At 47.3% G+C, this 115,343-nt stretch carries 98 protein-coding genes and 4 pseudogenes (2 of these 102 cut by a window edge); 17 read left to right on the top strand and 85 right to left on the bottom strand.

All coding sequences use genetic code 11. The features are described from left to right. The 9 genes and pseudogenes from ABIA61_RS02995 to ABIA61_RS02955 form a co-directional block, all read right to left on the bottom strand. A protein-coding gene (locus ABIA61_RS02995) for an IucA/IucC family protein (protein WP_283655821.1) crosses the window boundary here: on the bottom strand, nt 1-604 show its start. 1,286 nt of this gene lie to the left of the window's left edge; the window shows 604 of its 1,890 coding nt (coding positions 1-604); the start codon lies at nt 602-604; its stop codon lies beyond the left edge, outside the window. Further along, on the bottom strand, nt 595-2,556 hold the full coding sequence (locus ABIA61_RS02990; protein ID WP_283655820.1) for an IucA/IucC family protein: 1,962 nt from the start codon (nt 2,554-2,556) through the stop codon (nt 595-597). Before ABIA61_RS02990 ends, ABIA61_RS02995 begins: the two co-directional genes overlap by 10 nt. Before the next feature lie 25 nt (nt 2,557-2,581). Next, the gene (locus ABIA61_RS02985) at nt 2,582-4,051 is read right to left on the bottom strand and encodes an MDR family MFS transporter (RefSeq protein WP_404519091.1); all 1,470 of its coding nucleotides are present in this window, start codon (nt 4,049-4,051) and stop codon (nt 2,582-2,584) included. 12 nt (nt 4,052-4,063) lie between these two features. Beyond that, entirely contained in the window at nt 4,064-5,467 is a 1,404-nt protein-coding gene (locus ABIA61_RS02980; RefSeq protein WP_404580407.1) for a diaminobutyrate--2-oxoglutarate transaminase, read from the bottom strand. 176 nt (nt 5,468-5,643) lie between these two features. Next, nucleotides 5,644-5,745, bottom strand: a pseudogene (locus ABIA61_RS02975) (GTP cyclohydrolase FolE2); the annotation flags it as partial. After that, on the bottom strand, nt 5,705-5,974 hold the full coding sequence (locus tag ABIA61_RS02970) for a hypothetical protein (protein WP_283655818.1): 270 nt from the start codon (nt 5,972-5,974) through the stop codon (nt 5,705-5,707). The pseudogene ABIA61_RS02975 and the gene ABIA61_RS02970, both read right to left, overlap by 41 nt. Nucleotides 5,975-6,112: 138 nt before the next feature. After that, nucleotides 6,113-6,457, bottom strand: coding sequence for a cupin domain-containing protein (locus ABIA61_RS02965; protein WP_283655817.1), 345 nt, complete (start codon nt 6,455-6,457; stop codon nt 6,113-6,115). 37 nt (nt 6,458-6,494) lie between these two features. Further along, on the bottom strand, nt 6,495-6,830 hold the full coding sequence (locus ABIA61_RS02960; protein ID WP_283655816.1) for a YolD-like family protein: 336 nt from the start codon (nt 6,828-6,830) through the stop codon (nt 6,495-6,497). A 12-nt stretch (nt 6,831-6,842) separates the two neighbouring features. Beyond that, the gene (locus ABIA61_RS02955; RefSeq protein ID WP_014281351.1) at nt 6,843-7,037 is read right to left on the bottom strand and encodes a hypothetical protein; all 195 of its coding nucleotides are present in this window, start codon (nt 7,035-7,037) and stop codon (nt 6,843-6,845) included. Between the two features lie 339 nt (nt 7,038-7,376). On the opposite strand from ABIA61_RS02955, the gene ABIA61_RS02950 reads away from it, so the two are divergent. Then, complete coding sequence (locus ABIA61_RS02950) at nt 7,377-8,252, top strand: hypothetical protein (protein ID WP_404580267.1); 876 nt, start codon at nt 7,377-7,379, stop codon at nt 8,250-8,252. 275 nt (nt 8,253-8,527) lie between these two features. Here the strand turns inward: ABIA61_RS02950 and ABIA61_RS02945 are convergent, their stop codons facing one another. From ABIA61_RS02945 to ABIA61_RS02935, 3 genes are all read right to left on the bottom strand, one after another. Next, a complete protein-coding gene (locus ABIA61_RS02945) occupies nt 8,528-9,016 on the bottom strand; it encodes a hypothetical protein (protein ID WP_404519304.1) in 489 nt (162 codons plus the stop codon). 157 nt (nt 9,017-9,173) lie between these two features. Continuing rightward, a complete protein-coding gene (locus ABIA61_RS02940) occupies nt 9,174-9,536 on the bottom strand; it encodes a response regulator (protein ID WP_283655814.1) in 363 nt (120 codons plus the stop codon). A gap of 442 nt (nt 9,537-9,978) precedes the next feature. Further along, nucleotides 9,979-10,263 carry a hypothetical protein gene (locus ABIA61_RS02935; protein ID WP_283655813.1) on the bottom strand — a complete coding sequence of 95 codons (285 nt, stop codon included), beginning with the start codon at nt 10,261-10,263 and terminating at the stop codon, nt 9,979-9,981. Nucleotides 10,264-10,501: 238 nt separating this feature from the next. Between ABIA61_RS02935 and ABIA61_RS02930 the strand changes: the two genes are divergently transcribed. Continuing rightward, nucleotides 10,502-10,753 carry a helix-turn-helix domain-containing protein gene (locus ABIA61_RS02930; protein ID WP_283655812.1) on the top strand — a complete coding sequence of 84 codons (252 nt, stop codon included), beginning with the start codon at nt 10,502-10,504 and terminating at the stop codon, nt 10,751-10,753. Nucleotides 10,754-11,173: 420 nt separating this feature from the next. Here ABIA61_RS02930 and ABIA61_RS02925 read toward each other — a convergent pair whose 3' ends face one another. The 7 genes from ABIA61_RS02925 to ABIA61_RS02895 form a co-directional block, all read right to left on the bottom strand. Beyond that, nucleotides 11,174-12,169 carry a metal ABC transporter substrate-binding protein gene (locus ABIA61_RS02925; RefSeq protein ID WP_283655811.1) on the bottom strand — a complete coding sequence of 332 codons (996 nt, stop codon included), beginning with the start codon at nt 12,167-12,169 and terminating at the stop codon, nt 11,174-11,176. Nucleotides 12,170-12,219: 50 nt separating this feature from the next. After that, nucleotides 12,220-13,068 carry a metal ABC transporter permease gene (locus ABIA61_RS02920; protein WP_014281343.1) on the bottom strand — a complete coding sequence of 283 codons (849 nt, stop codon included), beginning with the start codon at nt 13,066-13,068 and terminating at the stop codon, nt 12,220-12,222. After that, nucleotides 13,014-13,721 (bottom strand): metal ABC transporter ATP-binding protein, encoded by a 708-nt coding sequence (locus ABIA61_RS02915; RefSeq protein WP_025685519.1) that lies wholly within the window; start codon nt 13,719-13,721, stop codon nt 13,014-13,016. Before ABIA61_RS02915 ends, ABIA61_RS02920 begins: the two co-directional genes overlap by 55 nt. A gap of 216 nt (nt 13,722-13,937) precedes the next feature. Further along, nucleotides 13,938-14,957, bottom strand: coding sequence for an ABC transporter substrate-binding protein (locus tag ABIA61_RS02910; RefSeq protein WP_283655810.1), 1,020 nt, complete (start codon nt 14,955-14,957; stop codon nt 13,938-13,940). Nucleotides 14,958-15,017: 60 nt separating this feature from the next. Continuing rightward, nucleotides 15,018-15,806 carry an ABC transporter ATP-binding protein gene (locus tag ABIA61_RS02905; RefSeq protein ID WP_283655809.1) on the bottom strand — a complete coding sequence of 263 codons (789 nt, stop codon included), beginning with the start codon at nt 15,804-15,806 and terminating at the stop codon, nt 15,018-15,020. Further along, nucleotides 15,803-16,915 (bottom strand): FecCD family ABC transporter permease, encoded by a 1,113-nt coding sequence (locus ABIA61_RS02900; protein ID WP_283655808.1) that lies wholly within the window; start codon nt 16,913-16,915, stop codon nt 15,803-15,805. Before ABIA61_RS02900 ends, ABIA61_RS02905 begins: the two co-directional genes overlap by 4 nt. Continuing rightward, complete coding sequence (locus ABIA61_RS02895) at nt 16,912-17,976, bottom strand: CobW family GTP-binding protein (protein WP_283655807.1); 1,065 nt, start codon at nt 17,974-17,976, stop codon at nt 16,912-16,914. The genes ABIA61_RS02900 and ABIA61_RS02895 overlap by 4 nt, the downstream gene beginning before the upstream one ends. 257 nt (nt 17,977-18,233) lie before the next feature. On the opposite strand from ABIA61_RS02895, the gene ABIA61_RS02890 reads away from it, so the two are divergent. Genes ABIA61_RS02890 through ABIA61_RS02880 form a run of 3 tightly spaced genes read left to right on the top strand, consistent with a single transcriptional unit; the run spans nt 18,234 to nt 21,349 of the window. Further along, on the top strand, nt 18,234-19,235 hold the full coding sequence (locus ABIA61_RS02890; RefSeq protein WP_283655806.1) for a permease: 1,002 nt from the start codon (nt 18,234-18,236) through the stop codon (nt 19,233-19,235). 8 nt (nt 19,236-19,243) lie between these two features. Next, complete coding sequence (locus tag ABIA61_RS02885; protein ID WP_283655805.1) at nt 19,244-20,221, top strand: TIGR03943 family putative permease subunit; 978 nt, start codon at nt 19,244-19,246, stop codon at nt 20,219-20,221. 18 nt (nt 20,222-20,239) lie between these two features. After that, on the top strand, nt 20,240-21,349 hold the full coding sequence (locus ABIA61_RS02880) for a CobW family GTP-binding protein (RefSeq protein WP_283655804.1): 1,110 nt from the start codon (nt 20,240-20,242) through the stop codon (nt 21,347-21,349). Between the two features lie 112 nt (nt 21,350-21,461). Here the strand turns inward: ABIA61_RS02880 and ABIA61_RS02875 are convergent, their stop codons facing one another. The 13 genes from ABIA61_RS02875 to ABIA61_RS02815 form a co-directional block, all read right to left on the bottom strand. Continuing rightward, the gene (locus ABIA61_RS02875) at nt 21,462-21,704 is read right to left on the bottom strand and encodes a type B 50S ribosomal protein L31 (RefSeq protein WP_014281334.1); all 243 of its coding nucleotides are present in this window, start codon (nt 21,702-21,704) and stop codon (nt 21,462-21,464) included. Between the two features lie 22 nt (nt 21,705-21,726). Further along, nucleotides 21,727-22,194: a hypothetical protein gene (locus tag ABIA61_RS02870; RefSeq protein ID WP_283655803.1), complete on the bottom strand. Its 468-nt coding sequence runs from the start codon at nt 22,192-22,194 to the stop codon at nt 21,727-21,729. A 93-nt stretch (nt 22,195-22,287) separates the two neighbouring features. Beyond that, entirely contained in the window at nt 22,288-22,437 is a 150-nt protein-coding gene (gene rpmG / locus ABIA61_RS02865; RefSeq protein WP_007430271.1) for a 50S ribosomal protein L33, read from the bottom strand. 68 nt (nt 22,438-22,505) lie between these two features. Beyond that, the gene (locus ABIA61_RS02860) at nt 22,506-23,075 is read right to left on the bottom strand and encodes a hypothetical protein (protein WP_283655802.1); all 570 of its coding nucleotides are present in this window, start codon (nt 23,073-23,075) and stop codon (nt 22,506-22,508) included. An 80-nt stretch (nt 23,076-23,155) separates the two neighbouring features. Then, a complete protein-coding gene (locus ABIA61_RS02855) occupies nt 23,156-24,538 on the bottom strand; it encodes an MFS transporter (RefSeq protein ID WP_404580266.1) in 1,383 nt (460 codons plus the stop codon). A 92-nt stretch (nt 24,539-24,630) separates the two neighbouring features. Further along, nucleotides 24,631-25,098, bottom strand: a complete 468-nt coding sequence (locus ABIA61_RS02850; protein WP_283655800.1) for a MarR family winged helix-turn-helix transcriptional regulator — start codon at nt 25,096-25,098, stop codon at nt 24,631-24,633. A 236-nt stretch (nt 25,099-25,334) separates the two neighbouring features. Then, nucleotides 25,335-28,346 (bottom strand): GAP1-N2 domain-containing protein, encoded by a 3,012-nt coding sequence (locus ABIA61_RS02845; RefSeq protein ID WP_404580265.1) that lies wholly within the window; start codon nt 28,344-28,346, stop codon nt 25,335-25,337. Next, a complete protein-coding gene (locus ABIA61_RS02840) occupies nt 28,343-29,608 on the bottom strand; it encodes a TRAFAC clade GTPase domain-containing protein (protein ID WP_283655798.1) in 1,266 nt (421 codons plus the stop codon). Before ABIA61_RS02840 ends, ABIA61_RS02845 begins: the two co-directional genes overlap by 4 nt. 16 nt (nt 29,609-29,624) lie before the next feature. Further along, complete coding sequence (locus tag ABIA61_RS02835; protein WP_283655797.1) at nt 29,625-30,278, bottom strand: beta-mannanase; 654 nt, start codon at nt 30,276-30,278, stop codon at nt 29,625-29,627. A gap of 18 nt (nt 30,279-30,296) precedes the next feature. Next, complete coding sequence (locus ABIA61_RS02830; protein ID WP_283655796.1) at nt 30,297-31,586, bottom strand: vWA domain-containing protein; 1,290 nt, start codon at nt 31,584-31,586, stop codon at nt 30,297-30,299. Between the two features lie 70 nt (nt 31,587-31,656). Next, nucleotides 31,657-34,023, bottom strand: a complete 2,367-nt coding sequence (locus ABIA61_RS02825; RefSeq protein WP_283655795.1) for a transcription initiation factor TFIID — start codon at nt 34,021-34,023, stop codon at nt 31,657-31,659. Between the two features lie 3 nt (nt 34,024-34,026). Further along, a complete protein-coding gene (locus ABIA61_RS02820) occupies nt 34,027-37,416 on the bottom strand; it encodes a tubulin-like doman-containing protein (RefSeq protein ID WP_283655794.1) in 3,390 nt (1,129 codons plus the stop codon). A 24-nt stretch (nt 37,417-37,440) separates the two neighbouring features. Continuing rightward, complete coding sequence (locus ABIA61_RS02815; RefSeq protein WP_283655793.1) at nt 37,441-39,246, bottom strand: vWA domain-containing protein; 1,806 nt, start codon at nt 39,244-39,246, stop codon at nt 37,441-37,443. Nucleotides 39,247-39,691: 445 nt separating this feature from the next. On the opposite strand from ABIA61_RS02815, the gene ABIA61_RS02810 reads away from it, so the two are divergent. Both ABIA61_RS02810 and ABIA61_RS02805 read left to right on the top strand, forming a co-directional pair. Further along, nucleotides 39,692-40,609 carry a hypothetical protein gene (locus ABIA61_RS02810; protein WP_283655792.1) on the top strand — a complete coding sequence of 306 codons (918 nt, stop codon included), beginning with the start codon at nt 39,692-39,694 and terminating at the stop codon, nt 40,607-40,609. A gap of 172 nt (nt 40,610-40,781) precedes the next feature. After that, nucleotides 40,782-40,943, top strand: coding sequence for a hypothetical protein (locus tag ABIA61_RS02805; protein ID WP_283655791.1), 162 nt, complete (start codon nt 40,782-40,784; stop codon nt 40,941-40,943). Nucleotides 40,944-41,139: 196 nt separating this feature from the next. Here the strand turns inward: ABIA61_RS02805 and ABIA61_RS02800 are convergent, their stop codons facing one another. Then, nucleotides 41,140-43,890 (bottom strand): PHB depolymerase family esterase, encoded by a 2,751-nt coding sequence (locus tag ABIA61_RS02800; RefSeq protein ID WP_283655790.1) that lies wholly within the window; start codon nt 43,888-43,890, stop codon nt 41,140-41,142. Nucleotides 43,891-44,187: 297 nt separating this feature from the next. On the opposite strand from ABIA61_RS02800, the gene ABIA61_RS02795 reads away from it, so the two are divergent. Beyond that, entirely contained in the window at nt 44,188-44,400 is a 213-nt protein-coding gene (locus tag ABIA61_RS02795; protein WP_283655789.1) for a hypothetical protein, read from the top strand. 115 nt (nt 44,401-44,515) lie between these two features. On the opposite strand, the gene ABIA61_RS02790 is transcribed toward ABIA61_RS02795, so the two are convergent. The 3 genes from ABIA61_RS02790 to ABIA61_RS02780 all read right to left on the bottom strand — a co-directional run bounded on the left by ABIA61_RS02790 (nt 44,516) and on the right by ABIA61_RS02780 (nt 47,046). Beyond that, nucleotides 44,516-44,854 (bottom strand): hypothetical protein, encoded by a 339-nt coding sequence (locus ABIA61_RS02790; protein ID WP_283655788.1) that lies wholly within the window; start codon nt 44,852-44,854, stop codon nt 44,516-44,518. Nucleotides 44,855-44,984: 130 nt separating this feature from the next. Then, the gene (locus ABIA61_RS02785; protein WP_283655787.1) at nt 44,985-46,121 is read right to left on the bottom strand and encodes a bifunctional cystathionine gamma-lyase/homocysteine desulfhydrase; all 1,137 of its coding nucleotides are present in this window, start codon (nt 46,119-46,121) and stop codon (nt 44,985-44,987) included. Between the two features lies 1 nt (nt 46,122). Further along, nucleotides 46,123-47,046, bottom strand: a complete 924-nt coding sequence (locus tag ABIA61_RS02780; RefSeq protein WP_283655786.1) for a PLP-dependent cysteine synthase family protein — start codon at nt 47,044-47,046, stop codon at nt 46,123-46,125. A 252-nt stretch (nt 47,047-47,298) separates the two neighbouring features. Between ABIA61_RS02780 and ABIA61_RS02775 the strand changes: the two genes are divergently transcribed. Next, entirely contained in the window at nt 47,299-47,661 is a 363-nt protein-coding gene (locus tag ABIA61_RS02775) for a hypothetical protein (RefSeq protein WP_283655785.1), read from the top strand. 113 nt (nt 47,662-47,774) lie between these two features. Here ABIA61_RS02775 and ABIA61_RS02770 read toward each other — a convergent pair whose 3' ends face one another. The 29 genes and pseudogenes from ABIA61_RS02770 to ABIA61_RS02630 form a co-directional block, all read right to left on the bottom strand. Then, a complete protein-coding gene (locus ABIA61_RS02770; protein ID WP_283655784.1) occupies nt 47,775-48,074 on the bottom strand; it encodes a DUF6509 family protein in 300 nt (99 codons plus the stop codon). Beyond that, a complete protein-coding gene (locus ABIA61_RS02765) occupies nt 48,068-50,035 on the bottom strand; it encodes an ATP-dependent DNA helicase (protein WP_283655783.1) in 1,968 nt (655 codons plus the stop codon). Before ABIA61_RS02765 ends, ABIA61_RS02770 begins: the two co-directional genes overlap by 7 nt. Nucleotides 50,036-50,440: 405 nt before the next feature. Further along, a pseudogene (locus ABIA61_RS02760) lies at nt 50,441-50,839 on the bottom strand (RDD family protein); the annotation flags it as partial. A 365-nt stretch (nt 50,840-51,204) separates the two neighbouring features. Beyond that, complete coding sequence (locus ABIA61_RS02755) at nt 51,205-52,326, bottom strand: glycoside hydrolase family 88 protein (protein ID WP_283655782.1); 1,122 nt, start codon at nt 52,324-52,326, stop codon at nt 51,205-51,207. Nucleotides 52,327-52,381: 55 nt separating this feature from the next. After that, the gene (locus ABIA61_RS02750; RefSeq protein WP_283655781.1) at nt 52,382-54,304 is read right to left on the bottom strand and encodes a glycosyl hydrolase; all 1,923 of its coding nucleotides are present in this window, start codon (nt 54,302-54,304) and stop codon (nt 52,382-52,384) included. Nucleotides 54,305-54,320: 16 nt separating this feature from the next. Further along, nucleotides 54,321-56,243 (bottom strand): heparinase II/III family protein, encoded by a 1,923-nt coding sequence (locus tag ABIA61_RS02745; RefSeq protein WP_283657856.1) that lies wholly within the window; start codon nt 56,241-56,243, stop codon nt 54,321-54,323. A 207-nt stretch (nt 56,244-56,450) separates the two neighbouring features. Beyond that, entirely contained in the window at nt 56,451-57,443 is a 993-nt protein-coding gene (locus tag ABIA61_RS02740) for a cation diffusion facilitator family transporter (RefSeq protein ID WP_283655780.1), read from the bottom strand. Nucleotides 57,444-57,678: 235 nt separating this feature from the next. Further along, nucleotides 57,679-57,948 (bottom strand): 30S ribosomal protein S14, encoded by a 270-nt coding sequence (gene rpsN, locus ABIA61_RS02735; protein WP_404519138.1) that lies wholly within the window; start codon nt 57,946-57,948, stop codon nt 57,679-57,681. A 262-nt stretch (nt 57,949-58,210) separates the two neighbouring features. Beyond that, nucleotides 58,211-59,179, bottom strand: a complete 969-nt coding sequence (locus tag ABIA61_RS02730) for an ABC transporter ATP-binding protein (protein WP_283655779.1) — start codon at nt 59,177-59,179, stop codon at nt 58,211-58,213. Beyond that, nucleotides 59,172-60,155: an ABC transporter ATP-binding protein gene (locus ABIA61_RS02725; RefSeq protein ID WP_283655778.1), complete on the bottom strand. Its 984-nt coding sequence runs from the start codon at nt 60,153-60,155 to the stop codon at nt 59,172-59,174. The genes ABIA61_RS02730 and ABIA61_RS02725 overlap by 8 nt, the downstream gene beginning before the upstream one ends. Nucleotides 60,156-60,168: 13 nt before the next feature. Then, complete coding sequence (gene opp4C / locus ABIA61_RS02720; protein ID WP_283657855.1) at nt 60,169-61,095, bottom strand: oligopeptide ABC transporter permease; 927 nt, start codon at nt 61,093-61,095, stop codon at nt 60,169-60,171. Between the two features lie 15 nt (nt 61,096-61,110). Further along, the gene (locus ABIA61_RS02715; protein ID WP_044645538.1) at nt 61,111-62,064 is read right to left on the bottom strand and encodes an ABC transporter permease; all 954 of its coding nucleotides are present in this window, start codon (nt 62,062-62,064) and stop codon (nt 61,111-61,113) included. An 84-nt stretch (nt 62,065-62,148) separates the two neighbouring features. Beyond that, entirely contained in the window at nt 62,149-63,870 is a 1,722-nt protein-coding gene (locus tag ABIA61_RS02710) for an ABC transporter substrate-binding protein (protein ID WP_404519140.1), read from the bottom strand. A 223-nt stretch (nt 63,871-64,093) separates the two neighbouring features. Then, nucleotides 64,094-65,400: pseudogene (locus tag ABIA61_RS02705) on the bottom strand (aminotransferase class I/II-fold pyridoxal phosphate-dependent enzyme). Between the two features lie 31 nt (nt 65,401-65,431). Continuing rightward, nucleotides 65,432-66,085 carry a carbohydrate ABC transporter permease gene (locus ABIA61_RS02700; protein WP_404580264.1) on the bottom strand — a complete coding sequence of 218 codons (654 nt, stop codon included), beginning with the start codon at nt 66,083-66,085 and terminating at the stop codon, nt 65,432-65,434. Between the two features lie 236 nt (nt 66,086-66,321). Beyond that, nucleotides 66,322-67,257: a winged helix-turn-helix domain-containing protein gene (locus tag ABIA61_RS02695; protein WP_404519143.1), complete on the bottom strand. Its 936-nt coding sequence runs from the start codon at nt 67,255-67,257 to the stop codon at nt 66,322-66,324. A 235-nt stretch (nt 67,258-67,492) separates the two neighbouring features. Beyond that, nucleotides 67,493-68,902 carry a discoidin domain-containing protein gene (locus ABIA61_RS02690; protein WP_404519145.1) on the bottom strand — a complete coding sequence of 470 codons (1,410 nt, stop codon included), beginning with the start codon at nt 68,900-68,902 and terminating at the stop codon, nt 67,493-67,495. Nucleotides 68,903-68,936: 34 nt separating this feature from the next. After that, the gene (locus tag ABIA61_RS02685) at nt 68,937-70,343 is read right to left on the bottom strand and encodes a discoidin domain-containing protein (protein ID WP_404519146.1); all 1,407 of its coding nucleotides are present in this window, start codon (nt 70,341-70,343) and stop codon (nt 68,937-68,939) included. A 372-nt stretch (nt 70,344-70,715) separates the two neighbouring features. Then, nucleotides 70,716-71,651 (bottom strand): dockerin, encoded by a 936-nt coding sequence (locus tag ABIA61_RS02680; protein WP_404519148.1) that lies wholly within the window; start codon nt 71,649-71,651, stop codon nt 70,716-70,718. 246 nt (nt 71,652-71,897) lie between these two features. Then, entirely contained in the window at nt 71,898-73,055 is a 1,158-nt protein-coding gene (locus ABIA61_RS02675; protein ID WP_283655768.1) for an amidohydrolase, read from the bottom strand. Between the two features lie 56 nt (nt 73,056-73,111). Further along, nucleotides 73,112-74,128 carry an LLM class flavin-dependent oxidoreductase gene (locus tag ABIA61_RS02670; protein ID WP_283655767.1) on the bottom strand — a complete coding sequence of 339 codons (1,017 nt, stop codon included), beginning with the start codon at nt 74,126-74,128 and terminating at the stop codon, nt 73,112-73,114. A 15-nt stretch (nt 74,129-74,143) separates the two neighbouring features. After that, the gene (locus ABIA61_RS02665; protein ID WP_283655766.1) at nt 74,144-74,896 is read right to left on the bottom strand and encodes an amino acid ABC transporter ATP-binding protein; all 753 of its coding nucleotides are present in this window, start codon (nt 74,894-74,896) and stop codon (nt 74,144-74,146) included. Further along, on the bottom strand, nt 74,893-75,603 hold the full coding sequence (locus ABIA61_RS02660) for an amino acid ABC transporter permease (protein WP_283655765.1): 711 nt from the start codon (nt 75,601-75,603) through the stop codon (nt 74,893-74,895). Before ABIA61_RS02660 ends, ABIA61_RS02665 begins: the two co-directional genes overlap by 4 nt. Further along, complete coding sequence (locus ABIA61_RS02655) at nt 75,600-76,376, bottom strand: amino acid ABC transporter permease (protein WP_283655764.1); 777 nt, start codon at nt 76,374-76,376, stop codon at nt 75,600-75,602. The genes ABIA61_RS02660 and ABIA61_RS02655 overlap by 4 nt, the downstream gene beginning before the upstream one ends. Nucleotides 76,377-76,452: 76 nt before the next feature. Then, the gene (locus tag ABIA61_RS02650) at nt 76,453-77,313 is read right to left on the bottom strand and encodes a transporter substrate-binding domain-containing protein (protein ID WP_044645549.1); all 861 of its coding nucleotides are present in this window, start codon (nt 77,311-77,313) and stop codon (nt 76,453-76,455) included. A 249-nt stretch (nt 77,314-77,562) separates the two neighbouring features. Further along, complete coding sequence (locus ABIA61_RS02645; protein ID WP_283655763.1) at nt 77,563-78,450, bottom strand: LysR family transcriptional regulator; 888 nt, start codon at nt 78,448-78,450, stop codon at nt 77,563-77,565. A gap of 112 nt (nt 78,451-78,562) precedes the next feature. After that, nucleotides 78,563-79,090: an NADPH-dependent FMN reductase gene (gene ssuE / locus ABIA61_RS02640; RefSeq protein WP_283655762.1), complete on the bottom strand. Its 528-nt coding sequence runs from the start codon at nt 79,088-79,090 to the stop codon at nt 78,563-78,565. A gap of 17 nt (nt 79,091-79,107) precedes the next feature. Beyond that, nucleotides 79,108-80,448 (bottom strand): LLM class flavin-dependent oxidoreductase, encoded by a 1,341-nt coding sequence (locus ABIA61_RS02635; RefSeq protein ID WP_404519150.1) that lies wholly within the window; start codon nt 80,446-80,448, stop codon nt 79,108-79,110. Between the two features lie 132 nt (nt 80,449-80,580). After that, nucleotides 80,581-80,850 (bottom strand): glutaredoxin family protein, encoded by a 270-nt coding sequence (locus tag ABIA61_RS02630; RefSeq protein WP_044645553.1) that lies wholly within the window; start codon nt 80,848-80,850, stop codon nt 80,581-80,583. A gap of 417 nt (nt 80,851-81,267) precedes the next feature. On the opposite strand from ABIA61_RS02630, the gene ABIA61_RS02625 reads away from it, so the two are divergent. Continuing rightward, nucleotides 81,268-82,137 carry a DUF421 domain-containing protein gene (locus ABIA61_RS02625; protein ID WP_283655760.1) on the top strand — a complete coding sequence of 290 codons (870 nt, stop codon included), beginning with the start codon at nt 81,268-81,270 and terminating at the stop codon, nt 82,135-82,137. Between the two features lie 111 nt (nt 82,138-82,248). On the opposite strand, the gene ABIA61_RS02620 is transcribed toward ABIA61_RS02625, so the two are convergent. Beyond that, nucleotides 82,249-82,578 carry an antibiotic biosynthesis monooxygenase family protein gene (locus ABIA61_RS02620; protein WP_283655759.1) on the bottom strand — a complete coding sequence of 110 codons (330 nt, stop codon included), beginning with the start codon at nt 82,576-82,578 and terminating at the stop codon, nt 82,249-82,251. A 155-nt stretch (nt 82,579-82,733) separates the two neighbouring features. Between ABIA61_RS02620 and ABIA61_RS02615 the strand changes: the two genes are divergently transcribed. Then, entirely contained in the window at nt 82,734-83,600 is an 867-nt protein-coding gene (locus ABIA61_RS02615) for a LysR family transcriptional regulator (protein ID WP_283655758.1), read from the top strand. Nucleotides 83,601-83,650: 50 nt separating this feature from the next. Here ABIA61_RS02615 and ABIA61_RS02610 read toward each other — a convergent pair whose 3' ends face one another. After that, entirely contained in the window at nt 83,651-84,844 is a 1,194-nt protein-coding gene (locus ABIA61_RS02610) for a GTP-binding protein (protein ID WP_404580263.1), read from the bottom strand. A 195-nt stretch (nt 84,845-85,039) separates the two neighbouring features. Between ABIA61_RS02610 and ABIA61_RS02605 the strand changes: the two are divergent. Continuing rightward, a pseudogene (locus ABIA61_RS02605) lies at nt 85,040-85,543 on the top strand (multidrug resistance efflux transporter family protein); the annotation flags it as partial. A 226-nt stretch (nt 85,544-85,769) separates the two neighbouring features. On the opposite strand, the gene ABIA61_RS02600 reads toward ABIA61_RS02605, so the two are convergent. From ABIA61_RS02600 to ABIA61_RS02575, 6 genes are all read right to left on the bottom strand, one after another. Next, on the bottom strand, nt 85,770-86,744 hold the full coding sequence (locus ABIA61_RS02600) for an aldo/keto reductase (RefSeq protein WP_283655757.1): 975 nt from the start codon (nt 86,742-86,744) through the stop codon (nt 85,770-85,772). 334 nt (nt 86,745-87,078) lie between these two features. Next, nucleotides 87,079-89,754: a YhgE/Pip family protein gene (locus tag ABIA61_RS02595; protein ID WP_404580262.1), complete on the bottom strand. Its 2,676-nt coding sequence runs from the start codon at nt 89,752-89,754 to the stop codon at nt 87,079-87,081. A gap of 262 nt (nt 89,755-90,016) precedes the next feature. Continuing rightward, nucleotides 90,017-90,625 carry a DUF2062 domain-containing protein gene (locus ABIA61_RS02590; protein ID WP_404580261.1) on the bottom strand — a complete coding sequence of 203 codons (609 nt, stop codon included), beginning with the start codon at nt 90,623-90,625 and terminating at the stop codon, nt 90,017-90,019. 134 nt (nt 90,626-90,759) lie between these two features. Continuing rightward, nucleotides 90,760-93,213, bottom strand: coding sequence for a glycogen/starch/alpha-glucan phosphorylase (locus ABIA61_RS02585; RefSeq protein WP_404580260.1), 2,454 nt, complete (start codon nt 93,211-93,213; stop codon nt 90,760-90,762). Between the two features lie 46 nt (nt 93,214-93,259). Continuing rightward, nucleotides 93,260-94,363, bottom strand: coding sequence for a glucose-1-phosphate adenylyltransferase subunit GlgD (gene glgD / locus ABIA61_RS02580; RefSeq protein WP_404519160.1), 1,104 nt, complete (start codon nt 94,361-94,363; stop codon nt 93,260-93,262). A 23-nt stretch (nt 94,364-94,386) separates the two neighbouring features. Next, nucleotides 94,387-95,532 carry a glucose-1-phosphate adenylyltransferase gene (locus tag ABIA61_RS02575; RefSeq protein WP_283655752.1) on the bottom strand — a complete coding sequence of 382 codons (1,146 nt, stop codon included), beginning with the start codon at nt 95,530-95,532 and terminating at the stop codon, nt 94,387-94,389. 255 nt (nt 95,533-95,787) lie between these two features. On the opposite strand from ABIA61_RS02575, the gene ABIA61_RS02570 reads away from it, so the two are divergent. After that, nucleotides 95,788-95,925: a hypothetical protein gene (locus ABIA61_RS02570; protein WP_200893397.1), complete on the top strand. Its 138-nt coding sequence runs from the start codon at nt 95,788-95,790 to the stop codon at nt 95,923-95,925. Nucleotides 95,926-96,039: 114 nt separating this feature from the next. On the opposite strand, the gene ABIA61_RS02565 is transcribed toward ABIA61_RS02570, so the two are convergent. After that, on the bottom strand, nt 96,040-96,852 hold the full coding sequence (locus ABIA61_RS02565; protein WP_283655751.1) for a DUF3891 family protein: 813 nt from the start codon (nt 96,850-96,852) through the stop codon (nt 96,040-96,042). A 359-nt stretch (nt 96,853-97,211) separates the two neighbouring features. Between ABIA61_RS02565 and ABIA61_RS02560 the strand changes: the two genes are divergently transcribed. Next, the gene (locus tag ABIA61_RS02560; protein ID WP_283655750.1) at nt 97,212-98,102 is read left to right on the top strand and encodes a hypothetical protein; all 891 of its coding nucleotides are present in this window, start codon (nt 97,212-97,214) and stop codon (nt 98,100-98,102) included. Nucleotides 98,103-98,291: 189 nt separating this feature from the next. Here the strand turns inward: ABIA61_RS02560 and ABIA61_RS02555 are convergent, their stop codons facing one another. The 4 genes from ABIA61_RS02555 to ABIA61_RS02540 all read right to left on the bottom strand — a co-directional run bounded on the left by ABIA61_RS02555 (nt 98,292) and on the right by ABIA61_RS02540 (nt 102,954). Further along, nucleotides 98,292-99,149 (bottom strand): DNA-binding protein, encoded by an 858-nt coding sequence (locus tag ABIA61_RS02555; RefSeq protein ID WP_283657840.1) that lies wholly within the window; start codon nt 99,147-99,149, stop codon nt 98,292-98,294. A gap of 216 nt (nt 99,150-99,365) precedes the next feature. Then, nucleotides 99,366-99,812, bottom strand: a complete 447-nt coding sequence (locus tag ABIA61_RS02550) for a GNAT family N-acetyltransferase (protein ID WP_404519164.1) — start codon at nt 99,810-99,812, stop codon at nt 99,366-99,368. A gap of 131 nt (nt 99,813-99,943) precedes the next feature. Then, the gene (locus ABIA61_RS02545) at nt 99,944-101,443 is read right to left on the bottom strand and encodes a UxaA family hydrolase (RefSeq protein WP_404580259.1); all 1,500 of its coding nucleotides are present in this window, start codon (nt 101,441-101,443) and stop codon (nt 99,944-99,946) included. Between the two features lie 17 nt (nt 101,444-101,460). After that, complete coding sequence (locus ABIA61_RS02540; protein ID WP_404580258.1) at nt 101,461-102,954, bottom strand: tagaturonate reductase; 1,494 nt, start codon at nt 102,952-102,954, stop codon at nt 101,461-101,463. 273 nt (nt 102,955-103,227) lie between these two features. Between ABIA61_RS02540 and poxB the strand changes: the two genes are divergently transcribed. Then, nucleotides 103,228-104,952, top strand: a complete 1,725-nt coding sequence (poxB, locus tag ABIA61_RS02535; protein WP_404580257.1) for a ubiquinone-dependent pyruvate dehydrogenase — start codon at nt 103,228-103,230, stop codon at nt 104,950-104,952. 101 nt (nt 104,953-105,053) lie between these two features. Here the strand turns inward: poxB and ABIA61_RS02530 are convergent, their stop codons facing one another. The 3 genes from ABIA61_RS02530 to uxaC form a co-directional block, all read right to left on the bottom strand. Then, nucleotides 105,054-106,058, bottom strand: coding sequence for a LacI family DNA-binding transcriptional regulator (locus ABIA61_RS02530; protein ID WP_044645572.1), 1,005 nt, complete (start codon nt 106,056-106,058; stop codon nt 105,054-105,056). Nucleotides 106,059-106,144: 86 nt separating this feature from the next. Continuing rightward, entirely contained in the window at nt 106,145-107,545 is a 1,401-nt protein-coding gene (locus ABIA61_RS02525) for an MFS transporter (protein ID WP_283655743.1), read from the bottom strand. A 149-nt stretch (nt 107,546-107,694) separates the two neighbouring features. Then, nucleotides 107,695-109,119, bottom strand: a complete 1,425-nt coding sequence (gene uxaC / locus ABIA61_RS02520; protein WP_404580256.1) for a glucuronate isomerase — start codon at nt 109,117-109,119, stop codon at nt 107,695-107,697. Nucleotides 109,120-109,733: 614 nt separating this feature from the next. Here uxaC and alsS point away from each other — a divergent pair. Together alsS and budA are read left to right on the top strand one after the other, a co-directional pair. Further along, nucleotides 109,734-111,431: an acetolactate synthase AlsS gene (gene alsS / locus ABIA61_RS02515; protein ID WP_283655741.1), complete on the top strand. Its 1,698-nt coding sequence runs from the start codon at nt 109,734-109,736 to the stop codon at nt 111,429-111,431. 161 nt (nt 111,432-111,592) lie between these two features. Further along, the gene (gene budA, locus ABIA61_RS02510) at nt 111,593-112,339 is read left to right on the top strand and encodes an acetolactate decarboxylase (protein WP_404580255.1); all 747 of its coding nucleotides are present in this window, start codon (nt 111,593-111,595) and stop codon (nt 112,337-112,339) included. A 226-nt stretch (nt 112,340-112,565) separates the two neighbouring features. Here the strand turns inward: budA and ABIA61_RS02505 are convergent, their stop codons facing one another. The 4 genes from ABIA61_RS02505 to ABIA61_RS02490 all read right to left on the bottom strand — a co-directional run. After that, entirely contained in the window at nt 112,566-113,009 is a 444-nt protein-coding gene (locus tag ABIA61_RS02505; RefSeq protein ID WP_404580254.1) for a TIR domain-containing protein, read from the bottom strand. Between the two features lie 65 nt (nt 113,010-113,074). Continuing rightward, entirely contained in the window at nt 113,075-114,301 is a 1,227-nt protein-coding gene (locus ABIA61_RS02500; protein WP_404580253.1) for a TRAFs-binding domain-containing protein, read from the bottom strand. 26 nt (nt 114,302-114,327) lie between these two features. Then, nucleotides 114,328-114,861, bottom strand: coding sequence for a TIR domain-containing protein (locus tag ABIA61_RS02495; protein WP_404580252.1), 534 nt, complete (start codon nt 114,859-114,861; stop codon nt 114,328-114,330). A 21-nt stretch (nt 114,862-114,882) separates the two neighbouring features. Next, a protein-coding gene (locus ABIA61_RS02490) for a hypothetical protein (RefSeq protein ID WP_404580251.1) crosses the window boundary here: on the bottom strand, nt 114,883-115,343 show its final stretch. The gene runs 898 nt beyond the window's last position; the window shows 461 of its 1,359 coding nt (coding positions 899-1,359); the start codon falls outside the window, past its right edge; the stop codon is at nt 114,883-114,885.

The raw sequence follows: 115,343 nt of genomic DNA, 5'->3' as shown, positions 1-115,343 counted from the left end.
TATCTGCCAGCGTAAAGCCGATTCTGGATTTGTAGCATGGATGGTAGGGATGTCCATCCCCCAAATTGCCTTCCAGTTCATCATATCGACGCTGGTCATCCGCCAGAAATGGCGCGGTAAAAGAGCTTTGCGCCTGTACATCCTTTAGTAAGGTCTGCTCCAATTCCTCGATAAAGCGCTGAAGCCGTTCACCCTGCTGTGCGGCACTGAGGACCTCATTTGCAAAATCCGTCAGCGTAGCTGTCGTCTCGCTTCCGTCTGTCCCGACCCGTATGACCGGCACAGGAACGAGCCGAATGCGCCCAAAGCTGTTCATCCGTTTTCCGACAGAACGATATTGGACGGCGCGACCTGTAATGTCTTTGCCGAACAATATAAAATGTGGGTCGCCGTTATTCAAGGAATCGCTATGCGTGTCATAGGGCAAAATTTCTTCATACAGCAATGCCTGAATCAGTTGCCGGATGATACGCTGCTCCACCTGCGTAAAGGTATCCGAGCGGAGCGCCTGAATAAAGCGTTGAGTGGTCGAAGCGTTGCTGGCGGGAGCTGTAGAAAGGCTGCTTGTAGAAAAATTATGGTCCGAAATATTAGTTACAGACATGAAGTCACCTCACGAAAATGAATTGGATTAGGGATCGGGATAAACGAAGGCGCATCCCCTCTGGATTGAAAGCAGCTTGTGAAATTGGCTTTGGCAGGCAGTGTAGGTGCGGTCAATAAATCCTGGATATAGGCAGCTAGACGGGGGCAAGAACCAGCATCTTGTTTCCGTAATTGCTCCAGCACCTTGCGAACCACCCTCCAATACTCCTGCTCACCGTGCTGCTCATGAACCGCAAGGGCATGAATCAATGCCCCCAAATGGTTAACGAAGAAATAATAACGGGTACGCATCCACGGCTCTTCTGCACCGTATAATACGGGACTGTCCTCAGCAATCAATGAACTGATCCACCCGGCTGCCTCGGCCTGTTCACGCACAATACTTACGCCCTCCAAATCCCGTACATAGTAGCATTCCGGCCATCCGTCCTGTAGGGACAGAAGCGAATTTTGTACATGGGCCTCGAATGCGATACCCTTCACCGCAAGCAAACGCAGCATGGGCACCATGGATACGTGCAGATACCGTTCCAGCCAAGTTAACAGGTCAGGCCGTTTTCCGTTTTTGCCCGGGGCATTGTCCCGAATCACTCCAATAAGCCGCGGCTCCTGTTCACCCGGCAACGGCTCCAGCAAGGAAGCCAGTACATAGGTGGATTCAGGGTTCAAATCCATCGGACGATAAAGAACCGTAAACTGGTCAGACAGCTGCTCCAGCTCTTGAGCCGTCGCTGCTCCTCGTTCTGTTGCCGCCGGGCTATACTCATGTCCTGCGTCATACTTTGCATCACTGGTGGTGACCTGTGAAAGCCCTGCACCCTTAGTAAACTCAGGACTCTCTGTCCGTTTCGCATCCTCATTCGGCTGGAAGCATACGCGGCTGTATCCCGTTTCTGTCAGCACCTTGAAGGACTCGGATTGGATATGGGACGACCAGTCGGCTGAAAGCTCATGAATGACCTTCGCAGCATCCAAAGTACGCCGAGCCTGCTCCTGTGTATTGTCACGCACAAGATTGGTAATCCGCACATGCAGCGGTAGCTTATAGCCGTTTCCGGTTTTCAAATCCCATACTGTTCGTATCGAAGAAGTCGGATAAACGACAGGGCCTAGCGCACCCAAAGGAATCAACACCCGCTGACGTATCAAACCTTGAATACAGGATTGACGCAACACCTGCTCGGCCTGCCATGGATGCATCGGCAAAATACGATACCGCGCCAGCTCCTCTCCCCATTGACGCCGAGCATGGAGCCGCACAGACGGGTCAATGGCATCCCTGCGATGCTCTTCACCAATCCATTCCTCCTGCACGTTATCCTCATGAACCGCGAAATAATACAGCGGAAACGCCGCGCCCATCTCGGGACTGTATAACGGAAGCTCATAATCAGCAAATCCTTCCGTGCTTTTCGGAAAAGGATGAAAAGGGTGTCCGATCAGCAAAGACTGCTCTGAGCGTACATACGTCAGGTGGGCTTCTGTACTTGAGGAAGACTTTGGCTTGCTCTCGCCTGTGATCTTCGTATGGTGATCCATAAAGAGCGTCATTTTGTGCATGCTGTTACGAATACGCTGCTTCATCTTTTGCTGTTCCGCTTCCCTTTGCTCGGGCTTGGCGTGATAGCTCATCTCGTCCAGCAGCCTTTGTATAACTCCATCCATCTCCAGGGGCCTGTACGTCCCTCCTTCTTCCACCTCGTACCAAGCACTCCCATACATATGTTGGCCAGTTGCAGAGAAATGGTGTAGAGTTCCCATGATTTTCAGCCCGATTTGGGGCAGAATCACCCTTATTTCCGATGCTTCCGTGTTCATTCTCGGGTCAAATTGTTGTGTTTCCCGCAGATAGCTGTTGACCAAGGCCCGCAGTGTCGCTTGCTCCGCCCAGATCCTGCTTTTGGACAGCTCTCCAGCGATAGTGGGAACCTCCGTTGATTGTATCAGCATGTATACTCTTTCTCTCCCTTCCTGTTCAAACCTTAGGTGCAGCCGCAGAAGCTTTCGCTTCTGGGGTATCACTGGATGTACGACGCGCTCCATTTTTACGAAGGAAGTCAGGCGTCTTCAGGAAAAAAGCGGCGGGAATCGTGAGTAAAATCAATATACTCATCCCGATAAAACCCTCCCTGATCGCTTGCAGCGTTCCTGTTTCCACCGAATAGCCCCCCGCCAGAAGCTGAGCCTTGCGAACTTCAAAATAAATCGAAATCACAACCATTCCAAGCGAAGAGGTCAGTCTGCGCATCACATTGTTCATTGCCGAGCCTTGGGCTACCAGCTCATCGGGAATCGCATTCAGCCCGGCCGTTGTGGCAGGCATATTCGACAGACCCAGCCCAATTCCCCGCAGCATCATGAGGACGAAGATCATCCACAGCGGTGAATTCATCTGGAGCATACCGAGCATCGCCGTAGCGGCACATGTGATGATAAGTCCCGTGCTGATCATTCCTTTTGGCCCCTTGCGATCTAATTGCTTGCCTGCTATCGTGACAAACCACCCTGTACATATAGCGGAAGGCAAAAACACAAGTCCTGTCATCATGGCGTCATAGCCATACACATATTGAACCAGCATCGGAACCAGAAAAATGCTGCCGAACATCGCAATCGCCTGTACACTCGCCACGATGACGCTCAAGCTGTAGGTCGGTATTTTGAAAATGTGCACATTCAGCAATGGCTGTTCCTTCACCAGCTCCATTCGCACAAACAGAACCAGTAAAGCCGCGCCTGCAAGGAACAGTAGAATATGTAGCGGGGCAATCAGATCCGCAGCGGTCGTTGTTCTGCCCAGCGCAAACAGAATCAACCCCACACCCAACGTGACCGTTATAAATCCGCTGCTGTCAAAGGTGCGCGACGGATTGCTACATGCAGCTGTTAAATAACGCATCCCCAGCAGCAATCCCAGCAGTCCGGTTGGCACATTTATGAGGAAAAGCACCTGCCAGCTGCTTAGAGATAGCACGATTCCTCCCACCGTAGGTCCGAGCATCGGAGCCGCCATAATCGCAATCCCCCAGATTCCCGTAACCTTACCGCGTTCCTCCTTGGGAAAGGCTTCAAAAATCAGCGCCAGCGATAACGGAATCATCAGTCCGCCTGCCATCCCTTGCAGTCCCCGACAGAGGATGACAGCGGTAAGCCCCCACGATAACGAGCCGAGCAGGGAACCTGTGACAAAGAGCGCAAGTCCGCTCAGATATACTTTCTTTTTTCCAAAACGATCTGCCAGATATCCGGTTAAAGGCATCGTCATACCCATCGTGATTAGAAAAATAGTGATGAGCCAGCTCGCCGTAGCAGCGTTCGTATGAAATACTTTAATGAAGGACGGAATCGCCGGGTTGAGCGAACTGTTATTCAGCAAAACCGTAAAGGTGCCGAGCATCACCGTGATGACGACTTTCCACCGCTCGGGCACAGCACGTATGTTCATCCCTCGGCCTGCTTAACCATGACCGTGCTGCAACCCGACATAGGCCACATGCACCGCTTCATTAAAAATGAGGAAAATGTCGTCGATTTGGCGCTCCGTCACAATCAGCGGCGGTAAAAAGCGCATCACGGCGGAATGCCTTCCCCCCACCTCCAAAATCAGTCCACGTTTCAGGCATTCCTGCTGTATTCGAGAGGCCAACTGCTTATGGGCCGGATGATGTCCTAACTGATCTACAGGCTGTCGTTCATCCACAATTTCCACCCCGATCATAAGCCCCCGGCCGCGTACATCTCCGATGCAGCCTGTTTGGTACTTTAAGGCGTTCAGACGTCCCATTAATTGTTCGCCTCTGGCTGCAGCATGGTCGGGTATACGGTGCTCCTTGATATATTTCAGCGTGGCAAGCCCGGCAGCCATGGCCATTTGATTGCCACGAAAAGTACCAATATGCGCGCCGGGATTCCATACATCCAGCGCTTCGTTGTAAATCACAACCGACAGCGGCAGACTGCCGCCGATCGCTTTGGACAAGACCAGCACATCGGGAATAATGTCCGCATGTTCAAAAGCAAACAGCTTCCCCGTTCGTCCAAGCCCGGTCTGCACTTCATCAATGATCAGCGGGATATCCCGTTCCCTGGTGATACGGCGAATTTCCCGAAGCCACTCCACAGACGCAGGAATAGAGCCGCCTTCCCCCTGAACCACCTCCAGAATAAAAGCACATGGCGTAAGGATCCCGCTCTCGGGATCATCCAGCAGATTTTCGATATAACGACTGCTAAGCGCCTGCGTCTGCTCTCCACCTACTCCGAATGGGCACCGATACGCATAGGGATAGGGCATAAAATGAACATCCGGTATCAAGCCCTGTACTCGCTCTTTTTGCCCCAAAGTACCGCTGAGACTCATCGTAGCGTGGGTTGATCCATGATAACCTCCCTGAAAGGAAAAAATGCTTCGGCGGCCCGTAGCCGTTTTGACCAGCTTGATCGCAGCTTCCACCGCATCTCCCCCGGTCGGGCCACAAAATTGAATTTTCGCCTGACGGGCAAATTCAGGAGGCAGACTGGCGAACAGTTCTTCTACAAATTGCTCCTTCACCGGAGTAGTCAAATCGAGCGTATGCAACGGACGCTTGTGATTCAGCAGCTCCCTGATCGCCTCAATGACCACCGGATGATTATGACCGAGTGCTAAAGTTCCGGCCCCGGCCAGGCAATCGTAATAAATTTTTCCATCCATATCCTTGACATGGATGCCCTCTGCTTCGGCGATGGCAATGGGGATACGACGGGGGTAGGATCTGGCATTGGATTCCCGTGCAGCCTGACTCTCCAGATAACGGGTGTTTTGCGAGATAGCAGTAGTAGCTTTTGGCAACTCTATCGCTCCTTTGATATTGATAATCATTTTCAATTAATTCACCTCCTTATTATATGGAATAAATATCCTGTTTCCATGGACATTTCAGACCGGAATTTGGACAAAAACTGTTTTTAATTCCTAAAATAGAATAAAAAACCACAATGAAAATCGTCATTTCGACCATTTTCACTGTAGTTCTTTGGTATTTCTTCCTGACAGAATCAGGAGCGCGGTTTTTCATATGAGATTTTCGCTATAGCATCGTGCAGATGGATAGATTCTTCATTTCGGCACTCCACCGCGAAGGCACGAACGGCCTCCAGTCAGTCCGGATTTATGGTGAATCCGCCGCGTTGCATCTAATGGGTAGTCCACGTCCACGATAAAATCGAGTGATTCCTTCGGAATACCCAGCTTTCGACCAAGTGGAGTACCCAGTATGTTGGATAGCCAAACGGGTGAAATCGAACCCAACGGTTTATGGACCCGAAGCTCCTTCGCCATATTCGTTCCCAGCTCTATCATCGTCGGGCTCTGTTGCCTTTCATCCATCAAAAGGGCTTTTGAACCCAACCAAATGGATAAAATGTCGTAGCCCCTTGCTCGCATGAATATGTGTAGCCAAAGTTAGCATTTCTTCGGTACTAATGAATACTTGTCAAACTTCGCTTGATTAGGTCTGCCGAAATATTATTTTTCAGTCAGGACCCGATCACCGCTGCTCGCAGGCTGAGAGATCACCAAAAACTCAACATCCTCATTCGTTTCGTTAAACATTTGATGAGGGACCAAAGGAGGAACCTCACAGCCTTCCTGAGACCATAATTCGATTCGTTCACCATCCACTTCAAGTATGGCTGTACCTGATAAAATAAAGAAGAATTGGCGTGCATGATGGTGATAATGTCTGACCTCGTGTGTATTCCCGGGCATACGCTCATGAATAATACTCAAATCCTTATTTTTCACCAAACGCCAACCATCACATTGGTCTCCCCATATATAATGTTCGGCATTGTTTTTACTTATTTTCAACTGAACCCCTCCTTTTACCATTACTGATTCATAATGCTCATATATCTGCCTTTATAATTTCCTCCAGCTTAATCCAGCTAAAATCCTCTTCCCCACGGGACAGCTTCACTTCCCGCCGACTCGTGTTAATCACCGTCACAAACCCGCACAGCTCCTCGTCATCAAATGGATTGAATACCCGCAGCGTAATGGGCTTCCGCTCGTTATAGGAAACGATGATCGCCTGCTCAATCTGCTGCATTTCCTGATCGTCCAGTGTCGGCTTGCCGCGTCTCCCCTGCTCCTTCATCAGTCGCAAATATGCATCCCGATGCTCAGGCAAGATCATGCGAGAGCTTTCCCATATGCCGTTCCCTTCAAGCTTTTTCCCCATCGTAAACGCCTCCTATGCTGTTCTGGTTACCGGATGCCATGCCAGTACCTGATCTAATCGAAAAACGCGTGGCTGGCCTGTCTGTAAACAGGTGGCCCGTATCAAACCATTCCGCACACGATGCACCTCAATGCGCCGCTGAGACAGCTTGCCCTTCCGGTCCATATACACGATTTCCACGATCTGTCCCACGTATTTTTCCAGCATGCTCCTTCACTCCTTATCAGAACGTTTGTTTGTATTATATGCGAACATGCGTTTGATTATCAATGTTAAATAATCCCCTAAGAGAATGTGATGCTCTCAGGGGATTATTTAACACGCTTTGACATCAAAAAGTGGATCTTCCCAATCGTAATTCCAGCCCATATGCAATAGAACATCATAGCATTGAAGCCTATATCCTGGAACGTAGAATATTCCAAACTCCAATATATATGGGTTTTATAAACATTTATTTATAAATATAGGCATTAATGTTTAGACAATACTTTTCATTTTTTGTAGTCTTGGTAAGAAAATAAAATTTAAAGGAGTATAATGATTATGAAATTTGTAAAGCTAACTTTATTCACGATGGTTTGGATGATGGTTCTCTTTTTTAGTACTAGCCACAGCATATATGCCGCGGCTACGGGGGATGTCCTTAATAAACCGGAAGAAGGATGGTCTCGTTATGAAGCGAATACGCCCGAGATCACCTATCTTGGTGGTAATTGGTTTCGTGATAATACCGGCCCAATAACCTGGACTTCTCCCTGGCAAAAATCTGGAACAAGTCTAAAGTTTAATTTTAAAGGTACTAAATTAAGATTAATTTCTACCACTTGGTGGTCTGGTTCTAGCAGCATTGATGTCATTATAGATGGTGTTAAGGTTGATAACTTTTCTTTGACTGGAAGTGACGTAGCAGCCCGTAAAATCATGTACGAAAAATTAAACTTGCCTCAGGGAGAACACTCTGTTGAATTTGTAAATAATACACCCAACTATTTATTTATATATGCAATTGATACTGATGGGTCGTTACTTCCCTTTAAACCTGTCGAGGTAGCGCCAACTCCTGAACCTTCTGAACCTTCTGAACCTTCTGAACCTTCTGAACCTTCTGAACCTTCTGAACCTTCTGAACCTTCTGAACCGTCAGTGCCCTCTGAACCGTCCGAACCCTCACAGCCGAGTGGTGACCGTGCAATTCTGGTTGTGACTATGGATAACGGGCTTGAAAAAGAATTTGATATAAGCAAGAAGGAACTAGCCTCTTTCATTCAGTGGTATGACGCTAAAGATGCCGGACGGGGTGCTTCTTTCTTCGCCATTGATAGACATACCAATAACAAGGGCCCTTTCAACAACCGCAAAGACTATGTAATATTCAATAAAATTTTGACATTCGAAGTAAACGAATATTCACCTAAATAATAACGAATCACAGCACGTCCACAACTAATTCAATATTTAAACACTCCCTCGAAGTTGGACAGTTCTTAACATTGGAAAAGTGGCAAGCCTCCAAGTGATAAGGGGCTTGCCATTTAACGTTCCGATTGACAGGTGCATTGACCCACAATCGAGTAGATTGACTAGAATGTCTTTCCTCCAAATGAGGCTTACTGAAAATGGCGAAGAGGGCAGAATGATTGTCGCAAAGCGGCAACGGCTCCTTACTTCTCCAGAATTAAACCGCTGGTGCGGGATTAAAATTCGTAGGTGGACAGCTTGATATCCTCTTTATTCAAGCTTTTCAATGGATAGGCTTGGCCATTCCAATAAGTCAGGATATCAACAGGCTCATTAGCGCTATGTTCTTTTAGCATAAGAGATAATTCAGGCAACAAATGCGGAAGCTGGTAAGAGCTTGTTATAAAATGATACTCTTCCGGACTTTCACATTCTTCAGCTCTGTAAAAAACAAAGTAACCCTCGGTGTTGTCCCCGATGAGTACAATGTAACGAGCAAGAAAAATAATGTCACCATTGGAAAAGGGGATGGAATATGTCGCATTAGGAATTAAATCCGTTTCCACCCCCTCTATACGCGCGGTAAGTTCACTGTTAAGAGCATCTATTCTTTCTCGTTGCTCGCTAATGAGGTGTTCATAACTTACCGGGACAAGCCCTCCCTTCCTAATCGTGGTGATCAGTTCATCGATAAATACCTTTTGAGACAAAACCCGATTACTCATCCTATTCATCTCCACATTCATTTAAATCACAACCTTCTTACTCATTTCAAAGTGCTTCATATTTATGTAAATTAAAATCTTATGTCATAGAGATGCTCTTTTGTTCAACTTATGGATTGCAGCCATCATCATGAATGGGTACGGTTAACCCGATCAATCAACTACCAAATATTTTTGTGATTGCGTTCACAACTCTCTCCATTTGAAATGGTTTAACAATGAAATCCTTTGCACCTGCCTGAAATGCTTTGATAATCGCTTCTTGCTGACCCAAAGCAGAACACATTAAAATTTTAGCATGAGGATCAAGCCCTATAATCTTTTCAACAGCCTCAAGTCCATCCATCTTGGGCATATTGATATCCATGGTGATTAAATCTGGACGAAGGTTCGAGTACTTCAAAACAGCGTCATACCCATTTTCCGCCTCCGCAATAACAGAGTGACCCAAATCCAAAAAAATATCCTTAAGCACAGATCGCATAAATAAAGAATCGTCGACGACTATAATTGTTGCCAAGGTAATCTCTCCTGTCGTTTTATATATCATACTTCTTCATTCAGATGCTGACTGCTGAACAAAATGCATATCCAGTTTCAATATCGGTGAAATAATATCCGAAGTTAATAGAAAAATTCTGTTAAAAATAAAAACGTTACCAATGGATTACAAACGGAATTTTAAACTAGATACTATTGAATTAGTTTTCAAAACAGGTTTTCATAATGACGTAAATTATTCCTGTAGGGTGAAGATCATAAAGTACTAGGTATCCACTGGAACCTTTGCACTATATAAGCAGGACTTAAAAGTTACCTATCGTGCCGTTCCGCAAACGGATGGTGCTTCACTTGTACAGCACCATTCCGCCTACTCCGTTTTTCATGTGAATTTACGAACCCGTTTTGATTGACAATTTCTATTTCTTTAGGATTTCTAACTTTGGAATATGTAGCCTATATTATAATGTTTCAAATTCAAAACCCCCTATCATACCATGCATTACATCACAAGTAAGCCAATCTAATGCATTTTTACTCAATAGCTTCATAACAATTTCTTGTATCTTTACAGGTATATCTCCTGTTACACAAGATGCTAATTGAATAGATGCAGTGCTACGATCCTCCACGTAAAAACGATGCAAACCCGTTTGATAAATTCTCTCCACTCTTGCCAAATGAACAGCGCCAGTTAGAACATACACAGCATAGCCTGGCTTAATAAGAAGCCTCACTCGTTTCATAATCAAGATCTTCCTCTTCCCATACATGAACAATCACAATCTTCTCAAGCACAGCAATGTCTGACATGTTCTTCTCCTCTTTTCTAAAAAATTTTATTTAACCAGATCAAAACTTAACCTATAACCGAGCAAATGTAATTAATAATTCCTTTTGTTAAAAAAAGATTTTTTATAAATATTATGATTATTTCATAATGCTTACTAACAGGGTAAAATAATTGATAAGAGGTGATTATTTTTGGCGATAAGCATAAAGTTAGAAGAAACATTGGTCAAAGCAGGAATCACAAAAAATGCCTTGGCTCGCGAAGCAAAAGTTCGACCGAACTTAATTTACGATATGTGCGATGGTAAGACAAAACGCATAGATTTGGAAACATTAAGTCATATTCTCGACACATTAGAAGAACTTACAGGTCAGAGACATAGCCTGAGCGATGTTCTGGAATATATCCCACGCAACGAAAAAAACGATCACACTCCTGTCTAATGGAGATAGATCGTTTTTTTATGCTCTACATGTAGAGATAACTGCTTATAGTAATAAGTAAATATAATAATAAAGTTGTAAAATACGATTTTACTAAGGCTCTGATTGTCAAAAGTACATTCAAGGTCTAGATAAGCTTGTAAAAAATACAGACAGGCTGCTAACTCCGCGATTAAATCGTAATAGTTCATTATTTGGTATTTATTTATTATTGTGTATTTATTTATTATTGTGTATTTATAATTTAAACTCGAAAGATGCACATTAAAACGAAGTAGCTGGAATGGTGCTGTACAAGCGAAGCGGTGGCGATGGGAAGCACCATCCAGATGCGCAGTGGCACGATAGGTAACTTTTGAGTTCAGCTTATATAGACATAAAAAACTGACACTGGAGTCGTTCCAATGTCAGTTTACAGTCTTATTCATTCAGGGCCTTTTTCAAAGCCTCCAGGTTGTTTTTCATAACGCCAAGGTAATCGAGGTTCTTCTGTTTGTCTTCATCCGTCAGTCCTTCGAGTGGGTTCAGTACATCGGTTTTTGCACCGATTTCAGTAGCTACGGTCTCAGCGACCTTTGGATCAACAAGGGTTTCAAAGAAAATCGTTTTCACATTATTCTCTTTGGCAAATTTGATAATGCCCGCCAGCTTGTCCGGTGTAGGCTCTTGCTCCGGAGATAGTCCGGAAATCGCCACTTGGGTCAGGCCGTATTGCTTAGCCAAGTAACCAAAAGCAGTATGCTGGGTAATAAAGTCTTTGCGTTTTACATCTTTCAGACCTGTTTTAAACTCGGTATCCAGCTCTTTCAATTTAGCGATGTAAGCATCAGCATTTTTTTCATAATCTGCTTTGTTCGCAGAATCTGCAGAGATAAGACCCGCTTTAATGGACTCTACTTCCTTTTGGGCCAATACCGGATCAAGCCATACGTGAGGATCCAGCACATGATCGTGACTATGACCTTCCTCAGCGTGTGCTTCTCCTTCTTCCTCCTCAGCAGTACCTTCCATCAGGTTCAGCCCTTTACTTGCTTCAACCACAACACGCTTGTCGTTAGACGCACTGCTCAAAGCCTGCTCTGCCCAGCCTTCGACGATACCGTTATATACAAAAACGTCGGCATCCTTCACCTGTGCCATATCTTTGGCGCTTGGCTCCCAGTCATGCGGCTCCGCACCAGCAGGAATCAGCGCGGTTACATCAGCATGATCTCCAGCGACCTGCTTTGTAAACTCATACATCGGATAAAAAGTGGTAACCACTTTCAGCTTTTTGCCGCTGTCCGTCGTTTGTGCCTGATTCGGCTCGGTTTGGGGAGTGTTGGTAGCTGTATTATCAGATTTGGCTCCGCAGCCGGACAAAATAAGTGCCAGTCCCGCAGACAATACGAATGATTTTTTGAACCATGTATTCATGTTCATAACTCCTTTATTTGTTTGGTTTTTCAGAAAACGAACTGTTTCATTCACTGGCGTGCTGCATTCTTCTGCCGGGAAGCCTGCTGCTTACCCAGTTTGCGGACCAGCTTTTGAATACCGATTCCCACGATCAGGAATAATAACAGCACCATGGCAATCGTCCCCCCTGGGGGTGTACTCAGTTCATACGACGCAGTTAAACCCGAAAATACCCCGATCAATGCGGTCACCATAGATATCCAGATGGCTGCGGCAAAGCTAGGTGCAATTCGAATCGCCAATGCAGCCGGTAGCACAATCAGTGAGGAGACAAGCAACACACCGACAATCGGCATTGCAGCAGCTACAATCATCCCTGTCAAAATGCTAAACGCAAATGAAATAGATTTGACAGGAAGGCCGTTTGTCTTCGCCGTTTCTTCATCAAAGGTAATCTGATACAAAGGACGCCGAAATACGAAAAAGAAAATACCCCCGATCACAGCGACTGCGATCATCAACATAAGCTCTGTCTGATTGACCGCCACCACTGAACCGAACAAATAAGCGGAAAAGCCTTTATTAATACTCTGATTCAGGTTCATTAGAATCACAGCCGTCGACAGGCCGCCTACCATAATAATTGCCACAGAAATCTCGCTGTACGTTTTATAAGACCTGCGGACGTATTCAACGATAATCGCTCCGATTATAGCTACAATAAAACCGGTTATTGTCGGATTAATGCCCAAATAGGCACCCGCTGCCACCCCTGCCAGTGATACATGCGATAGCATGTCCGCCATCAGAGCCTGACGCCGCAGCATCAGGTACACTCCAAGCACCGAGGCCAGCAGTGCAATTACCCCACCGGCACAAAATGCCCGCTGCATGAAGTCGTAGTGCAGCATTTCCATCCGCCATCTTCCTTCCTCTCAAGTTCAATAATACGATCCAGATAATGTTGCACTTCCGATAGTCCATGGGTAACCATGACTACGGTTCTTCCATATTCCTTAACCTGCTGATTCATCAGATCGTAGAAGTGATGGCGGCTTTCCTGATCCATTCCGGTCGTGGGCTCATCCAAAATGAGCAAATCCGATTCCTGAGCGAGCGCTCGTGCCACACAGATGCGCTGCTTCTGTCCACCGGACAGCTCGCCGATTTTACGATGACGCAAATCCCACATGCCTACCTGACGAAGCGCTTGCTCTGTCAGATCATGATCCTCGGGCCGCATACGGCGCAACCATGAGCCATGAGTGTATCTTCCGGAACGGACAAACTCCAGGATGGTGCTTGGAAATCCGCCATTAAAAGCAGCAATTTGCTGCGATACGAATCCAACAACAAGCTTCTTGCCCTCACCTGTGCGGTCGGACATAAACACCTTGCCCTTCCAAGGTTGAAGCAAACCGAGCAACAATTTGAGCATTGTCGATTTGGAAGCCCCATTTGGCCCGGTAATGGCCACAAATTCGCCAGAAAAAATTTCAACATTGGCATCCACCAGGTTAGGAACGTCCCCGTAGCCAAATGTAACTTGTTCCAGTGAGGCTAATAACATGACGCAAATCTCCCTTTCCTTTAAAAAGCCTGGAGCCATCTGAACGACATGCCTCCGCGCAGATTCTCCAGGTCGTTTATTCTCATTAAACCATCTACCGTAATTATTACGATTAGATAATAAAAAAACAAGCGTTTGATAAACGTAACCTTTACGCATTAGCAAGTTTAACAGTTTAGGAAAGGTTCGTCAATGTTTTGCAGGTCTTTTGCTCGTTTACTTTACTTTGTCCGGGTACAGGCCGGAAGCCAAGGTTTTCAGCGCGATCGGCGCACGCACGCCTTCAGCTGCTGCGGACAGAGGCAGCACTACAAATCGTTTGTTTTTGATCGCTTCTACACCAGCGAGCGCCGGCTTGCTCAGCAGCAGCTTCTCTTTATCCGCCAGCGAGGTATCTCCATAATCCAGAATCACAATGACGTCAGGATTGCGCTTCACAACTTCTTCCCAGCTTACCTCGGCAAAGCTTTTGTCTACATCATCAAAAATATTTTTAGCTTTCACACTTTTAATCAGCGAGGTCAAATAGTTGTTGGCAGCCGTAAAGGGCTTATCTTCGCCGCTGTCATATACAAATACCTTTGGCGCTTTTTCTACAGTACCGATCTGAGTCTGAATGGATTCCACTTGTTCACGGATACTGCTTACCAGCTTTTTCGCACGATCCTCCACCCGGAAAATACGTCCAATATTTAGTATGTCCTGATATACGTCTTCTAATGTGGGACCCGGCTTGTTTGATGATTCCTGTACATAGGTCGTCACGTCCTGTTTGGCAAGCTCCTCACGAGAGCCGAGATTTTTGTCGTTAAAGGCACTCTTCCAGCCCGCATAGGCAAAATCCGGCGCAGCAGCCATAAATACCTCTTTGGACGGGTACTGCTTGGCCAACACCGGGATTTTATCATATTGAGCTTTATATTCCGGTAAAATGCTATCGTCCAAGTAGGCCGTGCCCACCATGGAGGACTCCAGTCCAAGCGCCAGCATAACCTCCGTCGCGTGCTGATTTAGTGTAATCGCACGTTTGGGCGCTTCGGGAAATACCATTTTAACACCCATATTTTCAAGCTCCACGGATGCTTCCTTTGTCGCCGATTGCGATGCAGCAGGCTGCTGTTCAGTTGCGGATGAACCGGATTTATGAGCCGTATTCCCGGCTCCGCAGGCTGACAACAACAGCACCGCCAATGCGAGCATGACAAGCGATATTGCGGATTTTCTATGTTTTTTCATATGCTCTGCTCCTTTTTCATTCATCATAGGTAAAATGACAATAGCTGCATTCTGTTAACGTCATAGATTGTCTCCGCTCCTGAGGGAATCCGGTAAAAAGGTAATACTCGGCTTCCCGGTTTTCGGATGAATGCAGATTTCTGTCTCTACCCCGAATACACCGCGCAGCAGGTCGGGCTGAAGCACCTCATCCGTTATGCCAGAGGCTACCACCTTGCCCTCTTTTAATACATAAATTAGGTCACAATAAAATGCCGCCAAATTCAAATCATGCAGCGCAGCCAGTGTGGTTACCTGTAGCGCTTTGACCAAATCCAGAATTTGCAGCTGATACCGGATATCCAGATGATTCGTCGGCTCATCCAAAATGAGAAATTTGGCCTGTCCGGCCAACGCTCTGGCAATCAGTACCCGTTGCTTTTCACCACCGGACAAGGTGGCAAAGCCCTGATCCGCCTGAGCATCCATGCCTACCCGCTCCAGCGCCTGCTCGACCAGCTCATGATCGACGGCAGTGTCTGCTTCCAGCAGTTTCTTATGTGGATGGCGACCCATCAGGACGATGTCTCGTACTGAAAAATCAAACGCTTGCGGTGCATCCTGACTCACCACAGCCATTTGCCGGGCCGTTTCCTTGTACTTCATCTCTAGCATATCCCGGCCATCCAGCGTAACCAAACCGCTGTCAGGCTTTAGCACACGGTACATGTTTTTGAGCAACGTCGATTTGCCGCTGCCGTTCGGACCGATCAGTCCGACCAGTTCCCCCGTTTTTACCTGGAGGCAGATGCCGTCGATCAGCCGTTTATCGTGAATACTGAAGGTCACGTGTTCGACTTCTATATTCATTTTTCGCCTCCAAACGAATAAGAACTGCGCCGCAGCAGCCATACAAAGAAGGGTCCTCCGCACACAGCCGTCACAATACCAATCGGCAGTTCCTGTGGAGCCAGCACGAGCCGAGCACATCCGTCTGCCCACACGACAAAGATAGCTCCCGCCAACAAGCTGACGGGCAGGACACGTCGATGATCCGATCCCACCATCAGCCTGACGATATGCGGAATCATAAGCCCGACAAAGCCAATCGAGCCACTGACCGATACGACTGCCCCGGTTAAAAGTGAAGCCACGACAACCAGCAATACACGAAACGCCTGTACGTTCACACCGAGCGTTACGGCGGCCTCTTCACCCGTTAGTAAAGCATTCAGCGATCGATATCGGGTAAGCAGGACAACCGTTCCAGCCGCTATAATGAGGCTTGGAATGAGAAGCGTATCCCATTGAGCGCCTGCCAGACTTCCCATCATCCAATACATCGCGTCACGAATGCCTTTTTCATTCGGGGCCATAGTGACGATAAAGTTGGTCACAGCCGACAGCATCATGGACACCGCCACCCCTGCCAGGAGCAAGCGGGTCGTCGATATGCGTCCAGCCACACGAGCCAATGCGAATACCATGAGCATCGCAGCAAGCGAACCTATAAAAGCAGATAAAGGCAGCGCAAGTCGGCCCAGGAATCCGAAAGCTCCAAACACAATCACCAGCGTCGCTGTCACCGAAGCCCCGGACGAGACTCCTAAAATATAGGGATCAGCTAACGAATTACGAATTAAGGCCTGAATAGCCGCACCTGTAACAGCAAGTCCTGCTCCTACGACGACACCTAGCAACACGCGCGGAAATCGGATTTCCCAAACGATATATTGCTCCGGCTTCGTCCATGTCACGGGTATCCATTGATCCAGCCAGGGAAGATGGGACAGCGCAATTCGCCATACTGTTCCCGGTGCAACTGCTACGGGACCAAGCATGACGGCGAGTGTGACCGACAGCATCAACCCTCCAGTCAGCAGCAGCAAAATCGTGGTAAATCCCCAAGCAGGCTTTCCAGCTACGTTAGCGCGAGAATTATGTTTTGACGGATAAATGCCGCTAGTTCCTGGGGTCATAAACCAGTCAACGGTTCTTCGGCCGCTTCCAGCTTTCTCAACCGTTCTTCGATCTCGGAAGCAGAGAAATTTTCGCCCATGACGACAGCTACATCATTCACCGGCTTCTGCGGGCGAATCGGAATGATTTCCAACTCCCGGTAGGCAAACTGGAACATCATCTGACCCTCTGATTCCAGAAAACGCACAATTCCTTTGGCTCGGTAAATTTCAGCTGGCAAACTGCGAAACAACTGTTCAAACTCGGAGCGTGGCACAGGTTGTCCAAAGAAATGCGTGTGAACAACTACATGGTCGTAGGAATGATAATGCTCTCCATGTTCGTGGTCATGGTCATGATGGTGATGGTCTGCATGGTCTCCATGATCATGAGCGTGTAGATGATTTTCCGAATGATAATGATCATTTCCGCTATCGGCTATGGACTCCTTTTGCCGCGAAACGTCCATACGATCCTCTCCCTGAATGGAGAAAAAAGTATCCGCGTCCACGTCGCTCCGTTGCGTGCTCACCGTCAGCGCATACGGATTTAATTCTTTTACGAGGGCCTGTACCTTCTGCAACTCCCCCGCAGCCAATAAATCGGTCTTGTTAATAATCAGCTTGGAAGCGCATCGAAGCTGATCCTGCATCAGGCGATACGACTTGTTTCTCTCGTGACCTGAGGCAAAATCCAAAAATTGACGCGCATCCACCACCGTAATAACAGATTGTAAGATCATAGAGGAATAGATAGAGGCATCTGTCACGGCATCTACAATTTCCATCGGATTAGCCACTCCGGTACATTCTACAATAATCACGTCCGGGTTATATTCCTCGGCAAGGTTCATCAGCTCAACGCCCAAATCTCCGCGAATGGTACAGCATATGCAGCCACTAAGCATTTCCTTCGTGGGAGCCTGGCCGTTCACAAGACTGCCGTCCAAATTAACATCGCCCAACTCATTCATCAAAATAGCCGGCTTGAGTCCCTGCCCTTTATAGTAAGCCAGCGCATGCTGAAGAAGAGTTGTTTTACCGCTGCCCAGAAATCCGGATAAAACAACAATCGGTATCATAAAATCCTCCTTGTCTTTACAACGTTTTAATAAGGATCGTACCGTAAAAATTTCCTTCTTGCAATCGTTTGTTGAAGTTTAATCGTAATATTTACTAATTAACACAGTCACATTGTCCAATTAAAGAACACAATTATATAGATGACCACGCTTGAACTTGTCCATAAAGGAGTACTCCAGACGCTACCAGCGGGCATGTTTGTCCCATTACACGCATAGGATGTAGATAAGAACCCTTATTTCCAAGGAGCCGTGGAATGAAAACCAGTACGCTGTTGAAGATGCTGCCTTTTATGATTCCGTTTGCCTTTCTCATCCCTGTGCTTGTTACGCTATCTCCCCGATGGCTTCGTTCGTTAGATATGAGTCAACTACAACCGTTAAAAACGGTATTTATGGGCATCTTTCTGGAAGCTGTCCCGTTTCTCCTAATCGGTGTACTTGTCTCATCCCTTTTACAATGGCTCGTACCGGAAACATGGATTCGCAAAATAGCGCCTGCGCATCCTGTGCCGGGTGTCCTGCTGGCCTCTTTGCTGGGTCTGCTGTTTCCCATCTGTGAATGCGGCATGATCCCTGTCGTTCGCCAATTGATGCTCAAAGGAATGCCTGCCTATATGGGCATCACCTTTATTTTAAGCGGGCCGATTATCAATCCCGTGGTGCTGGCTGCGACGATGATGGCTTTCCCTTCCCATCCCGAGGTCACTGCCGTTCGAATGGGGCTGGCCTTAGTCGTTTCCGCGATCATTGGGCTGATCGTGTATGCCTTTGTGCGTGTGCATCCGCTCAAACGTTCGTTGCTCTCTTTTAACCAGCCAAAGCAGAACAACCAGACTCATCGCCACAATCGCACATGGCGGGACTTTTTTGTACATGCTGGCGACGAATTTTTGGATATGAGCAAATATCTCATTATCGGCGCGTTGCTGACAGCCTCCATCCAGACCTTCATCCCACGGGATGAAATGCTTTCGTTAAGCGGTGAAACGGCTGGTTCGTACGCCTTTATGATGGGTTTTGCCTACGTACTGTCCCTGTGTTCCACCTCCGATGCCTTTGTGGCTACTGCTTTTTCGCATACCTTTACACTGGGCCCGCTGGCATCCTTTCTTGTACTCGGCCCGATGCTGGATTTCAAAGGTACGCTTATGCTGCTAAGCACCTTCCGCACCAAATTTGTCGCCGTTCTGTGCTTGCTCATTGTTTCGTTCGTCCTGGTGGGTTCTATGGCTGCTGAATGGTTATTGGGGAGGTGAATACGAACGTGAATTCAACCTTTAGCATCCGCTGGCAGTATGGCATGCGCTCCTTGCTCATGTTTGGATTGGCTGTGTATATCATCACCTTGAGCCGCTCGAATTCCCTTCATTACTACTTGGCTCCGCAAATGCAAAAGCTGCTCCTGCTTTGTCCCGTGCCCCTGCTGTTTATCGCTCTGGCCATGGCATGGCACGGCATAGCCGGGGAGCGAGAAGGTGAGGATTTATGTGATTGCGAGCATCCGTTGCCGCAAAGCTGGTTCAAAAAAACGCTTGTATATGGAATGCTGCTCATTCCGCTGCTATTCGGTTCGCTGCTGCCCAATCAGGCACTTGGCAGTGATATGGCAGCCAAAAAAGGCATGTCCTTCACGTATCCCAACCCGGAGATCCGGCGCAAAACAGATATACAGACCACGAAAGCACCGACCTCCTCCATTTTATCGACCACCTCTCTTGCGCCATCTTCGCCCCCTCCAGGGGGAAAATGGAGTCAGGAAACACTGGATAAGCTGTTCGTTCCGCCTGATAAGTACAACGTAGAATTTGCCGAGCTGGCGAAACGTCTATATCAGCAACCGATCATACAAATCAAACCGGAGATTTTTTCCGAAACCATTGGAGCCATCGAATTGTATAAGCACGCTTTTGAAGGAAAAAAGGTGCAGGTGACTGGCTTTGTCTACAAAGACGGCAGCCTGCCGGGCAAAGGTCTATTTGCGGTGGGAAGGTTCCTTGTCATGTGCTGTACTGCCGATGCCATGCCATTCGGAATCATCGTCCAATCCAAGAAGGTCCCGTCCTTTGACAAGGATACGTGGGTGACCATTGAAGGCACATTACATGCCACACAGAAAGGCAATACCCCCGTACTCGAAATTCGATCCGAGAAAATAACCACTGTGGCACAGCCGGAATCCCCTTATGTTTATACCCAGGCAGATTCGGTAGCCACCTTTGATCGATTGAATGCAACACACTAACCCTAACAAGGAGGAATAATGATGAACAAGGTTCCTGTGATATTAATCAGCGGTTTTCTTGGCAGCGGCAAAACGACACTGCTTCTGCGCCTGCTGGCCCATACCCGGCAAATTCCGCTCCGTCCCGCTGTATTAATGAACGAAATGGGTGAATATGATGTAGACGGCGCCATTATTTCTGAAGAAATGCCCGACGTATCGGTGGAAGGACTGCTGGAGGGCTGCATTTGTTGCAGCAAAAGAAGTGAGCTGGCAGGCGCTCTACACACCCTGCTCAGTCAGGAGCCGGATCTGATCTTCATGGAAACCACAGGGGTAGCCAACCCTGAGCAAGTGCTGGAAGAGCTTCGCTCCCCGCTGCTGGCGGATCGGCTTTATCTGGTTCACAGCATCAGTGTTGTGGACGCTGAGCTTTTTCATGAATACAACAGCCGCTTCACCGCTGACAAAGAGCTGGTTCGGACCCTGCACGGGCAACTTCGCAACGCAGACTTCATTGTGGTGAACAAGACAGATGCGGCTAGTACCCGTGAAGTAACGAAGGTCATCAAGAGTATTCGCAAGCTCAACGATACGGCCAAGCTGCAAACCGCTGAATATAGTCGGGTTGACCTTGAACCACTGCTGGAGCCTGTTCTGGCTTCCGTATCCGTTGCCGCAAAACCTGTACAGGTACCTCAACCTGAATCAGCACAGGCTCAGCGAACCGATGCAGCCGCATCGTCCGCCCCTATTTCCGCCAAAAGTATCGAACGACCCGGCAGTATCTCCAGAAGTACGGCATTCAAAGTTATTTCTGCGCACAATCATAGCCACAGCTACGATCCAAACCAGCCCCATTCGTTTTCCCGTCTGGAGAGCTTAACGCTGCATCAATATTCTCCACAGCCATTGGAAAAGCAACGATTGGAAAGCTTCCTGACCGGGCTCGGTTCCTCGCTGCTTCGGGCGAAAGGCTATTGCGTGCTTCCACACGAAGGTACAATGCTTTTGCAATATTCAGGAAGTCATTTGGAGTGGCAACCCACTGCACTCCCCGTGAGTCAGGGGTACGTCACGCTCATTGGGGAGCATCTGGACAAAGCATCCATTGCTGATCAATGGGAGCAGTGCTTCATTTCGCTTTAAATGACATGTCTGGATTAAGACAAAAACACCTCCTGCATCTGCAGGAGGTGTTTTTAAAAAGCGATGTTCACGAATTATTTGTATAATCCGTGAACATAACGCTCGTCTTGTTCTAAAGGTTATATTTTTTGTTAAAGCGATCCACACGTCCACCGATATCCACGTTTCTTTGTTTACCAGTGAAGAACGGGTGAGAAGCGGAGCTGGTATCTACACGGATAACCGGGTATGTGTTGCCGTCTTCCCATTCCATCGTTTCTTGGGAATACTTAGTGGAAGCACTCAGGAAAGAGAATCCACAGCTAGGGTCCAAAAAGATAACTTTGTTCAATGTTGGATGAAGATCTTTTTTCATATTATTCACCTAAGCTTTCATATCATTTTATTGGTTCAAACTCAAATGTACTGGCGCAATACTCCATCAGTTGGCAAAAGGAACGGTTATGTCCCAGAAAAAAAGACGACAGATCGTAACGGTTGCGCTCAGGTTCGTAAACGACAAGCAAACGATGCCGCATATATCGCATCGCCCATTGCATGAACGCTCCGGATCTTTCGTCAGCCTTCATCGTTATATAAGCATATAGTGAATGGTCCTCCGGCTCGTCCCAAATGCTGACACCAGCACAGGAGAACTCGGTTGCCACGTGCTTTCGATTCAAAAGGCAAAGCGTACCGTGCAGCTCCGCATCTATCGTACAGCCATGAAAAAAAGCTATTCGCTTAGGCGTAAGCTTTATCTTTGGACGCTCTATCCACTGGACTAATTCAAGTTTTCGCCGGTTCCATAACGCAGGCTTTTGCAAACTTAACACGATTTCTTCATCATGAAGTGGAGAGACCATGCCATGGCTCCTTTCATGAAGCCCTATATTCATTAGATTTCAGGCTTCGTTCAGGACGCAAAACAATTCAGGCTGCTATGTAGCAAACCTACATTATCTAGTTTCACGATGAATCGTATACTTTTTCAGACGCGGAGAGTATTTTTTCATTTCAAGACGCTCCGGATGATTTCTTTTGTTCTTGGTTGTTGTATAGTTGCGGTCACCAGATTCGGTGCATGCCAAGGTAACAATTACGCGCATTTCTCTTCCTCCTTAAATGGAATACATGGTATTCAATTACAATAGTAATTTTTACGATTAGTTCTATTCTATAATTCATGGTGCTCTTTGTCAACCTTTGACTGACGGTTTATCGCTTCTTCTACTGTATTCCAGCGATTACGGTACTGTGCCAGCTTCGGATGAAGTTCTGATGGTTCGGTCGAAAGCACCAATCTGACGTTTCTGATCCATTCATCAAACGATGCATAGGATGCACACAAATTTGCAGTTTCAGGACTCATATACAGAAAAAGCGGGGGAGTATATTTTTCTGCCAGAAAACGGATTGCTGCTTCAATCGGCGTATACTTTTTGCGTTTACCTTCCCAGCTCTCGATTACGACAGCACTCAAAGCCTGCTCCCGCTGCCACTCCCCAAGGTCGTCCACCCGCTTATAATAAGAGCGAACCGGCTGCTTCCACATTCTTCTGACTGTTTCCTCATGTAAAGGGTACAGTACCAGCTTTTTAAAGGATAACGCAGCTCCCGTTTCAGCAAAAATATCCAGCTCTCGAGCTGTAACCTGTTCAAACGTATCATAATAGATCATAGTCCCTTTATGCGTCTCGACTGGAGGCTCATAGCCATAGGGCATATATTGAAGGTTTCTTGTCATGCCGGACACTCCATCCTTCCGTAGATGAACTTTTCCTTCTATATTATACCCTTGTTTTGGCATGAGTTTGCATAAAATGTTTATCCTTGCTGGGCAGCAGTCGTATTGTGGCGTGAGCCCCGGCGAAACTGCAAGGCGTAAAGTCCCATGGTTGCGAGCGCAATCAGCGCAAGAACCGTAAATATATTGCTAAAATTGAACACCTGCACGTTGGATACGACAGGATTCAGATGAAAGGTAGACGAGGTATCTAGCGTTTTACCCAAAATACTGGTCGTCACTGCACCGGAAATAAAATTCAGCAGAGACAGCAGCCCCATTCCAACACCAATCTGATCCCTCGACAAGGTACGGGAAATCGTGTTAGACATGGCAATCTGCATAAAGGTTTGACCTACGTTGCCGAAAATGAGCAAAAATAAAATGAGATACGGAGACGCGCCCACAAAGGTAGACAAGCTGACAAAGCAGATAAACATAAGCGTAACTGCCGTATAGACTAGAAATGAATTTCCTTTGCTATCGGCCAAACGCCCACCGCTTTTACCAAGCAAAGCCGACGCAATGGCAGCCGGAAACATAATCAATCCAATTGTTGCAGGCGTAAGCTGATTGAGACTGTTCAGAAACTGCGGAGCCAGGTACGGCAGCCCAAAGCTGACCCCTGCTCCCAAGAAGGCTATAAACAATCCGTAGGAATATTGCTTGTTTCTGAACAGCTTGGGCTGAATGAATGGATCTTTAGCGGTAGTGATCCGCCATATAAACAGCGCAAACAGCGCAATGCCGACCAGAAAAAATATAATATTGCTTTGTGAAATGGAAAGCAGTAAGAAGGCCACCGTTCCGCCCAGCAGCAATCCACCCAGAAAATCAAATTTCTGATTCTCTCCACGCTGGTCGTCCAAATATTTGCGAAAGAATGGCAAGGCGATAAGCGGCAGCATGGAAATAACGAACAGAAAACGCCAGCTTGCAAAGCCTGTAATCAAACCGGAAATAATCGGAGCCAGCGCCGTACCCAGTGCCAATCCGATTGCAGTAATGCCCAAGGCGCGTCCTCTTTTTTCAGCAGAGAAATAGCGGACAGGAATGATCATAGCTGTCGCCGGAATAACAGCAGCACCTGCGGCCTGAAGCAGACGGGCTATAATCAGCATCCAAAATTGATTGGCCAACAGACCAATAAGCGAACCTAGTGCAAAAAAGATAATCCCAAACGTCAGTAAATCCTTGAGACGGTATTTATCCGCCAGCTTTCCATAAGTCACGGAGCCAACCGCATACACAATCATATAGCCGGTCAGCAGCCAGCTCACATCGGAAGCACTAATATGAAACTCCTCGCGAATCACAGGCATTACTACATTAAACATAAAGGCGTTCATCACTGAAAAAACAAGTGTGAAGGCCAACACACGCATAAGCTTATCCGCATTGGGATAAGTTTGCTCTTTTATCATTCTGTCTCTTCCCTCTCCTGTAAAATCTATCTAGGCTGCAATAACTCAGCTTTTGAATACCCCTATCCGGGCAAATTTCTCTATATATCCATTCAAACGCGGGCGTTCGCAGGACGGTAATTGTGAAGTATTTTTTTCAACAGACCTCGAAGAGTCTCTAACTCCCCCGCAGATAACATTTCGCCTGCCGAGCTTTTAATCTGCTCAACTGTATGCTCAGCTACCTTGTGAATTTTCAAGCCTTCCTCAGTCAAATAAATCTGCTTCATACGCGCATCTTGCGGGTGACTTTTGCGTACTGCCCAGTTTTTCTTAACGATCCCGTTCACCAGGCTGGTGACGCTTGATTTATCAATAAGCAGCAGCTTTTCCAAATCCGTAGTGGTCACTCCAGGCGACATTGCCAGTATATAAAGCGTCTGCGATTGCGGGGAGGTAAGCCCCAAAGGACGCAAGGCCGTCTCAATCTCGCTGCGGACTGTTGTAAAAATCCATTTAATTAAATATATCGTGCTCTCTTCCTCCCAGGGGAGACAAACGGGATATACTCCACTTCCCATCTCGTTACTAACCTCCACAATCATTGAATTTTAATGGTTTGAATTCCAACTAATCTTAAACAGTCGCCTATCTAGTGTCAATACTTTCGGAAAATTAAAAGTGATTGTTTACTATATATGTACATTTTACGAGTTCATTTTATATAGAGATTTATATATAGTAAAAGACGAGCCCTGTAAGGAAGCCCGCCTTTTACTTCATTTCTATTTCATTTTGCTTGTACATGAAAAAACATTTAGTCAGCGGTTTTCACTTGAACCAGCGGGTACTCTTCTCCATCCACCGTAACTGTACTAGCATCGTCTAGCTCCAGTCGTTGCCAAATGGTCAGCAGTGAGCGATAAGGATACTGCTTCAGGTCATACTCGGTTGGCGCGTCAGTGTCGGTTCCGGTTCCATCGGTTGCTGTGCCGCTCCCACCTGTAGGAGTCCCCGATGTCGTGCCTGCGCCCGATTGGCCTGTCACCGTTCCGGCCTGATCAGCGCTGTTTCTGCTGGATGTACCCCCACCAACCGTTGAGCCAGTAGCCCTCCCTGCTGGCGTGCTTCCTGTAGTGGCACTGCCGGTTTTCGCGTCACCGGACTGACCAGTGTTAGCTTTACTGGCTGCTTCCTTGTCGTTCTGTTCAGCAAGCGTAAAATTTTCGTATGAATACTCCTTTTGATCCGCACCGACAATGACGAGCTTTTTAGGCTTAAACGCCGCCTGCTCCGCCGATGTTTGAAAAGCAAACAGCAGCTTGACCATTTTCGTAGTCGCCTTGGTGTTGGGCACATGAGTCACAATCGCCGTAGGCTCTTCCTTTACGGGTACTGTAGGCTCCACTACAGGCGGCTGCACTGGCTTGGGTGTAGTGACAGGTGCTGGCGTGGCTTCCGAGCCGATTACCCCCGCTGCTTTCAGGCCACCTAGCGTGCCTGCAATGACGACAAGCACGATCCCGGAAATCACCCCACCCTTGCGGAAGCGACGAAGCGTTTTGACTAAAGGTGTATCCGTCTCACGCCTTGCTGTCATATAGAAATTTTTAAAGACAGGCTTGGCAGGCTCAAAATATTCACGCCACAGCGTTTTTTTATGCAGCCCTTCGCGTCCTTCCTTCTGGAAGAACAAAAGCAACGCACGTCGGTAGGCTGGTTCAAAACCGCCCCGTGGCGTAGCAAATTCGGCATGTCCCTCCGACCAGCGGATAAAACGGTACATCGTATCGTTATCCTTCGCCCATTTGCGAATCGAGCTAACCAGACGAGCAAAATCCAGTATTCCTTCGCCCGTGCCATCGGAACGATAGAAGGCAGGCAGCAGACGGGCAAAATGGCCCTCCGCAAGCTGCTGGGGCAGCCAACTGTAAGCCCAGTCCTGCACCTTTTCCACTTCGCCCGGCTCCAGACCCTCCAGCACTGACGGTTCCGGGTTCTCCGTGCTAAACCAATCGTAAGCTGCAATCAAGCGCACCGCTTGTCCCTTGAGCGGGGCTGGCAGTTTCCCGACCCACTGCACCAAATCAGGACGGGTAAAGAACGGAATCTGTACGACCTGATCAGGTGAGATTTCCTTTAGCTCCACTTCCGTAAGCAAATACCGATCCGACGCTTCTTGCAAGCGTTCCGTTAACCCGGATTGCTCCAGTGGAGAAAGTTGGCCCCCCGTAGAACTACTTTCCCATTGTTGCAACCGTTGATGAATAGCAGCCACAGCCTCTACCGGCTTTCTTTCAGCACGCAGTTTGCCCATCAATGCGGACTCAGCCAAAAGCTGAAAATCGGCATTCGCCGATACTTCAATATATCGACTGCCCCATTCATACACGACAGCCAGCAACCCCTTCACATCCGGTGTTCTTTTCATCTGGCTATCCATGTAGGGAATAAACAGCAGCTTCGTGAGCGCCGGATTACCCAGCACCTTCGTAAAATACGACTTGCCCAATGAAGGATTTTCTTCAATCGTATGATAAATATAAGTGACAGCTTCCGTATTTCTTGCGGTATAGGCGTTATTTAGCGAGCGGATCAAATATTCCACCAACCGATTCTCGCTGCTACGCGCGTGAACTTTATAGTAATCCTTGAAGCAGTCGATCAGACCCACGTCAGGAATATATCCATCCTTCACCCGATCAAATTCATGATCAAAAAACGACAGAAACAAGTCATTCAGCCGCATTTTACGTGGCAACGCATCGGGAGAAGATAAATAGTCGGTCAAGCTTCTCAGCACGGAAATTCGCCGTTCGTTATATAGCCCGCGCTCTCCCTGCTCTATTCTGTACAGTGTAATTAGCTCGTGATAGCTGGATAGCGCAAGATCGCGCCCGGCCTCCATGCCAGTCAGCATTTGCTCGGCAAATTTGAAAAAATCATCCGGCGTCCCGCCAGTCAGCAACGTATGGGCAATCCAGTCAAAATACGGCTGTCTCACCTGCTCTGCATCCACATTGAGTACCCGACCACTGTTAGTCAGGTCAAATACAAAATCCTTTTCCACATTCCGATCACCGGGACGCAAACTGAAAGGCTCAACAAACATCAAATGAATGCCTTTTCTGCTGTGTGGCTCCTTCGCATATGTAAGAAATCCGAGCCTGTTGCGAAATGCATAAGGCAGCGCCGCATACAACACACCCAGCAGCAGCTTGGCTGAAGATGCCACCGCTTCTACTGGAACGTTCAGTGCTATATATATCTTTTTACGGCCAGTAGCCGACATCATGACTGCGTATAAAATCTGCTTGAACATTTCTTCACCGAGCTGCAATTGAGACAGCACCGCAGACGGGTCAACAGATGGAAATACGCTCCCACCCGGCAGACGCTCCAATTCCGGCAATTCCGTTCCTTGCTCAATATCATAAGCATCGACAAAAGTTGTGTTCAGCCACTGCTTATAATCAGACGGAGATTCACCATGCCCGGCTGGAATCACATAATTATGCGTAAAAAAGGCGCTCCGCAGCCCGGTAAAATCCGCTGCCTTGTAGATACTGCGTCCCAGCACCACATCCCCTGACTCCGTCCGTACCAGATGCATGGCTTCCGGGTAGACGCTCTCCTGCTTCTCACCACGCGCTGTTAAAGCAGCAGGAGCATCATACACACACAAGGGATGCAGCACCTTTTTAATAAAAGAAGTGTCCAGCCCCTTGGAATTGGCTACCGTATCGAAGCCTTCCGTTGAACGGAAAATACCACGCCGTTCCCGTGTATACATCTGCTGCTGTATCAAATGAGAGGTAGAATTACTCACTGTGATTCTCTCCCCTCAATGTACTTCAGCTTGTAAAGCAGCCAAATGAAGGGCTCATCCACACGGATCGGACTAACCAGCCCTTGCAGCTTTTGATCTACTGGATTGCTGCCCAAGGCGGAAACCGCAAAATAGGCCGTGTCTGTAAAATACACATCCATCGTGCCCTTGAACGGCTTATCCACCTTTTCAATGAACCGTCGCACTTCGCCATCAATGTTCGCGAACTCATCCAAATCCATATACTTCCGGTGCTCCATTGGATTAAAAATATTGCTGTTCGTCTTGATGTACGTGCCTTCTTCATCTGCCAGCGCAGTGAGCATGTCGCTTTTGGTCAGGACAATGGCGGTTGGAATGTCCGTCTTCCCTTTTTCCTGATATGCGATAAAATCACCGAACATCGTAAGTACGACATCACGCGGCTCATCATATTGCGAAACAAACTCGCCCGGCTTGTCGCCGATGTTGATCTTGATACGCTCCCGAATAGAGCGGATTTGCAGCGGATCAACCATAAACAAAATACCCGCCGAGTTTTTAATATGCTGTCCGTGCAGACCCAGATAGTCCTGATCGACCATCCCCTCACCGGCGACATCAAAAAACACCAGCGTCAGTGGCGGCTTTTCCTCATCCTTAAACACAAACTGGAAGATAAAAGGCTCCTGCATCTTTTCTTTCTGTGTAGAGGTCAGCAGATCCCCTCGCTCAAACAGCGGTTCCTCATACATCGTACGGAACTTGCGGCTGATCTCCGCATTCAACGGCATGCAAGCCGCATCAAAATGATCGGCCGTAACATGCTGCAACGTGTGAATCAGGGAGGTCATATAGACGGATTTCCCTGCCTGTGAAGCTCCAATAATCGAAATGATATTACTCGGCACCTTGCCTGCGGTCACAGGCAGCTCGTTATGGCAATGCGGACACAATCTGCGACGTGTTAGCTCACCATAGCGATCCGTCAGACCTGTCAGTACATGATCCGAGTACAAACGGTGTTCCTCAGGAACATCAAGGGGATGAAGAATGGCCTCCATATCATGCACACCGTCCAAACCAAAGCGCTCCCGGTATTTGTTCAGCAGCTCATCCTCACCCAAAGCGTAATCCTCGTCATCCTCACGGTGATGGGAAGCACGGAATACAACTTCCTCCGGGGAAAACTTACTAAAGCAATAAGGGCACACAATATCATAAAATAACGGCCTTGGTGCTGCCTGCGGCTTTCTTCTGAATAAATTGCTAAGAAAACTCATCGGTTGCGGCCTCCTTTCATTCAGGGACTAATTCATATACCGTGCCATATTTCTGGCCGTCCGTAAAAAACAGCCGCACATATTCATCTCCGCCCACTTCCACAGCGGGCAACACATTCCGTCCCGCAGGAAATGGTGCCGTGAACGGGTACAAGGTTCCGTCCTCCCGATCCGCCGGATAGCCACCACGCTTTTTCACATAGCAAAGCGCCTCCTGCGGAACAGGAACTTCAGCCGTCACCTGAATCTGCACCGTTTTGCGGCTGCGAAACCAGCCTTTTTTGTGGTGGACCGCATATCTGATTTTAGCTTTACCCGTGCTCAATTCCAGCCGATTAGCTCCATCCTGCTGACGGATCACAAAAGTATCTCCGTCCTCCCGCACAGCCGGATACACGGTATACCGCACGCGTCCAATGCCATCGATCCGGTCACGGTAGCTGCCAGCAGCCTTGTACTCCTCACGTGTGAAGAGCTTAAGGCTTGAAAAAGGCGGCAACGCTTCGGCATCCTCCTGCCCGTTCACACCCAGATCGGCTAATTGTTTCGCAATAAATACCACGGCGACTCCTTCCGGCCACTGCCAGCGAAGCACAACCCGGTTGTCGTCAATTTTGTGGCTCAGCTCCGAAATAACAGGATCACCGGGCTGTGCATCCCTATACTGCATAAGTTCCAGCCTCCCGTTCTAAAATCCACTGCTGCGTCGATTACGCGGCGGGCCTTCCGGCGCTCTTGTCCTGCGACCTGATGACACACCGGGGTTTCCTCCGCCGGAAGAACGGCGAGTATTTTCCGCAATCGGCAGCACAAGCGAGAAGACCGCGATTAGAGCCGCCAATACGAGCGCTGCCACCAAACGAATCATCAAATCACCGATGGGCGAGCCGGACAGGCCCTTTTCCAAAATAAAGCCAGCCAGCAATCCGGCAGGAACCCCGCCAATCGCGAAATTCCGCGCCAGAAAACGGTTATCGAACATCAGTCCGAGTGCCAATCCCAGCAGTACTCCAATAATCACCAGTGCGGTTACACGGTAAATAGCAAAATACAGACTATCCGCATACTCACCTGTTCGCTCCGTTACCAGAGTACGATCGCCGATTTTGTCATAAATTTTACCGAACGCCTGAGTAAGACCTTGGGCATTCGCCACATTGAAGTAAGTTCCACCCGTCATTTGGGCAATATTTTGCAATAATGCTATACCATCGGATTCAGCGAGCTTCAGACCGATTGTATTAATCGGAATCTGCCGGGCGATATAAGGAGCCAATGCCGTCTGGCTATCCAGATCACTAAAGCCGTCAGACAGCATAATAACGAGAGAGCCCTTTTCCGCATTACCCTGAGTTTCGATTTCTTTGATGGTTTCATCCAAGGCAAGACCGATTTCTGTGCCGCCTGTCATTAAGGTCTGCATGCTGTCGATCTTGGCATAAACGGCTTGCTTCTCCGCATCTGTGCCAATCGGGGTAAACGGCTGAACCAACTGCGCAGTGGACTCAAAGGAAACGATGGCTACCCGCTTGTCTCCATCCATTTGGCCAATTAGACTCTTGGCGGCTGTCAGACGTTCATTGTCGGGATCTGTTTGCTGCATACTCCCGGAATTATCAATGACGAGCACGAGATCCTGTACACTTTTGCGACCTTCGGGGTTTACCTGGTAGCCCAGCTCCAGCAGCAGCCCTGCCACGAACAGCATCACCAGCGTAGCAGGGACCAGCAGCTTCCAGGACAACCCGGAGTACCGCTGCCGCCATGACGGCCCGTTCAGTTGTGGCGAAATCCATTCGCCGATAAGGCATCCCAGGCCAATACACAGCGCCATGATGCCAAAATACAGCCCAATCACGATGATATGCGGCCAGTGGCCTATCAGTTTGTTAAGAATCAGCTCTCCAATGATGAAGCCCACTACGGCGCCCAGCAAGCCGAACAGCAGCAGGAGAACATTAAATTTACGCTGCTTCATAAGAATCGTTGCTTCCTTCCATAATTAAAGTAGGAGGAATTTGCAAATTCCTCGTAGGATTACCATGTTGCTACCGCAGTTCCGGCAGCCGATCCGCGTTGATCCCGTGAAACACGAAACCATTCGCGATATATGTCTCATAATACGTCTTGCCGTTGCGGTAGACCATCAGATCCTCCAGATGGAAACCACCCATCAAATGAAGCTTTTCTACCCCGCTGCTGCGACGCTCATGCACAAACCCCAGCTTGTAAATGCGCGAGGTAATATCCACATCCAGCGCATAAGGAAGAAATTCGCCTTCGTAGTCACCAAAGAAATATTTTTCCTCATACCGATGCTCATGAGTGTAATCCAGCAAACGTACGTTAATACCGCCGTTTTCCTCCAGCCTTTGGTACAGTTTTTTAAACAGCTCATCCTTCGGAACGACCAGCCGATTTTCATAGGCAGCAGCCACATTCGCCCGCCGCAGCAATTCTTCCTCGAATGTCTGGTTAAACGGCTGTGCGCTAAGGATCAGAGTGCGGCAAGTCTGTGTGAGTCGATCCACCAGCTTTGACGGACCGCCATCCAGCAAACCGGATACAGGACCCATATGCCGGGCATCAAAGAATACAGCTTTCCCCCGCTTGGTCTCCAGCTCACGCATGACATCCTCCGTCACACGCTCATAGTACTCAAACAGGTTTTGACCTGTATAGCTGTCAGCCTGACGGACGCTGTCCGTTGCAGCCTGATGCAGATCACGCTCCAGATTGGCAAGCTGTACGGTAATATGCTTCGCCTGCATATGCCATTTTTCAAGAGCCAGCTCATAACGGCGAAGTAGCTCCAGATCCGTTTGAATCCACAGCATGTTCAGCTTGTGCCCATAGACCGTCTCGGTCAGGTAACGGATCAAGCTGCGCACATTATGTTTATCCATCAGCGGCAATCGTTGAAAGGGCTGGTCTTCCACTCGTCCACTATACAGGGCATCCAGCTCAGCAGCGCTGATCTGCAAGTCATTGGACGTATCTCGAATCAGTCCTCGAATGGCGGTAAGCACATTCCCGGTCTTATTCTCATCCGTCCAGTCCGTAAGCTCGAACAAACCGATCTTGGGGTGCTCCTTGACCGATTCGTTCACAGCCGTTTGCAGACATAATTCCGCCTGAAAATCCCCCAACCGTTTGTGTACGATCCGTTCACAATTATCGCGGAAAAAGGCTTCACAGCCCTGTCCGAACAAGGCTTCCTCCGCCTCGCGCAGTGTCATTCGCTTTAACGAGCCGTAGCTGGCTCCGCTGGTCATTAAAGCGCTCATGTCCATAATGGCCTCATTACCAGGAACGAGGTCATTTCGTGTACGGCTGCGCTCGGCAGCATCCAAACCGAAATAATCCAGCTTATCGCGTATATCCCATTCCTGCTCTATTCTCATACGCGCCAGCAGTTTCACATAAAAGTGATGCAGCACCGTAAGCGCAATCGACTCATTAGGGCGCTTGACCCGGGAAAATCCAGCCGACACATAGCCCTGCCGCCCGGATTCCGTCATAATGTTGTTTTTAAACGACGTATTGTTATACCCCCCATCCTGTGAACGATAGGAATCTTCCGCCTGATAACGGTTTTTGAGAAGCTGAATATGGCAAATGATGTCACAGCTCTCTCGCAGGCTATTCGGCACCGTTACACCGCGTTCGTTCTTGTCGGACAGCACATAGACGAGATCGAACAACGGCGACGGAGCATGAGATACTGGAATGGTCAGTTTGTCCTCAGTCATATGCAGTGGCGCCGTGAACGTATAATCCGGACTTTGGATATAGTCCAGTTCTCTCATAAAAGCAACTGATGCTGCGCTGCTATAGCCAAATTGGGCTGTCTGATCGCTTTCGCTGACCAATACGTACAGATCCATCTGTACCGACTTAAAGGACTGCGCAAAAATGTATTCCGCCAACAGCGTAATCTCGGGAACCAATACATTCATGGGATCGTCGGCTGTCGTCAGGATCGACAAATGGACACGCTCGAACGAGGAATACAAACGACCGTAATCCGCCAAGTTCCCACTAGCCCGGCGCAACGCGGTGTTAAGCTCAATCAACTGCGATTCATGTGTATAAAAAGCCTGATGCAAATCACGTCGTCCGGTTTTGTGGCTACTTTCCTCCGGTACTGCTACCGCATGGACAATGGCACCCACCGGACGATCTACAGTTGCATGATCCTCCTGCGACCGGATGTGAATGTACGTTACCCCCGTACTGTTATCCCACTTGGTCCGGTTGATATCTGCAATCGTGTTGATTGCCGGACCCATACGGTCACCGATAAAAAGAAACACGGACGGGAAATGGATGCTGCTGCGTCCATCCCCGCTACCGATGAATTGATCCTCTGCGGCTGCATAGTCAGCCGCATAACGTAACAACTGCTCTCTCATACTTTACTTCAACTTTCTACGGATATCGTTTAGTTTCCCGGACATTTGAGCGTAGAACGCATAGAGCTCCGCTCCGTTAGCCAGCTCCACCTTTTCATATTCCAATTGATTCCGGGCTTCCAAGTAGATTCCAGCCAGTTCATCCAGCTTCGCCAAGAGCGGCGTAATATCCTCGGACGAAGTCAGTACAGCATCACGGCGATCCGCCTTACGCATCAGAGCTGCATATTTTTTCTCTTCCAGACCACGGAAATTCGTAAACACTTCAAACTCCACGTAATTACGACTCTTCATGACATTGGCAAATGGCTCCCAAGCCTCTTCCTCTTCGTCACGGTCATAGACGTATAAAGCGCCTTTCTTCGTAATCGTGTCGGTATAGAGTGCCTGAATGAACTGATCCAGCCATTTTTCCTCATCCTGATATTTGCCCAGCAAGGCTTCCAGCTCGGCGGCCTTCGCTTCAATTTGGGTATATTTCGCCAGTTCTTCACGAACCACCTGCGTTAACTCCGGTGAACGAATCAGGTTTTCCTTCGCCATCTCTTCATTGATGCTGCCAAAGATGTCCTTGCTTCCCGTCTGTTCCAGCCCTTCAGCCAGCAGGCGTTTCAGCTCAGACCACGCTCTCTTCACCTCACCCAGATTCGGCTTGGATTCTTGCAAACGCATATCGTAGCCTGCCAGCAGGCCATTCAGATCCAGCGCACGTGAACGCAGCACAGTAAAGCGGCTGCTCGTATTCTGGTCAACATCCTTCTCACGGATCACGCCAAGTGACTTGGCACGGTCGAAGTCGTTACGGATGCGGGCATTGTAAGCTTGTACACGCGAATTGACATACGTTTCTCCCCACGATTTTTCAGGAATCGGTGACGGCAAATTCGTCCAGTTATTCTGGCCTGTTTGCACCAGATGGCGGCCAATACCTTCCCGGTCGAGAATCGTTTTTTCATAGCTTTCTTCATACACCTTGAGCGGCGTATAAACAAACAACGGCACACCATTGCGCGTATTGAGCCAGAAAATCCGGTTACGGACTTCACTCTCTTTAATGGTAAAGTGTGATTTACCAATGGCATTATTTTGATAATTGCGAACGCCTTTCAGAATATTAGGCGACTGCACCGGAACTGAGACAAAACCCCATGACGGGAAATACAGGTTACCGGAGCTATTGCTCAGATGGAACACAGGCACAGCTTCTTCATCCAGCTTGCTTGCAATATAGCGCTCCACGAATTTTTCAATGGCCTCATCCTGCCCGTATTTCATCACGAGGAAATCCTCCATCGAACGGGTAATCAGATCACCGAACTTGTCGGTCAGGAAGTTGGAGATGGAACTAATGATGTCGATATCCTGATCCTTCACCCATTGATCCGAATTTTCCAGCAACTCTTGGGCAAAATCACGAATCAGATCATCACCATCACGCTTATCCAGCAGCTTGGTTACGACTTCGGAAATATCCGGCACGCTGACCAGATTCCAATAGTACGTTTTGTTGCCTCTGTGATCGGACTGTTCTTCGCCGTTGATCAGCAGATCGCCATTCTTCTCGAAAATCGCGCTCAGTGCATTCAAAATTTCAGTAAATACATTATAAATGCGGCTGTTTTCCTTATTCAGCAGATCATACAGGTCTTCATAAAATTCAATAAGCTGCTCTGTACGCTCCACATCGGCCCGAAGCCAGTATTCATTGATTTTCGCTTCAATGTACGCATTTTTCTTTTTATCCTTGGACACGAACGCGCTCTTGGCATCGCCCAGCTTTTCGCCCGCCTGCTCACGCGCCCATTCAATATCCGTAGGGATACGATGCAGTGATTCACGCAGCGTCTCAATGTACGAAAGCAGCATTTTCAGCAAGCTAAAGCCTTTTTCCGTATAAATCATACGGGATACATAAAACGGACCTTGCTCGGGATGCAGGAACATCCGACGGATTTGGTCGGTAAACTGCCCCGTAATTTCACCCGGAAGCTGCTTCTTCGCCTTGATATATTCCTCACGCGCACGTGTCAGGAAGGTCTGCTCCAGCTCGGTATCCATATTCACAACTTGCATTTTGACTACATTGTTGTAGCTTAATCGTTCACTGTTTTCAAAGCCCGGCAGCGGTTCAGGAACACGAGATTCGAAGTTTTTGATCATGCTGTCCAGATCGACGCCCAGCTTGCGGGCAAACTTCTCGACATCCTCTTGATTCGGTGATTGCTCGAACATTTTGGACATTTTGCCGAACATCCGGTAAGCCAGATATGTTGTCATTTCCTCCATTGGCAGTACCGCCGAGGAAGCCCCGATAATATTGTAATCGTAGTTGGCAGGATATGCCTTGTTCATTTGTGCAATATTGGTACGAATGTTGCTGATATAGTCATGAATGGCAAACTCTTCGCCTGACTGCTTTTCCTCGCTCGCCATAAAGTTGGTGATGTTCTCGGCGGTGACATTCATGCAGTAATCATAGGCATTTTCCAGCAGCTTGCCTTCTGTATTCGTCGCTGAAATGAGATGACACAGATTAAACGGCGGCAACGGTGAATTCACGGTCAAAATGTTGCCATACTGCTGTTTGAACCGTTCACTGCGGCTGTCCACATTCATCCAGTAGTCCAGCTCTTTGAGCGCGGCATAGCCGTTCTTTTTAATATATTCGCGTGTATGCTCGCTCAGGCTTTTGTTCGCCAGGTTAATGTCCGGCGTAAACAGATATCCTAATGTATTTACACGGTCTACACCTGCGGAGCCGTAATCGCGCTCAATAATCCCTCTGACGATATACGAGATATCGAGGAAGGTGCCGCTCCCCGTACCGCCGGACAAACCGGACAGCAGGAACACCATCAGCTTCTTATTGGTGCCTTCAGACAGGGTTTTGATTTTCTTGTCAATGCTTTGCACGACTTGATTGATTTTGGTGAACAGCAGCAAACGTCCAGCCTGACGCACCCCTGCCGCCCCGTTCATGCCATCGGTAATGCTCAGCTCGGGTGACAGCCAATCCGTAATGTACGGCTCCAAAATGCTGCGGTTTTGCAGCAATCCGCCGATTTCCGCATTGGACAGCAGTACAAACTCGTTGATTGGGTCCAAGCCGATCCCTTTATATTTTTTGTTGCGATCCTGCTCATTCGTTTCAAAAGCGAGAAATTCCACGTTGTCCGGCTTCTCGCTCTTTTTCTTGGAAACCGGATCTGCTGGCAGCTTGAATCTGCGGTTAATTTGATATTTCAAGCGGAGGAGGGCATCAATACCCGTCCCTCCGAGTCCGATAATCAAAATGGGATTATCAATGGTATCAACCCTGATTTTATCGCTTACGATCCCTCCGCCGAGTGATACGTCTAATTGCTGGATATGCTCTCTAACTACTGGTTTCATAGATTTGACCTCCTAAGGGTTCGTTTAGCTGTTTACTGAAATGAATTCCAGCAAAATGGTTTTGTCCACGCTTGCCAGCGGAATCGTCAGGCGATCGCCGTTTTTCAGTTCAAGACCACTGCCTGTATCAACAGCGCGTCCGGATTTTTCAATCGCAATCTCCGGAGTGCTGCGCACCATGATACGGTCCTGATTGCCTGGCGTGAACACCACCTTATCGGTTTCGGCAAATTCCGGTGCCAGTTGCAGCAACTGGTGCAGATTGAATTTACCCCGGAAGGTGTTCAGCTTCTTGTATTGCGGATACGTTTTTTCGCCGGTATTCTCGTCCCGAATCTCCAAAACGATTTGTCCGACAAAGCCGCGGTTGGCTTTTTTGACAGCCTTCCAGATAAAGTAGGCTGCAATCAGCAGAACGATCAGTCCCAGCCCCAACAGAATGAGGGGTAGCAGTTTGGACTTCTCGGCAGGTGCTGCCGGCGCCGTAGTAGTACCGTTATTCGTGCCACTGCCCGCCGCAGCCTTGGCACTGATGGTCACAGGCTGGGTTTCACGGTAGAAGCTCTTTTCCTCTGCTCTAACGGTCAGTTCATAGTCATGCTCATCCGGTATCGTGTAGGAGCCGGTAAAGGCGTCCCCCTCATTCTTCAATGGAACCTCATTCGTTGTACCGGAATCAAGGTCCTTGACCTTCAAAACTGCATTCATATTTGCATACAGTTCCTGATCCTGAAGCTGCTGGTTGTTACTCGTCAGGTAGGAACGAATTTGGACTGCGTCACCTTTTTTGTAAGCTTTGGCAGGCGGTGCGTCCAGTTTCAGTTCCAAATCATAGTTAAACACCAGATTAATATCAATCTGATCCTGCTGGACTCCCTTGACCTGGAGCTTCCAGTCGCCAGCCACAGGCTTGAGCAACTTAATCAGGGAGTAGCTTTTCGACTTGGACAGCAGTACATCACTTGAAGGAATCGGCTTGGTGTTGCCCGACGGGTCTATCAGTCTCGCATCCACCGGCTTGGAGGACATAATCGAAATGTTAGCCTCCAGCACGCTATCGTTCGGTACAGTTACCGTAACGTCCTGATAGTTGCCGTTAGCCGTAATGGACTGCAAGGGAACAACCTTCAGCTTCAAATTGCTGGCGAAAATTTCACTCAAGATGTTCGGCAGGTCATCCGCCGAGCTTGTAATAAAAGATTTACCGCCCGTTTGCTGCGCAATGTCTGCGAGCTTGTTTTTATTCAGTTTTCCATCTGCATTCAAACCGATGGTGTAGATGGGAACGCCACTATTTTTAGCTTCGGCCACAGCCTTCGCCATATCCTGATCGGATTGGCTTTCAGTTCTGCCCGTCGTTTTATTTAAATCGTTGTTACCATCGGCCAGCATGACGATCATAGGCGCGTGTCCCGCTGTCTTGCCATCCTGCAAAATGCGGATCGCTTCCTTGACACCTACGGAGGTGTCAGTATACGCCCCCCGGTTCAGCCCGTCAATGAACGACTTCAGTTCCTGCTTGTCCGCTTCGGACGTAATATTAAGCAAAGCCTTCTCGCGCTGTACGACATCCGTATACGCTACAATGCCGACCTTGTCATTTTGCGTCGACAGCATATCAATGAACATTTTCATGGCTTCATTGCCAATTTTGCCTGGATCACTGGTATTCATGGAATTACTCACATCGACAACCAGCACCGCATCCACCTTGGAGGCGGAGGTTGAAGCGGCATTCGCCGTCTGCGGCTGCCATGCCGAAATTGAGGTCATGATCATTGCACATATGATTCCGATGACTAAAAACCATTTTCTGTCTCTACTATACATCGCTTGTACCCCTTTGCCGGTTAGTTCTCATTCTAAATTACAGTTGTACTCCCCTACTATTAAATTATAATGAGTTTTACATGAGAGCCAGCTGAAAATGATGCCCGAATAGCCTGATTACAGCCAAGAAGCCTATTATACTGCGGGATTTTACCAATATCCTGCAGTAATGATATAATTATACCCCAACAAGGGCAATCGGGCACCAGCCTTCTCCTTTATACGACAAAAATGACAGAAGCGAAACCCGCTCTTGCAAATTATCGCTGTAAAAATCTGAGCAGAAAGAGGAAGTACACTATGATCTCATACGGATGTTTGGCGATTTTGTTTCTTTTTGTCGCCATCAAATTAATCACTTACTCTATACATAAAAAACGCGCTCCCTCGATTACGCAAATGAACACTGAGCTTCTAGCCCTGCTGAACCTGAGAAGTGATCGCAATGAGTAGTGCCAAACAGCCTGTACAATTTCGTCCGTTTATCCACACCGAGCATGCGTACCAAAAGCTGCGGATCTGCAAGCGTTGCGGACAGTTTACTGCCCTATGGGAAGATAAATGTACGTCTTGCGGTCGGGATGCACTGGTTCCTGTAGAGCAATATGCCCACCACAGAGCCAAGCTTTATTTTCGCAACGACCTAGCCTTCGGCATCGTGCTGCTGACCGCCGCCGTCTTTTTCGGCCATTCCACCCAGCAAATGCTCCTGTGTGGTATCGTTGGCGCACTTCTCCTGCTACCCTTGGTGCTTTTACAGCAGCGTATTCGTCCCTATGAGCAGCGCAGGCAGCTTATACGCCTGTTCAGAGGCCGCATTGAGCAGATTAAAGAGGGCCTGAACATCAATCATAAAAACGCGGTTGCCCTGCGACAGCTCAGCGAGCGTGTCTCCTATGAAATGCTGCGTGAGATTGCCGTACTCATCCACAATGACCGGATAAGGCTCCAGCAGGTCGCCCTGCTGCAATCTTTTGTACTCCGCAAGGATATGGAGCTAACGCTCGACCCTCTCCTGATCAAAAGCTTTGAACCGCTTATGGTCAGATATATCGGAGAGATTGCCAGATTAAATCGCGAGCTAATTAAGGATCGGACGTTCCGTTACGTGACCTTTTATGAACGTCGCATTCTGGAAATGGCAGGAGGCGAGGATATTCTCGTCCGTGTTGCCAGTGCGGCTGTCCGTAAAAAGCGCTACGTGGTCACGCACTCCGGTTTTATTTCCAGATATGTGCGCAAACTGCCGAAGGAACGAGTTCAGCGTTTATATCATATCATTCAGGAGAATCCTTATGAACCCTTTGGCGATTTGGCCGATGAGGTCAAGATCGTATATCTGATGGAGCAGTATAAAAACTGATCTGTCCTAACGCCCTTCTATATATGACGTCATTACAATGACAAACCACTGCAATAAAGCAGCAAAAAACCGTCAGGATCGCCTGGTTGGTATCATCCCCTTCAAGTAGACACTCTTAAAAAACCTTGCGTGTTACCATGAGGGTATGAGTGAACCTGGAGGGGATTTTCGTATGGCTAACCAACTCAAAGTTTGGGTGAAGCAGGTTCGAAATGCTGAACCGCTCGATTGGCGCAAGGGTTCATCCAGCCCGATGAAGGGGCGTACACGTACCTCCTTTTCCAGTATCAAAGAAGAACGAGATTACTTGATAGCTCAGGGGTGGACTACTTAAAAAGCGATATTCAATTCTGGTAACGGAGCGAAGCTCAGCGGTTTCAGGATAAACTCAAAAAGCGCCCCGATCGAGTATCGGCACGCGCTTGCAGCTTAGCTTTTTTTCATTCGTCTACTTGACAGGGGTCAGTCCCCCTCCCCAACTCCGGACGTTTTTTTATTTTAGGATTATCGTGTCTAATTAGCTGTCTTCTTTATTGACCTTGCAGCTTGTGGAACGCATATTTATTAGAAGTAAAATTGAAAGCACGCACACCCTTGCTGTCATACACAATAACCTCTTTATTCAAATACGGATGCAGACCGTTAAAATAGCCGGGCATAATCAGCTTGCGCATAAACAGGTTTTTACCTAGCATCCGGGGAGAATTCGTCGCCACAACAAGCATTTGTTTGCGTGTGGACCACGGGGCAGGCTGGATATACGAAAGACAATACTCGCCTGCCGTGAAATCACCGCCCAGTACATACCCTTTTTCCGTACAGCTGATCTGTAAATGGGCTTGATGGCGCTGAAGCAGCTCATGTCTGGACAAGCCTGAGGTGATACAGATCACGTTACTGTCAGCCAGTTCTTCCTCGGAAATCTCATGAGAAGCCACAACAGGGTAATGAACACCGATATACGGATTCCAGGTCGCTGTGCGAGGGCTGGCCAAAGCCTTTGCCGTCCGTTTTACCGCCTGCTCTTCTTCGGGTGTAGCATAGCTGGATGGAAGGACAATATGCAGACGATCCATATAAACGTCCAGCACTCCCATACCATGGCCAGAAGGATTCCGACCTGCGCTTTTTAACCTGAACCTTGCTGTTTCGTCATCCGTTTCTTTTCCAGAAATTCCATCTGTTTCGCTCCACCGTTCAGCAATCAATCGATATTCAGGTGAGGGGCGTTTCCGCGACTCTATTTTAACAAAGCGAAAGCGGTTATATTCTAGTAAATCCAACACGAAAACCCGCGCTCCAATACGGACATGGACAAGCTCCAATGGTACGATCTCATGTGAGAGGTGAATAATAAATTCATCGACGTGGACGGCTCTAACATCCAGTTCACCCGTTTTGCTCATTTCACCGTACAGTTCGGAGTATTCCTCGGTTTCATCCACTTGCGTCAATTCCAGCCAATAAGCCCGGTTATGTCTCCCCCGCTCCGTTCGGTAGGCAATACGCTGAGGTACCATCACTCTCTTCCATTGCATAAGCCAACTCAGTACACCGTCCAAAAGCCTCAGTTCATGCGTGTCCCAATGGTTGGCACACCGTTCCACTACTCCTTTATAATGGTCGGATGAAAGGTCGGTTTCAGGAGCCGTATAAGCTTGCGCAAACAAGTAATCCTGATCTCCAACCACATTGAATATGGGCATATTCAGCAGGTTCATCAGATGCTTCGGATGCGGTGCGCCAGCAATGACGGCAATAGCCGCAAAACGCGAAGGATAAGCCTGTGCCATCGCCCAGGCAGCGTATGCGCCGTTAGAATAGCCCGTCAGATAGATTCGGTCTTCATCCACCCGGTACGCTTGCAGAATAGCATCCAGCGCCTCCAGAAAAGCGGCTTCACCAATGTAACTGCCCAGCGTAACTCCACGGCACGAAAAAGTGACGAATATCGCTTCCTCTTCCCAGCCCTGTCCAAAGCCCCGTTTCTGAAAATCCGGCAGACCCAGCTCATACCGTTTGCCCGGCATCAGGACAATGAGAGGATACTGCCGATCCGCCGAATAGTTTCGGGGAAGCTGTATCGTGTAGCGTTGCAGACTGTTGTCCAAACGGGAGACAAAAAAGCCTTCGCCAATCCCGTCAGGGCACAAAAGGATGTTATCTTCCCGAGATGGATGCTGAGGCCGTTCCGTGTACGCATGTGTGAAAATTCGTTTTAGTAGCTTGATATATTCCCGCACAATGCGATTATCCCAGATTTCAAAAGGATCTTCCGGCAAAGCCGTTAACCTTTTCAGCTCAGCCAGCAAGCCTTCTGCCTGTAATTTCCTCGCAGAGCCAAAAGCATCTGTATTATAAGCTTGATTATATTGGTCGTACTCTTCTTGCAAACCCTCCACAACCGCCGACAAAGGCCGCACAAGCATCGAGTACACAAAATAATGCTCTCTTGCCTCATGGTCCTGATATGTAACCGTAAAATGCAGCATTCCCGTATTCCCGGCAACTTCCTCATTCCAGGCATATTGCTGCTCCTGCTCCCAAACCGCCTGAAACCGGTCCAGCAATGTTCCCTCATCATTCGTTACCTCGACCCATAACGGCTGATCTACAGGAAGATCTATGCGATCCTTGCGCAGCAAATAAAACAAGACCGGACTGTCTTCTCCCTCCCTGCCAGCGGGTTTCTCCACCTCCAGCCATGCCATATGAAAACGTATATTGCGCTCTACGAATTCCTGATGCAGCTCCGCGACATCTGCGCTGTCACACGTCTGAGTTCCACTGATCCGAATAGAGCGAGCTTCATCGGGAATAAAGGCTGCAACGACCACCACCGTATGATTACCTTCGTCCAGATACAAGCGCAAAGGACCGGATTCCGCATATACCAATATGCCGTCCACCCAAATTTGTCCTGTTCCTTCAAACGGTCTGAAAATAACTTCCTGTGCTGCCGCGCAGCGGAGATTCGAAACCAGCAAAAGCCTTTCTTGCTCAGTCAGGGGCGGAAAGACACCTAAATTCAATTCCGCGTTCCGGGGGTCCAGCTCAGTTAATAAGCGGCACGCTGCCTTTCCTCCAGCCGAAAGCTCCAGTCCTTCTTCATTACAGGCCCTTTCCAAATCCCATTCCTCAGGGGTAAAATGATCGGACCATGCCCTACCCACACCGCAATTTTCCGGCAGCTTGACCGGACCGACTGCATAAGCAGACGTCAGACGAACCGGATGATCCAACAGCACAGTTGTCGCTTTTTCCAGATGCGTGAACCTCATAACATTCCCCCTCCAGGTTTTTGTTTCCTCAGAGACGTCGCGATAATACTCCGTTAACATTCATTTTAACTATATAAAGCTATTCGTTATCGCCTTTGCGTACTCCTTTCTTCTTCCAAAAAAAAGAGGCTATTCTTAAAAAACAGAAAAACGAAGAAAGCAGAGTGCTTAACTTCGTTATTGAAAATTTCTATACATAAAAGCCTATTCTTATCTGTCATGATTATTGCTATCCATACTTGGGTATAGTATGTTAAGGAAGAAGTTACTATTTTCAAAATAGGAGGAGGAAAAACAATGGAGAAGATGTGTATGGAAATGATGATGATGATGTGTATGGAAGACATGATGGCTAAAATGAAAAGCATGAATATGTGCATGGAAAAAATGTCGGATATGAATATGATGGACATGAACATGGATGTGATGATGACTAAAATGCAAGAATGCGACGAAATGTTGACGATGATGATGAAAATGATGCGCGACATGAAACAAACTTCAAAATAATTTTTTTGTATTGAGCATTATTTTTTAACTGATTTTCGCGAATTCTTGGCATTGCAGTTGCAGCTGCGTGCCTTTTTTTATCTAGTTTTGTTATATTTATTGGTATGCTGAACCCTCAATAATGTGAATAGCTCGCTTGAATTTGCTTTTCCAGTTTGATGCGTTCCAGTTTTAGTTCCCAAATCTGTTCGCTCCAAGAATTTCTCTCTACCGAATTATTGCTATTCCGTAGAAGATCAAACAACTCCAATAATCTATCATTGATCTGGTCAAAATGCCGCCATAACGCATTAATTTCAGAATCTTTAGTTTCTCTGCCATTCTCCAGCGATTGATGCTGTAAGGCTTCTTTAAGCTCTTGCTGCCACTCTATATCGTTCAGTTGTTTCGCATAATTAAGTAGATCCAAATAGTCATCCACTTGCAGGTAGCTATGTGTTTTTATCAGTTGCATATTGTCTCTCTCCTTATGATGCACCCTATTACCAAGTATTATACTCGGTTATTAAGGAAAAGCAATGCTTTGTTCCACATTTTCCGAAAAAAAGAGGCGGCCTCAGCCACCCCCCCTTTTCAAACGATTCTTAGCCTTGCAATGCAGACTCTAAGTCTTCGATTAAATCCTCCAGATCTTCAATCCCTACGGAGATCCGTACCAGTCCTTCGGTAATGCCCAATTCTGCGCGGCGTTCTACCGGAATGGAGGCATGTGTCATACGTGCCGGAACACTAATCAGACTTTCAACCGCTCCCAGGCTCTCAGCCAGCGTAAAATATTTCAGTTTTTTCAGTAGTGCGACCGCGTTGGCATCGCTACCTACATCAAAGGAAATTATGCCGCCAAAGCCATCGGCCTGAATTTTGGACAGCTCGTGCTGCGAATGGCTTTCCAGTCCAGGGTAATACACTTTGCTAACCTTCGGATGCTTCTCCAAATAGATCGCAATTTCCTTGGCATTTTGCTCAATGGCTTCCATACGCAGACCCAGTGTTTTGATCCCGCGGATCAACAACCAGGAATCCTGCGGGCCGAGAATAGCACCAATGGCATTTTGCAGAAAATGAAGCTGCTCACCCAACTCGTCGCTGTTCACAACAGCCAGACCGGCTACAACATCGCTGTGCCCGCCCAAATATTTGGTAGCCGAGTGAATAACGATATCTGCTCCAAGCGTAAGTGGTGTCTGCCAATATGGAGTGGCAAATGTATTGTCCACGATCAGCAATAGGTCATGCTTTTTCACCAGCTCCGAAACCGTACGGATATCCGTAACTTTCAGCAGCGGATTCGTAGGCGTTTCTACATACAGTGCCTTCGTATTGGGTCGGATCGCTTGGGAGATGGCCTCCAGGTCAGTCGTATCCACAAATGTAGCTTCAATGCCTATCCGATTAAGCACCTTGCTTACAATACGGTAGGTGCCCCCGTATACATCATCGGTCAACAAAATATGATCTCCAGCATTAAACAGTGAAAATACCGCATGGATCGCCGCCATCCCGGAGCCGAAAGCAAAACCGCGTTTTCCTTCCTCCAGCTCCTTGATCAGCTCCTCCAGTGCAAAGCGGGTCGGATTGCCTGTACGCGAATATTCGTAGCCTTTATGAACGCCGATTTCCTCTTGCTCATAAGTGCTTACCTGATAAATAGGAACGTTAACCGCACCCGTATGCGGATCGGTAGGGAGGCCGCCGTGAATCAGCTTTGTTTTACGTTTCATTTTATATCCCGCCTTCATATATTTTTTTGCTCAGATAGCGTTCGCTGCTATCCGGGAAAATGGTGACGATATGTGCGCCATCCGGTGCGTTCTCTGCTTCCAGTAAAGCGGCATGTAATGCCGACCCGGAAGAACTGCCGACAAGAAGTCCTTCACGCGCTGCAAGCTCTTTGACACGGTCGAACGCATCGACGTCGCTAATCGTATGAATGGCATTAAAATAACCTTTATCCACAAACTCAGGAATCAGTTCCATACCAATCCCTTCCGTTTTATGCGAACCCGATTCTCCGCCGTTCAAAATGGAACCTTCTGGCTCTACGATTACGGTTTTAATAGATGCATTTTGTTCCTTGAGGTAACGCGAGGTCCCCATAAAGGTTCCCCCCGAACCTGCTCCTGCTACAAATACATCTACTTTTCCGTCCAGATCGTTCCAAATTTCCGGTCCCATCGTCGTGTAATAAGCCTCTGGATTATCAGGATTGCTGAATTGACGCGGCAAATAGGCATCTTGAAATTCAGCAGCCAGCTCCTTCGTTTTCTCGATGGCTCCCTTCATCCCCTCACTTGTCGGGGTATGAACGATACGCGCTCCCAGCGCCTTCATTAAATCTTGCTTTTCTTGACTGAACTTTTCAGGCACAGCAAAAATAACCGAGATATTATAATGAAGCGCTGCCATAGCGAGACCGATACCTGCATTGCCTGCTGTGGCTTCAATTAAAGTTCCACCCGGCTTCAACTGACCTGTTTTTAAGGCTTTTTCAATCAGAGCCTTGCCCACCCGATCCTTCACGCTGCCGCCGGGGTTCATAAACTCCAGCTTGGCGAACAGACGAATTCCCCTCGGCAGAGAATAGCTGTTCAGTTCTACTAGCGGTGTACGCCCGATTAGTCCCAAAGTATTATGATATACATTCATGATTTCAAGCTCCTTTTAATGGCGAATCCTAATAAACCAATGGTCAAAAAATAGCGACCTATTGCCGGAGAAGCTCGCCGTCATCCCCCGAAAAAGCATAGTAATACGGTGTGTATTGGTGCAATAAGATTTTATGTTTATTTCAATCATTTGTCAAATGGCATCCTTCACAGCACCCACACCCCTAGCCTTCTTCCCCGATATGATAGATGGTGTGTTACACAATGCCTACAATTATAGGGAGGATTTCATATGGGAAAGCAATTCATTAAAATAGCTGCTGTGTATTTTGCTCTCGGTGCGCTGCTTAGTGTGATCATTGGCGTGTCGGGCGATTACAGCCTGTCCAGAATTCAGTCTTATATTCATTTGCTCGGTTGGACAGCTCTCGGAATGATAGGTTTGATCTATGTGGCCTTTCCTGCACTTTCGGTTACTGTGCTGGCACGCGTACATTTTTGGCTGCATAATATCGGCTTGCCGGTGCTGGTGTTAGCGATTGCAGGCAAAAAGTACGGGGTGCCTGATATTGGAGTTTTGATCATCATGGGGTGGGTACTACTGGCGGCCGGAGTTGTACTGTTTATGGTGAATGTGTGGGACAGACTGCGCTGAGACAGATGAATATTCCTTGAATGAGCATGAAAAAAAGGAGCCTGATCCATACATCAGAACTCCTTTACATACTTCGTTATAAGGTGGCTATCATAGCCAAGCGGTCTATTACGTTACTTTACGGCTCCGTCCTGCACATGCTCTTTACAGAAGCGCTCGACAGCCTGCAACTCATCCTCTTCCAGTTCAAGCTCAATGTAACGGTTCGTTACTTTTTCAATCAGCTCATACTTCAATATTCCTGTTTTCTCTTCGTCTACTAAATATAGTGTACGGATATACAGTCCGTTTTCAGTGTAGAGCTCGTCGTCCTCTTCAACCTCTACATCAATCATAAATTCATAACGCTGCCCACTCAAAATACCAAAAGCATCTTTAATCTGATCTACCGTGTACGATGTAAAATTTAACATGTCTTCATTCCCTCCGGATTTCCTTCGATTACAGTGCATTCTACACCCGCAGGCAGTAGTTGTAAAACCTGTGTACGTACTTCTTCGCGGTTCAGATCCTGGCCCATGATGGAGATCCAGCCCCGATCATTACGCGAGCGAATTAATCGCCCGATGCCTTGTCTGAGTCTGAGCGCCATGTGAGGCATATCTATCTCCATAAACGGATCTGTCGCATCCTTGCGCAGTGCCGTAAAAACCGGATCATTTGGAGGAAAAGGCAGCGACCAGATGATGACGTGCGACAGGGATGGGCCTGGAATATCCAGTCCTTCCCATAACGTTACAGCACACAAGACGCTTTCCTCATCATTCTGGAAAGATGAGATCAGATGGCTGATTTCAGCCGATCCTTCATATAGAAAACGAAAAGCAGACGCTTCATGGTAAGCTGCGAGACCCGTTCTGAATGCATCCAGTTCCTCCTGTGAAGGAAACAGGATAAGCGCTCTACCTTGCGATTTCTCCAGCAGGGCCAACGCTCTCTGGATTGGATCATGCCCCGCCTGCAACGGATATAATGCCGCTTGCATCTGATCGTTGTAATCATACGGTGAAGCAACGGAAAACGTGAGCGGATTTTCTATACCGAGGCTTTGCGCCATATAATCAAAGGAGCTCTCCACGGAAAGTGTAGCTGATGAGAATACAATCGGTATATGCTGTGCAAATACCCGTTCTTTGAGAATCTCTTTTACCATCTTGGGCATAACCACAAGCGTTAATCCATCCTGATCCTCCATTACCCACGAAATCAGGAGTTCCGGGCGCTTAAACAAGGCCAACGCCGTCTGAATCATTTCCAGATGCTCTTCCACGATTTTGACCTGGTACTCATCCAGAGAAAATAACCCGCTTTCAAATACAAGCTCTTCTTCAATCGTGCCGATCAGTTCGCCAAAGCGGTTTACCTCTCGAATCAGCGACTCATTCAAGATAAACTCCTTGCGATTAGAACCTTGTACAGGCTGACTGTTCTTATCGAGCGCAGCGAACAAGGCTTCACTTTGGGATATCGCATCTTCAATCGTCATTGCCAGCGATTCTCGCACTTCTCCCTCCAGCAGACGGGTAATAATGGCCTCAAATTGAGCGTGCTTAAGCTTATAAGTGAGTGCATTCTGCGCCGCTGTCTCCAGCAGATGCCCTTCGTCAAGGACGACAGAGCTGTGCTCCGGCAGTAATGGCAGCTGGCCCTCACGCTTTCTCGCTTCATAGGTCCATACATGCTCCATATAAAAGTCATGAGAGCAGATAACCAGATCTGCCGCTTTGCGATAATGATCGCGGGACAACGTCTGTCCACAACGATGCCGCTGATGGCAAACGAGACAATCTTGAAATACATCCCAGCCCAGTCTGCTCCACTGTCCGTCCGTTAGCTCGGGATACTCTTTGCGGTTCCCGTAAGGGGTAAAGGACTGTAGCGTATCCGGAAAATGGACAAAATCCGGCAGGTCCTGATAGATATCACGGAACACATCCGCGTCATCATCCAATCCGCTTCGTACATTATCCAGCTTATTCAGACAAATATACTGATCCGGCGACTTACCCAGTCGGGCATCAATCGTCAGGCTCAAATGCCGGGCCAGCTTGGCGATATCTCCCTCCGGCTTCACCAGTTGTTCAATCAGCGACTCGTCCGCACAGGCGATAATCGCGGGCTTTCTCATGTACCGGGCATATGCAATAGCGTACAGGAGGTACACCAGCGTTTTGCCTGTGCCCACACCTGCTTCCGCGAAAATCGTTTTCTTTTCCTTATAGGCACGCTCCAACTGGAATGCCATATAAATTTGTTCATCCCGAACCTCAAAGCCGACTTCAGGCAAAACTTCATAAAATACATCCGCAATCCAGTCGCTTGCCTGCTCAATAAACGGCTTGGACGGATCAAAGGCAAAAGGATAAGTAGTCAATCGGGCTGTGCCTCCAATTCGTTCATAATGTGCATCCTTTCATTATAACGCAAAACAACCTAAAAAGAACATGTAAACTGTACAAACAGCTCATATTTTTTTATTTCGACTGAAATTATATAAAAGAAAGGACGCAGGGGTTCGGGTGTGTGAGGGCGCTGCGCGTAGGATTTGATCTTACGATCGCTGCTGCCCTGGGATTCTTGGATTGTCTAAACCTTTTTAAGATTAGAATTTTGTGGAGAGATCTAATAAAGAGATAGGAACCAAGGGAAGTTTTTCTGGCAAAATGAAAAACAAAGAAACCGGCTAATGCTTCTCAGGCACTAGCTGGTCTCTTGTTAACATTTTGCTTCATTAAATCCGGAATTTGTCCCAGGAATCGTTTCCAAATTTCGCTGTTCATCAATTTATGATATTCGTAGATACCGGGGATAAAGACGGATGCTGTCCATGTCGTTGCAGCTCTTTTTTATTCACAACCAAGGTTTTGGCACAAAGATCGTGTAGTCCCTGTTTTTTTGCAGTAAAAGCAACAACGATGTAAATAATATGAACAAATACACCAGAAATAGCTTTAATCCAATAACGCCCGGAGGCGTGCATGAATCCAAGACGCCTTCCTTCCTCGTTCACGACAATTAGAGAAAACGCAAGCTTGCCCGGCGTTGCTTGTGCATTTGACGACTCCCAAAGCACACAATACAGCCACGGCACTATGAGCCAAAAGATCAGCGGCCACAACATATGTAATGCTTTAATGAAACCAACCTCCTCCATGTCCAGCGGGACTGGGATCATGAAAAATACTCCGCCTACTAAAAGAGCCGATGCCTACCCCATTTGTCAATTTACGAATACATTCTCATAAACAAGCAACAGGACCTATATCCATGCATTAAAATGAAAAATTTTATAAGAGCTAAGAGCTTATCTTCAATATTTTTCCTCAGATTTAGTATGAACTAAACAAAGCTATCCCCTCTCTCCTGCTAGAAGTAGTTCTTTAGCATCGAATTGCAATCAGCTATTTCGGTTATAAAAGAACAGCGTATATGTAAATGAAAATTACACACACGCTGCCTTCACCGGCCCTACAAGGCGCCTAGGCAAATAATAGTCCGGCCTGCCGTAGATTTTCCGCATCCCGATTCCCCGACTATCCCGAATTACACACTAAACAAGCCATCTTCTCCACGCAGTTTTGCCAGTGCCTCGACAAAGAAATAATCGCCGTAGATAATGGGAACGTTAATGTATTTTTGCTCGGGATAGTGTACAGTTCCATTCATGAGCAGTCCCTCATGATCCTGCTCCCATGCTGTACATGTCTCATGCAAGCCCTTAAGAATGGATTCTGCTGCCGTCGTAAAATGCTCCGCACGCGTCGAATATTTTGCCAGCTCCAGCAGGCCACTCGCTGCAATCGCCGCAGCAGACGAATCCCAAGCTTCACGGTGCCCCTCCTCCGCTCTAAAATCCCACACAGGCAGGCAAGCATCGCCCAGTTGGGACAGGAAAAAGTCTGCCGTGTTCTCGGCTACCTTCAAATAACGCGAATCGCGTGTGTACCCATACGAAAGCGTAAAACCGTACAAAGCCCATGATGTGCCACGTGCCCAGGCAGAGCCGGGTGCAAATCCCTGTCCGCCGTGCTCGGCGCGTTTTTTTCCAATCTCCGGATCGAACTCGACCATATGCGCAATCGAACCGTCAGCACGGACAAACTCACGCGCTACGGTATCGGCATGCTGCACAGCCAGAGCGGCAAAACGCGGGTCCCCGCTTTCCTGCGAAGCCCAATAGAGTAAGGGCAGATTCATCATACTGTCTATAATCGCTACGCCCCGCGTATCCATGTCCTTGGCGTGGAAATTCCACGCGCGAATAAAACGGCCATTCACGTTAAAACGCGCAGCCAGCAGGTTAGCGGCTAACAGCCCACGTCTTCTGGATTCTGGATCTCCAGTCAACCGATGGGCTGCCACACCGCTGGGCAGCCAAATAAAGCCAAGATCATGGTCTACGGCTTCACTATTGTAGAGCACCTTTTCCAGACGTTCCTCGCACTGCTGTGCAATGCTGGCAGCTCCGCTGGCAGGACGTGCTCGATTTATCAGCCACAGCAAACCTGGATAAAAGCCTGCCGTCCACCATTCTTCCTCACGATGATCATAACGTCCACCTTCTGCAACATGTGGAAAGGCGTTCCCCAGTCTTGCCGCCAAGGCAAGCGTTTTATCCAAAGCCAGCTCCCACGATTGTTCCAGCCATGCTTCTGTTTCAGTCATTGCTCTTCACTCTCCCTTTTCCACATGTTAAAAAATCGATTGTTCCGGCCCTTATTTATGCTGGCAAATGAATGATAAAAGAAATATGGCTACCCTCGCATTCCAGACGTGCTCCCTTGAGTAATCCATTCCGACAGGCCACAGAAGCCAGTTCTTCTGGCCACACGACATTCGTTCCTTTCGTTGCTGGAATAACTTCCAGACTCGCACCTGCATATTCCACCCGAATGCTTTCCTTTTCTTCACCTGCCGACATGACATGGTGAATGACACTGCGTTCCTGACCGTCATACGCCATTAAAGGAATAAGTGCCCCCACAGCCTGAATATTGCCTTGAAGCTCATATGTCACCTCAATTTTGCCGGGTACCTGCCGATATTGCGTTCGAATTTCCCACACGCCCGGAAACGGACCCTTCCACAACAACGTAAAATCAGTCTCTCTATCAGATGTGGTGCTTTGCTCCATCTGTACCGATCCCCCACCGTCCAACGGATCAATACCTCCATCTCGGTCGAACCCCAGCGTGCCGGGAATGCCTTCCGACAGGCTGTGCCATTTCCCATCCTCCGTTTGCCAGGCCGGGGTATAGCTGAGCGGGAAAATATCCCCTTCCGCAAAGCCTGTAAAGCCACGGTCTGCATGCCCTGCCGAGGACGGACCGATTAGTGGAGGCAGCGTGGAACGCTGAATACGCACGATGCCGGGAATATTGTACGGGTCATTGACCGATGTCTGCACAAGCATTTGCTGCCCATCTACGGTCGCAATGACCGTCTGGAACCAGCCGTCCGTTTCCAGCACTCTGCTGCCCATTTCCGCCGGAATTGAGCATGGTGAAATGCGCTCCAAATCCGCTCCGTGCAGAAGTGTATAAGCCAGCGCAGCAGCCGTCCACAGACTGTAGCAGGTATGGTTCGAGTACACCTCGAAGCCATGCCGAGCCTCGGACGAATAATGGTTGCGGACGATATGCAGCTTGCCTTCGTCGGTCTGCCAGCGACCAATCGCCTGCCAGCACAGGTCCGCTGCCCGCCGGAATGCCCCTGCCAGCCCGTACTCGCCCGCTGCAAAAGCCTGCTGCGCATGTGTCGTAAAGACGAAGGCCGCCGCAGCTTCGTTCCACTGATGCTGCGCGCTTCTTCCACGCGGTGGAATTTCCCCTTGCGGGGATAACGCCAGTAGCGAGCTGAGCGCCCCTCTGTGAAGATGGTCGCGCAGTTCAGGGGCACAGCCGCCATCATATCCCGCCTCCAGCATCACGCCCAGGTGAAAGCGTGTGACGATATCGTAGGCAAACGGGCTATTGGGCCGGTCCAGCGGACCATCCTGATACAATCCCAATCCGGTAAATCGAGGCAAATGATAACTACGGATATACGCCTCCATCCATTCCGAATCCGCGGCAATTCCTTCTGCCGCACGCATAAACTCACCGGAAATCATAATCGCGTTCCAGTTGATCATACGATTCGGATTTTTCATTTTGCTCATCGTAAAAATGTAGGTATCTTCCGGTTGAATCTGGCTCAACCGCTGCTTCCATGCTATGGCCTGCTCTGGCAGCAGGTTTTTGAGCAGTCGATATGCCCCCATCATCATGATCGGAAAAAAGTCCGGATGGTGATCCGGGGCCTTTTCCTCCACCACACACGCTATGCTGTGTGTTAAAGCCGCAGCAGCGGATTCGAGCAAGTCATGCCGACCTTCTTTGACCAGTACCGCCGCTGCCAAAGCATAGGATGGAGTTGAGTAGTACCGTTCACTATCAGAATGAGGGTCGATGATGGCCCCATTTTCATCCTGATGCGGGGTATAAGCACGAACCAGCTTTTCCAGCACAGCAAGCTTACGTTGGTGAGTCCAGCCGTCCTCCACTCGATTCAGCCCGATTTCCAACTGTTCATCCAACCGTTCTATAAAATCCTCCAGCTCCGTCTGCCAAGGATACACGCTGCCTGTGTGCAGTTTATTCATTCTGTCAGCCTCCCATTCAAAATGAAGAATGATTTATGGTAAAAAACAGCTCGCAATCCACGCTTGCAGCGCCGCCACAGCGATCCGAGGCCAGCCCTAACGATGTTTTATAAAACACAAACGGTACCCCGTCATGATCCATATGCTGCACAGCCTCCACCTCCAGACGCAGCACGCTGGCATCATAATCCAGCCTGACCGCCGCACTCGCTCCCTTCCATTCCACAAAGCCTGTTCCCGTATAAGGCTGAATACGGCTGATCAAGTTCTCTTCCACATCCCAAGGCTGTATGCTCCCGTCAGACGTCTCAAACTCAAAATGATCTGTGACGGTAAGCTTCGCCCCCTCGTTCCTCTCCAACACATTCCATGCAAATGAGCGGGTGAACAGCGCCAATTCTTCTACGGGATACGCAGATGTCAGATCCAGCTTAAACCTTGTGTCCATCTGTGCGGCCCCTTGCTCTCCCAAGGCAATATCCAGCACAACTGCCTGTGCCTCCACGCCTGATTGCTGCATGATCCCGTTAATAACAGGCACAGAATGACCACCAGAGGAAATGTTGGTGATCGACTCTCGCCCCGGTGAGAAATAGGCTTTCGTATATAAGCCGGCTCCCAGATCACACAGCAGATTTTCACCACCGCCATGAAGGATAAAATGTCCCAGATCATTATGATTGTGCGGTTCGTCGTTATGCCCCCCCTTAGCTGAAAAGGCAAATATAGCGGCCTGTTCAACTGTTGGAGTTCCAGATATACCGTGGTTGTGGTTGTGGCTGTGGCTGCGGCACATCAGCCACCCGAGCTGTGGCAAATAATCGACTACAGCCTCACTGTTCCCAAAGGCCAAAGGATTCGTCCAAACCAGATTGCGCAATACATGCGCCCAACGACGGCAAGGGTCCTCCAGTAGACCCGGTATGCGGAAAGGCAGTGTAGACGGTCGCCCCTGCAAAGCATTCAAACGAGAGATGAGTCCGGATGGAAGACGTTCGGTTTCACTGCTGTCCGAATAATTGGCGAAAATGCCTTCCGACAGATGAACCCGCTCCGCAAAGGCCGCTATTTGCCTAACCTTTTCCGAGGTGAGGATATCCACAGTCCCCTCGGTAAACTCACGTAGCATATCGGCAAAATAGATAAAATAACCAAAGCCATACACCCAATAACCGACTCCTTCGGGACAACCACCGTCCTCCCTGTAGCCTGCCAGGAAGCAGTCCAGTGAACCGAGCATTTTCTCGATAGCCGCAGCTTTGCGTGGATCGTCTTCTGCCAGCAGCAACACGGCGATTCCGCAGCCGGAAGCGCATACAGCCGCCCAGTTGTGATCCGCTGTTTCCCACTGAAAATGACGCGGCTCCCAGAATACAGGTTCTAAAACACGTCGTTCTACCTCACCACGCACCTGAGCGACCACATGGCTATTCAGTTGCTCACCAAGCAGCAATATGATTTCAGCCAGCGTTTGCGCGGTTTCAGAAGCGAACAAATCCACCTGCTGCCGGGGCGGTGTCACCGTATCTTCTTCCCTGACATGTGCAGGAAGTGCCCATGTATACTCCCCGCAGATGTCCAAGAGACCTCTTTCCACCTCTTTGATCCGCCAAGACTCCGGCTCGGCAACGGCTGCCAGCACTAAGGCAACCAGACGTCCACGCCGTTCAAAATACACATCCTCATACGGCTTGCGCTCCCCAGTATTCGCAAACTGCCGGAACAGAGACAACGAAAGCGTCGGCCATGGCGTTTCCCGGTTATTCTCACAGACACGCTCAATATCCTTCCAAAGCCCGGCATATATCGGCTCAGAGACAGTTACCCGCAGCCTTTTCGTCCACTCACGCCTTAACTGTTGCCTTGCTACATCCTGCGAGCCGCCAGCCAGCACCGTGACGAGCCGCGAAGCAGGCCAAGCCTCCTTCAGAAGACTCATTTGTATTTCCTCCCCATGAGACACATTCGTTTTCGCTTTCTTTTTTTGTTAACGCTTTCATTGTATCTAACAATCCGCCTAAATTCAAAGGGGTAGAAAACAATATCGTCAAACGCAAAAGAACCTCCACACCACGTTGTTGTGGTCGCGAAAGTTCTTGTTACGCTATTGCCAAGTTCTGTCCAGATTCGCCTGGATTTATCGTTTCTAGGCTTTGGGCTTTTCTGGTTTCCAGTTTTTAATCCCGTCATCCTCCAGAATACCAAGTGCTGCATCTGAGATATTAGGATCACGTAACAAAGCATCCTCGACTCTGAATTTGATATCGTCCGCATCTGCCAGTGTCATTCCCGGTGTGAGCTCGATCAGCCCTTCTACGTGATAGTAGCGTCCCTCCTGCAAAATACGCATTTGGTAAATATCCGTCACATGCGTATCTGCAAGAATAATGGATGCCACGCGTTCTTCGATATCAGGGGGAGCAGATACTCCAATCAAGCCCACCATATTGTCGTAGCCAACCCGAAACGCAACGCCTACCATAAGACAACCGATGAGAATACTCGATATCCCGTCCAGCAGCTTAAAATCTGTCAACGAGGTAACCACAACCGCCAGCAAAGCAAGCACACCACCCGTTGTTGCTACCAAATCCTCATAAAACACCAGACGAGTTGGCGGCGCAGCACGTCCCACATGACGAAACGCAGAGGTAAAAATGCCAAAACCCTTCGCCTCCACTCTGGATTCATGCAGCACTTCCTTCATCGCTTTGCTCCATACAAACCCGTCAACCACCAGAGACAAAATCAGGACCACCACATTAATCCAAAATCCATGTGTGGATTCAGCCGGATGCTGCAACAAATGGATGCCTTCCAATGCGGTTTCATAGGCCATGATCGTCACGACAATAACCGCGACCATACAAAACAGGTTAATTACCCGTCCAAAGCCGGTAGGAAAGCGTTTTGTCGGCTTTTTCTCTGCCAGCACACTGCCCGCGAATACAAACACCTGGTTCACCGCATCTGCAATCGAATGCATCATGGTGGCAAACATGGAACCGCTGCCTGTCAAGGCAAAAGCAATCCCCTTAATTATCGCAATACCGGTATTACCCAGTGCCGCCGAGCCTGAGGACTTGTTCCCCTTTTTCACCAGACTCCAAAATGAATCTTTTTTCTGCTGCTCATCCATCCTGTAGCTTTCCTCCTGAGGTATACATAATCTGATATCGCCACATTATGTAATCTTTTGTTATGTATTATTTTTAGCCCGTCCATATTTTACCTAACCATTCGGGGAGAAGCAATACAAACAGCGATTTAAATGCCATAAAAAAAGAATGCTCCACGTCATCCTGTGACGCGAAGCATTCCCTGTTCACCCCTCTGTGATACATTGCATCAGGTTAAGAACACGGATAACCTGATTACCAGCTGGCTTTCGTAACGCCTGGGATTTGGCCTTTATGAGCCAGCTCGCGGAACGCGATACGGGACAGCTTGAATTTGCGCAGGTATCCTCTCGGTCTGCCTGTCAGCTCGCAACGACTTTTCAGGCGAGTCGGGGAAGAATCACGCGGAAGCTTTTGCAATGCTTCGTAGTCCCCTTTTGCTTTCAATTCACGTCTCAGATCTGCATATTTAACTACGATTTCCTGACGTTTCTTCTCTTTAACCACTTTCGACTTCTTAGCCATGTAAAGCTCCTCCTTGTTATATATGCCAATCATGAAGGCTCTCCACCCTTACCACTGGATGGACGAACACGGAAATGGACATGATTTTCATTTAAATAGTAATAATTACGATTAATATTTAATATAGCGCTATTTTAGATGGGTTGTCAACCCAAGCGGCTTGGATCACAACATTAAAAAGCCGCTGAAACAACAGAACCGATTCATTGTGATGTACGGTCTGCCGTTTCAACGGCTTCAAAATTTACTGGCTTAGTTCTGTTCATTCAGCCAAATGGCAAGCCACCCAGTGATCTGGACGAGCCTCACGATAGAGTGGAATTTCTTTGGAGCAGCGGTCAATAGCAAAGGGACAGCGAGTATGGAATTTGCAGCCGGAAGGTGGATTAACCGGGCTTGGAATATCCCCTTTGAGCAAAATCCGCTCTCTTTTCAGCTTCGGCACCGGGATCGGTACCGCCGACAGCAACGCCTTCGTATATGGATGAAGCGGATTCCCGAACAGCTCGTCACGCGAAGCGGTTTCGACCATGGAGCCTAAATACATCACTCCTATGCGGGAACACAGATGCTCCACCACGCTTAAATCATGCGAGATGAACAAATACGTCAGCCCCCGCTCGGCCTGCAATTTGGAGAACAGGTTAATAATCTGCGCCTGAATGGACACGTCCAGCGCCGACACCGGCTCATCTGCAATGATCAGATCCGGCTGGAGCGCCAGCGCCCGGGCAATGCCTATCCGTTGGCGCTGACCACCCGAAAATTCATGCGGAAAACGGTCGATATGATACTCCGACAATCCGCACAGCTTGAGCACGTCCAGTACAATCTGCCGGACCTGCTCTTTCGTCGCTATCCCGTGATCCAGCAGCGCCTCCCCAATGGCATCTCCGATGCGCACACGTGGGTTCAGTGAACTGTACGGGTCCTGAAAGATCAGCTGGATTTTAGGGCGGAGCTCCTGCATCCCTTTGGCGGACAGGCTGTGCAGGTCCACTCCTTTGTATTTAATGGTGCCGTCCGTCTTGTCCGTCAATCTGACAATCGTGCGGCCTACCGTGCTTTTGCCGCTTCCCGATTCGCCCACCAGACCGAAGGTTTCCCCCTGACGGATCGTAAAGCTGATATCGTCCACCGCCCGCACATACCCCGTTGTACGGTTCATAAACCCGGACTTGACCGGAAAATACGTTTTTAAGCGGTCGATTTCCAGCAATGGCTCAGCCATGAACAACCGCCTCCTCATATAACCAGCAGGATGCCTTTTGTTGTGCTGAAACTTCTTTTAATACAGGCTCCTTCACTTGGCAGATATCCATGCAATGCCCGCAGCGGTCATGAAAATAGCAGGATGTTGTCAGCTCCAGTGGATTAGGCACTTGTCCAGGGATGGAGTACAGTTCCTTTTGACGCTGATTTAGCACCGGCTTGGATTTTAGCAATCCTTGCGTGTAAGGATGCTTGGGATGATTAAATAGCTGTACCACTTCGCCTTCCTCGACAATCTTGCCTGCGTACATCACAATGACGTAATCTGCCATTTCCGCAACAACGCCCAGATCATGGGTGATCAGCATCAGCGACATATTGGATTGCGCCTTGAATTCACGCAGCATGTCGAGAATTTGCGCCTGTATCGTTACGTCCAGCGCCGTCGTCGGCTCATCAGCAATGAGTAGCTTGGGTCCGCAGGAAACGGCAATGGCAATCATGATGCGCTGTAGCATTCCACCGCTCAGCTCATGCGGATAGCTTTTCATAATCTGCTCAGGTCGGGAAATGCCTACCTGTGCGATTAGCTCCAGCGCCCGCTTGTGCGCTTCCTTGCGGCCCATTTTCAAATGCTCGACTAGCGGCTCGGATAACTGTTCCCCAATGGTCATGACCGGATTCAGCGATGACATCGGCTCCTGAAAAATCATAGATATCTCATGACCGCGAATCGTGCGCATCTCATTTCTGCTAAGCCCCAGCAGATCGGTATCCTCAAAACGGATGCTTCCGCCTGCCACTTTACCGCCGGGGCTCTGGATCAGGCCCATGATTGACATCGCAGTGATGCTTTTGCCACAGCCTGATTCGCCGACAATACATACCGTCTCCCCCAACTTCACACGGAAGCTGACATCATCCACCGCCTTGACCGTGCCTTCTTCTGTATAAAAATGAGTGCTTAAATGCTCAATCGAAAGTACATTGTTCATGGTGTATGATCACCTACCTCTTATGTTTCGGGTCAAGTACGTCCCGCAGTCCGTCACCAAAAATATTAATGGCGATGACCGTAGCAAAAATGGAAAGGCCAGGCGGTATCCACATCCACGGACGCTGCTGAAAATCCAGCACATTGTTGGCCGCATCAATCATGTTGCCCCAAGTCGGTGTTGTAGGTAGCACGCCAAGGCCGAAGAAACTAAGTACAGATTCACTCAGGATAGCTCCGCCAATGTTCAAAGTGGCGATAACAATCAGCAACGGCATAATATTAGGAAATAGATGCTTGAACAGCTTGCGTCGATTCGACAGTCCCAGCACTGTTGCAGCCTGCATAAATTCACGCTCCCGCAAACTAAGCATCTGACCTCTCACCATCCGCGCGATCCCTGGCCAATTGACCAGACTAAGCATCAGCATAACGATATACATACGTTGATCCGGGGGAACCTTCCAGTCGGACAGTAGCGCGCCCATAATGAACAGCAGCGGCAAACTCGGAACGGTCAGCAACAAATCAGCGATACGCATAATGATCTGATCCGCAATCCCGCGAAAATACGCCGATATAACGCCCAGCGTAGCTCCCAAAAAGACAGACAACACCATAGATGCCAATCCCACAGTGAGGGAAATTTGGCCTGCCTGCATCACACGGGTCAGCACATCCCGTCCCAGTTTGTCTGTTCCCAGCCAGTGATGGATGTTCGGTGCCTTGTTCATCATCAATATATTCGTTTTGTTATCAGCATAGGGAGAAAATAACGGACCGATAAAACAGATCAAAAACATAAATACAACGACGAGTAGCCCGGCCATAGCCAGCTTGTTTCTGAACAGCTGCCGCAGCGCCTGCCGCCACATTGAAGATTTTGCAGCTATTCGCAGCTTGCCGCTACTTTTGCTCAAATTGCTGCTAACGGATGACATTCCATAGCCCCCTCCTTATACCTTCACACGCGGGTCCGCGATACGATACAGAATATCGGACAGCAGCGTCCCAATGACGCTCAAGATGGCAATCAGCATCGTAAAGCCCATGAGCAGAGGGTAATCCCGAAGCGAAAAGGATAGCATGTACAGCTGACCAATTCCCGGCCAGTTGAAAATCTTTTCAATAATAAGCGATCCGCCAAACAATGCAGGCAATTCGAAGCCAATCAACGTAATTGCAGGCAGCAACGCATTTCTCAAAGCGTGCGTAAAGAGTACCTTTCTTTCCTTTAAGCCCTTCGCGCGGGCCGTACGGATATAGTCCTGCTGGATCACGTCGATCATATTGCTGCGGAAGTAACGGGTCAGTGAACCCAGTCCCAGCAGCGTCATGACGGTCACTGGCAGGATCATATGCTGAAGGACCTCCTTCACATACTCCATACCCGTAGCGTTACTGCCCGTATTGAGCATGCCGCCCGGTGGCAGCCATTTGAGATCGACTGCTGCAACTTTGATCAGATACAGCCCGATAAAAAAAGATGGAACAGACATCGCGGCAAAAATCACCACCATGACGAGGGTATCGAACCACGAATACTGCTTATAAGCAGCAACCACACCAATAATGACAGCAATCACCCACGTCAGGAAGGTCGATACAATCGCTAGTAAAAACGAGTTCCAGATATATTCATTAAACAAGGTCAGCACTGGCTTTTGCTGGGCAAGTGAATAACCAAAATTGCCATGCAGCGCATTCCACAGCCAGCTTCCGTAGCGTTCCAGAATGGGCTTGTTCAGTCCGTATATTTCCCTCAGCTCCGCCTTCCTCTCTGGCGACAGCTTGAGATCGCCGCTGATGAAATCCCCCGGTGTCATGGCGTACAGAAAAAAAATCATCATCGAAGCGGCCAATAAAATAATGATCATATACGTCAGTCTTTTCGTTAAAAACGAGCTCATGACAGACTCCTTTCATTTCACCCCATTTGGGAGGCCCCTTGATCGGAACTGACGATTCTTCACAAGGGGCCCGCAAGCATGGCTTTATTTAAGGGACCATTCAAACAGATTGCCGGACAAGCCAATGAACGGACTGACCTTTACATGTTCCATACGGCCATTGTAGGCATATACTGTTTTCTTATAGTTCGTGAAAATGACGGGCAGCTCATCGTTAAGCAGTAAGTACAGTTCTTTATATATTTTTTTGCGTTCCTCAATATTCGTCGTGGATAAGCCTTTTTCATACAGCTCTTTTACCTTCGGATTGTTATACCCCTTGATTTCCCCATCGACGAATTGCTCGATTCCATCAGATGGGTCAGTCAGCATCGGAGTGGAGAAGGAAGCCATATCGTAATCCTTACCATCTACCTTGGCGACCATCGCATTAAAGTCTGCGAAAATTTCTGGTTGGAAATCAACGCCAATCTCCTTGTAATTTTCAGCCGCAAGCGCAATAAATGTGTCTGTTTCCGGGCGTTTGGAGGTCAGCATGTGAATGGTCAGCTTCTGACCATTTTTCTCACGGATACCGTCACTGCCTGCTACCCAGCCCGCCTCATCCAGCAGCTTTTTCGCTTTTTCCGGGTCATAATTGTACGGGTTTACCCCGTCTGTCGTATAGGACCAGAAAATTGGAGAAGACGGAATGTTAGCCACCGCTCCTGCTCCCTGCGCTGCATCTACATAAATGGTTTTGCGATCCAGACCATAAGTCAACGCCTGACGAACCTTCTTATCCTTAAGCTTTTCATTCTCCAGATTTAATTGAATATATCCGTAAGTGCTTGGGGTATAAGGCAAAATGTTTAAAAAGCCAAGCCCTTTCAGTTTATCAATGTTCTCCTGAGTCGCGGTGAATTGGGCAAAGTCGGTATCGCCTGTCTCAATAAACTGCCAAGCATCGCCTTCCGCGGTTTTGTAGATAAAATGCTGTGTTTTCGGTTTGCCTTTGAAGAAGTTATCATTGGCTTCCAGACGGACCTCTTGCCCCGGAATGAACTTTTCCAGCTTGTAAGCGCCGTTACCCAAAGGACTACCATGCAGGTTTTTAAAGTAATCCAGTTGTCCAAACTTATAATCCTTGCCGTAGTAGGCTTTGGACAAGACATCGGAGCCCAGAGTTGTCAACGCCAGCGCGTTTGGCTTCTCCAGCGTTACCGAGATCGTTTGCGGATCAATGACCTTGATCCCGTCAATTTGTTTCGATTTGCCCTCGGTATAGGCCTTGCCGCCTTTAATATTCAATTTGCGGATTGGACTATCTCCAGCATAGGCTTTGTCATAAATCAGCGTCCATGTAAAACCGACATCCTCTGCCGTCAGAGGGGAACCGTCGCTGAATTTCGTATCGGGAACCAAATGAAACGTGTACGTCAGATTATCCTTGGAGATATCCCAGCTCTTAGCAAGATTCGGCAGCGGAAGCCCCCTCTCATCTACCGTAACCAGTGGAGTCCACAACTGCGAAATCACGTTGCCATCATAGCCACTTTGGTTGAAATAGGGAGTGAACACCCCTGCCGGGTCGGTCAGACCGACAATTATCGTGTCGTTTCTCTTTTTGGACACATCCGGCAGCTTGGTCAAATCCGATGCTTCTACCAGACTTGTCAAAGGCTGCGCAGTAGCAGCCGTCTGTGCAGCATCATTACCCTGCGGAGTGGCGCTGTTAGCGCTGTCCGATCCACCGCTAGAGCAAGCCGCTAATAAGGTTGAACTTAATAGTAGTAAACTGCTTAGTAGAATGATTCCTTTTTTCAAAATAATCCCCCCGCGTTAATTAGTTAAATTCCGATCAAACAAGTTGTAATTAGTAAGATAAATCTCATTATAGGAATCTAATACGGTTCTGTAAAGGGAGAACTCGCTTTTTTTTGGTTTTAGACAAAAAAAAGCGTCGAATCGTTTTCATAAAGAAAATCGACCCGACGCAAACCTTAACTTTTACTTGACTAAAGAGATGTCAAAAGCCACCAAGTATGAATTATCGTGCATGTTGCTGCTGAAGCTCCTGAATACCTGAGTATATCATAGCGAGCAAGTCCTCCCATTGGTCGGCTTCTATACAGGGAATAGCTAATCTGAGATCCGTATCATTTAGCGCAATAGTCCCTACCCCGTAGGCATCTAGTAGGTGGACACGCAGCAATTCCGGATGTACGGTTTTGAGCTTGAGACATACAAAGTAACCTGAATTAAACGGGTATGGCTCCCAGGCATCATGATATTTCCCACTCTCCAGCACCGCCATAGCCTTATGCGCACGTTCTTTGATGATCTGAGTCTTTTCGCTTTTCTGCACCTCATAATCCGGGGATTGCAGCGCATGCAGAACAAAGCTCTGCGATGGATGCGGACTGCTCGAAATGGTAGAACGGATCATTCCCAGTGCCTTTTGCTCAAGTGCCTCCAGCACCTGTTCATTATCCGCACCAAAGGTCAGAAATCCGACGCGCAGACCCGTAACGTATTCTTCCTTAGTGGCTCCATCGATGCGAATGGGCAAAATACGGCTGTGGACACCAACCAGACGGGCGAATAACGATTCCCGCAGCGAGGACCCATAAAACAAGCCAAAATAAGCATCATCCACCAGAACTATGATATGGATTCCAGCCTCTGCCCCCTCTAGAAGAGCGCCGATAATCTGCTCCCCTTCCTCTATGCCGGGAGTGTAGCCTGTCGGATTGTTAGGGAAATTCAGCACAACAATGGCCTTCCCCGCATCCTTCTGTTGTAAAATGGCTTGACGCAGCCCTTCCACATTATATTGGTGCTGCTCATTGAAAGGGCATATTCCACCATGCGGCTTTCTCGTCTGACACCAAACGTAATCTCGTAGTTTTCCCAGATTTGATCTGGTACGATGACAGGATCATCCGTTCCGGCGAACAAATCTGCCACGATACTCAGACCGTGCGTCAACCCCGTTGTCACAATCGGTGTCCCGACCTTTTTGCCCCCCAGCGACGGGTTTTCACGAAACATTTTTTCCCGCCAAAGCCTGCGCAGCTCCGATTTGCCCGCCGTAGGGGCATATTCATAAATATCCTTGGGCGCATAATGGCTGAGTGTATCCTGAATGACCTTGAGATGCATGGGCTGCCCATTTTCGACGGCTGTCCCTAATGTGGCGTTATATTTATGCGCTTTGGCTTTGGCTTCGCCGGACTGACTCAGAATCCCCTCCTTAACATAGTAAATCTGTCTTCCCAAACGGGACAACATATCATATACATGCTTGTTTTCAGCAAGCAGCACTTCATTTAGCTGTTGGGCGATTGTATTCATCGGGTTCATCCTCTCTCATTCATATTCAACTTCATTCCTTCAAGCCGCTGCCTGATATGCCGGATACAAAAAAGCGCTGCAACGGCAAAATGGCGATCACCAGAATGACAACAGCGATCATAGAAGCAGCGAACAGCTCATTCCAATATGTTCCAAACTCAGTTGTAAAATCACTCAAGGCGACCTGTATCACCTTGTACTGGTCTGAGCGCGTAGCAATCAGCGGCCACATAAAGGACTCCCACTGATGCACAAAAATGAGCAGCCCTGCACTGAGCGTGACAGGCTTGCAGAGCGGCATAATGATCTTCGTATAAATGCGGAACCAGGAGGCTCCATCCAGACGGGCCGCTTCCGTTAGTGAAGGAGACAGCTCCATAAAAAACTGCCTGTACAGAAAAATAACCAATCCGTTCTCAATCCCCGGTACGATGATGGCGGTATAGGAGTCCATCCAGCCCAGTTGATCCACCAGACTGTATAGGGGAATGGCAATCATTTCGAACGGAATCATAAACGTGATGAGCACCAGCACAAACATTGCATTTTCCCCTCTAAACTGGAAGAAAGCAAAGGCAAAGGCTGCCATCGAGCCTACTAGTAACCCGAATAGCATCTCGGCCATTGCGGTAAAGAAGCTGTTAAACAGCGTTCGCCCAAACCCTCTTTCGGTAAACAGGCTCACATAAGCTTCACCTGTAACATGAGTGGGAATAAACGTCCTCCAGGTAATTGGAGAGATGAACTTGAATATATCGTCCAGCGGCCGGAACGAGGACACGAATGCAAATGCAAGGGGCAGCAATACGAGCGTGGAGAATTTCGGATTGAATCAAAAAAACGCCGGATCATCTGGATTCCATCTCCAGGCGACCGGCGTCTATTCGTTTAAAGTATTAAAGTCCTGCCAGTTGGCGCAGCTTAATTACGCTCCATATAGCCAAGGATGCTGCTATGCATTTCATTCACAGCCGAAAGCCGTGCGCTGTAACCGAGCAATGTTTCGCCATCAAAATGAGCATGGATGAAACCAGAGGCACGAAGCTTGAAAATATGATCGTGCGTGATGCCCTTCGATAGCTGAAGGTGACGGACAATTTCAATAAAGGTGCGCGGTGTCTGGCTTTGGTACAAATATTTTAAAATCTTAAGCCTGCTTTTCTCCCCCAAGCTTCGAATCATCCGGTATTCCTGTGGAGATAAAAAGTCGTCCTGCTGAAAATAAATGCCTGCCGAATAATGACACAGCAGGAGCGATCCAAACCGATAAATGATATTAAGCGGCTGAAAATGGTATTGCGGTACCAGCAGTACCCGCGTCAGCCCATCGGAAGGCTCAAACCGGAAGCCATTGGTTATACGATCCACCCATTCCATAGTGCTATAGGTACCCTTCTCCTTATTTCTCTGCTCGGCTTCCTGTCCCAGCCCAATCAGAATGTTAGCGTCCGCATAGCGAAAGTATTCCTCATACCAACCAGATAGCAACCGTAAAGCAAGACTGCGAAGCTTCTCCATATCGTCAGGCAACGGAATTCCGTAGGCTAATGCCTGTTCATTTAGCTCCAGCGCTGTCCGGCTCTCCAGACGATCTACAACCTCGTCAATGCCCCCTTCATCGGAAAGCATACAGACGATCCCGTATATGACCTTCCAATCTGCATTGATTTCCATAGATCCCAGCAGCCCGGACAGATCTGGAGACAGCTTGTCACGCACCTGCTCGGCCCACGCGGATGACAAATCCGTCTTCTTGTATGCCTTGCGGCAAATAAAGGTATGCAAACTGCTCAGCAGTTCAAACACCGGTCCAAATCCCATATGTACATCGTAAAGGGCTTTCACGTCGTAGGTCATCGCTTTCCGTCCTCTTTTCATTCATGTCTGACGTTCATTATACATATTATTGTACATCCGTTCATTCCCAGTGATCCTTGCATACAAATATGAACGAAACAAGCGCCATAATCAAGATACAAAAAAAGCCTGATAGGATCAGACTCCAGTTGTTCCAGCTATGAATTATAAAAAGGCTGTCTCCCGCAATATCGCAAGAGACAACCTTATTTAGCATAAGCCGAACTTTATTGAGTTATTTATTGATAGCTGCTACTTTCCACTCCAGAATTCCGGTAGATGCGGAACCTTTGGATACCATTTCAATTCTTAATTTCGTTGTTTTTACAGGCGTAAAAGTGGTCGTATTATATTGATCTACCACAGTTCCCAATCCTTTGGCCTGCTTGATATTAGACCAGCCTTGACCGTTCCAATACTTAATCTTGTAAGACTTGGGAACATCAATGCCAGCGCCATCTTTGAACCAATAGACATCCGTTTGAGATACCGTATGTTCTTGATCAAAATCGTATTGAACCCATTGCGTTCCCGTTTCAGGCCAGTTGCCATACACGGCATGACTTCTATCGTTGGAATTGGCAGGTTCAAATCCATCATTTAGCGCGCTTATATTTTCCCAGGATGAAGTATAAGAGCTGCTAGCTGTTGCCGCAGGCGCAATGTTCACGATTTCATTAGGATCTGTTTCAATTGGACCCTCGTCGTCTTTAGTCGTGGTTGGGAAACGAGACGTATCCTTTTTGATTTGACTCCAGGTATAACGCAGCATCCAAACATCCCAGTCGGTGATATGATCGGAATTTCCAGCCCACATAATCGTGTTCGTTGGGAAGCCACCCGGTGGACGCTCGTGTTCTTCATAGAAATCGTTTAATCCAAAGCCATGTCCAATCTCATGTTCAGTAATCTCAATCTCATCAGCGTTCACCGTACTCAGAACGTATTCATCATTCATACGCTGTCCCCAGTCGCCGCCGGCTCCCCCACCGAAATTTTCTGTAGCCCAAAGATACATATCAAAGCGTTTATCCAATCCACCCGGATACGAATAGTTGGGGTCTGAAAAATGCTCAAATCTGGATACTTCATTAGGCGCAACGGGAAGTGCAGCAGGAATTCCCGGTTGTTCAGAAGCTAATCCATCTGCAATAGTATCCGTATAAACAACCTCATCAGGCTGCTTGTCCAGCAGCAGTGAAGGATTAGCAACAGCCCAGCCTACCACTTTAACTTTAATATCCTTATAGGGCCATCCATCATATCCCTGGAGATGCTCCGTCCAATGATTCATCTGACGATCTAGCATTCTAGCAATATCTTGACGCTGTTGAAGCGTAACTGGCTTAGAAGATTGCCAACGCACTACATAATTTAGAGTTCCTTTTCCCGCAAAAATTTGATCAAAAATCAAATTTTTGCGGTTAGTCGAGCCTTCGGTCAGCATTCTATTCTTCCAAACCCACTCCACCGATGATTTGAGATAAGCTGGCATGTCCGCCAATGTCGTATTACTTGTTGCCGCAACCACGGCACTCCCATTCATATGCGCATCCGCTGATACAAAACTAGCATTTCCCATCAGTAATGAACTAGCAATCACCACAGAAAAAGAAACCGCCATCATTCCTTTTTTCTTCAACATTCGTTTCCCCTCCATAATTAATTCAAAATATTACTTATTGATTAGCTGCTACTTTCCACTCTAAAATTCCCGTGGATGCAGAACCTTTGGATACCATTTCAATTCTAAATTTCGTTGTTTTTACAGGCGTAAAAGTGGTGGTATTATATTGATCTGCCGCAGTACCCAATCCTTTGGCCTGCTTGACATTAGACCAGCCTTGACCGTTCCAATACTTAATCTTGTAAGACTTGGGAACATCGATGCCGGAGCCATCCTTGAACCAATATATATCCGTTTGAGATACCGTATGTTCTTGATCAAAATCATATTGAACCCATTGTGTTCCCACCTCAGGCCAGTTTCCGTACACAGCATGACTTCGGTCATTGGAGCTGGTTGGATCAAAGCCGTCATTGAGTGCGCTCACATTTTCCCAAGGTGAAGTATAAGAAGTGCTGGCCGTTGCAGCAGGCCCAATGTTCACGATTTCATCGGGTGATGTTTCGATAGGACCCTCGTCACCTTTAGTCGTGTTTGGGAAACGAGACGTATCTTTTTTGAGCTGACTCCAGGTATACCGCAGCATCCAAATATCCCAGTCGGTGATATGATCGGAATCACCAGCCCACATAATGGTGTTCGTTGGGAAGCCGCCCGGTGGACGCTCGTGTTCTTCATAAAAATCAGTTAAGCCAAAACCATGTCCAATTTCATGTTCCGTGATTTCGATCTCATCCAAATTCAATGTGCTAAAAAGGTAATCATCATTCACACGTTGACCCCAATCCTGACCGGTTCCTCCTACAAAATTTTCGGTAACCCACAAATACATATCAAAGCGTTTATCATATCCACCAGGATAAGAATAGCGTGGATCCCAATAATGCTCATATCTGGACAAAGCTTCAGGCGCAACCGGCAGTACAGCAGGAATTTCCGGTTTTTCGGAAGCTAACTCGTCTGTAGTCGTATCCGTATAAACGACCTCGTCAGGTTGTTTGTCCAGTAATAGTGAAGGATCAGCAACGGCCCAGCCTACTACTTTTACTTTAATATCCTGATAGGGCCAGCCATCATATCCTTTGAGGTGCTCCGTCCAATGATTCATCTGACGACCTAGCATTCTGGCAATATCTTGACGTTGTTGTAGCGTAACGGGTTTAGAAGATTGCCAGCGTACGACGTAATTCAATGTACCCTTTCCCGCATGGATTTGATCAAAAATCGTGTTGTTACGAGCCGTCGAGCCTTCGGTCAACATTCTATTCTTCCAAACCCATTCCACAGATGATTTGAGATAAGCAGGCATATCAGCCAATGTCGAATCACCCGTTGCTGCAACCGCTACACTCCCATTTTCTGAAGAAGCCGCAGACATGATCGTAGCATTTCCCATCAGCAATGAACTGGCGATCACCGCTGAAAAAGAAGCCATCATCATGCCTTTTCTATTCAACATACATATACCTCCATAACTCTTTAATATAATTACGGTAGTTCTCCTGAAACGATTAATTCAATCACCTCTTTTTCGTGTTTATGTATTGATCTATGAGATCAACGATAATCTATCAATCCTCCTTGTCGTTTTTTGTAAATAATCACAAATCATATTATCACTGGATTATTGCATCGTCAATATTTTCCTTAATGAATTAAATTAGGTATTTTGAGATCATATTGGAACGAATTCGCCCCTTCATGTGCAAAAAACTGGTATTTTGTGAAATGAAAAAACCGCTTCTCCACTAAAATCAATTCCATCACAGAATTTGATTTTGGAAGAAACGGTCCTATTCATCAGCTTTTTTTGCACTATTCTACGTATCTTTTATCGGGTAGGAAAACGAGAGGTATCCTTCTTGACCTGGCTCCAGGTATAACGCAACATCCAGGTATCCCACTCTGTTATCTTGGAAGAATTTCCGGCCCACATAATAGTTGGTGTAGGGAATCCACCAGGCGGACGATCATTTTCTTCATAGAAATCAGGCAAGCCGAATCCATGCCCCATCTCATGCTCCGTAATATGAACTTCATCAGAGTTCAGGGTGCTCAGGATATAATCATCGGGCATGCGTTGTCCCCAGTCACCACCGGCTCCACCTTGAAAATTGGCTGTCCCCCATAAATACATATCAAACCGCTTGTCCAACCCCCCCGGATAAGCATAGTTTGGATCTGTAAAATGCTCAAATCTGGAAAGCGCATCAGGAGCAACTGGAAGTTTAGCAGGGATATTCGGGTTCGTTTTGCTTAAATCATCTGTAATCGTGTCAGTGTAAACGATTTCACTTGATTGTTTGTTAAGAATCTGAGACGGATTTGCAACGGCCCAGCCTACTATTTTTACTGTAATATTGTCATAAGGCCAGCCATCATACCCTTTCAACTGCTTATTCCAATTATTGACTTGGCGGCTCAGCATGGAAGCCATATCCTTACGTTGCTGAAGCGTGAGATTTTTGGTAGATTGCCAGCGCACCACATAATTTAGCGTCCCTTTTCCTGCATATATTTGATCAAAAATCAAATTTTTACGGTTGGTCGAGCCTTCTTTGACGATTCTATTCTTCCAAACCCATTCTACGGATGGCTTAAATTTTGCAGGTATATCCGTAGCAGCCAAGCTAACACTCGTGGACTCTATTTCAGAAGTGCTTTCCAAATTAGAGGCTACTGCACCAACATTAGCCCCGCCAACCAGTAAAGAAGCAGCCACTACCAATGAAAAAGAAGCCATGATCATTCCTTTTTTCTTCGGCATTTCTTTAACCTCCATATCATTTTATTTGATTGTTGTATTCATAAAATAGCAATCGAAATCTCTTATCTCTCCCCCCTTTCTTTTGTTTTGAAAAAAATTACAATTTTATATTATCATTAGGATGATATACCGTCAATATTTTCCTTTATAATTTAGAAAAAGGTAATTCTTTTGATCGTTTGACAAATTAAAAACCCCTTCTCTACATAAGAAGGGGTCTAGCATTGAAAGAGTAGACTCACACCTCTACTCTATGGATACTAATGCCGATTCTGCCAGTGAAGCCAGCAGCTTCGCCGTTCCCGGCAACGCGCGTTCGTCCAGATCGAAGGCTGGATGATGCCATTCCTGACTCCCCGAAGTGCCGACAAAGACGAACACACCGGGGATGCTCTTCTGATAAAGCCCGAAATCCTCGCTCGCCGAGGAAGGCACGGGGCGAACGACCTCCAGACCGGCCGCTTGGGCCGCTTGCTCCGCGATGACGGCCAGCTTGCCGTCATTCAGTACAGGTGGCGGTCCTTCGATCCAGCGGATATTCGCTTTTGTGCCAAAAGCATCGGCCACGCCCTTTACGACCTGCTCGAAGCGTTCAGCCACCTGTGCGCGCACGTTCTCGTCGAACGTCCGGATCGTGCCGTCCAGATGGGCACGGTCCGGAATGATGTTCCAGGCGTTGCCGCTGTGCAGCTTCGTCACGCTAATCACCGCGCTGTCCAGCGGGTTGACGCTCCGGCTTACGATGGATTGCAGCGCCGTGATAATGTGCGACGACACGACGATCGGGTCAATCCCTGCTTGCGGCACCGCCGCATGCGTGCTCAGGCCCTCTACCTCGATGTAAAAGCCGTCTGCCGCCGCCATCAGCGGGCCTTCCTTAATGCCGACCGTCCCTACAGGCAGGTCCGGCTTGTTATGCAGGCCGAATATAGCTTGCACATCTGCCAGCACACCGCTGTCCAGCACTTGGGCTGCGCCCTTGGCCTTTTCCTCCGCTGGCTGAAACACAAGGCGAACCGTGCCTTTCAACTCCTGCTCCCGCTCTTTTAACAATACGGCAGCTCCGAAGAGGGATGCCGTATGAAAATCATGCCCACAGGCATGCATCTTGCCCGGATGCAGTGAAGCATAGGGCAAGCCTGTCTCCTCCTGAATCGGCAACGCATCAATGTCCGCGCGAAGTGCCACAATCGGCCCCTCCTGCTGCCCGCCGATTTCCGCCACCAGTCCGGTGCGCAGCGGCACATCAAGAATGGTTATGTTCTGTTCTTCCAACAGACGACGGATATAGGCGGTAGTTTCAACCTCCTCGTTAGACAGCTCGGGATTCTGGTGAAGATGGCGACGAATGTCTACCAGCTTCTGCTCCAAAACCTGCTCCTTCGTCCCGGTTGATCCACTCATCCCTATTCCTCCTTCGTAAATCCAAAATGGTTACAACTTTCTCAAGCCAACAACACCTAGGACTGTACAGGCAGACCAGCAAAAGCTTCATGCAGCAGCTCAAATGAGCGGACGCGCTTTCCGATATCCCGTATTCCTGTCGTTACGATCAGCTCATCAGCCTGATATTTAGCTTGAATTTCCGTCAAAGTAGCATAGATTTCCTCTTTATTTCCCTTGTTAATTTGCGCTTGTGTAACTTCAATCGTATATTCTTCACCCGATTGCTTACCGAACTCCTCTGCACTTTCCAGCGTGCCCACCGTAGCCGTTTTGCCACTGGCCAGATGAATTTTGTACAGCTTGTGCTCACCTGCCAACTCCGCAGCTTCCTCGGAAGTATCCGCTACGATGACCGCCAGCGCAAAAAGTGCCTTCGGCTCACGTCCATGACTATAGTCAAAGGACTCCCGATACGTGCGGAATGCATCCAGTGCAACCTGTTCGTTACTGTTGATAAATTGCGAGAAGACGTAGGGCAACCCGGAACGTGCAGCAATTCCAGCACTGTCTGTACTTGTACCCAAAACGTAAATATCCGCTGGTGTTTCCGGAATCGGATTAGCCTGTAGCCCTGCTAGCGGTCCCTCTTCGGACAGAATATTATGAATATAGCTGCTCACTTCATCAATCTTTTCTTCAAGAGAAGGCGCATCATGCACGTTGCGTTGTAACGCCTGTGTGGATTTCGGTAGACCGCCCGGCGCACGTCCAATGCCCAAATCTACGCGACCCGGTGCAAGAGACGCCAGTACATTGAAATTTTCGGCCACTTTATAAGAACTATAATGCTGAAGCATAACTCCGCCAGAACCGATTTTAATACGCTCGGTGCGTGCCAGCAGATGAGAAATGAGTACCTCCGGCGAAGAGCCTGCAACCTGCTCGGAATCATGATGCTCCGATACCCAAAAGCGTGAAAATCCCAGCTCATCTATACGCTGCGCCAGCTTAATCGTGTTTCGAAGCGCCTGTGCCGCCGTTTCCCCCTCGTGTATAGGGCTTTGATCCAATACTCCGATTTTAATACTCATGTCTCCCTCTCCCGTCTAAATTGAATAGTTATATTCCGGTGTAATCCGTTTCAGAAATTGCTTCGTGCGTTCCTCTTGGGGACGATTGAAAATGTCGTCCGGGCTGCCTTCTTCGATAATGTGGCCATCATCCATAAATACCACGTGATTGGAAACATCCCGCGCAAAGCCCATCTCATGCGTGACGACAATCATCGTAATGCCTTCCTTCGCGATCTTGCGAATAACTGACAGCACCTCTCCCACCAGTTCAGGATCTAGCGCCGAGGTCGGCTCATCGAACAAAATCACTTCCGGGTTCAGCGCCAATGCACGCGCAATACCGACACGCTGCTGCTGCCCGCCGGATAGCTGACTCGGATAATGATTCAGTTTTTCGCTCAGACCGACCTTTTCGAGCACTTCGATACTGATCTTCTTCGCTTCCTCCTGCTTCACCTTGCGGACGACGACAAGCCCTTCCATCACGTTTTCCAACGCCGTTTTATGCTTGAACAGATTGTATTGCTGGAAGACCATGGCCGTTTTTTGGCGTAGAGCCAAAACATCTTTCTTCGCAGGTCGCTTGCAGTTTACCGTAAAATCTCCAATGCTGACCTCCCCGTCATTCGGCTTTTCCAGATAATTGATGCAGCGCAGCAACGTCGTTTTCCCCGAGCCGCTCGGTCCGAGAATGACAACGACCTCTCCCTTATTCACAGTTAAATCAATGCCTTTGAGCACCTCGTGCTTGCCGAACGATTTCGTTATATTTTGCAGACGGATCATGATGCTCTACCCCCATTAAACACATTGATTTTTTTCTCCACCAAGCCGGAAATTCGTTCAATCAGCACCGTCAAACCCCAGAAAATCAGTGCTGCCGCGATATAAACCTCCAGGTACTTCCAGTTTGTAGATGCTAAAATTTCAGCCTGAGCCTGGATTTCCGTGACGGAAACTGTAAAGGCCAGCGTAGAGCCATGAAGCATCCCAATAACAGAATTCGTCAGGTTCGGCAGACTGACCACGAACGCCTGTGGAAACACGATACGCCGCAGCACCTGCCACGTCGTCATCCCGACTGCATAGGCTGCTTCGATTTGCCCCCGGTTTACGGATTGAATCCCGGAACGGACCACCTCGGACATATACGCGCCACTTGTAATCGAGAACGAAATGAGTGCAAATACCATATAGGGAACATCTTTAGAATGAAACGACCAGCCAAAATGCCTGGCTCCCGCATCAATGAACAAAGGTAAACTGAAATAAATAAGCAGCAAATGCATCAGCATCGGCGTACCACGGATAAAGGTAACGTAGCCATGGGAAATCTGGGACAACACAGGCACCTTATAAATTCGGGCCAGAGCCGTTATAATTCCGATGACCAGTCCCGCCAGTACGGAGACCACCGTAATGATTAACGTGTTGGGCAACGCCGAGAACAACCCCAGAAAGGCCGTATATATAAATCCAAAATCCAGACTCATATGCTCTTGCCTCCTTTACTAAGACGGGGGTTCAGATAACGCACCACAAAACTTTTTCGTTTCTTGGGCTCGCTTTGGACTGTGTCCCGATGCTCATGCTTGAGAAGCGTATTTTCCAGTACCTTGAACAGTTTTTGCAAAATCAGGCTGACCACCAGATAAATAAGAGACAACGCGATATAGGTTTCAACAAAATGCTGGGTAGCCGCACCCAGTGTCTGCGATTTCCCCGTCATCTCCATAGCTCCGATGGTAAACGCCAGCGAAGTATCCTTCAAATTGGCGATCACCAGATTGGAAAATACCGGAACCACAACAGCCAGCGCTTGCGGCAATATGATACGTGTAAAAGTCTGATAGCCTGACATGCCGACGGACTGTGCTGCCTCGATTTGTCCCCGATCTACCGCCTCTACACCCGATCGGATAATCTCGGAAATAAAGGCCCCGCTGTTTAGCGCATAGGTCGCTACGGCAAACCACAACACATCCCATCTGGAGGAATTGATATTCACCAGCTTCAGCAGCTCAGGCAAGCCGTAATACACCAGAAAGAGCTGGATCAGAATAGGTGTTCCACGAAAAAATGAAACATACACCTGAGAGACACGTTTGAGAAAAGGAATATTATACATACGAGGCAGCGCAACCAGCAGGCCGATGATTAGTCCTAACAAAAGCGAGCTAGCCACAATAAACAATGTGATGTGTAAATAAGACAGCATTTTCGGGATAAAGCTAAAAACATAATCGATATTAAACTCTCTGCTCATATGCCTGCCTCCTTTCCTATACATCAGCGGTCAGAATACACGGGGTACCCTGACCGCTGAAATATTCAAGCTTATCCTATTTCTTGCTGCTTGTGCCTTCTTTTTTCACATCATCCAGAGACTTCGTGAAATCTTCTCCAAGCCATTTGATGCTCAGCTTCGACAATGTACCGTCGTCCTTCACTTCCTGAATAGCTTTATCCAGATCATCTGCCAATCCTTGCTCATTTTTGTTCAGTACATACAATACATCCGATTGAGTCAAAGGATCACCGACGGTTTTCAGGGCTACTTCTCCTTTTTCATCGGTGTTAAAGCGGTTCGCAAAGTCTGTCGTAATGGTAGCATCTATACGGCCGCTCGTAATCTGTTGCACCGTATCATTGGCTGCACCGCTTGTATAAACAATGTTCAGGGCATCCCCGTGTGTTTTGTTGTATTCCTTCAATACATATGCCGCATTACTGGTCGGACTGGTAAGTATCTTTTTGCCTTTCAGATCATCAATCGATTGAATGGTATTGTTATCCTTCGCTACAGCGACTCTGTTCAGGAAAATACTGTACGGATTTTTGTTGAACAGATACTTCTCTTCACGCTCCGGGTTTTTTTCCATTTGATGCGATACCAGATCAATTTTACCGGCATCCAGACTCAGCAGCAGATTGCCGAAGTCCATCGTTTTGAATTCAAATTCGTATTGAGGCAGGCGCTTGTCCAGCTCCTTGATCAGCTCAACGTCAAAGCCTGTTAAATTTCCATTTTCGTCAATAAAGCATACATTTTTAAATTGAGTGCCTGTACCTACAATAATTTTTTTCACGTCTCCGTTCGAACCGGACGCGCCAGACGCGTTAGACGCATTATCAGAGGAGCCGCAGCCTGCCAACACCAGAATAATCGCCATAACGGATAACATTGCAAACCACTTTTTCATATGAATCCCCCTCGTCTCTTTGTATATCAGCAGTTTGCGACATACATGGCAGCTGCCACATTAATTAATAATTCCTATGAGTTTAATCGGTTTTAGGATGTGACTAATTTAACACCTGCGCTCATTTACGTCAATCCACCAGGCAATAGAACATTTCTATAACACCATTGAAAAATCAAAAGCATATTTGAAAAGAACATTTCATACATTCTGGATTTTTGCAAGCTCCTCACATTTGCAAAAAACGGTTTACAAAACAGCCCCCCGAAAGCCTTCTGTCAATGCATCTGCAAAATCCGAGCTCACCGCACAGTCTTCTTTGGTCGCCACAATGCTAATCTGCATGGACACCCCGGCTACCTCTGGTACATGAATGCGGAACAGTTTTTTATCCTTCACCTCACGGTTCACACAAACGTCCGGCAAAAAGGCAATCCCCGCTTCTTCCAGCACCAGCTTCTTGGCTGTAACCACATTATCTACCTGAAAGGCAATATCCGGCGGTTGCTCCAGTGATTCAAAAGACCGATGAATCCTCATCCAGTCCAATGATCCGCATTCAAAAAACACCAGCGTTTCATGCTGAATATCCTGTATGCTGGCCTTTCCAGTCTTCATAAACGGATGACCGTCGTATACATACAGGGAAATGGGATCTTCATAAAAAGCAAGCGTACGAATGGCCGGATGCATCACTTTACGGACAAAACTAATGTCTACCTCACGGTTCAACAGCTTATGTACCAGTTGATCCGTCGTAGCCGTCACAATTTTGTAGTTAATCTCCGGATAACGAGCGCGGAGCTGCTTTAATATCTCAGGAATGATATAGTTCGACACCGATATCGTGCAGCCGATTCGAATTTGCTGAGGAGTTTTTTTGCGCTGTTGAAGCTTTTGCTTCCCTTTTTGCAGCACTTGAAGCATTTGCTCCGCATAAGGAAGAAACTTTCGTCCATCCTCCGTCAAAATGGTTTGCTTGCTTTGGCGGTCGAACAGCTTGCATTCCAGCTCGCGCTCCAGCGTCTGGATCCGGGCTGTGACAGAGGGCTGTGATAAGAACAACGCATCTGCCGCCTTGTTAAAACTGCCATAATGATTCACGTATACAAAGGCTTCCATATTCTCGATATTCATACACAAGTCCCCCAGTGAGTTTCAAATACATTTTATCCAATGCGCTAACTTGGTTTTTTTGTATCATAAAACTCACTGAACGCCCTGTCAATGTAAAAATTGAAAATATTTATTACTTTAATAGCTCCGTCAGCTCTTTTACAGAGCGATCCAGCCGTGAAACCAGTTCCTCCGACAGCCCGTATGCTCCATCTGGCAAGCGTTCAACCCACTGATCTACCGCATACACACCGCCGAGAATATGTCTTCCTCCCAACGCGTTAAGCACTGGCTTCAAAGCGTAATCAATGACCAGCAGGTGAGCCAGCGTGCCTCCGATAAATAAAGGAAGTACGGGCTTACCTCGCAGCCCCTCCTGCGGCACCAAATCCAAAAATATCTTCAACAAGCCGGAATAGGCGGCTTTGTACACGGGAGAAGCCACGATAATGGCGTCTGCTGCTGCAATCAACGCAAGAGCTGCTGTAATATCGGGACTGTTAAAGTTAGCCCTCACCAGATCCTCGGCTGGCAAGTCGACCACATTCAGCAATATGACCTCCGCTCCAGCCTGCTGCAATTGCTCGGTCGTATAGTTAATCAAGCCGTATAGACGGGATTGTGTAGACGGACTGCCTGACAGGATGACAACCTTAGACATGCTTTTCCCTCCTTCTGTTATGCGTCTATCTTCACTTTAGATTTAGCTGCTGTGTAGCGGTTCTCAGGAATCGGCACACCCAGGTTTTCACGCAATGTGCTAAATTCATAATCCTGACGGTAAATGCCGCGCTCCTGCAAGATAGGCACCACCAGATTTACGAAATCATGCAGACCCGACGGTACATCAGAACCGATAATGAATCCATCTGCTCCTTTTCTTTCAAACCACTCCTGCACCCGATCTGCCACCTGTTCAGCTGTACCGATAAACGCAGTTCTAGGTGTTGCCGAACGCAATGCCACCTCGCGCAGCGTCAGATTTTGCTCTTTGGCCGTCCGTTTGATTTTATCCGTGCCGCTGCGGAAGGAATTGCTGCCGATACCGTCAAGCTCTGGGAATGGCTCATCCAGCGGATATTGTGAGAAATCATGATGATCGAAGAAACGGCCCAAATATTTTAAAGCAGCCTCAATCGTCACCAAATTGGTAATCTCCTCATACTTACGCTCTGCTTCTTCCGTCGTGCTACCGATAATCGGTGAAATGCCCGGTAAGATGACAATATCCTCTTCGGATCTGCCATAGCGTACCGCCCGTTCCTTCACATCACGGTAAAACTGCTGCGCTTCCTCCAGCGAGTCATGTCCCGTAAATACAGCATCCGCTTCCTTGGCGGCCAGATTTTTGCCATCCTCCGAGGAACCTGCCTGGAAAATAACCGGCTGCCCCTGCTTGGATCGTCCAATGTTCAACGGACCCTGCACAGAGAAAAACTCGCCTTTATGGTTCAAGGTATGCAGCTTTTCAGGGTCAAAGAACACGCCGGATTCCTTATCACGAACGAACGCATCTTCTTCCCACGAATCCCACAGTCCTTTGGTTACCTGCAAATATTCCTCCGCAATTTTGTAGCGCTCTGGATGTGACGGATGTTCGCCTTTGTTAAAGTTAAGAGCGGAGCCTTCCAGCGGGGAAGTCACCACATTCCAGCCTGCACGCCCTCCACTGATATGGTCAATGGAAGAAAACTGACGTGCTACTGTAAACGGTTCGCTGTAGGAAGTCGATAGCGTGCCAACCAGCCCGATATGCTTCGTCACCCCGGCCAAAGCGGACAAAATCGTAATCGGCTCAAAACGGTTCAGAAAGTGAGGAATGGATTTCTCGTTAATGAACAAACCGTCTGCGATAAAAACAAGGTCAAACTTGCCTTCCTCTGCCTTTTGCGCCTGTGTTTTATAAAATTCAAAATTAACACTCGCGTCCGCAGGCACTTCAGGGTGACGCCAAGTTGTCATGCTACCTCCAACACCGTGAATAATGGCACCAAATTTGATTTGTCTGTCTTTAGCCATGAACTGTTCACACCTCTCTTGAAAATTATTGTTACCCAACGGCTAATCATTTGTTTCAAGGCAGCTATGCCTGCATTCTTTTATAAGTTATTTTTGTACAAAGCAGCGTAGCTACAGACCTTTTTTCGTTACTTATACCGCTTGACTGTAACTTTCCAGCACTTTCCCAAGCTCTTCCAGATCCGGGTTGAGCAGCGCCTCATATTTGTTATCCCCGCCTACCTCAACAACAGGGACAAAGCGAACACCATATTTAGTCTCCAGTACGTCACGCAGGGCATCATTTCCGTCCACCTGAATATTTTCATAAGGCTGATTTTGGGATTCCAGATACGATTTGATCTCTCCACAAAAATGACAGCCTGTTTTACTCCACAATACAACTTTAGGTTTGGATGACATATACATACCTCCGTGAACTTAATGTTTATAATCCCGATGAATTAAATGAGAATTATAGTTATAATGTATCCTGCCCACCCTTTTCCGTCAATCGCCTGTGTAATAGACATTGATAATGCAACGATAGAAAATTTTAATGCGGTAGTTTCTTTGTATACTGGCAAGTATTTCAGCATTTTGCATCATTCGATTCCCAACGCTCGAAAGTACAATAGATAGACGAACTAAACCGTTTCGATCTATATATTGCTGATTTGAAATCGCTCTTGGGATTGTTGCAAAATGCTTATTTAAATCGTTTAACGGCAGATGAGTTAATTAAAATAAGAGGGATTGGAGTTTAAACGGACCTTGGTGCGGACATGCTTGGAATATCAGCGCACTTGCGGCAGAATGAAATGAAATGAGGTTGAATATATGCAGGATTGGGCCGAGGTTTCTTTGCGCACATTAATGGCTATCGCTATATTATTTTTAATTACCAAAATTCTCGGAAAACGTCAGGTATCGCAGCTTTCCTTGTTTGAATATATAACGGGAATTACGATCGGTAACCTGGCTGCTTCTATTCCTTTGGAACGGGAGTCCTCCTGGTACTTGGGCACTATATCGTTAGCGGTATGGGTTCTGACGACACTGGGCATTGAATTTTTGCAAATTAAAAGCAAGAAGGCCAGAGATTTTGCCGATGGGAAAACCACAATCCTGATCAAGGACGGCAAAATTTTAGAAGACAATCTGAAAAAAGAACGGCTCACCCTGGATGAACTCATGGAGCAGCTGCGGAGCAAGAATGTATTCAAGGTATCTGACGTAGAATTTGCCCTTATGGAGACCAGCGGTGAAGTCAATGTGCTGTTAACCAAAGAAAAGCAGCCCTTAACGCCTAAGGATCTGAATATGCGGCAACTACCGGAGAAGGAACCAACAGCCATTATTATGGATGGACAACTCATGGAGCAGCAAATGGCATACATGGGAATTACTCAGCAATGGATGGATGCAAAGCTGAAAGAAAAGAGCCTGACGGTCAAAGACGTATTTTTCGCGCAGGTGGACCCGCAAGGGGAATTATACATTGACCAATACAGCGATAACGTACAGATGACCAAGGTACAGGACTCTAATCAAGCCGTGCTGACGCTGCTGGAACAATGCACGACTGAACTGCAAAAGCTGGCAACGGGCTCCAGTGAGCAGCAAAGCAAGCAGCTTTTTGAGCAATGCTCACAAAGCTTAAAGCAAGCGATTCAGGAAATGAAGCCGATAAATCCAACTGAACCCTGAGTATACAAGTCTATGACATATGCATACGAGCATGTTAACCCAAAGGGAGCGTCTTCAAGGCCATAAATGGCTGAAAAGGCGCTCCCTTTGGCTTTAATCATTTCATCTATTTTATATTGTAAAAAAATAATCTCGTTCTACCTTGCTCACTCTTAAACCAAACGTTTTATACCATTCAGCTTTCCCTTTCTCCTGTGCTACCTTGTGCAGCTCGTTCTGTTTCCAATTTTTTATAGCGTCTAAGGATTCCCAATAAGAAACCGTGATGCCTACTCCGTTTTGGTCACGAACACTTTCCATGCCCAGAAAACCAGGTTGTTCAGCAGCCAGTTCCTCCATTTTGTCTCCCATCTTTCCATATCCGCCATCTCCTTCAGTACGTTCAGAAGTAAAGATAGCAGCATAATAAGGGGGCTGTGGCGTTTTTGCAATTGAATTCATAGGTACCTCCCAGAAATGAAATGGTTATCAGCTTTTTTCTTAAGTCTGGATTTTGCAAAATCCTCAAGTTCGATTATAACCACAAAACTAAGATAAAAAAAATGAATATATATGATACTATGTATGAATATATTTCATTTAATGTAGGAGGACACATGAATTTGTTTAAATATAAGGTCTTTCTTAGCGTAGTAGAAACAAGAAGCTTCACCAAAGCAGGAGAACTTCTCAAGCTTACACAATCCGCCATTAGCCATGCTGTTTCCGGTTTGGAACATGAATTGGGCTTGACTCTTCTGATTAGAGGACGTTCAGGCATCAAATTGACCAGCAATGGAGAACGTCTGATGAAGCATTTCAGAGAGATCGTACAAATGAACGAAAGGCTTTATCAAGAGGTCGATCTAATCAAAGGACTGGAGACCGGAACCGTCAAAATAGGTACGTTCTCAAGTGTATCCATCCAGTGGTTGCCCGGTATTATCCAAAAGTTTAATGAGCATTTTCCACTTATTGAACTGAAACTGCTCGACGGTAACTACCATAACATTGAGAATTGGATAGCCAGCGGAGAAGCTGATTTTGGCTTCGTTAATCTGCCTGCTTTAGACGTACTGGAAGTACTGCCGCTAAAAAAAGAAAGAATGCTGTGCGTACTGCCATCTAATCACATGCTTCGGGAGCAAACAACCATACGTGTGGATCAACTCCTCGATGAGTCCTTCATTATGCCTGCTTCTGGCTGCGACACCGATGTACGGAGAATTTTTTCACAGCACAAGCTTGCTCCGAAAATCAAATATGAATTAGAAGATGATCATGCCATTATGGCTATGGTGCAAAACGGACTGGGCGTAAGTATTCTTCCGGAAATGATTTTAGTTCAAAATCCTTATGAACTTTGTATTCGACCTTTGGATGGGCCATATTCACGTTCCATTGGTATTGCTGCTGCTTCTTTGAAGAACATGGCTCCAGCCGCCAAAAAGTGTATGAACTTCATTGCTGAATGGATTCGCTAGTAATCAATACATTAATAGCTATACATCCTGTTTAATTCAAAGACAAATAATTATTGCCCGTCTGACCACGGCAAGGGATTTTCAAAGTCAGACCAATCCATGTTCATCTCCGTATCGTTCAGTAGACATTGATCCAGTTCTATTTCCAGGTCCGATTGCTTCATTCCGATACCAATCATGACAATTTCGTTCATGCGGTCACCCCATTGCTCGTCCCAATTGTCCAGAGCTTCAGGGTTGGCTGCGACGATCTCCTGCCGTTCTTCCTCGGACAACGCCGCAAGCCAGCTTCCTGCCGGTCCGAACTGAATAGAGGGCCCTGCCTGGCTGATACTGGCTGCCCAATCCTGTGGGGTCGCAATCCAGGCCAAACCTTTGGCGCGAACGACCTCCTCCGGCCAGTAGCTCATAAATTCAGCCAATCTGGCAGGATGGAACGGTCTTCTGCGTCGATATACAAAGGAATTGATTCCATATTCGTCCGTTTCCGGTGTATGGCTCTCTAGCTCCAGCTCACGAATCCATCCGGCGGATTGGCTGGCCTTGTCAAAGTTAAACAATCCCGTGTTCAAAATGTCCGAAGGAGCGACCTGTCCCTTGGAAGTACGAATGATTCTGGCTTCAGGCTGCAATCTGCGCAGCACGCCCTCAAGTTTGTCCAGCTCCGCGGGCTGAACCAAATCGCATTTATTCAGAATCAGTACATCACAGGTTTCAATCTGGTCAATCAGTAAGTCCGAAATATCACGCGTGTCGTCTTCTCCCGTAGCCTGCCTGCGATCCAGCAGCGTTTCTCCTGATTCAAAATCATGCCAGAAACGGTTCGCATCGACCACAGTCACCATACAATCGAGCTTTGCCAGGGAAGCCAAATCAATGCCTGTCCTTTCATCGGCGTACGTAAAGGTTTGAGCGATAGGCACAGGTTCGCTGATCCCTGTAGATTCGATTAAAATATAATCAAACTCGCCTTGTTCCGCCAGCTTCTTGACTTCCAGCAGCAGGTCTTCACGCAATGTGCAGCAAATACAGCCGTTGGACAGTTCAACCAGTTTCTCTTCTGTTCTGGACAAGCCACCTTCTTTTTTTACCAGTTCGGCGTCAATGTTTACTTCGCTCATGTCATTGACGATCACGGCCACTTTCATTCCATCCCGATTGTTTAACACATGATTCAAAATCGTTGTTTTCCCTGCCCCCAAATATCCACTCAGCACCGTTACCGGTATTACTTTCTTATTCATTGGTGGTACGCTCCCTTTAATATATGCTCATCTTCATCATACTTTTTTTAAATCGTAATAATTACTATTAATATAGGCATTCAGTAATATACATGATCTCTTTCGCCTTGTCAACTGCGAAGAAGCCCTTGAAATGAATCATAAAAAGTTATTAATATATGATAATAACGATACTTAAAGAATAAGGTGAATGTTTTGCGATCAATCTGGCTAGGTGTATTGGCTGCTTTCTTTTTTGCTTTTACTTTTGTTCTCAATCGGTCAATGGAGCTATCAGGGGGGAGCTGGATATGGAGTGCTTCTTTGCGATATCTGTTTATGCTCCCCATTTTATTCGTCATCGTTTTGACCCAACACAAGCTTAAACCTCTTTGGAACGTCATGAGAGAACAAGCGTGGACCTGGGTTCTATGGAGCTTCGTCGGGTTTGGATTGTTTTATGCTCCATTGTGCTTCGCATCAGCTTATTCACCAGGCTGGCTGATCGCTGGAACGTGGCAAATTACCATTATTTCCGGTTCTTTGCTTGTCCCGTTATTTTCTGAAATTGTGCAAACGGAGAACGGTCCTTTAAAAGTACGAGGGAAAATCCCCATTCAGGGACTTATGATGTCTTTGGTTATTTTACTCGGCATTATTCTCATGCAAATCGAACAATCGCAATCCATTTCTGCTCAAGATTTTTTATTCGGTATCATGCTCGACATGATTCTGCATAGTTATAGTACACATGATATAAAAATCCTCCCTCGGATGATGCCTAAAAAGACAGATCACGTTTAGCGCAGGGCTATTCTGATCATGATCGCTTATCGTTCAGGTTTTGACAGGGCATTTAGTAAAAAAAGCAGCAGATCCAGGATATATTCCTGATCTGCTGCTTCTTTGCGATTCACTTCTTGTCTTTGATAGGAAGGATGCTAAATTACCATGCGTAGGCTTCCGGCGCAGGTTTGCCGGGGCCAGGGAAAATCTCATTCAGCTTGCTAAGCACATCCTCGCTCAATTTGACCTCAGGCACACGCAGAGCATCCTCCAGCTGATCCAATGTCCGTGGGCCGATAATCGGAGCCGTTACGGCCGGATGAGACAATACCCAAGCCAGCGCAATCACGTCTTCCTTTTCGCCCAGCTCGCGGGACAACGCTGCAAATTGCTCCAGCTTCCCACGATTTTGTTCAATCTTTTCCTTGGAACGTGCGCTACGCGAGCCTGTACCTGCCAATGCATTACGTCCCAGCAATCCGCCAGCCAGCGGGCTCCATGGAATAACGCCGAGTCCCAGCTCCTGGGCCGCAGGTAATACCTCTAGCTCGGCGGAACGCTCATTCAGGTTATACAAATGCTGCTCGGATACAAGCCCCAAAAAACGGCGTGCCTTCGCTTCGGCCTGCGCCACAGCAATATGCCAGCCCGCAAAGTTACTGGAACCGATATAATCAACTTGTCCCCGATCCACAACCGACTCGAATACACCCCACAGCTCATCCCATGACACGTTTCGGTCAATATGATGCATCTGATACAGCTCGATATGATCGGTCTGCAAACGTTTCAGAGAAGCATCCAAATGACGGCGAATTTTGTAAGCTGACAAGCCTGATCCTGCGTTCGGCCCGTCGTTCTCATTTTTCATATCCCCGTATACCTTCGTCGCAAGCACGACCTTCTCGCGTCTTCCGCCACCCTGCTGAAACCAGCGTCCGATAATTTCCTCCGTCCACCCTTTGCGGTCATGACCATATACATTGGCTGTATCAAAGAAATTAATGCCCGCATCCAGCGCAGCATCCATAATTTTAAACGCTTCCTTTTCTTCGGTTTCCGGCCCAAAATTCATCGTGCCCAGACACAACCGACTAACCTTTAAGCCTGACTTTCCCAAGTATGAATACTCCATATTGCCTCCCGCCTTTGCCTAAGAATTTTAAATACCGTAAAAATCCCATGCCAAAAAAAACCATACTCATTTCATTAACCAGAAAACACCACTTTGAAACACCCCGAAATGGTAATATATTTTTTAGCGCATACAAAAAACCCCCACGCACTACCGAAGCAGCAAGCGCGAGGCCATCCCCCCTCATACTACCACCCACCGTTAAAGGGAAAGTGACTTTACAGTGGTAGCCCCAGCGAAGCGGAGGATTTGAATCTGTAGAAGCGCCAGCGATCGTAAGATCAAATCCTTCGCGGAGCCGCCCACACACCGTAACTCTCTCTCTTTTTAACAATCAAGGAATCAATTTAGTCTCTTTCGCTCGCTCAGCCATCTTTTTCGTATACTTGCTGAGCGGCTTCTTAAATACCAATCCAAACAGGAAGCAAACCCCGATAAATACAAACAGCATCACCACATCACGTGTCACCGTCGAAGGCAGCATCCCCCCTACCGTTTCTCGTAACAGACTAACCGCATAGGTGAAAGGAACGAACGGATTCAATGCTTGAAAAAACGGCGTGCTCGTCGCAATCGGGAATGTGCCCCCTGAGCTGGAGAACTGAAGCACCAGCAAGATAACCGCCAGCCCCTTACCGATATTGCCAAACACCGAAACCAGTGTATAGGTCATAGCTGTGAATACGAGACTGATCAGTATGGAGGAAAGTACAAATGAAACTTTGGCATCCACATATGCCCCGAGCAGGAACAAGTCACCGACCGACACGCTAAGCGCCTGAAATATACCGATAGTGGAGAACGTCATAAGCCGTCCGAAGTACACTTGGTAGCTTTTGTATTTACCTTCCGGGTCTTCCACATCTACCCTGAACATCGACACCAGCAGCATTGCACCTACCCAAATCGACAATGTGGTATAAAAAGGCGACATCGCAGAACCATAGTTCGGAATCGGATAAATACGCTCCTGTTTCAATGAAACCGGACTGCCGAGAAAATCGCTCTCCTTTTTCACATCCCCCTTGAGCAATGCAATGGCCCGTCCAAGGGCATTTTCGCCTTTGAGCTTGCGAATCGTGTCTGCGGCCTGACGTATGGAATCCTCAGCAGCAGGAAGATCCGTTCTCACAAAATTGGCGACCTGGTGCACCGCATGTTCTGCCTCAGGAAACTTGTTCTCAATCAGGTCAGCCATTTTGATAAACTGCTGCTCCGCCTTCGGCAAATCGTTGCGCACAAAATCCGCCGCCTGATGAATCTTACTTTTAACTGCTGGCAAATCGTTATTCACGAAGTCCGCTGCTTTGTTTACAGCATTCGTAAATTCGCCCATGCGTCCCTGAATCGTCGTAGCCGCTTCATGCAGCTTTTGCCGGTATTGCGGCAGATCCTGTTGGAGACGGGTCAGTTCTTCCTGACCGAATTGTGCGGCAGCCTGAGCGTCGTTTAATATTTTTTCAATATTCGGCAGCTGCTCTTGGGCCGTATTCAGCACATTCGCAGAATTACGGGCAACGGTCTTTATTTGATCCAACGCTTTTTGAATGGCTGGTGCGTATTCCGTATCATAGTTGCCCAAAATGCTGTCAATCCCCTTGCTGATTTCTCCAGCAAGGCGGTCAGCGTTATCCAGCAGATTTTGTGCAGGCTTCTCGCCGCGCTGAATGGCATCCCCGATGCTTGTAACCGTGCTATTCAAGCGACGGAAACGGTCTTCTACACCGCTCACACGGGAAATGAGCGAATCCAGCGGCTGACTCGGCAAATACCCGTTAACACGGGACAGCAACTGAGAAATACGATCCAGCACTCCCACGGCAGTGGTCAGTCTTCCGCTAACCCGATTCACTGCAGCCTGTGCTGCTTTAGGATCAAAATCAACACCGCGGATGATCCCTGTGATCTCCGAAACTTCATTTGCCATTTGCTGTACCAACTGTAAATCCTCTTTGACCACCGTTCCGATTGAATCAAGCGCACCATCATTTTTATCCAGAAAGTCAAGCAATCCGTTTGTAAAATCCTTGCCCGTATCCGCAATTTTTTGTACTTCCGGCAACGCTTTTTGTGCGGCATTAATGACCATGAGCGCTGTTTGCGTGTCCTCTAGGGCCGTAGCCAATGCGCTTTCTACCTTACCGAAATTTTGATCCAGCTCCACGATCCGATCTCCGGCCTTTTGAATATCCGGCAGCCTTTTTTGTATATCTAAAATAACCGCCGCCACCTTGTCCAGCTCGGGCAAGTTTTTTTCAATTTTGAGCACCAGATCGCCAGCACGGTTAATTTCAGGGATTTTCTCCTTCAATGCGATGATCTTTTGTCCCTGTGCCTTAATTTTCGGCAAATTCTGCTCCAACTCGATTGCCTGCTTGCCTAACCTGTCGATATCCGGCAGTCGGTTGTTCAGCTCCAACACCCGGTTCTCAATGTTGCGAATGGTTGGCAGCTCCTCCTCCAGCTTCACCCCAGCTTCCTTTAACTTGGTTAGTACGGCCTGACTGGCGGTTTCAATAAAGTTTTGGCTAATCTGATTCGTCAGAGCGGTTGCTCCCGAAGATGTAATTTTCGGTGCGACCGCATTAATTTTTTCATTGACGGCGTAATCAATCTCTGGCTTTTGCGGATTTTCCGTGAGCACGCTCGTAATTTTTTGGGAAAAATCCTTTGGAATGAGCAGACTCGCGTAATAATCTCCATTCAGCACACCTTTTCTCGCTTCTGCTTCGTTGACAAAGGTCCAGCCCAGTTTCTTGTTATTTTGAAGGTTATGCAAAACCTCGTCACCGATATTAATCTTCTTCCCGTTCACCTCAGCACCCTGATCCTGACTCGTTACTGCAATTTTAATACCAGATGTATTCGCATAAGGATCCCACATTGCTTTCAAATTTACCCATGCATAGACGGAAGGCAAAAGAATAATACCAATGACTAATAAAGTCCCGGTTGATACTTTGAATACATTTTTCCAGTCTGTTAAGTAGATTTGCCATATCTTCTGCAACTTCACCACTCCTTGTATGTACATTAACCTGTCGTCCAGTGTTGTATGCACACGTATTGTAAACGATTCGAGCGAATGAAGCCAATTATTGTATACAAACTCAACCGATCCAATAATTTCCAACAAAATAAGCCGATAACTTCAAAAAGCGCCTTGTTCTCCCTAAAGAGCAAGGCGCTTTTTGAGTTCCCCTCCCACGAAGAAACAACAAGAAGCCCCTCAGGCCTAGTTCATAGGCTTAAGGAGCTTCTTCCTCGCTACATTATCCGTTTTTCAACAGTCTGGCCGCTGAAAAGGCTGCGCCATGACGCAATTTCCGCTTTTCCAGCCGTTTGTGCAGCGAACGGTTATACAGAACTTGAATGACAAAATACGAGATAACCCCTAGCACCACACCGAAAATCGACATGCCAATCAGAATGTGCAGTCCTCCATGCAGCAAGTCTCTAAATACAGACCAATTGCCATGAAACAGCTCCATAAAGGAATGTTCATGGAGCCTGCCTCCCCGTACATGTACCGGGTAATGGGACGGATAAATCCAAGCTCCCAATTGCTTGGCGAACGGCATCAGCACAATCGGCAAAAAGGTCAGCTTACCTACAACGTTGCCTACAATTGCCGCAGGCAACGAGCCGCCAGACAGCCGGACAATCGGGTAAAACACGAGATATACCAGCGAAGCCGTGGAGATAACAATCATCTCCAAAGCGAAGCCAATGGCAAAGCCCAAAGAGATTTTCTTCACTCCACCCGGCGCACGCAGCAGCTTGATGAAATTCAGGCGAATCGCCCGCCATATATTTTGAAACACATTATATTTCTTCTTCGATTGTTTAGATTTGAGCCTGTTCGGATTGAGATTTATCAATAGGAGGACTCCTTCAACAGTACAATTCAAGTTCAGGAATGAGGTTATACAGCTACCCATCCTTACTTATGTCTATACTGTCATTATAACCCTCAGCGTTCGAAAAGCAATGCCATTCCGCCTGTTTCGCCGTATTAGGACAAGATTCGCTTGTTGACATCGTTTTGGAGAGGTACAATGTTCCAAATATCGGCCGCGTACTGCTGAATTGTGCAATCACTGGAAAACTTGCCGGCATGTGCCATGTTTACAATAGCACGCCGCGTCCACTCAGACGGATTCCGGTACACCTGCTCGATATGCACCTGAGTATCTACATACGCCGCAAAATCCTTGAGCACAAAGTATTCGTCATTGTGATCAATCAAGGATTGATAAATAGCCTCAAATTCCCGTTCATGCCGCGTAAAAGGAGCATCATTCACCAGTTGATCCAGCACTTCACGCAGCCGTTCGTCGCTGTTGGCTGTTTTGCGCGCTGAATACTGCCCGTCCCGGTAATACGCCTCGATCTGATCCACCTTCATTCCGAAAATGAACATATTGGCATCGCCTACCATTTCATGCATTTCTACATTGGCTCCGTCCAGCGTACCCAGGGTGAGTGCACCATTCATCATAAATTTCATGTTTCCAGTGCCTGAAGCTTCCTTGCCTGCCGTGGAAATTTGCTCGCTGACATCAGCCGCAGGAATAATCAGCTCGGCCAGTGAAACCGAGTAATTTTCCAGAAAAACGACTTTCAGCTTGTCCCTGACATCCACATCCCGATTGATCGTGTCCGCTACGTTGTTAATGAGCTTAATCGTCTGCTTGGCAAGATAATAGCCGGGAGCAGCTTTAGCCCCAAAAATAAACGTACGCGGTACCACATCTAGAGAAGGATTATGCTTGAGCTGATTGTATACGTGCATCACATGCAAAATATTAAGCAGTTGCCGCTTATATCCATGCAGCCGTTTAACCTGTACATCAAAAATCGAGGACGTATCCAGTCGCACGCTCTGTTTAGCAAAAACCTGCTCGGCGAGCCTGACTTTATTATTTCGCTTAATCGCCTGTATCCGTTCCTTGAACGACTCGTCCCCGCTGTAACGAAGCAGGTCGATCAACTCGCGTGGACGAGTTCTCCAGCGTGTGCCTATCGTTTCATCATACAAGCTTGCCAGCTCGGGATTCGCGTGCATGAGCCAGCGGCGATGGGCAATTCCGTTCGTTTTATTGTTAAAACGGCCGGGGTACAACTCGTGAAACGGCTTCATTTCCCGCTCCTTCAAAATTTGCGTGTGCAGAGCAGCCACCCCGTTGACGCTGTAGCTGCCGACAATCGCCAGATGGGCCATGCGAATTTGCTCACCGTAAATAATCGCCATTTCACCAATTTTGATGTCCTGTCCCGGATAATGCTCCAGCAGCATTGCACAATAACGCTTGTTAATCTCTTCAATGATAAGAGAAACTCGCGGAAGCAGCTCCCGCACCATATTGACAGGCCATTGCTCCAGCGCCTCGCTCAATATCGTGTGATTCGTATATGAAACCGTCCGCGTCGTAATATCCCACGCTTCATCCCAGCCCAAGCCCTTCACGTCCATCAAAATACGCATAAGCTCCGGTATTACGAGCGTCGGATGTGTATCATTAATATGCAGCGCTATTTTGTCAGGCAACTGGCTGTAGGGCAACCGAAGCTTCTCAAACGTCCGCAAAATACTTTGCAAGCCGGCCGAGCAGAGGAAATACTGCTGCTTCAAGCGAAGCAGCTTGCCCTCATAATTCGAATCGTCCGGGTACAGAAACGCCGAAATGGATTCTACCGAACGATTGTAGTCAAGAAAGCGGTAGTAACCGCCTTCGCCTCGAATCGGCCCTCGGACAGGATCAAGTGCCGATTCCGCACTCCAGATCCGCAGCGTATTCACCTGCGCATGTCCGTAGCCCACAAGCGGAATATCGTACGGAACTGCCCAGACCGTTTCGGCATCCTGCGTCTCGAATACAAGACGACCGTTCTCCTCCCGAGTTTCCACACGTCCCCAGAACTGAACCTCGACCTTCTTGTCGGGGCGGCGCTCCTCCCAGACGTTCCCTTTTTGCAGCCAGTAATCAGGCAGCTCCACCTGGTTTCCATCCACAATACGCTGCTCGAACAGGCCATACTTGTAACGGATGCCGCAGCCATGTCCTGCATAGCCAAGGGATGCCAGCGAATCCATGAAGCAAGCCGCCAGACGGCCGAGACCGCCATTGCCCAGCCCCGCGTCTGCCTCCTGTTCTTCAATCTTTTCCAGATCCCAGCCCAGCTCTCCCAGTGCCTGCCGGACCATATCCAGCACGCCCAAATTCAGCAAATTGCTGCCCAGCAGACGGCCTATCAAAAATTCCAGTGAAAAGTAATAGACCTGCTTCTCTTGTCCTTCTTTATAGGCTTGGTTCGTTTCCGCCCAATTTTTGCCGACTTGTTCGCGGATCATACCGCCCAAAACCTTGTATATGTCTTCCGCCTGAGCTTCCTGCATCGGCTTGCCCAGCCTTCCGACCAGTTGCTCTCGAAAAGCCTGCTTAAATGCTTCTTTATTGCTGAACAAAGGTGTGACCTCCTGTTATTTCCGTTTTAAATGCTCAATTATATTTTTAAATCACGCTATTTTTGGCAATGACATAGGGTACTCTGGCGTTTCCAATCAGGGTACGATCCGGTGAAAGCTGCACATCCTTATCCAAAATCACATTCTCCACCACTGCGCCTTTACGGATCACACATTTCTGCATAATGATCGAGTTGCTTACCCGTGCGCCCTCCTCCACCCGTACCCCGCGAAAAAGGATGCTGTTCTCCACCTTGCCCCCAATCGTGCAGCCGTTGGCGATAAGCGAATGATCCACCTCGGCAGTGTCCGTATAACGTGTTGGAGCTTCATATTTGATTTTCGTATGCACCGGCTGATTCTGGAACAGCGCTTGATATTGCTGCTGATCCAGCAGCTTCATGCTGTTTTTATAGTAACTCTCAATGGAATTAATCACGGCATGATAGCCTTCATAGGGATATGCATAAATGCGCAGGCCACTAGGGTTTTTCTGAATGGCATCCCGGAAAAAATGGTTATCCTGATGAGCAATGCAATGCTTCACCTGATCAAGATACAGGCTTTTTTCCATGACAAAAATTTCCAAATAAATATTATGATGATCCTGCTCCTGATGAATGCCCGTCACCCGTCCGTCCTCATCAATCTCCAGTCGAACACAAGGAGCGTGCTCAGATTCGAGCTGATGTATTGCTTTGTACACAAGGGTGACGTCCGCGTTCTTCTCCCGATGGTAACGGTATACATCCTCAATATCAACCTTGTTGACATGCTGGGTTCCGGCGTGAACAATCGTCTGACCTGATGAGCGATGAAAAAAGTCCAGATTGTTGTGTACATGCTGCAAATCTCCAAGGGATGCATCCGTCGGATCATTCCAGTCTGGTGGCAAAATAAACAGTCCGCCCCGCCTGCGGTCCAAATCCCAAGGCCGACCTTCACCCAGATGATCCAGCAGCGATCGGTATTTGCGGCGGATGAACAGTGCAATATCATGCACCCCTGCATGCATCATATTAGATAAGGTAAAATCAATGAGCCGATATCGACTGGCAAAGGGTACTGCGGCCCCGCACCGGAAATAGGTCAATTCCTTCAACTGATCCAGTTCGTGATCCAGGTTGATGACTCCAATGAGTCGGCTCATAGCGGACACCGTCCTTATCCGGGTTATATTCGTGCATGAAGCTGGCTTTCCTGATCGAACAAAACAATTTCATTCGAGCTGCCCTCAGATCCGATGACCGCGTTGTCTTCAATAATGATGTTTTCGCTCACGATGGCCCGGTGAATGCGAACATTGCGACCAATTTTGACGTTTGGCATAATGACAGAATCGGTAATAACACTCCCTTCTCCTACCTCAACTCCGTAAAAAAGCACAGAATGCCTGACCTCTCCGTCCACCACGCAGCCTTCATTCACAATGCTGTTTTTCAGAATAGCCCGTTGGGTTATATACTGGGCCGGTTGATTAGGACTACGGGTATAGATGCGCCAGAAAGAGTCATTCAGATCCAGCGGCGGGTCCTGAGCCAACAGATCCATGTTGGACTCCCACAAGCTCTGAATGGTGCCTACATCCTTCCAGTACCCGGCAAACGGGTACGCATACAGCGACCGTCCATGCTGGAGCAGCAATGGAATGATATCCTTGCCAAAATCATGCGAGGATTCAGCATCGCTCGCGCTCTCCAGCAGATATCGGCGCAACACCTCCCATTTGAACAAATAAATGCCCATGGAGGCCAGCGTGCTTTTCGGCTGCTCCGGCTTCTCCTCAAAGTCGTATATTTTCAAATCATCATCGGCGTTCAGAATCCCGAATCTTTTGGCTTCCTGAATCGTGACGTCGATGACGGAAATAGTGCAGTCTGCTCCCTTTTCCTTGTGATAGTCGAGCATGCGACTGTAATCCATTTTATAAATGTGATCTCCTGACAGAATGAGTACATGCTCCGGGTCGTACTGATCCAAAAAATGCAAATTCCGATAAATGGCATCCGCCGTACCTCGATACCAATTGTTCCCATTCTCCTTTTCGTGGGGAGGTAACACGAAAACTCCTCCATCCAGGCGATCCAAATCCCAGTCACTGCCTACACCGATATAGGAATGAAGCACCAGCGGTTCATATTGGGTCAGCACGCCTACAGTATCAATACCGGAATGAGTGCAATTGCTGAGGGGAAAATCAATGATGCGGTAGGTTCCTCCAAAAAATACAGCCGGTTTGGCAAGTGTACGGGTCAGTCCTTTGAGTCTTTTGCCTTGTCCGCCAGCGAGCAGCATGGCAACTACTTCCTTCTTTCTCATAACAAAGACCTCCCTGTCATGTGCATCTGAAGCAATTGCGGCAGGATACTTGATAATATCCATTAAACGTGAATAGGCAGTCGTAATCGTTTCATGGACGAAGGACGGGTAAGATTTGATGGAAAGGGTAAAATCATAGTTATGCGGAACGGGCGCAATGAAGCACTAAATCGTGAAATCCCGTTCATCATTTCACATTTTGGATGATTTTAAATCGTTAGCGTATGACAACATGAGCATAAGGAGGCATGAATCATGAAGAATAAAAAATGGGTCATAGCAGCATTGGGAATGGGTGTTGCGTATCTGATGAAAAATAAAGGGGCGCGCAATAAGGTATTGAACAAGGCGCAGACCCTGATCAACCGCGCGAGAACATCTACAAAATCGTAAAGCTTTAATCCAAGAAAAAGAAAGCCTCTCTGAATAGGCATTCAGGGAGGCTTTGCTCTGACTTCCTCTACGTCCACGAACACAATGCCCGTTCGAAGGAGTATTTGAAGATGGTCAGGCATTCTCCTGATGTTCTTCTACTTCCATAATATGTTCGACGGTAAAGGTTCGATGCATCCATTCAGAGGATCGGTAGGCGTGTAAAAGACCTGCTATACGAATTTGCTCTTTATCTACCTTTTTGAAGGTATGAGTTATTTCCACCTTTCCAGTAAAAGGGAAAAAGGAAAGGCCCACAGTCTGATCCGACAGCCACTCGGCACGGACTCGCCCACATTCATGGCGAACCGCCGGAAAGCTCAATCCGTTAGCAAACCATTCATAATCTGCAGCAGGTGTACCCGGCTCACGGCTGCACAGAAACAGACTCAATTCGTCGCAGAACAACATTCTGCGTACATCCGTCCGCACCTGATGGTCAAAGGTTACACCAAATGACATCTCCTGTTTGAGCCTGTGCCGACGCTGTTCCTCCGCCACCTGATAAGCACGCGTCACTTGCTTGTCCTGAGCATCCTTATGCTCGGTCCGTCCGACGAGCTCCTTGTACATCAGGCTGCACAGCAGTGCCGCGTAGGAATTCACTTGCTCGACTTCATCAATTCCGAGACGATAAAACACAAAACGTGGATTGAGTGGAAAATCAATAAACGTATAGGGGGCAGACACCTGATCATTCCAGAAAGGAGCGGCGTCCAACTCAATCCACCCCCGGTCATGTTCCCGTGCTGCATATACAAAATCCTGTTTATGCCGTCTATTCTTAAAAGCACTTTCTTCCCACTGTAAAGCCAACTCACCTGAAATATGGGCATGGTCATGCTGCGTCGTCATCATATAAGCTTGGTCCGTTTCATAAATAACCACATGCTCTCCCCTTCCGTCCGGCGATTCATCTGATTCGTGTAAAAACCTCTGTTTGAAGGCCATGGTTATACTTATTTTCATTATATCAGGATAAGGGTAAAAAGGCAGTGAAGTTTTCCGCCTCCTTACTTCTAATTACCCATGTGCTTCCTCACTCGAAACTGCTGTGGCGTCATCCCTTCCGTCTAATCCTGCTGTTCATGAGTAGTACCGATTTTTTTTGATTTTGGTGTCTAAAGTACAGGTGCAGCATTTTTTTACAATCTATTGATTTACGAAAAAGACTATCCAATGGTACGATAAGACCACATGTTATTCCAAACATTACCTATACATCTAGATCAGGAGGATTAAGAAAAATGGATGAATTAGTTCGTTCGATTCAAAAACAGATTCGCATTAAAAGAGTTGCCTGCTGGGCGGGGATCATCCTGTGCGGGCTGTGCGCCTTAATTGGCATAGCTGCTCAAGAGTGGCTCATGGCCCTCATTACAGTTGGAGCTACTATTTTATGTATCTATAGCTTAATGCTTATGCGCGGGATGACGAAATTTTCTGTGGAATATCAACCGGGAAAACGCTTCCGCTACTATCGTCGTACCGTTCAGCAAAAGTTGGGTTATATCACCTGGGTGCAATGCTTGCTAGGAGCTTTTATTGCCCTGAATTTCACCGTGCTTAGCGGCGGGATGGTCCTTTTTGTCGTAGCCATCTTTGGTATTCTGACCCTTCAGTTCAGTATCAAGAAACGGATTAAAAATCATCAGGAGCCTGATGCCGCCGACTTGGCTGAGTTTGTACGTTTGGGGATCATCTCTCCCCATGAGCAGACGATTGGCGTGTATAAAGATTTTGTGCATCTTACCCATACGTTTCGGGGGAACCAAATTATGATCGTGACGGATAAACGCCTGATTTCCGTGTTTATAGAGGAACAGGGTCGTGCGTTGAAAACAGAAATGCTGCTCTCAAGCATAAATAAAGTACGTGCAATCGAAACGGGTTTTCAGGGTAAGGGATTATTGCTTTCGGTGAGCAACCGGGATCATAATGAGTTTCACATACATATGATCGGGCAAAGCATTTACTTTTCTCCAGAGCAGTTCGTCGGTTCTTTTCTACGGGCATTGGATGCGGCATTCAAAAGTGCACCGTACCATTTGGAAGAAACATTCCCAGCCTACCAGCAGTTGAAAATTTCATTGCATCCATCAGAGCAGGGTGTTCTGCATAAGCCTACAACTGCTTAGTCTTCATATAACGACGCCAAATAGCAAGCAAGCCCGATTCGTACTGAGCTTACTTGCTATTTGGCATACTTTTACATCAAATATCTACTTGCTGGAGAACTTCTTTTCTGCTTACTTCTGTCCAATTAATGATTTGCTCCATGATAAAACACGGAAATGAGGTCATGACTTGTAACAAACACCAGCAAGCTAAACAGACTGAGCGACAGAGGCTGTGAAATCAATTTTTTCATCCTTTAACACTCCTTTTAAAATAGTTATATATTGGTCTTGCTGTGTTGCCGTAGCTTGGGATCTGAAAATCTCAAAAATGGCGGTACACTTCCTGAACTCATGCTCATGTTCCATACCCAGGGTATCTGACAGCATGAGGGATTGCAGAATATAGTCCAGCGCAACCGTGAACTGCTGCTGCTTGATGTAATAGAGAGACAGTTGATAGCAAAAGCGAAAATAATAAGACACATTCACAGGCTCTTCGAGATATTTGAAATCGTCAATTTGTTCAGCAAAGGGCTCAAGCACAACCTCTAAAGAATAGTCGTGCCTGGATGCCCCCTCCACGATGGAAAGAAGCCCCGGTAACAGTTCTTCCGGATTGTCCCGAAGGAATTGAACGTATTCTTGCAACACTTCGGAACAGCCTGACAAAATATCAAGGGCATACAGATTGGCTTTGGCAGCATGGCGATAATATTCGATTTCCGCTTCCCCTTGAGGATCAAGACCATTAAACCAGCCCAATTCCGCATACTTTTCGATGCAATCTCGGGCTTCATCATATTTGCCCTGTTTCTGGAAGGCCATTCCTTTCATCAGATGACTGTATCCATAGTAATATACTAGTGGACGTTTGGTATGTATGGGTTGTACGGGTTTCTTGTGCGCTTTGTAGAACTGTAACTCCTGATACTTCTGGCTGGCACGCTCGTACAGATGATCACATAATGCAATCATATTGGCTCCGTCGTTAAACGAAAATGACAGCTTAATCATATTAACAAGTACATCTAAATCTGTTATGTCGGAGTGAACAAGATCATCCACCCTCCCCACCTCCTTGTCCGACTTTTCATATTCACGAAATAGAAAGTTCGCCAAACCAAAGAATTTCTGAATAACGATTATTAAATAACTTAATTACGTAATTATAACTTAATTAAGTTATATCATAAAACCAACGATGCCGCAAGCTTTTTATGAGAAAAAATCCCATTTAAGCAGAGGTAAACGGGATTTACGGATTTGGTGAACTTCAATCGTTCAGTTGTTTTTCTCCAAATGAAGTAAAGGGAGTGCTCGCCCTGATCCGTCCAGTGCGGATCGACCTGTTTGTACAAAGCCATAATGTTTGTAAAAAGCGTGTGCATATTCGTTTTGCTCATTAACGTCCACTTTGAGGCATTTGCCTTTTATTTTTTCAGCGTGCTGGATTAAACGGCTGCCTGTGCCCTGTCCGTGCCGCTTAGGGTCAACGAATAACATCTCTATTTTAATCCCGTCCAGTCCGATAAATCCTATTGGATCTTGGGTTTCGTTCCATTCCATCCAAATCTCAACTTCTCTTAGTGCACCATTTCGCACGATATGATGGTAAAATTGAATGTCTTCTTCCGTCAAAAATGTGTGAGTCTGACGTACAGCCCGATGCCAAATATCTACGAGCTGATCATGATTTTCTTCCCGATAAGCAACAATTTCATTCTGCACTGCATATCCCCCCGTACTCGTAAAATTTCATTAAGTTAACTTTTCCAGTAAGTCTAGCATACTTATTAAGAGGCAAACAAACACCAAAAGGGAGACGGAATTCTTCCGCCTCCCCATTCGTTGTAATCCTTTTACAACGTAACACCGTTTTTAAAAATAGCCAGCTCTCTGAAATTATTCTTCTCGTTGTTCACCCAGGTTCCGCTGGCTACATCGACAATGTAATCCACAAAGCTGCGGAGCGCATCCTCCATACTAACTTCTTCCACCAGTGAACCGGCGTTATAGTCGATCCAATGGGGCTTGGCCTTATACAGCGGCGAGTTGGTCGAAACCTTCATCGTCGGAACGAAGGAACCAAAAGGCGTACCGCGTCCAGTTGTGAAAATTACGAGCTGGCAGCCCGCTGCTGCAAGCGCCGAAGAAGCAACCAGATCGTTCCCCGGTGCGCTGAGCAGGTTGAGTCCCTTGGTTTTGAGACGCTCCCCGTACTGAATGACATCGGTGACCGTGGAAGAGCCGGACTTTTGCGTACAGCCCAACGATTTATCCTCCAGTGTCGTGATGCCCCCTGCTTTGTTACCCGGTGATGGATTTTCGTATACCGGCTGCTTGTAATCCAGAAAATATTGCTTGAAATCGTTAATCAGATGCACGATTTTGTCGAATACTTCCTCGTCTGCCGCACGTTCCATGAGAATCGTCTCCGCACCGAACATTTCCGGCACCTCAGTGAGTACCGTCGTACCACCCTGCGCAGCCATATAATCCGACAGCCGACCGAGCAGCGGATTGGCGGTAATACCGGACAGGCCGTCAGAGCCGCCGCATTTTAGCCCGATATTCAGCTCAGCTAAAGGTACAGGCTCCCGCCGATCTTCCTGCACAGCCGCATAAATTTCATGAAGCAGCCGTACCCCTTCCTCCACTTCATCCGATACTTCCTGGGAAAGCAAAAACTTTACCCGTTCCGGGTCATATTCCCCAATAGCTTCCTTGAACTCCTTCATTTCATTGTTCTCGCAGCCTAAGCCAAGAACCAGCACGCCACCTGCATTGGAATGCTTAACCGCATCAATCAAAATCGTGCGCGTATATGCATGGTCGTCTCCCAACTGGGAACAACCATAATTATGCTTGAGCACAAGTGCATTTTCAAAAGGCGAAATATCGCCCGCTTCCTGCTTGAAACGATTTAAAATAAGCTCGGCAATCCCGTTCACACAACCGACCGTTGGCACAATCCACAACTCATTGCGAATCCCCACGCGACCGTCCTTTCTTCGATAACCCTGAAATGTACGACTCTCCTGTTCATATAAATGAGGCGCTGGCTTAGGCTTGTAAGTGTACTCCTCCACGCCCGTCAGATTCGTCTTTGTATTATGCGTATGCACATGCTGCCCTGCCTGAATGGGCTGAATGGCATGGCCGATCGGATATCCGTATTTCAGCACATTTCCACCTTCAGGAATGTCCTGCAATGCAATTTTATGCCCACGCGCCACATTCTCGGCCAGCACCACGCGCTGTTCTCCATGTGCTCCCCACGCCAACGTCTCACCCTGCTTGTAATCACGCAAAGCGACAGCCACGTTATCTTGATCATGAATTTGAATGAATTCCAGCATTCCAGTCTCCTCCTTGCTTATGCTCTGGGCACGCTGTTCCCGGTTAGAGAATCCAGCGTCTCCTTCATTCCCCTGCTTGTAATCTCATAGACATGCTGTGCCGTCTGTTCAGCCAATCCTGCAATCTGGTTCAGGTCTTGCCCCCACCAGGTTTGCTTGCCCAGTATCTGTGCCGTTAATTGCTTCGCTCCGGCAAGTGTTCCGTCATACCCGCTCCACAGCTCGCCAAACGCGGTCAACACTTCCGCTTCGTCTGCCAAAGCAATCGGTTCGCCGTCTCTCTTTCCCCGGTAAAATACGAATAAAGACGCCAGCGAAAATACCGTTTTTACAGGTAATGCCTTATGTTGCTCCACATATTGAAGCAGGGAAGGCAAATTACGTGTCTTGAACTTGGATATCGAATTCAATGCAATGCTCATGACATAATGACTCACATACGGATTATGAAACCGTTCAATGACATCATCGGCGTATACATTCAATTCCGCTGCTGGCGAATCCAGCGTTGGAATCACTTCTTCTCGAATGAGTGACTGGATAAAAGCACCCACGACATCATGCTCGACCGCCTGCCCTACCGTATCCAAGCCATATAAATAAGCGACAGGCGTAAGCGCCGTATGTGCCCCGTTCAAAATACGCACCTTGCGTGTACGGTATGGCGCCATATCGTCGACGATCAGTACGTTCAGCCCAGCCAGATGAGCAGGTAATTCTTCCTTGAGCCATTGTGGTCCTTCGATGACCCACAGGTGATACTGTTCACCGACAACGACCAGGCTGTCCCTATAACCCAACTCTGCTTGAATCTCTGTGATCCGGTCCTTGGGATAACCCGGCACAATCCGATCCACGAGGCTGTTGCAGAACGTATTCGCTTCCTCCAGCCAGGATGTAAACTCAGCCCCAAGCTTCCACTGATCTGCATATTTCAATACAATTTCCTTGAGCGCATCTCCATTGCGGTCGATCAGCTCGCATGGGATGATTACCAGGCCCTTGCCTGGATCTCCATTGAAAAATTGAAAGCGCTTATACAGCAAAGCAGCCAGCTTACCTGGAAAGCTCTTTTGCGGGCGATCTTCCAGCCGATCCTCCGGTCCGTAAGCAATTCCTGCCTCCGTCGTGTTCGATACGACAAAGCGCAGCTCCGGTTTTTGGGACAACGCCTCATATGCTGACCAGTCTGAGCTATACGGGTTAAGCCCGCGGGTGACGCACTCCACCAAGGTATGCTCCTTCACGGCCTGCCCGTCTTTCATCCCTTCGAGAATAACCGTGTACAGGCCATCCTGCTCATTAAGCTTCTCTACGAGACCTCCTGCCTGCGGCTGTACAATGACAACACCCGTATTCCAATCGGCTAGCTTATTCATTTTGTCAAATTGCCAATCTACAAAAGCACGCAGGAAATTCCCTTCTCCAAATTGCAGCACCCTCTCAGGATGCGGCTCTGTCACGATAAAGTTTTTTCTGTTTAGTTGGTCTAGTTCATCTACTTGTTTCATCCGGAGTAACCTCCCATTATTACCTTAATGATTTCAACAACATTTTATCACAATGCACACGTTAACAAAATAGTTTTCTCAACATTTTTGGTTTTTTAAAATATTAATGACAATAATATGAACACGTTAACATATAAACTTATGCAACCATTCGCGGATCTATGACTATCTTCCTGTTGTTTCGCACCTGAACCAAGGCGGTTAAGGCTAATTAGAATAGATGCAAGATAGCACGGGCAGGATAACGTTACTTACTAGGCAGGAGGAACATCTATGAAGACAATTGCAGATACTATTGTAGAAGTTTTAGTCAATGCAGGGGTCAAGCGAATTTATGGTATCGTTGGAGATTCCTTAAATAATATGGTTGATTCCATTCGCAGCGACGGTCAAATTGAATGGATTCATGTGCGGCACGAAGAAGTGGCTGCCTTTGCAGCCGGGGCAGATGCTGATCTTAGCGGCAGCATTGCAGTGTGCGCTGGCAGCAGTGGTCCCGGAAATCTGCATCTAATTAACGGATTATATGATTGTCACCGCAATCGGGTACCTGTACTCGCTATTGCGGCCCACATTCCAAGCGACGAAATTGGAAGCGAATATTTCCAGGCTACGCATCCCGAGCATCTTTTCGGGGAATGCAGCCACTTCTGTGAGGTCATTACGACTCCACGACAAATTCCAAGAACCGTTACGATGGCTATACAACAGGCCGTTTCACGTTCAGGTGTCTCCGTCATTGTTCTTCCCGGGGATGTGGCAGCTTTAGCAGCTGAAAAGGCGCCTATTCCTGAACATGTCTACCATCCCACTGCACCTGTGGTACATCCGTCAGCTTCGGAAATTTCCCGGCTGGCCGAGTACCTGAATAAAGGCAAACGAATCACTTTGTTATGCGGCTCCGGCTGTGCGAAATCCCACGAATTGCTCATGCAACTGTGCGACAAGCTGAAATCCCCTATGGTTGCTGCCCTTCGGGGCAAGGAATATCTGGAGTATAACAATCCTTATTATGCAGGCTTAACGGGGCTGATCGGGTATTCTTCCGGATACCATGCGATGATGGATTGTGACGTCCTGCTTATGCTCGGAACAGACTTTCCTTACAGACAGTTTTATCCCGAAAATGCAGTTGTGCTGCAAGTGGATATTGAGCCTGCCCACCTCGGCAGACGCACCCCTTTAACCTATGGGCTGTGCGGGGATGTAAAAGCAACGTTGGAAATGCTGCTTCCTCATTTAACGACAGAGCATGATTCCAAGCATTTGGAAAAAACCGTCTCCCACTATACCAAGGTGCGTCAGGAGTTGGATGAACTGGCGGTTGGTAAACCGGGCCATATACCGATCCATCCGCAATATCTCACCAAGGTCGTCAGTGACGCCGCGCATGAAAATGCCATTTTCACCTGTGATGTCGGTACTCCCACTGTATGGGCAGCACGTTATTTGCAAATGAACGGCCAACGCCGACTTATCGGCTCTTTCAATCATGGAACGATGGCAAGTGCATTGCCGCAAGCGATTGGGGCACAAGCCACTGAGCCTGACCGACAGGTTATTGCCCTCTCTGGCGATGGTGGTCTGACGATGCTGATGGGCGATCTGCTTACCCTGAAACAGCATCAGTTACCTGTAAAAGTCATTGTTTTCAATAACGGCGCCCTCGGTTTTGTTGAGCTGGAAATGAAAGCAGCCGGTTTTCTGGAAAACGGTACCGAGCTGGTGAATCCTGATTTTGGCGCTGTGGCGGAAGCCATGGGTCTCAAGGGAATTCGAGTCGAAGATCCAGCGATGCTGGAGGGCGCCATTCAACAGGCATTGGCTCACGATGGCCCTGTAGTAGTGGATGTAGTGGTCAATCGTCAGGAGCTATCCATGCCGCCCAAGATTAATCTCAAACAGGCTGAAGGTTTTACATTGTGGATGATGAAAGCTGTGCTGAACGGGCGCGGTGACGAAATTGTTGAACTGGCGAAAACGAATCTTTTACGATAAAAGCCGCCACACTCGCACATATTTGAATAAAAAAGGGGCAGGAACAGCGCGTCATGCACTGAACCTGCCCTTTATGGTTTGCCCTTTTCCAACAAAAAAACTTAACGCTGTCTGTTTGCCGTTGATTTCCGCTTCATGAGCGCGGTTTCCATAAATATAAGCTCGCCCTCGTTCGACGGTGACTGGATCCGTTCCAAAATACATGCGGCTCCACGCGCGCTAATCTGCTCAATCGGTCTTTTGACCGTCGTTAATGGCGGGGTTGTATACATCGAAAAGCCGATATCGTCAAATCCAATGACCGAGACATCGTCCGGTACTTTTAAGCCGTGCTCGAATACTGCGTTCATCGCCCCGATAGCCATATCATCGTTAGAGCAAAACACCGCCGTCGGTGGTTCCTCCAAGGAAAGCAACTGCTTCATCGCTTGGCTTCCACTTTCGGTGTCATAATGGCCATGCATAATATATTCGTGCCTAATCGGCTTGCCGCTGTCAATCAGCGCATTCATGAAGCCCTCGCGCCGTTGCTGGGTGGACTTAAAGCCTTCTACCCCTTCAATGATCGCGATGCGTTCATGACCGCTTTCAATGAGAAAAGAAACTGCCGCATAGGATCCTTCCTTATCGTTCGAAATGACATTCACAATGCCTGCCCCTGGCACCTGCCGATTCAGCACGACGAGCGGAATGCCCTGACCGAGCACATGATAAATAAACGGGTTGTCCGCCTCGCTCTGACTCATCAGGATGATGCCATCAAAACGTTTGCGGTGAATAGCCGAAAAATCGGCGTAATCGTCAATCCCTCCCACAAACAGATTGTAATCCACCCCAATGACATGATTAACTCCACGGATGGTGTCCGCAAAAAAGCTGGAGCTGGTGCCTTCTGAAATACTGGTGAAAAACAGGCCAATCGTATGCGAGCGCTGGAGCACAAGGCTTTTGGCGTTAAAATTTGGAATGTAATTGAGTTGCTCCGCCAGCTCCATAATTTTTCGTTTGGTATCTTCTTTGATCAATGGGCTATTGTTGAGCGCCCGGGAGACGGTCGTATGGGAAACATTCGCCAATTTGGCAATGTCTTTAATGGTAGCTGCCATATACGTATCCTTTCTTTACTGAGGCTCTAAAAAATTATATACCCACCATACCACAAGAGCCGCCCGGAAAAGAAGACTTTCACAAATTATACGCGGTTATCAGCATGTCGACGCTGTAGCTCTTGAACCATTTCTGCATGTCTGCTGTCTGTCAGCTTGTACAGTTTACCGATTACCAGCATGGCAATGAGCAGGGCAACAGCAGGATAGAGACACAGCAGCGCTTTAATTCCGAGCAGCGTTCCAGAGGTTTGAACCACATTCGGGACATACCCGATAAGCGCCAGCCCGATACCGGAAAGAAAGCCGGATAAGGATTGAGCCAATTTGCGTGAAAAATTAAACAGCGAGTAGGTAATCCCTTCTTTCCGCTCCCCGGATGACCATTCACCGTAGTCAATGATATCGGAGACAAAGGCCCAGGTAACCCCGTTAGGAATACTAATACCAATGAACGAAATACTGGCCAGAATGGTGAAAATATATACATTCGAAGGCATAAAGAAGTTCATGGAGTCGGCAATGACACTGACCAGCATCCCAAGCATGGCTGTTTTTCGTTTACCGAAGCGCCGCACCAGCTTGGGCAGGAACAATACACCCAGCAACGATGAACCGATTATAATAAAATTCATATAAGCCATTAATTCTACATGTCCCAAATTATATTCGGCAAAATAGATCAGCAGCGCGGACTTGATATTGTACGCGGATATGGTGAAAATCGTCATCAAAACGAGTACCAGCAGAGGCTTGTTCGTCGTAAAGGTATGCACGATCACGCCAAAAGAGAGTTTTTCCTTTGGACCCGACTGACTAACAATACGTTCCTTCGTTCCCCGATAGCATATCATAAAAGCGATCACACCAATGAATGACATGATTCCCATCACAACAGGATATCCCACATGATGGTTGGGAAACAGCAAAATAAGCGGCATAACGATGACACTGGTTACGAATAATGCTCCCAGTGAGCCTGCCTGACGGAAGGAAGATAATGAAGCACGTTGAATGGTATCCTGCGTAATAGCCGCCCCCAGTGAACCATACGGAATATTCACAATGGAATATCCAATCCCCCAGATCATATAGGACGCATAGGCATAAATAAGCTTGCCCGTTGGTGAGATGTTCGGCGAAATAAATGTAAGAACCGTAAGAATAGCAAGGAGAACGCTTCCAACGATAAGAAAGGGTCTGAATTTCCCGCGTGGACCAATATGCTTGCGATAGTCGACAAAGGACCCGACAATAGGATCGCAGATGGCAGCAAACAGCTTGCTGACCAGAAAAATACCTGCGGCTGCTCCTGCTGAAACGCCTGCTACATCCGTAAAGAATTTCAACAGGTACAACTGCCCCAAATCAAACATGAATCCGTTTCCAAAGTCACCCATACCGTAAGAAATCTTTTCTTTCAGGCTGATATGCTCACCTGTCTTGTTGTCAGTTTGGATGCTCTCCTGAACGATAGGCACTCCCATACCCTGCTCACTCCTCTATTTTCTTGTGATTACTTTCACATTCTTAATGAATACGTATTCTGTTTTCAATCCCCTTACCCGGAGCTTGAAAATACTCCAGGCAAGAGCATCTATTGAAATGTGAATTTACAAGTTCATCCTGTATATCATCACTTGCTGTGAACAACCGTCGGGAAATTAAAATATTGCTTGGCATTGTTGTAGCTAATATTTTGTACCATCTCTCCAAGCAGCTCCAGATCTTCAGGCGCCTTGCCTTCTTGTACCCACGTTCCGATCAGATCACAAAGTATCCGACGGAAATATTCGTGCCGTGTGTAGGACAGGAAGCTGCGGGAATCCGTCAGCATACCAATGAAGCGGGACAGCACACCGTAGTTTGCGAGCAGCTTCAATTGCTCCAGCATGCCTTCGATATGGTCGTTATACCACCATGCAGTGCCAAACTGGATTTTGCCTGCTGTTCCGCCGGACTGGAAGCAGCCTGCAAGACTTGCCAGCACCGGATAATCAACTGAGTTGAGCGAATATAAAATTGTTCGCGGCAGACCACCTGCCAGCTCCTGTGCGTCCAGCAATGCCGCCAGCGGACGAGCGATGGAGCCGTCATTAACCGCATCATAGCCTGTATCTGGTCCCAAGCGCCGGAACATGGCAGTGTTATTGTTACGCAGCGCGTGAATATGGTACTGCATAGCCCAGCCATGCTCTGCATACTGTTTTCCAAGGAATACCAGGACGTACGATTTGTATTTCGCCTCTTCTAATGGAGTTACATTGCCTTCCTCCAGCGCCTTGCTGTATATCGCTGCCGCTTCCTCACGTGTCGTTTCTTCATAAACGACTGTATCCAGCGCATGATCGGACACCCGTCCTCCGACAGCATGGAAGTGACGCACCCGGCTCGCCAGCGCGTTCAAAAATCCTTCCAGACCGGAAACATCCAGTCCGCTCACTTCACCCAATCGAGCTACCCAAGGCTGGAATGTCTCACGGTTAATCTCCAGCGCTTTGTCCGGGCGGAAGCTTGGCAGTACAACCACCGGAAAATCGGTCAGCTTGCTGATTTGCTTATGATATTCGAGATGGTCTGTCGGATCATCGGTAGTGCACACAACGGTTACCTTTGAATTCACAATCAGATCACGTGCCCCAAAGCCCTTTCCTTGCAGCTTTTGGTTCACCTTTTCCCAAATCACAGGCGCATTCTGTTCGTTCAGCAGCTCATGGACACCAAAAAAGCGCTGAAGCTCCAAATGCGTCCAATGATACAGCGGGTTGCCGATCAGTGTAGGCACGGTTTTGGCCCAAGCCAAAAATTTGTCATAGTCTTCCGCATCTCCGGTAATCAGGCGTTCCTCAACTCCATTGGCCCGCATGAGTCTCCACTTGTAATGATCCCCGTACAGCCATGCTTCCGTAATGTTTTTGAACGTTTTATTTTCGTAAATTTCCTGTGGACTTAAATGACAATGATAGTCGATAATCGGCAGATCCTTGGCATACTGATGATACAAAATTTCAGCGGTCGGATTGCTCAACAAAAAGTTGTCGTCTAAAAATGCTTTGGTCATGGCTCATTCGTCCCTTCTATAATCATGTTTCCGGATAATTGTTAACGTGAACAAAAATGAATTCGATACTTCTGCTATCCAGTAATAGCATTCAATAACGCATAGCAGGTTACCTGATTATATCAGATTATACCGCTATAATACGATACCTGTATGTCGAATCACCCTTGATTACTTCTCCTTAAATTTAATGTTTACGTTAACAACAATTACATTGTAACCGCTATCCTTTGCAGAGGAAAGTGATTTTTATCATGAGAAGGAACAAAAAAACAGACCTGGCCTCAACTTCGGCAGATCTGTTTCCTCCGTCCAACTTTATTTCAGACTATAGCCCGGCTTGCACAGGCTTGGTTCGCAACACTTGTTTTGTCACTCTGACATACGCCCCCTCACTTATTTTTGGGCATAGACATGGTTTGAAAATTCTTCATTTCCAAATCTATGCACTTTTTTATTTTTCCTCTTGAACCGCTCTTTGAAAACGTTTTTATAAATTTTCGCTCTTTTTCAGAAAATATCGCTCTTGAAAATACCAGTTTCTGTATTATAATTGTCATATACAACCAATGTTTTACATTGAAAGTAATTCATTATCATATTCCAAAGAAGAGGTGATCGCGTTGAGCACAAAAGTGCAAGCTATCCATACTAAAACCGGTACAAAAGGAGCTGACCTTGTTGTCGATTGCTTGATTAAACAAGGTGTAACACATATTTTTGGTATTCCAGGTGCCAAGATTGACTCGGTATTTGATGTCCTTCAAGAACGCGGCCCGGAGCTGATCGTATGCCGTCACGAGCAAAATGCCGCCTTTATGGCAGCTGCCGTCGGTCGCCTAACTGGTAAACCGGGCGTATGTCTCGTTACCTCCGGCCCTGGTGCGTCGAATTTGGCTACAGGACTTGTCACCGCAAATGCGGAAAGTGATCCCGTCGTCGCTCTCGCTGGTGCAGTTCCAAGATCCGAACGTTTGAAGCGCACCCACCAATCCATGGATAACGCCGGGTTATTCGAGCCTATCACCAAATACAGTGTGGAAGTGGAGCATCCCGATAGTGTGCCAGAAGCCATTACCAACGCATTTCGGATTGCGACCTCAGCACAGCCTGGAGCAACCTTTGTCAGTCTACCGCAGGATGTGTTGACTTCCTCATCCGAAGTAACCGCCATTGAGAAGCTTTCCCTTCCACAGCTTGGAACCGCACCAGCCGGACTTATCAAACAAGTAGCAGGCCAAATCAGCCATGCCAAGTTACCTGTTCTTTTACTCGGTATGAAAGCCAGCACTCCCGAAGCTACAGCAGCCATCCGCGCACTCATTCAGAACACAGATCTGCCTGTCGTTGAAACCTTCCAGGCTGCCGGAGCCATTTCCCGCGAGCTGGAGGACCATTATTTTGGCCGAGTGGGCTTGTTCCACAATCAGCCGGGTGACATGCTCCTTGGAGCCGCTGATCTGGTGCTGACCATTGGCTATGACCCCATTGAATACGATCCGAAAAACTGGAACATTCCTGCAAACCGAACCCTCATTCATCTTGATGATCATCAGGCGGATATCGACCATGATTATCAACCGGATTACGAACTGATCGGTAATATAGCTCTGATCGTGCGCAGTCTCGCAGAAGAATTGCCTGCATTAAAGCTGTCTGAAACCTCATGCGCCCAACTGAACCGTCTCCGCCACGATCTAAACGAACAAGCTGCCGTCCCTGCCCGCAAGCACGACTATCTGATTCATCCATTACAATTCATTCGTACTCTGCGCAGCCTGATTGATGATAATGTTACGGTCACCTGCGATGTTGGTTCCCACTACATTTGGATGGCCCGGTATTTCCGATCCTATGAGCCGCGTCGCCTTCTGTTCAGTAACGGGATGCAGACGCTGGGTGTAGCTCTCCCCTGGGGCATTGCTGCCACTCTCGTTAATCCCGGTCAAAAAGTCGTTTCCATTTCCGGCGACGGGGGATTTCTTTTCTCATCCATGGAGCTTGAAACCGCGGTACGTCTCAACTCCCCACTTGTACACATCGTATGGAGAGACGGCACCTACGACATGGTCGCTTTTCAACAACAGATTAAATATGGCAGAACATCCGGCGTAGAATTCGGAGATGTGGATGTCGTGAAATATGCCGAAAGCTTCGGGGCAACCGGATTGCGTGTGCATTCCCCTGAAGAACTGGAAAGCGTATTGCAACAGGCACTACATACCGATGGCCCCGTGGTCGTCGATATTCCGATTGATTATCAGGATAATATCCAATTGGGACGTAAACTGCTGCCCAATCAGTTAAACTGACTTCACAGTTACCCAAACGTGACGAATTCGTGACATTGAATGGAGTTTAACGTTTTCTCATGAGTTTTTTGAGTTATTCATGTTAATTACTGAAAACATACGTTTATTATTGAAAAAGAAAGAAAATAAATGCATACAATCACAAAAGGAAGTGTATTTCCATGACCGTTGCAGAACTGGAAACAAAGCAAAAAACTGATCATGATATTTACCAAACGTCCACCATGCTCGCTTTATTGGATGGTCTTTATGACGGAGTCGTTGCCTTCAAGGAACTGCAAAAGCACGGGGATTTCGGGCTCGGTACCTTTGATCAACTGAATGGTGAGATGATTGCGTTTGATGGCGAATTTTATCACTTGCTTCCAGACGGTACGGCCCATCGTGTAAAACCGGAAGAGACAACTCCCTTTTCCACTGTCACCTTTTTTCGTGAAGATTTCACATATACTATTGACCATCCCATGCATCGTGAAGAGCTGGAAGCCCTGCTGCTAAAGCTGTTTCCAAGTCGTAATCTGTTTTACGCCTTCCGTATGGATGGCACTTTTCGTGAAGTGAAGACACGCACCGTGCCTCACCAAGTGAAGCCTTACAAACCTTTTATCGAAGCGACCAAATCACAGCCCACCTTCTCTTTTAACGACGCTTCCGGCGTGATTACCGGGTTTTGGACACCTGCATATGCTCAAGGAATTGGAGTGGCCGGGTTCCATTTGCACTTTATTAACGACGAACGTACCGGAGGCGGGCATGTCTTTGATTTTGTTGTCGACAAGTGCACAATCCGTGTTTGTCAAAAATCCAATCTGCACCTCGTCCTGCCCGATACACCGGATTATTTGACCGCCAATCTGTCCAGAGAAAATCTGGAGAAAGAAATCGCCATTACTGAAGGTGCGCAATAATCACAGGGCATGACTCAACAAGGTACAATGGAATTTGTTATAAATGAGATTCTACCTCATACAGAAACCAAAAGATCGCAGCCTGGAAGAGATGCTTGATGCTCTCCGGCTGCGATCTTTTATAATAAAGTTATATTTACAAAAGTGACTTTTGCATTAGACTAAAACTATAAAATAAACACAATGATTAAGGAGATGGGGGTTATATCTAAAACTTCCCAAAAAACTATAAAAAAATGTAATTGCCCGAATCCTTCATTTCGTAATTTTCAAGAGCACTCTTAATTAATGCAGGGTTATATGGCACAAATAATGCCCCAATATTTCTAATAACATCGGGAGTACGTACTGAGTCAAATTCTTTTGATTTATTTAGGTTTACACCTATGATTGTACACTTTTTCTCTATAGCAACCTCAGCCTCCCATTTTACATATTTATGCTTACGACGTGTATCTTCACCAATAAGCATAACATAGTAACCAGACATATTAATGCGCTCTCTACAACGTTTTTTTATATAAGACTCTACACTTGAGTTGACCTCGGACGTTAATTGACAGTCGGTGAAATTAAAATCAATATTTTCATTCTTTTTCCAAGCCTGCATTAAATGATAATAGTGTATATCTTTACTGCTGAATCCCACAAAAGTTCTGGGTAATCCCACTATTGCCCTCCATTCTTATGGTTCCCAAGTAATGTTAAGATGATTTCTTAGAAAAATTTTAATGTTTATAACAAAGGTGAATTTTGCAAAAATATCGATAGTTTATCCAACTGTTTCTCGGTACTCTCTCTTTCCCATTTACCAGGTAACATAGATTGTGCACGTTCTTTTAACTCATTATACTTTTCTGATTCACCAATACCAAAATATGCTTCTTCCAAAGTGGCAAGAATCCAGTACTTATCACCTCTGCTTTCAAAGTTATTCTCTATAAGTGCCTCACATATTGAAATCACTTTTAAACGTGTCCTGGCTGCTAATATGTAATCAGCAATAGCATTGTTTTTGTCACTAATATTACCTCTCATGTTTAAGAGAAAGGCGAAGTTTATTCCATTGTAGTAGTCATTCTTAATATAGAAACCTTTCTCGTAAAAAAATATCGATTTATCTAACCATATTTTATCTTCTGTCGTTTCCCATAATCTTTTACTAACAGCTCCGAGTAATCCAAGAGTTTCTGGATCTGTCGTGACATCAGGATCTAACGTTTGCAATATATCATAAGCTTTATACAAGGAAGAAAGTAAATCAGGATTTTCACTTTTATAAGTTGCTAAAGCAATCTTTTGTTTAATAAATACACTATTAGGATCAATATTTAAAGCTACTTGAAATAAACTCTTTGCAGAAATAAAGTTTTTTTGGTTCATTTCTTGCTCTGCAATTTCCAAAACAGAACTCAACGATTGTTTTATATTAGTCACATTTTCGATCTCTGCTGCTTCTTTTAAAAAAGGTGGTTTTAAACCTTCTAAGTAAGTGTATACCGGACTATCCACATTTGGGTTACTCAAAATCTCCTGTATAGTCTCCTTAAGCTCCTTACGAAATCGTAACACTTCCTCGTGATCAATACCTACACCTAAATGCTCATATGGACGAATAACTGTATGATTTAAATCGAATGGGTTTTTTAAACTCTTCTCAGCAATCGCAATAGTTGTATGAGGTCTCAAAGCATGTCTAATTCCTAATTCATAAAAAGCATTAGGGTTATAAGTAGATAAATCTGCTATAACTATATCTGCTTTCAATAAATATTGATACATAGGAACATCAATCAGACCTGAATGTTTTATGTCATCTGCACGTATGCATTTAAGACCTGCTTCCAGTACTGCAGGTTTAACTATATTCCGATATGTTTTATCTAAATCAAGATTTCGACCAGTCGAATAATCGGTTTTTATACCGTATCCCATAACAACAAAACATGTTTTCTGCTCCATATTTATTACTCCTTAATAAAATATTTTCAATCCATAGAAACTTTTTCTAAAACTATGTCCGCAATTTCCTTCGCACTATAATCTCTCCCATCCAGATATGACCATTGATCCGTAATTTCGCTGATATTTGAATCATCCAGCAATACCAAGAGCAAGCTGTCCTTCTGCTCCAAAAGTTGCTTTGTTCTTATCCCACCCCATTCTACTTGAGTCCACTTTTTCTTTGTATAAGAGGCTGAATGAAATACCACTGTATATTTACACTGATTAACATATACATCGGTTAGATATCTGTACAAATCATTTCCCCATATTTGGGCTACCTCATCCTTGTCATAAAAAAAGCGAATCTCGGTTTTCCTAATATGATGAAGCACCATTTCTACAAAAGCACGATCTTCATTTGCGAATGACAGACCAACATCATATTTTTTATCCTGCTTTGAGTTATGTTCTGAAGATTGTGCTGATGTGGATACTTTTTGCCCAACAATACTACTATTTTTCACAGTTCCACCTGTAATCATGACCCCATTGTTAACTATGGAACCAAATTTCATAACCTACACTTCCTTCGAGGTTCAATTTGTTATTTGTTCAGCTACTTTCGCAAGTTTATTTTTGAAATTACCCTTACCTGTTATTTGAGAGTTGTTAATCTCTCCACCTGTAACCATGACTCCATTATTTACAATCACATTCTCTCGTGCTTTAAACTCTCTTGTATCCACATTAACTTCTTCAAGATACTCGAGAATACTTTGCAAAAGCCTTTTCTCTATTCTTTTTCTATACATATCCACATCCGATTCCTGAAAGAAATTATGCAACTTATGATCTGCTGCGAGTTCTCTTATGCTCTTTCTAGCCCCATAGTTAAAAATTTGATTGTGTTTAATTTCCGTACGTGTCATCTCTTTTTTATAAGATTGAGCTACAAATTCATTAAACCCACGAAATACACCACCAATAGATTTAAAAAGTCCTGTAAATGTTGGGATAATGGAAGATAAAATGCTCTTTATAATAAAAGGTACTGGAA

The organism is Paenibacillus sp. RC21 (assembly GCF_044907935.1).
Classification (GTDB): domain Bacteria; phylum Bacillota; class Bacilli; order Paenibacillales; family Paenibacillaceae; genus Paenibacillus; species Paenibacillus terrae_A.
The sequence above is the reverse complement of the archived record's forward strand: the minus strand, read 5'-3'. Positions and strand labels throughout refer to the sequence as shown.

What these genes read in the sequence shown, in the direction of transcription:
- ABIA61_RS02990 (WP_283655820.1), bottom strand. Translation starts at nt 2,556, where the DNA reads ATGCTGATACAATCAACGGAGGTTCCCACTATCGCTGGAGAGCTGTCC.
- ABIA61_RS02985 (WP_404519091.1), bottom strand. Translation starts at nt 4,051, where the DNA reads ATGAACATACGTGCTGTGCCCGAGCGGTGGAAAGTCGTCATCACGGTG.
- ABIA61_RS02980 (WP_404580407.1), bottom strand. Translation starts at nt 5,467, where the DNA reads ATGATTATCAATATCAAAGGAGCGATAGAGTTGCCAAAAGCTACTACT.
- ABIA61_RS02970 (WP_283655818.1), bottom strand. Translation starts at nt 5,974, where the DNA reads ATGGATGAAAGGCAACAGAGCCCGACGATGATAGAGCTGGGAACGAAT.
- ABIA61_RS02960 (WP_283655816.1), bottom strand. Translation starts at nt 6,830, where the DNA reads ATGGGGAAAAAGCTTGAAGGGAACGGCATATGGGAAAGCTCTCGCATG.
- ABIA61_RS02955 (WP_014281351.1), bottom strand. Translation starts at nt 7,037, where the DNA reads ATGCTGGAAAAATACGTGGGACAGATCGTGGAAATCGTGTATATGGAC.
- ABIA61_RS02950 (WP_404580267.1), top strand. Translation starts at nt 7,377, where the DNA reads ATGAAATTTGTAAAGCTAACTTTATTCACGATGGTTTGGATGATGGTT.
- ABIA61_RS02945 (WP_404519304.1), bottom strand. Translation starts at nt 9,016, where the DNA reads ATGAGTAATCGGGTTTTGTCTCAAAAGGTATTTATCGATGAACTGATC.
- ABIA61_RS02935 (WP_283655813.1), bottom strand. Translation starts at nt 10,263, where the DNA reads ATGAAACGAGTGAGGCTTCTTATTAAGCCAGGCTATGCTGTGTATGTT.
- ABIA61_RS02925 (WP_283655811.1), bottom strand. Translation starts at nt 12,169, where the DNA reads ATGAATACATGGTTCAAAAAATCATTCGTATTGTCTGCGGGACTGGCA.
- ABIA61_RS02920 (WP_014281343.1), bottom strand. Translation starts at nt 13,068, where the DNA reads ATGGAAATGCTGCACTACGACTTCATGCAGCGGGCATTTTGTGCCGGT.
- ABIA61_RS02915 (WP_025685519.1), bottom strand. Translation starts at nt 13,721, where the DNA reads ATGTTATTAGCCTCACTGGAACAAGTTACATTTGGCTACGGGGACGTT.
- ABIA61_RS02910 (WP_283655810.1), bottom strand. Translation starts at nt 14,957, where the DNA reads ATGAAAAAACATAGAAAATCCGCAATATCGCTTGTCATGCTCGCATTG.
- ABIA61_RS02905 (WP_283655809.1), bottom strand. Translation starts at nt 15,806, where the DNA reads ATGAATATAGAAGTCGAACACGTGACCTTCAGTATTCACGATAAACGG.
- ABIA61_RS02900 (WP_283655808.1), bottom strand. Translation starts at nt 16,915, where the DNA reads ATGACCCCAGGAACTAGCGGCATTTATCCGTCAAAACATAATTCTCGC.
- ABIA61_RS02895 (WP_283655807.1), bottom strand. Translation starts at nt 17,976, where the DNA reads ATGATACCGATTGTTGTTTTATCCGGATTTCTGGGCAGCGGTAAAACA.
- ABIA61_RS02890 (WP_283655806.1), top strand. Translation starts at nt 18,234, where the DNA reads ATGAAAACCAGTACGCTGTTGAAGATGCTGCCTTTTATGATTCCGTTT.
- ABIA61_RS02880 (WP_283655804.1), top strand. Translation starts at nt 20,240, where the DNA reads ATGATGAACAAGGTTCCTGTGATATTAATCAGCGGTTTTCTTGGCAGC.
- ABIA61_RS02875 (WP_014281334.1), bottom strand. Translation starts at nt 21,704, where the DNA reads ATGAAAAAAGATCTTCATCCAACATTGAACAAAGTTATCTTTTTGGAC.
- ABIA61_RS02870 (WP_283655803.1), bottom strand. Translation starts at nt 22,194, where the DNA reads ATGGTCTCTCCACTTCATGATGAAGAAATCGTGTTAAGTTTGCAAAAG.
- rpmG (WP_007430271.1), bottom strand. Translation starts at nt 22,437, where the DNA reads ATGCGCGTAATTGTTACCTTGGCATGCACCGAATCTGGTGACCGCAAC.
- ABIA61_RS02860 (WP_283655802.1), bottom strand. Translation starts at nt 23,075, where the DNA reads ATGACAAGAAACCTTCAATATATGCCCTATGGCTATGAGCCTCCAGTC.
- ABIA61_RS02855 (WP_404580266.1), bottom strand. Translation starts at nt 24,538, where the DNA reads ATGATAAAAGAGCAAACTTATCCCAATGCGGATAAGCTTATGCGTGTG.
- ABIA61_RS02850 (WP_283655800.1), bottom strand. Translation starts at nt 25,098, where the DNA reads ATGGGAAGTGGAGTATATCCCGTTTGTCTCCCCTGGGAGGAAGAGAGC.
- ABIA61_RS02840 (WP_283655798.1), bottom strand. Translation starts at nt 29,608, where the DNA reads ATGAGTTTTCTTAGCAATTTATTCAGAAGAAAGCCGCAGGCAGCACCA.
- ABIA61_RS02835 (WP_283655797.1), bottom strand. Translation starts at nt 30,278, where the DNA reads ATGCAGTATAGGGATGCACAGCCCGGTGATCCTGTTATTTCGGAGCTG.
- ABIA61_RS02830 (WP_283655796.1), bottom strand. Translation starts at nt 31,586, where the DNA reads ATGAAGCAGCGTAAATTTAATGTTCTCCTGCTGCTGTTCGGCTTGCTG.
- ABIA61_RS02825 (WP_283655795.1), bottom strand. Translation starts at nt 34,023, where the DNA reads ATGAGAGAGCAGTTGTTACGTTATGCGGCTGACTATGCAGCCGCAGAG.
- ABIA61_RS02820 (WP_283655794.1), bottom strand. Translation starts at nt 37,416, where the DNA reads ATGAAACCAGTAGTTAGAGAGCATATCCAGCAATTAGACGTATCACTC.
- ABIA61_RS02815 (WP_283655793.1), bottom strand. Translation starts at nt 39,246, where the DNA reads ATGTATAGTAGAGACAGAAAATGGTTTTTAGTCATCGGAATCATATGT.
- ABIA61_RS02810 (WP_283655792.1), top strand. Translation starts at nt 39,692, where the DNA reads ATGAGTAGTGCCAAACAGCCTGTACAATTTCGTCCGTTTATCCACACC.
- ABIA61_RS02805 (WP_283655791.1), top strand. Translation starts at nt 40,782, where the DNA reads ATGGCTAACCAACTCAAAGTTTGGGTGAAGCAGGTTCGAAATGCTGAA.
- ABIA61_RS02800 (WP_283655790.1), bottom strand. Translation starts at nt 43,890, where the DNA reads ATGAGGTTCACGCATCTGGAAAAAGCGACAACTGTGCTGTTGGATCAT.
- ABIA61_RS02795 (WP_283655789.1), top strand. Translation starts at nt 44,188, where the DNA reads ATGGAGAAGATGTGTATGGAAATGATGATGATGATGTGTATGGAAGAC.
- ABIA61_RS02790 (WP_283655788.1), bottom strand. Translation starts at nt 44,854, where the DNA reads ATGCAACTGATAAAAACACATAGCTACCTGCAAGTGGATGACTATTTG.
- ABIA61_RS02785 (WP_283655787.1), bottom strand. Translation starts at nt 46,121, where the DNA reads ATGAAACGTAAAACAAAGCTGATTCACGGCGGCCTCCCTACCGATCCG.
- ABIA61_RS02780 (WP_283655786.1), bottom strand. Translation starts at nt 47,046, where the DNA reads ATGAATGTATATCATAATACTTTGGGACTAATCGGGCGTACACCGCTA.
- ABIA61_RS02775 (WP_283655785.1), top strand. Translation starts at nt 47,299, where the DNA reads ATGGGAAAGCAATTCATTAAAATAGCTGCTGTGTATTTTGCTCTCGGT.
- ABIA61_RS02770 (WP_283655784.1), bottom strand. Translation starts at nt 48,074, where the DNA reads ATGTTAAATTTTACATCGTACACGGTAGATCAGATTAAAGATGCTTTT.
- ABIA61_RS02755 (WP_283655782.1), bottom strand. Translation starts at nt 52,326, where the DNA reads ATGACTGAAACAGAAGCATGGCTGGAACAATCGTGGGAGCTGGCTTTG.
- ABIA61_RS02750 (WP_283655781.1), bottom strand. Translation starts at nt 54,304, where the DNA reads ATGAATAAACTGCACACAGGCAGCGTGTATCCTTGGCAGACGGAGCTG.
- ABIA61_RS02745 (WP_283657856.1), bottom strand. Translation starts at nt 56,243, where the DNA reads ATGAGTCTTCTGAAGGAGGCTTGGCCTGCTTCGCGGCTCGTCACGGTG.
- ABIA61_RS02740 (WP_283655780.1), bottom strand. Translation starts at nt 57,443, where the DNA reads ATGGATGAGCAGCAGAAAAAAGATTCATTTTGGAGTCTGGTGAAAAAG.
- rpsN (WP_404519138.1), bottom strand. Translation starts at nt 57,948, where the DNA reads ATGGCTAAGAAGTCGAAAGTGGTTAAAGAGAAGAAACGTCAGGAAATC.
- ABIA61_RS02730 (WP_283655779.1), bottom strand. Translation starts at nt 59,179, where the DNA reads ATGGCTGAGCCATTGCTGGAAATCGACCGCTTAAAAACGTATTTTCCG.
- ABIA61_RS02725 (WP_283655778.1), bottom strand. Translation starts at nt 60,155, where the DNA reads ATGAACAATGTACTTTCGATTGAGCATTTAAGCACTCATTTTTATACA.
- opp4C (WP_283657855.1), bottom strand. Translation starts at nt 61,095, where the DNA reads ATGTCATCCGTTAGCAGCAATTTGAGCAAAAGTAGCGGCAAGCTGCGA.
- ABIA61_RS02715 (WP_044645538.1), bottom strand. Translation starts at nt 62,064, where the DNA reads ATGAGCTCGTTTTTAACGAAAAGACTGACGTATATGATCATTATTTTA.
- ABIA61_RS02695 (WP_404519143.1), bottom strand. Translation starts at nt 67,257, where the DNA reads ATGACCTACGACGTGAAAGCCCTTTACGATGTACATATGGGATTTGGA.
- ABIA61_RS02690 (WP_404519145.1), bottom strand. Translation starts at nt 68,902, where the DNA reads ATGTTGAAGAAAAAAGGAATGATGGCGGTTTCTTTTTCTGTGGTGATT.
- ABIA61_RS02685 (WP_404519146.1), bottom strand. Translation starts at nt 70,343, where the DNA reads ATGTTGAATAGAAAAGGCATGATGATGGCTTCTTTTTCAGCGGTGATC.
- ABIA61_RS02680 (WP_404519148.1), bottom strand. Translation starts at nt 71,651, where the DNA reads ATGCCGAAGAAAAAAGGAATGATCATGGCTTCTTTTTCATTGGTAGTG.
- ABIA61_RS02675 (WP_283655768.1), bottom strand. Translation starts at nt 73,055, where the DNA reads ATGAGTGGATCAACCGGGACGAAGGAGCAGGTTTTGGAGCAGAAGCTG.
- ABIA61_RS02670 (WP_283655767.1), bottom strand. Translation starts at nt 74,128, where the DNA reads ATGAGTATTAAAATCGGAGTATTGGATCAAAGCCCTATACACGAGGGG.
- ABIA61_RS02665 (WP_283655766.1), bottom strand. Translation starts at nt 74,896, where the DNA reads ATGATCCGTCTGCAAAATATAACGAAATCGTTCGGCAAGCACGAGGTG.
- ABIA61_RS02660 (WP_283655765.1), bottom strand. Translation starts at nt 75,603, where the DNA reads ATGAGTCTGGATTTTGGATTTATATATACGGCCTTTCTGGGGTTGTTC.
- ABIA61_RS02655 (WP_283655764.1), bottom strand. Translation starts at nt 76,376, where the DNA reads ATGAGCAGAGAGTTTAATATCGATTATGTTTTTAGCTTTATCCCGAAA.
- ABIA61_RS02650 (WP_044645549.1), bottom strand. Translation starts at nt 77,313, where the DNA reads ATGAAAAAGTGGTTTGCAATGTTATCCGTTATGGCGATTATTCTGGTG.
- ABIA61_RS02645 (WP_283655763.1), bottom strand. Translation starts at nt 78,450, where the DNA reads ATGAATATCGAGAATATGGAAGCCTTTGTATACGTGAATCATTATGGC.
- ssuE (WP_283655762.1), bottom strand. Translation starts at nt 79,090, where the DNA reads ATGTCTAAGGTTGTCATCCTGTCAGGCAGTCCGTCTACACAATCCCGT.
- ABIA61_RS02635 (WP_404519150.1), bottom strand. Translation starts at nt 80,448, where the DNA reads ATGGCTAAAGACAGACAAATCAAATTTGGTGCCATTATTCACGGTGTT.
- ABIA61_RS02630 (WP_044645553.1), bottom strand. Translation starts at nt 80,850, where the DNA reads ATGTCATCCAAACCTAAAGTTGTATTGTGGAGTAAAACAGGCTGTCAT.
- ABIA61_RS02625 (WP_283655760.1), top strand. Translation starts at nt 81,268, where the DNA reads ATGCAGGATTGGGCCGAGGTTTCTTTGCGCACATTAATGGCTATCGCT.
- ABIA61_RS02620 (WP_283655759.1), bottom strand. Translation starts at nt 82,578, where the DNA reads ATGAATTCAATTGCAAAAACGCCACAGCCCCCTTATTATGCTGCTATC.
- ABIA61_RS02615 (WP_283655758.1), top strand. Translation starts at nt 82,734, where the DNA reads ATGAATTTGTTTAAATATAAGGTCTTTCTTAGCGTAGTAGAAACAAGA.
- ABIA61_RS02610 (WP_404580263.1), bottom strand. Translation starts at nt 84,844, where the DNA reads ATGAATAAGAAAGTAATACCGGTAACGGTGCTGAGTGGATATTTGGGG.
- ABIA61_RS02600 (WP_283655757.1), bottom strand. Translation starts at nt 86,744, where the DNA reads ATGGAGTATTCATACTTGGGAAAGTCAGGCTTAAAGGTTAGTCGGTTG.
- glgD (WP_404519160.1), bottom strand. Translation starts at nt 94,363, where the DNA reads ATGAGCCGACTCATTGGAGTCATCAACCTGGATCACGAACTGGATCAG.
- ABIA61_RS02575 (WP_283655752.1), bottom strand. Translation starts at nt 95,532, where the DNA reads ATGAGAAAGAAGGAAGTAGTTGCCATGCTGCTCGCTGGCGGACAAGGC.
- ABIA61_RS02570 (WP_200893397.1), top strand. Translation starts at nt 95,788, where the DNA reads ATGAAGAATAAAAAATGGGTCATAGCAGCATTGGGAATGGGTGTTGCG.
- ABIA61_RS02560 (WP_283655750.1), top strand. Translation starts at nt 97,212, where the DNA reads ATGGATGAATTAGTTCGTTCGATTCAAAAACAGATTCGCATTAAAAGA.
- ABIA61_RS02545 (WP_404580259.1), bottom strand. Translation starts at nt 101,443, where the DNA reads ATGCTGGAATTCATTCAAATTCATGATCAAGATAACGTGGCTGTCGCT.
- ABIA61_RS02540 (WP_404580258.1), bottom strand. Translation starts at nt 102,954, where the DNA reads ATGAAACAAGTAGATGAACTAGACCAACTAAACAGAAAAAACTTTATC.
- poxB (WP_404580257.1), top strand. Translation starts at nt 103,228, where the DNA reads ATGAAGACAATTGCAGATACTATTGTAGAAGTTTTAGTCAATGCAGGG.
- ABIA61_RS02530 (WP_044645572.1), bottom strand. Translation starts at nt 106,058, where the DNA reads ATGGCAGCTACCATTAAAGACATTGCCAAATTGGCGAATGTTTCCCAT.
- ABIA61_RS02525 (WP_283655743.1), bottom strand. Translation starts at nt 107,545, where the DNA reads ATGGGAGTGCCTATCGTTCAGGAGAGCATCCAAACTGACAACAAGACA.
- uxaC (WP_404580256.1), bottom strand. Translation starts at nt 109,119, where the DNA reads ATGACCAAAGCATTTTTAGACGACAACTTTTTGTTGAGCAATCCGACC.
- budA (WP_404580255.1), top strand. Translation starts at nt 111,593, where the DNA reads ATGACCGTTGCAGAACTGGAAACAAAGCAAAAAACTGATCATGATATT.
- ABIA61_RS02500 (WP_404580253.1), bottom strand. Translation starts at nt 114,301, where the DNA reads ATGGAGCAGAAAACATGTTTTGTTGTTATGGGATACGGTATAAAAACC.
- ABIA61_RS02495 (WP_404580252.1), bottom strand. Translation starts at nt 114,861, where the DNA reads ATGAAATTTGGTTCCATAGTTAACAATGGGGTCATGATTACAGGTGGA.